This is a genomic window from Kitasatospora azatica KCTC 9699, from assembly GCF_000744785.1.
Classification (GTDB): Bacteria; Actinomycetota; Actinomycetes; order Streptomycetales; family Streptomycetaceae; genus Kitasatospora; species Kitasatospora azatica.
Window position 1 is genome coordinate 2,173,655 of record NZ_JQMO01000003.1, and the last position, 114,414, is coordinate 2,288,068.

103 protein-coding genes and 4 tRNA genes (1 of these 107 running past the window's edge) are annotated in these 114,414 nt (G+C 72.1%); 74 read left to right on the forward strand and 33 right to left on the reverse strand.

The window, feature by feature from the left end; genetic code table 11:
• Both aspS and BR98_RS20335 read left to right on the forward strand, forming a co-directional pair.
• Positions 1–413, forward strand: partial view of an aspartate--tRNA(Asn) ligase gene (aspS, locus tag BR98_RS20330; protein ID WP_083976758.1) — the 3' portion only. 994 nt of this gene lie to the left of the window's left edge; only the last 413 of its 1,407 coding nucleotides appear in the window; its start codon lies off the left edge, out of view; its stop codon occupies positions 411–413.
• A gap of 64 nt (positions 414–477) precedes the next feature.
• The gene (locus BR98_RS20335; protein ID WP_035846625.1) at positions 478–1,587 is read left to right on the forward strand and encodes an ADP-ribosylglycohydrolase family protein; all 1,110 of its coding nucleotides are present in this window, start codon (positions 478–480) and stop codon (positions 1,585–1,587) included.
• Positions 1,588–1,638: 51 nt separating this feature from the next.
• Here BR98_RS20335 and BR98_RS20340 read toward each other — a convergent pair whose 3' ends face one another.
• The 3 genes from BR98_RS20340 to BR98_RS20350 form a co-directional block, all read right to left on the reverse strand.
• Positions 1,639–1,851: a DUF397 domain-containing protein gene (locus BR98_RS20340; RefSeq protein ID WP_035846627.1), complete on the reverse strand. Its 213-nt coding sequence runs from the start codon at positions 1,849–1,851 to the stop codon at positions 1,639–1,641.
• On the reverse strand, positions 1,826–2,704 hold the full coding sequence (locus tag BR98_RS20345) for a helix-turn-helix domain-containing protein (RefSeq protein ID WP_063774813.1): 879 nt from the start codon (positions 2,702–2,704) through the stop codon (positions 1,826–1,828). The genes BR98_RS20340 and BR98_RS20345 overlap by 26 nt, the downstream gene beginning before the upstream one ends.
• Positions 2,705–3,034: 330 nt before the next feature.
• On the reverse strand, positions 3,035–3,775 hold the full coding sequence (locus BR98_RS20350) for a GOLPH3/VPS74 family protein (protein WP_035846631.1): 741 nt from the start codon (positions 3,773–3,775) through the stop codon (positions 3,035–3,037).
• 301 nt (positions 3,776–4,076) lie between these two features.
• Here BR98_RS20350 and BR98_RS20355 point away from each other — a divergent pair, with 301 nt between their 5' ends.
• On the forward strand, positions 4,077–6,011 hold the full coding sequence (locus BR98_RS20355) for a D-alanyl-D-alanine carboxypeptidase family protein (protein WP_051969971.1): 1,935 nt from the start codon (positions 4,077–4,079) through the stop codon (positions 6,009–6,011).
• Between the two features lie 72 nt (positions 6,012–6,083).
• On the opposite strand, the gene BR98_RS20360 is transcribed toward BR98_RS20355, so the two are convergent.
• Complete coding sequence (locus tag BR98_RS20360) at positions 6,084–6,953, reverse strand: YhjD/YihY/BrkB family envelope integrity protein (protein ID WP_063774814.1); 870 nt, start codon at positions 6,951–6,953, stop codon at positions 6,084–6,086.
• Between the two features lie 143 nt (positions 6,954–7,096).
• Positions 7,097–7,867, reverse strand: a complete 771-nt coding sequence (locus tag BR98_RS20365) for a polyprenol monophosphomannose synthase (protein ID WP_035846633.1) — start codon at positions 7,865–7,867, stop codon at positions 7,097–7,099.
• 333 nt (positions 7,868–8,200) lie between these two features.
• Here BR98_RS20365 and BR98_RS20370 point away from each other — a divergent pair, with 333 nt between their 5' ends.
• Complete coding sequence (locus BR98_RS20370; protein ID WP_035846635.1) at positions 8,201–9,772, forward strand: APC family permease; 1,572 nt, start codon at positions 8,201–8,203, stop codon at positions 9,770–9,772.
• Between the two features lie 30 nt (positions 9,773–9,802).
• Entirely contained in the window at positions 9,803–11,497 is a 1,695-nt protein-coding gene (locus BR98_RS20375; protein ID WP_035846637.1) for a flavin monoamine oxidase family protein, read from the forward strand.
• 62 nt (positions 11,498–11,559) lie between these two features.
• On the opposite strand, the gene BR98_RS20380 is transcribed toward BR98_RS20375, so the two are convergent.
• The gene (locus BR98_RS20380) at positions 11,560–12,060 is read right to left on the reverse strand and encodes a DUF4188 domain-containing protein (RefSeq protein WP_035853180.1); all 501 of its coding nucleotides are present in this window, start codon (positions 12,058–12,060) and stop codon (positions 11,560–11,562) included.
• Between the two features lie 106 nt (positions 12,061–12,166).
• Here BR98_RS20380 and BR98_RS20385 point away from each other — a divergent pair, with 106 nt between their 5' ends.
• From BR98_RS20385 to BR98_RS20400, 4 genes are all read left to right on the forward strand, one after another.
• Positions 12,167–12,808 carry a MerR family transcriptional regulator gene (locus BR98_RS20385; protein WP_035846639.1) on the forward strand — a complete coding sequence of 214 codons (642 nt, stop codon included), beginning with the start codon at positions 12,167–12,169 and terminating at the stop codon, positions 12,806–12,808.
• 120 nt (positions 12,809–12,928) lie between these two features.
• Positions 12,929–13,001: transfer RNA gene (locus tag BR98_RS20390), tRNA-Arg, on the forward strand.
• Between the two features lie 133 nt (positions 13,002–13,134).
• Positions 13,135–14,523, forward strand: coding sequence for a 3-carboxy-cis,cis-muconate cycloisomerase (pcaB, locus tag BR98_RS20395; protein WP_035846640.1), 1,389 nt, complete (start codon positions 13,135–13,137; stop codon positions 14,521–14,523).
• A 172-nt stretch (positions 14,524–14,695) separates the two neighbouring features.
• Positions 14,696–16,234, forward strand: a complete 1,539-nt coding sequence (locus tag BR98_RS20400; RefSeq protein ID WP_035846642.1) for a PucR family transcriptional regulator — start codon at positions 14,696–14,698, stop codon at positions 16,232–16,234.
• A 45-nt stretch (positions 16,235–16,279) separates the two neighbouring features.
• Here the strand turns inward: BR98_RS20400 and BR98_RS20405 are convergent, their stop codons facing one another.
• The 3 genes from BR98_RS20405 to BR98_RS20415 form a co-directional block, all read right to left on the reverse strand.
• Positions 16,280–17,149 carry a carbon-nitrogen hydrolase family protein gene (locus BR98_RS20405; protein ID WP_035846645.1) on the reverse strand — a complete coding sequence of 290 codons (870 nt, stop codon included), beginning with the start codon at positions 17,147–17,149 and terminating at the stop codon, positions 16,280–16,282.
• Positions 17,150–17,325: 176 nt separating this feature from the next.
• Positions 17,326–19,494: a murein biosynthesis integral membrane protein MurJ gene (gene murJ, locus BR98_RS20410; RefSeq protein ID WP_051969973.1), complete on the reverse strand. Its 2,169-nt coding sequence runs from the start codon at positions 19,492–19,494 to the stop codon at positions 17,326–17,328.
• Positions 19,495–19,792: 298 nt separating this feature from the next.
• A complete protein-coding gene (locus BR98_RS20415) occupies positions 19,793–20,647 on the reverse strand; it encodes a phosphatase PAP2 family protein (RefSeq protein WP_051969974.1) in 855 nt (284 codons plus the stop codon).
• A 419-nt stretch (positions 20,648–21,066) separates the two neighbouring features.
• On the opposite strand from BR98_RS20415, the gene BR98_RS20420 reads away from it, so the two are divergent.
• The 4 genes from BR98_RS20420 to BR98_RS20435 all read left to right on the forward strand — a co-directional run bounded on the left by BR98_RS20420 (position 21,067) and on the right by BR98_RS20435 (position 27,368).
• Positions 21,067–22,053 (forward strand): sigma-70 family RNA polymerase sigma factor, encoded by a 987-nt coding sequence (locus BR98_RS20420; RefSeq protein WP_035846647.1) that lies wholly within the window; start codon positions 21,067–21,069, stop codon positions 22,051–22,053.
• Between the two features lie 240 nt (positions 22,054–22,293).
• Positions 22,294–25,194, forward strand: a complete 2,901-nt coding sequence (locus tag BR98_RS42065; protein WP_051969975.1) for a helix-turn-helix transcriptional regulator — start codon at positions 22,294–22,296, stop codon at positions 25,192–25,194.
• A 263-nt stretch (positions 25,195–25,457) separates the two neighbouring features.
• Positions 25,458–27,080 carry a S53 family peptidase gene (locus tag BR98_RS20430; RefSeq protein WP_035846650.1) on the forward strand — a complete coding sequence of 541 codons (1,623 nt, stop codon included), beginning with the start codon at positions 25,458–25,460 and terminating at the stop codon, positions 27,078–27,080.
• A 108-nt stretch (positions 27,081–27,188) separates the two neighbouring features.
• Positions 27,189–27,368 (forward strand): hypothetical protein, encoded by a 180-nt coding sequence (locus BR98_RS20435; RefSeq protein ID WP_035846652.1) that lies wholly within the window; start codon positions 27,189–27,191, stop codon positions 27,366–27,368.
• Between the two features lie 22 nt (positions 27,369–27,390).
• Here BR98_RS20435 and BR98_RS20440 read toward each other — a convergent pair whose 3' ends face one another.
• The 4 genes from BR98_RS20440 to BR98_RS20455 all read right to left on the reverse strand — a co-directional run bounded on the left by BR98_RS20440 (position 27,391) and on the right by BR98_RS20455 (position 31,471).
• Entirely contained in the window at positions 27,391–27,681 is a 291-nt protein-coding gene (locus BR98_RS20440; RefSeq protein ID WP_035846654.1) for a hypothetical protein, read from the reverse strand.
• Between the two features lie 186 nt (positions 27,682–27,867).
• Positions 27,868–28,197 (reverse strand): FmdB family zinc ribbon protein, encoded by a 330-nt coding sequence (locus BR98_RS38175; RefSeq protein ID WP_083976767.1) that lies wholly within the window; start codon positions 28,195–28,197, stop codon positions 27,868–27,870.
• Between the two features lie 120 nt (positions 28,198–28,317).
• Positions 28,318–29,724, reverse strand: a complete 1,407-nt coding sequence (locus BR98_RS20450) for an MFS transporter (RefSeq protein ID WP_083976769.1) — start codon at positions 29,722–29,724, stop codon at positions 28,318–28,320.
• Between the two features lie 262 nt (positions 29,725–29,986).
• Entirely contained in the window at positions 29,987–31,471 is a 1,485-nt protein-coding gene (locus BR98_RS20455; RefSeq protein ID WP_035846658.1) for a potassium/proton antiporter, read from the reverse strand.
• A 310-nt stretch (positions 31,472–31,781) separates the two neighbouring features.
• Here BR98_RS20455 and BR98_RS20460 point away from each other — a divergent pair, with 310 nt between their 5' ends.
• Positions 31,782–34,502: a penicillin acylase family protein gene (locus BR98_RS20460; protein ID WP_035846660.1), complete on the forward strand. Its 2,721-nt coding sequence runs from the start codon at positions 31,782–31,784 to the stop codon at positions 34,500–34,502.
• Positions 34,503–34,553: 51 nt separating this feature from the next.
• Here the strand turns inward: BR98_RS20460 and BR98_RS20465 are convergent, their stop codons facing one another.
• A complete protein-coding gene (locus tag BR98_RS20465; RefSeq protein WP_035846662.1) occupies positions 34,554–35,141 on the reverse strand; it encodes a 5-formyltetrahydrofolate cyclo-ligase in 588 nt (195 codons plus the stop codon).
• A 39-nt stretch (positions 35,142–35,180) separates the two neighbouring features.
• Here BR98_RS20465 and BR98_RS20470 point away from each other — a divergent pair, with 39 nt between their 5' ends.
• The 8 genes from BR98_RS20470 to BR98_RS20505 all read left to right on the forward strand — a co-directional run bounded on the left by BR98_RS20470 (position 35,181) and on the right by BR98_RS20505 (position 41,275).
• Entirely contained in the window at positions 35,181–36,020 is an 840-nt protein-coding gene (locus BR98_RS20470; protein WP_051969976.1) for a GGDEF domain-containing protein, read from the forward strand.
• Positions 36,021–36,074: 54 nt separating this feature from the next.
• Positions 36,075–36,992: a UTP--glucose-1-phosphate uridylyltransferase GalU gene (galU, locus tag BR98_RS20475; RefSeq protein ID WP_035846664.1), complete on the forward strand. Its 918-nt coding sequence runs from the start codon at positions 36,075–36,077 to the stop codon at positions 36,990–36,992.
• Positions 36,993–37,034: 42 nt separating this feature from the next.
• Entirely contained in the window at positions 37,035–38,339 is a 1,305-nt protein-coding gene (gene glp / locus BR98_RS20480; protein WP_035846666.1) for a molybdotransferase-like divisome protein Glp, read from the forward strand.
• A gap of 90 nt (positions 38,340–38,429) precedes the next feature.
• Positions 38,430–38,924: a cyclic pyranopterin monophosphate synthase MoaC gene (moaC, locus tag BR98_RS20485; RefSeq protein ID WP_035846668.1), complete on the forward strand. Its 495-nt coding sequence runs from the start codon at positions 38,430–38,432 to the stop codon at positions 38,922–38,924.
• Positions 38,921–39,421, forward strand: coding sequence for a MogA/MoaB family molybdenum cofactor biosynthesis protein (locus BR98_RS20490; RefSeq protein ID WP_035846671.1), 501 nt, complete (start codon positions 38,921–38,923; stop codon positions 39,419–39,421). Before moaC ends, BR98_RS20490 begins: the two co-directional genes overlap by 4 nt.
• A gap of 14 nt (positions 39,422–39,435) precedes the next feature.
• Positions 39,436–40,020 (forward strand): GNAT family N-acetyltransferase, encoded by a 585-nt coding sequence (locus tag BR98_RS20495; protein ID WP_035846673.1) that lies wholly within the window; start codon positions 39,436–39,438, stop codon positions 40,018–40,020.
• A 154-nt stretch (positions 40,021–40,174) separates the two neighbouring features.
• Entirely contained in the window at positions 40,175–41,122 is a 948-nt protein-coding gene (gene sepX / locus BR98_RS20500) for a divisome protein SepX/GlpR (RefSeq protein ID WP_035846675.1), read from the forward strand.
• Positions 41,123–41,201: 79 nt separating this feature from the next.
• Positions 41,202–41,275, forward strand: a tRNA-Ala gene (locus tag BR98_RS20505).
• A gap of 102 nt (positions 41,276–41,377) precedes the next feature.
• Here the strand turns inward: BR98_RS20505 and BR98_RS20510 are convergent.
• Both BR98_RS20510 and BR98_RS36475 read right to left on the reverse strand, forming a co-directional pair.
• Positions 41,378–42,421 (reverse strand): TolB family protein, encoded by a 1,044-nt coding sequence (locus BR98_RS20510; RefSeq protein WP_035846677.1) that lies wholly within the window; start codon positions 42,419–42,421, stop codon positions 41,378–41,380.
• Between the two features lie 107 nt (positions 42,422–42,528).
• Entirely contained in the window at positions 42,529–43,113 is a 585-nt protein-coding gene (locus BR98_RS36475) for a DUF6197 family protein (RefSeq protein WP_051969977.1), read from the reverse strand.
• A gap of 219 nt (positions 43,114–43,332) precedes the next feature.
• On the opposite strand from BR98_RS36475, the gene BR98_RS20520 reads away from it, so the two are divergent.
• Entirely contained in the window at positions 43,333–43,770 is a 438-nt protein-coding gene (locus tag BR98_RS20520) for a hypothetical protein (RefSeq protein WP_051969978.1), read from the forward strand.
• 40 nt (positions 43,771–43,810) lie between these two features.
• Here the strand turns inward: BR98_RS20520 and BR98_RS20525 are convergent, their stop codons facing one another.
• Positions 43,811–45,049, reverse strand: a complete 1,239-nt coding sequence (locus BR98_RS20525; protein WP_232247469.1) for a phosphotransferase — start codon at positions 45,047–45,049, stop codon at positions 43,811–43,813.
• A 58-nt stretch (positions 45,050–45,107) separates the two neighbouring features.
• On the opposite strand from BR98_RS20525, the gene BR98_RS20530 reads away from it, so the two are divergent.
• The 8 genes from BR98_RS20530 (at position 45,108) to BR98_RS20565 (ending at position 55,500) form a co-directional block, all read left to right on the forward strand.
• Entirely contained in the window at positions 45,108–45,947 is an 840-nt protein-coding gene (locus tag BR98_RS20530; protein ID WP_083976772.1) for an ABC transporter ATP-binding protein, read from the forward strand.
• Complete coding sequence (locus tag BR98_RS20535; protein ID WP_035846682.1) at positions 45,944–46,615, forward strand: hypothetical protein; 672 nt, start codon at positions 45,944–45,946, stop codon at positions 46,613–46,615. The genes BR98_RS20530 and BR98_RS20535 overlap by 4 nt, the downstream gene beginning before the upstream one ends.
• A 266-nt stretch (positions 46,616–46,881) precedes the next feature.
• Complete coding sequence (locus BR98_RS20540; protein WP_232247470.1) at positions 46,882–48,474, forward strand: MFS transporter; 1,593 nt, start codon at positions 46,882–46,884, stop codon at positions 48,472–48,474.
• A gap of 154 nt (positions 48,475–48,628) precedes the next feature.
• Positions 48,629–49,099: a MarR family winged helix-turn-helix transcriptional regulator gene (locus BR98_RS20545; protein ID WP_232247471.1), complete on the forward strand. Its 471-nt coding sequence runs from the start codon at positions 48,629–48,631 to the stop codon at positions 49,097–49,099.
• A 181-nt stretch (positions 49,100–49,280) separates the two neighbouring features.
• Positions 49,281–50,639: an FtsW/RodA/SpoVE family cell cycle protein gene (locus tag BR98_RS20550; RefSeq protein WP_035846684.1), complete on the forward strand. Its 1,359-nt coding sequence runs from the start codon at positions 49,281–49,283 to the stop codon at positions 50,637–50,639.
• The gene (locus BR98_RS20555) at positions 50,639–52,132 is read left to right on the forward strand and encodes a penicillin-binding transpeptidase domain-containing protein (RefSeq protein WP_051969980.1); all 1,494 of its coding nucleotides are present in this window, start codon (positions 50,639–50,641) and stop codon (positions 52,130–52,132) included. The genes BR98_RS20550 and BR98_RS20555 overlap by 1 nt, the downstream gene beginning before the upstream one ends.
• Positions 52,133–52,506: 374 nt before the next feature.
• Positions 52,507–53,793, forward strand: coding sequence for a glycosyltransferase 87 family protein (locus tag BR98_RS42070; protein ID WP_051969981.1), 1,287 nt, complete (start codon positions 52,507–52,509; stop codon positions 53,791–53,793).
• Positions 53,794–53,877: 84 nt separating this feature from the next.
• Positions 53,878–55,500, forward strand: coding sequence for a N,N-dimethylformamidase beta subunit family domain-containing protein (locus BR98_RS20565; protein ID WP_035846687.1), 1,623 nt, complete (start codon positions 53,878–53,880; stop codon positions 55,498–55,500).
• Between the two features lie 177 nt (positions 55,501–55,677).
• On the opposite strand, the gene BR98_RS20570 is transcribed toward BR98_RS20565, so the two are convergent.
• Both BR98_RS20570 and BR98_RS20575 read right to left on the reverse strand, forming a co-directional pair.
• On the reverse strand, positions 55,678–57,453 hold the full coding sequence (locus BR98_RS20570; RefSeq protein WP_051969982.1) for a penicillin-binding transpeptidase domain-containing protein: 1,776 nt from the start codon (positions 57,451–57,453) through the stop codon (positions 55,678–55,680).
• A 126-nt stretch (positions 57,454–57,579) separates the two neighbouring features.
• On the reverse strand, positions 57,580–59,367 hold the full coding sequence (locus BR98_RS20575; RefSeq protein ID WP_035853206.1) for a dolichyl-phosphate-mannose--protein mannosyltransferase: 1,788 nt from the start codon (positions 59,365–59,367) through the stop codon (positions 57,580–57,582).
• A gap of 206 nt (positions 59,368–59,573) precedes the next feature.
• Between BR98_RS20575 and rsmI the strand changes: the two genes are divergently transcribed.
• The 7 genes from rsmI to BR98_RS36485 all read left to right on the forward strand — a co-directional run bounded on the left by rsmI (position 59,574) and on the right by BR98_RS36485 (position 66,757).
• Positions 59,574–60,419 carry a 16S rRNA (cytidine(1402)-2'-O)-methyltransferase gene (gene rsmI / locus BR98_RS20580; protein WP_035846690.1) on the forward strand — a complete coding sequence of 282 codons (846 nt, stop codon included), beginning with the start codon at positions 59,574–59,576 and terminating at the stop codon, positions 60,417–60,419.
• A gap of 262 nt (positions 60,420–60,681) precedes the next feature.
• A complete protein-coding gene (locus BR98_RS36480; protein WP_051969983.1) occupies positions 60,682–61,167 on the forward strand; it encodes a hypothetical protein in 486 nt (161 codons plus the stop codon).
• A gap of 99 nt (positions 61,168–61,266) precedes the next feature.
• On the forward strand, positions 61,267–62,145 hold the full coding sequence (locus BR98_RS20590) for a TatD family hydrolase (RefSeq protein WP_035846691.1): 879 nt from the start codon (positions 61,267–61,269) through the stop codon (positions 62,143–62,145).
• A gap of 110 nt (positions 62,146–62,255) precedes the next feature.
• Entirely contained in the window at positions 62,256–63,140 is an 885-nt protein-coding gene (gene rsmA / locus BR98_RS20595; RefSeq protein WP_035846692.1) for a 16S rRNA (adenine(1518)-N(6)/adenine(1519)-N(6))-dimethyltransferase RsmA, read from the forward strand.
• Positions 63,137–64,057, forward strand: a complete 921-nt coding sequence (locus tag BR98_RS20600) for a 4-(cytidine 5'-diphospho)-2-C-methyl-D-erythritol kinase (protein ID WP_035846694.1) — start codon at positions 63,137–63,139, stop codon at positions 64,055–64,057. Before rsmA ends, BR98_RS20600 begins: the two co-directional genes overlap by 4 nt.
• A gap of 79 nt (positions 64,058–64,136) precedes the next feature.
• The gene (locus BR98_RS20605; RefSeq protein WP_035846695.1) at positions 64,137–65,948 is read left to right on the forward strand and encodes an ABC-F family ATP-binding cassette domain-containing protein; all 1,812 of its coding nucleotides are present in this window, start codon (positions 64,137–64,139) and stop codon (positions 65,946–65,948) included.
• 275 nt (positions 65,949–66,223) lie between these two features.
• Positions 66,224–66,757, forward strand: coding sequence for a hypothetical protein (locus BR98_RS36485; RefSeq protein WP_157537855.1), 534 nt, complete (start codon positions 66,224–66,226; stop codon positions 66,755–66,757).
• Between the two features lie 72 nt (positions 66,758–66,829).
• On the opposite strand, the gene BR98_RS20615 is transcribed toward BR98_RS36485, so the two are convergent.
• The gene (locus BR98_RS20615) at positions 66,830–67,048 is read right to left on the reverse strand and encodes a hypothetical protein (protein ID WP_035846697.1); all 219 of its coding nucleotides are present in this window, start codon (positions 67,046–67,048) and stop codon (positions 66,830–66,832) included.
• 375 nt (positions 67,049–67,423) lie between these two features.
• Here BR98_RS20615 and BR98_RS40395 point away from each other — a divergent pair, with 375 nt between their 5' ends.
• Together BR98_RS40395 and BR98_RS20625 are read left to right on the forward strand one after the other, a co-directional pair.
• Entirely contained in the window at positions 67,424–68,401 is a 978-nt protein-coding gene (locus BR98_RS40395) for a hypothetical protein (protein WP_198042251.1), read from the forward strand.
• A 93-nt stretch (positions 68,402–68,494) separates the two neighbouring features.
• Complete coding sequence (locus BR98_RS20625) at positions 68,495–69,946, forward strand: S8 family serine peptidase (RefSeq protein WP_083976776.1); 1,452 nt, start codon at positions 68,495–68,497, stop codon at positions 69,944–69,946.
• A gap of 4 nt (positions 69,947–69,950) precedes the next feature.
• Here the strand turns inward: BR98_RS20625 and BR98_RS20630 are convergent, their stop codons facing one another.
• On the reverse strand, positions 69,951–70,397 hold the full coding sequence (locus tag BR98_RS20630; RefSeq protein WP_051969987.1) for an ATP-binding protein: 447 nt from the start codon (positions 70,395–70,397) through the stop codon (positions 69,951–69,953).
• A gap of 141 nt (positions 70,398–70,538) precedes the next feature.
• Here BR98_RS20630 and BR98_RS20635 point away from each other — a divergent pair, with 141 nt between their 5' ends.
• The 7 genes from BR98_RS20635 to BR98_RS20665 all read left to right on the forward strand — a co-directional run bounded on the left by BR98_RS20635 (position 70,539) and on the right by BR98_RS20665 (position 77,045).
• On the forward strand, positions 70,539–72,188 hold the full coding sequence (locus BR98_RS20635) for an ISAzo13 family transposase (RefSeq protein ID WP_407639401.1): 1,650 nt from the start codon (positions 70,539–70,541) through the stop codon (positions 72,186–72,188).
• A 125-nt stretch (positions 72,189–72,313) separates the two neighbouring features.
• Positions 72,314–73,102 (forward strand): helix-turn-helix domain-containing protein, encoded by a 789-nt coding sequence (locus BR98_RS20640; RefSeq protein WP_035846699.1) that lies wholly within the window; start codon positions 72,314–72,316, stop codon positions 73,100–73,102.
• Positions 73,099–73,368, forward strand: coding sequence for a DUF397 domain-containing protein (locus BR98_RS20645; protein ID WP_035846701.1), 270 nt, complete (start codon positions 73,099–73,101; stop codon positions 73,366–73,368). Before BR98_RS20640 ends, BR98_RS20645 begins: the two co-directional genes overlap by 4 nt.
• A gap of 216 nt (positions 73,369–73,584) precedes the next feature.
• Positions 73,585–73,965, forward strand: a complete 381-nt coding sequence (locus BR98_RS20650) for a hypothetical protein (RefSeq protein ID WP_035846704.1) — start codon at positions 73,585–73,587, stop codon at positions 73,963–73,965.
• Entirely contained in the window at positions 73,958–74,593 is a 636-nt protein-coding gene (locus BR98_RS20655) for a hypothetical protein (RefSeq protein WP_051969989.1), read from the forward strand. The genes BR98_RS20650 and BR98_RS20655 overlap by 8 nt, the downstream gene beginning before the upstream one ends.
• 33 nt (positions 74,594–74,626) lie before the next feature.
• On the forward strand, positions 74,627–76,582 hold the full coding sequence (locus tag BR98_RS20660) for a putative T7SS-secreted protein (protein ID WP_035846706.1): 1,956 nt from the start codon (positions 74,627–74,629) through the stop codon (positions 76,580–76,582).
• Positions 76,583–76,595: 13 nt separating this feature from the next.
• On the forward strand, positions 76,596–77,045 hold the full coding sequence (locus tag BR98_RS20665) for a hypothetical protein (protein WP_051969990.1): 450 nt from the start codon (positions 76,596–76,598) through the stop codon (positions 77,043–77,045).
• 214 nt (positions 77,046–77,259) lie between these two features.
• Here the strand turns inward: BR98_RS20665 and BR98_RS20670 are convergent, their stop codons facing one another.
• Both BR98_RS20670 and BR98_RS20675 read right to left on the reverse strand, forming a co-directional pair.
• The gene (locus tag BR98_RS20670; RefSeq protein ID WP_035846708.1) at positions 77,260–78,069 is read right to left on the reverse strand and encodes a transposase family protein; all 810 of its coding nucleotides are present in this window, start codon (positions 78,067–78,069) and stop codon (positions 77,260–77,262) included.
• A 141-nt stretch (positions 78,070–78,210) separates the two neighbouring features.
• Entirely contained in the window at positions 78,211–78,816 is a 606-nt protein-coding gene (locus BR98_RS20675; RefSeq protein ID WP_083976778.1) for a DUF2199 domain-containing protein, read from the reverse strand.
• An 823-nt stretch (positions 78,817–79,639) separates the two neighbouring features.
• On the opposite strand from BR98_RS20675, the gene BR98_RS20680 reads away from it, so the two are divergent.
• From BR98_RS20680 to BR98_RS20705, 5 genes are all read left to right on the forward strand, one after another.
• Positions 79,640–80,503, forward strand: coding sequence for a hypothetical protein (locus tag BR98_RS20680; RefSeq protein WP_063774815.1), 864 nt, complete (start codon positions 79,640–79,642; stop codon positions 80,501–80,503).
• Between the two features lie 69 nt (positions 80,504–80,572).
• Positions 80,573–80,899, forward strand: coding sequence for a WXG100 family type VII secretion target (locus BR98_RS20685; RefSeq protein ID WP_035846712.1), 327 nt, complete (start codon positions 80,573–80,575; stop codon positions 80,897–80,899).
• The gene (locus BR98_RS36490; RefSeq protein ID WP_051969991.1) at positions 80,899–82,239 is read left to right on the forward strand and encodes a putative T7SS-secreted protein; all 1,341 of its coding nucleotides are present in this window, start codon (positions 80,899–80,901) and stop codon (positions 82,237–82,239) included. The genes BR98_RS20685 and BR98_RS36490 overlap by 1 nt, the downstream gene beginning before the upstream one ends.
• Before the next feature lie 23 nt (positions 82,240–82,262).
• Positions 82,263–82,757, forward strand: coding sequence for a SitI3 family protein (locus BR98_RS20700; RefSeq protein ID WP_035846714.1), 495 nt, complete (start codon positions 82,263–82,265; stop codon positions 82,755–82,757).
• A 160-nt stretch (positions 82,758–82,917) separates the two neighbouring features.
• On the forward strand, positions 82,918–83,406 hold the full coding sequence (locus tag BR98_RS20705; RefSeq protein ID WP_035846716.1) for a SitI3 family protein: 489 nt from the start codon (positions 82,918–82,920) through the stop codon (positions 83,404–83,406).
• Between the two features lie 15 nt (positions 83,407–83,421).
• Here BR98_RS20705 and BR98_RS36495 read toward each other — a convergent pair whose 3' ends face one another.
• The 3 genes from BR98_RS36495 to BR98_RS20720 are packed head-to-tail and all read right to left on the reverse strand — an operon-like array spanning position 83,422 to position 85,945.
• On the reverse strand, positions 83,422–83,991 hold the full coding sequence (locus tag BR98_RS36495; protein ID WP_157537857.1) for a hypothetical protein: 570 nt from the start codon (positions 83,989–83,991) through the stop codon (positions 83,422–83,424).
• Positions 83,988–85,634, reverse strand: a complete 1,647-nt coding sequence (locus BR98_RS20715; RefSeq protein WP_051969993.1) for an alpha/beta hydrolase — start codon at positions 85,632–85,634, stop codon at positions 83,988–83,990. The genes BR98_RS36495 and BR98_RS20715 overlap by 4 nt, the downstream gene beginning before the upstream one ends.
• Positions 85,634–85,945 carry a type VII secretion target gene (locus tag BR98_RS20720; protein ID WP_035846719.1) on the reverse strand — a complete coding sequence of 104 codons (312 nt, stop codon included), beginning with the start codon at positions 85,943–85,945 and terminating at the stop codon, positions 85,634–85,636. Before BR98_RS20720 ends, BR98_RS20715 begins: the two co-directional genes overlap by 1 nt.
• A gap of 212 nt (positions 85,946–86,157) precedes the next feature.
• Between BR98_RS20720 and BR98_RS20725 the strand changes: the two genes are divergently transcribed.
• The 7 genes from BR98_RS20725 to BR98_RS20755 all read left to right on the forward strand — a co-directional run bounded on the left by BR98_RS20725 (position 86,158) and on the right by BR98_RS20755 (position 93,076).
• Positions 86,158–87,549 (forward strand): MFS transporter, encoded by a 1,392-nt coding sequence (locus tag BR98_RS20725; protein WP_083977540.1) that lies wholly within the window; start codon positions 86,158–86,160, stop codon positions 87,547–87,549.
• A gap of 121 nt (positions 87,550–87,670) precedes the next feature.
• Positions 87,671–87,746: transfer RNA gene (locus BR98_RS20730), tRNA-Thr, on the forward strand.
• Between the two features lie 223 nt (positions 87,747–87,969).
• The gene (locus tag BR98_RS20735; RefSeq protein WP_035846721.1) at positions 87,970–88,638 is read left to right on the forward strand and encodes a response regulator transcription factor; all 669 of its coding nucleotides are present in this window, start codon (positions 87,970–87,972) and stop codon (positions 88,636–88,638) included.
• A gap of 142 nt (positions 88,639–88,780) precedes the next feature.
• Entirely contained in the window at positions 88,781–89,872 is a 1,092-nt protein-coding gene (gene galT / locus BR98_RS20740) for a galactose-1-phosphate uridylyltransferase (protein ID WP_035846723.1), read from the forward strand.
• The gene (gene galE / locus BR98_RS20745) at positions 89,869–90,855 is read left to right on the forward strand and encodes a UDP-glucose 4-epimerase GalE (protein WP_035846726.1); all 987 of its coding nucleotides are present in this window, start codon (positions 89,869–89,871) and stop codon (positions 90,853–90,855) included. The genes galT and galE overlap by 4 nt, the downstream gene beginning before the upstream one ends.
• Positions 90,856–90,877: 22 nt before the next feature.
• Positions 90,878–92,011, forward strand: coding sequence for a galactokinase (gene galK / locus BR98_RS20750; protein ID WP_035846728.1), 1,134 nt, complete (start codon positions 90,878–90,880; stop codon positions 92,009–92,011).
• 123 nt (positions 92,012–92,134) lie between these two features.
• Positions 92,135–93,076 (forward strand): response regulator transcription factor, encoded by a 942-nt coding sequence (locus BR98_RS20755; protein ID WP_035846736.1) that lies wholly within the window; start codon positions 92,135–92,137, stop codon positions 93,074–93,076.
• A 40-nt stretch (positions 93,077–93,116) separates the two neighbouring features.
• Here the strand turns inward: BR98_RS20755 and BR98_RS20760 are convergent, their stop codons facing one another.
• From BR98_RS20760 to BR98_RS20770, 3 genes are all read right to left on the reverse strand, one after another.
• A complete protein-coding gene (locus BR98_RS20760; protein WP_035846738.1) occupies positions 93,117–93,614 on the reverse strand; it encodes a MarR family winged helix-turn-helix transcriptional regulator in 498 nt (165 codons plus the stop codon).
• Between the two features lie 75 nt (positions 93,615–93,689).
• Positions 93,690–94,391, reverse strand: coding sequence for a TetR/AcrR family transcriptional regulator (locus BR98_RS20765; RefSeq protein ID WP_035846741.1), 702 nt, complete (start codon positions 94,389–94,391; stop codon positions 93,690–93,692).
• A gap of 26 nt (positions 94,392–94,417) precedes the next feature.
• On the reverse strand, positions 94,418–95,401 hold the full coding sequence (locus BR98_RS20770; RefSeq protein WP_035846744.1) for an acyl-CoA desaturase: 984 nt from the start codon (positions 95,399–95,401) through the stop codon (positions 94,418–94,420).
• Between the two features lie 237 nt (positions 95,402–95,638).
• Between BR98_RS20770 and BR98_RS20780 the strand changes: the two genes are divergently transcribed.
• The 9 genes from BR98_RS20780 (at position 95,639) to BR98_RS36500 (ending at position 102,167) form a co-directional block, all read left to right on the forward strand.
• Positions 95,639–95,711 (forward strand) — tRNA-Gln (locus BR98_RS20780).
• A gap of 159 nt (positions 95,712–95,870) precedes the next feature.
• Positions 95,871–97,349 carry a bifunctional UDP-N-acetylglucosamine diphosphorylase/glucosamine-1-phosphate N-acetyltransferase GlmU gene (gene glmU / locus BR98_RS20785; RefSeq protein ID WP_035846750.1) on the forward strand — a complete coding sequence of 493 codons (1,479 nt, stop codon included), beginning with the start codon at positions 95,871–95,873 and terminating at the stop codon, positions 97,347–97,349.
• Between the two features lie 67 nt (positions 97,350–97,416).
• On the forward strand, positions 97,417–97,557 hold the full coding sequence (locus tag BR98_RS39465) for a hypothetical protein (protein WP_157537858.1): 141 nt from the start codon (positions 97,417–97,419) through the stop codon (positions 97,555–97,557).
• Positions 97,554–98,531 (forward strand): ribose-phosphate diphosphokinase, encoded by a 978-nt coding sequence (locus tag BR98_RS20790; protein WP_035846752.1) that lies wholly within the window; start codon positions 97,554–97,556, stop codon positions 98,529–98,531. Before BR98_RS39465 ends, BR98_RS20790 begins: the two co-directional genes overlap by 4 nt.
• 222 nt (positions 98,532–98,753) lie before the next feature.
• On the forward strand, positions 98,754–99,356 hold the full coding sequence (locus tag BR98_RS20795; RefSeq protein ID WP_035846755.1) for a 50S ribosomal protein L25/general stress protein Ctc: 603 nt from the start codon (positions 98,754–98,756) through the stop codon (positions 99,354–99,356).
• A gap of 89 nt (positions 99,357–99,445) precedes the next feature.
• Positions 99,446–100,021 carry an aminoacyl-tRNA hydrolase gene (pth, locus tag BR98_RS20800; protein ID WP_035846758.1) on the forward strand — a complete coding sequence of 192 codons (576 nt, stop codon included), beginning with the start codon at positions 99,446–99,448 and terminating at the stop codon, positions 100,019–100,021.
• A 149-nt stretch (positions 100,022–100,170) separates the two neighbouring features.
• On the forward strand, positions 100,171–100,842 hold the full coding sequence (locus BR98_RS39470) for a hypothetical protein (RefSeq protein ID WP_198042252.1): 672 nt from the start codon (positions 100,171–100,173) through the stop codon (positions 100,840–100,842).
• Between the two features lie 82 nt (positions 100,843–100,924).
• Positions 100,925–101,443 (forward strand): SigE family RNA polymerase sigma factor, encoded by a 519-nt coding sequence (locus tag BR98_RS20810; protein ID WP_035846764.1) that lies wholly within the window; start codon positions 100,925–100,927, stop codon positions 101,441–101,443.
• Positions 101,433–102,167 carry a hypothetical protein gene (locus BR98_RS36500; protein WP_051969994.1) on the forward strand — a complete coding sequence of 245 codons (735 nt, stop codon included), beginning with the start codon at positions 101,433–101,435 and terminating at the stop codon, positions 102,165–102,167. Before BR98_RS20810 ends, BR98_RS36500 begins: the two co-directional genes overlap by 11 nt.
• 55 nt (positions 102,168–102,222) lie before the next feature.
• Here the strand turns inward: BR98_RS36500 and ppc are convergent, their stop codons facing one another.
• A complete protein-coding gene (gene ppc, locus BR98_RS20820) occupies positions 102,223–105,048 on the reverse strand; it encodes a phosphoenolpyruvate carboxylase (RefSeq protein WP_083976782.1) in 2,826 nt (941 codons plus the stop codon).
• 203 nt (positions 105,049–105,251) lie between these two features.
• Here ppc and BR98_RS20825 point away from each other — a divergent pair, with 203 nt between their 5' ends.
• Positions 105,252–106,520, forward strand: a complete 1,269-nt coding sequence (locus tag BR98_RS20825; RefSeq protein ID WP_035846770.1) for a sensor histidine kinase — start codon at positions 105,252–105,254, stop codon at positions 106,518–106,520.
• A gap of 96 nt (positions 106,521–106,616) precedes the next feature.
• Here the strand turns inward: BR98_RS20825 and BR98_RS20830 are convergent, their stop codons facing one another.
• A complete protein-coding gene (locus BR98_RS20830) occupies positions 106,617–107,144 on the reverse strand; it encodes an SUKH-3 domain-containing protein (protein ID WP_035853237.1) in 528 nt (175 codons plus the stop codon).
• Between the two features lie 122 nt (positions 107,145–107,266).
• Complete coding sequence (locus tag BR98_RS20835; RefSeq protein ID WP_083977542.1) at positions 107,267–107,752, reverse strand: YwqJ-related putative deaminase; 486 nt, start codon at positions 107,750–107,752, stop codon at positions 107,267–107,269.
• Between the two features lie 267 nt (positions 107,753–108,019).
• Here BR98_RS20835 and BR98_RS20840 point away from each other — a divergent pair, with 267 nt between their 5' ends.
• The 5 genes from BR98_RS20840 (at position 108,020) to BR98_RS20860 (ending at position 113,728) form a co-directional block, all read left to right on the forward strand.
• Entirely contained in the window at positions 108,020–109,021 is a 1,002-nt protein-coding gene (locus tag BR98_RS20840) for an SMI1/KNR4 family protein (RefSeq protein WP_035846772.1), read from the forward strand.
• A 47-nt stretch (positions 109,022–109,068) separates the two neighbouring features.
• On the forward strand, positions 109,069–110,085 hold the full coding sequence (locus tag BR98_RS42350; protein ID WP_051969996.1) for a hypothetical protein: 1,017 nt from the start codon (positions 109,069–109,071) through the stop codon (positions 110,083–110,085).
• A complete protein-coding gene (locus BR98_RS42355) occupies positions 110,055–111,707 on the forward strand; it encodes an SUKH-4 family immunity protein (RefSeq protein WP_051969997.1) in 1,653 nt (550 codons plus the stop codon). Before BR98_RS42350 ends, BR98_RS42355 begins: the two co-directional genes overlap by 31 nt.
• 164 nt (positions 111,708–111,871) lie before the next feature.
• Positions 111,872–113,239 carry a hypothetical protein gene (locus tag BR98_RS20855; protein WP_035846774.1) on the forward strand — a complete coding sequence of 456 codons (1,368 nt, stop codon included), beginning with the start codon at positions 111,872–111,874 and terminating at the stop codon, positions 113,237–113,239.
• A 15-nt stretch (positions 113,240–113,254) separates the two neighbouring features.
• Positions 113,255–113,728, forward strand: a complete 474-nt coding sequence (locus BR98_RS20860) for an Imm21 family immunity protein (protein ID WP_035846777.1) — start codon at positions 113,255–113,257, stop codon at positions 113,726–113,728.
• 8 nt (positions 113,729–113,736) lie between these two features.
• Here BR98_RS20860 and BR98_RS41465 read toward each other — a convergent pair whose 3' ends face one another.
• On the reverse strand, positions 113,737–114,069 hold the full coding sequence (locus BR98_RS41465) for a UDP binding domain-containing protein (RefSeq protein WP_035846780.1): 333 nt from the start codon (positions 114,067–114,069) through the stop codon (positions 113,737–113,739).
• Positions 114,070–114,414 lie beyond the last annotated feature (345 nt).

Sequence of the window (114,414 nt, forward strand, 5' to 3'; positions counted from 1 at the left end):
AGGTCGACCTCGACCCCGAGGGCGAGCGGCTGCTCGCCGCCCACCTGCAGGAGCAGACGGGGCACGAGTTCGTCTTCGTCACCCACTACCCGGCGAGCATCCGGCCCTTCTACCACGCGCGCCCGGCCGACCGGCCCGACCTGACGCTCAGCTTCGACCTGCTCTGGAAGGGCCTGGAGGTCACCACCGGCGCCCAGCGTGAGCACCGCTACGAGGTGCTCACCGACCAGGCCGCGGAGAAGGGCATGTCGCTCGCCCCGCTCACCGACTACCTCAACTGCTTCCGGTACGGCTGTCCGCCGCACGGCGGCTTCGGCATGGGCCTCAGCCGGATGCTGATGGTCCTGCTGGGGCTGAGCTCGATCCGCGAGGCGGTCTTCCTGTTCCGCGGCCCGAACCGCCTGACCCCGTAGCCCCTGCGGGCCTCCACGAACTACAGTGCGAGGCGCCCCGCAGCCCACGGAAAGGCCGCTCAGCGTGATACCCCTCTGGTCGCGAACCCAGCAGCAGGACTACCGCAGCCGGGTTCGCGGCACGCTGCTCGGCGGGGCGATCGGTGACGCGCTCGGCGCCGGGATCGAGTTCGAGTCGCTGGACAAGATCCGCGCCGCGCACGGTCCGGCCGGGGTCACCGGGTACGTCCAGGCCTACGGGCGGCGCGGGGCGGTCACCGACGACACCCAGATGGTGCTGTTCACGGTGGACGGGCTGATCCGGGCCCACGTCCGTCAGGCCACCGGCGGCTGGCACCCGCCGACCGACGTGCACCACGCCTACCTGCGCTGGGCCGCCACCCAGCGCGACTGGGGGCCGGACGAGCGCCGCAAGGACCTCGGCTGGCTGGGCCGCGAGGAGTGGCTGTACGCCCAGCGGGCGCCCGGCTCGGCCTGCCTGTCCGGGCTCTCCGGACCGGACGCCGAGCGGCTCGGCACCCTGGAGGCGCCGAAGAACCCGCACTCCAAGGGCTGCGGCACGGTGATGCGGGCCGCGCCGTTCGGGCTGCTGCTCGGCTGGGAGCCCGCGCTGGTCTTCCAACTCGCCATCGAGTGTTCGGTGCTGACCCATGGTCACCCCACCGGTTACCTCTCGGCCGGGGCCTTCGCGGTGATCGTGCACACCGTGCTGCGCGGCGGCACCGTGGAGGAGGGCGTGGAGCTGGCGCTGGCCCTGCTGGCGGAGCGCCCGGGGCACGAGGAGACGGTGACGGCGCTGCGCGCGGCGCTGGCCGCGGTACGGGCCGGGGAGCCGTCGCCGGAGCGGGTGGCCGGCCTGGGGGAGGGCTGGGTGGCCGAGGAGGCGCTGGCGATCGGGGTGTACTGCGCGCTGGTGGCCGAGGACGTCCGCTCGGGATTGCTGCTGGCGGTCAACCACTCGGGGGACAGCGACTCCACCGGGACGGTCTGCGGCAGCCTGCTGGGTGCGCTGCATGGCGAGACGGCGCTGCCCGCCGAGTGGCTCGCGGAGCTGGAAGGCCGCGGCACCGTCCTGCAGTTGGCCGACGACCTGGTGCTGGAACTGAGCCACGGCGCCGAGTTGCACGGCCCGGGCGCGGGGCCCGCCTGGCGCGAGCGCTACCCGGTCGGGTAGCGGCCCTGGGAATTGTCAGACGGGCCCCAGCGCCAGACGGGCCGGGGTCGATCAGCGGGAGCCGAACGTTCCGTCGCCCGCCGCCCCGGCGAAGGCCTGCCATGCGTCGGCGGAGAAGCTCAGTCGTGGACCGGCCGGATCCTTGGAGTCGCGGACCGCGACCACGGCGGCTGTCGGAACCGCGATCTCCACGCAGTTCCCGTTCGGTCCGCTGTGGCTGCTCTTGCGCCAACTCGGTTCAACGGTCAGGGCCTTGGTGCGCATTCTCGTAAGCCTCCGCATAGGTGGTGAGCAACGACCGGGACTCGGCGACCCCGAAGGCCGCCGCTCGTAGGTGGTCGTAGAGACCGGTATAGCGGCGGACGTCGTGCTCTTTCTCGAGGTAGAGGTCGCTCGTCACTCCTTCGAAGTAGACGACTGTGGAATCGGCTGACTCCGGGAACTCCATCAGGGAGAATGTCCCGGTCATGCCGGGGTGGGCGCCGGCCTGGAACGGGATCACCTGGATGTTGACGTTGGCCTGCTCGCTGACCTCCAGCAGGCGGCGCAGCTGCGAGGCCATCACACCGGGGCCGCCGACCTCCCGGGCGAGCACGGCCTCGTCTATCACCGACCAGAAGCTGGCCAGTTGGTCGTCGCCGCTGAGCCGGTCCTGGCGCTTGAGGCGCACCTCCACCCGGCGGCGGATCGCGTCCGCGTCGGTGTCCGGCTGGGTGCCGTGCAGCACCGCCTCGGCGTACTCGCGGGTCTGCAACAGGCCCGGCACGAACGAGGACTCGTAGCTGCGGATCGAGAAGGCCTCCGCCTCCAGGCCGATGTAGACGCTGTACGGGATGTCGCCGAACTCGTTCCACCAGCCGCGCTGCTTGGACTCGCGGGCCATCTCCATCAGGCTGTCGCGCATCCGCTGGTCGTGCACGTCGTAGACGTCGCACAGGTCGCGGACATCGCGCGGGCTGATGCTGCGGCGGCCGTTCTCCAGCCGGCTGATCTTCGACTGGGAGACCATCAGGCGGTCCGCCACCTCTTCGGCGGTCATGCCCTTCTGCTCCCTCAGACGGCGCAGCTCGGCGCCGAGTCGCCTGCGGCGGACTGTGGGATTGACGCTGGCGGACACATCGACCTCCGGCGGGCCTCAGGAGTGGTGTGGGGACCTTGCGGCAGGCGTCGGTGTGCAGACCGACTTGGCCGGCCCCCGGCTCCCAGCAGCATGGCATCCCCGATCGGGTCCGCGCCAAGGAATCGGCTGACCACCGATCAACTGCGCGAAAACCCAGTGCTGATGGGGGCGGACGTGGTAGTGCGCCCGGGGAGCGCGGCGGGGCGGTCGCTCCGCTGTTTCGGAAGCGACCGCCCCGTGTGCCGGTGTGCGGTGGAGCTGTTTGACGGGTGGAGCTGCTGACGCGTGGAGCCTGTTGACTCGTGGAGCTGTTCGCCGGCGGTCGGGTCAGCGGACGCCGACCCGGCTGGGCGTCGGGGCGCCCGTCCGGCTGCGCGGGACTGAGTCGGCACCGCTGCGAGCCGCCGGTGCGCGACCGGGCGACGCGTTGCGGGCCTGCTGGACCGGAAGGCCGTTCTGCACGTCCATCACGGCGTGCGCGACCATCCCGCCGAGCGGGTCGTAGCGGATCAGGTCGCGCAAGCGCGACCGTGAGGACCGGCCTTCGTTGCCGGGGTAGAGATGCTTTCCCAGACCCACCGCATGCGCCAGGGCGGCCAGTGCGGCCGTCCGGGGATCCGGTGGTACGCCGGTGCGAATGGCTGTGTCGAGACGCTGCTTGATGGCAGCGTTCGTACAGTCGTCCGACGCCTGGTACCGAGTAGTCGGCAGGACACCGCACACCTGACCCGGAACGGCGGCGACCATGCCGCACCGCTCCAGATGCGCCAGGTAGGTCTGCCGCAGCCCCAGTCGGGGCCCGCCGATCCAATGCGCAGCACGCACCGGACTGCCACGACGGCGCAGCAGTTCCAGTGCATGGTCCAGGGTCGGATCACCGGTCGGCCGTGGCAGCACCACGGCGATCCGGTCCCCGTCCGGGACTATCCGACCGGCCAGGGACAGCTCGACGAGCTGTGCCCCGGCGAGTCCGAGGTCGAGGGTCTGCGGCTGCGCAGTGGTACCCGTGGTCGGGTCCAAGGCGAGCAGCAAGAGTTCCTCGGGAATTGTTCTACGGCTCTTGCCCATCCAAGCCTCCCCGCGTGGATGAATGACAGCGTGACGCCTCTCACACGGACTTGTCGAGTACGCCTCCGAATCGTGACCTTGGGCGGGGAACTTCGAGGAGGGCGGCCGCACGCGGGGAACCAGCGGCTGACTGGGGGACGTCTCAGCGCCTGACGGGTCGGATGACCTGAATATCCGCCGGTCGGACGGGGTGTGGCGGGCCGTGATCGGCCTACCGTGGCGGAGACTGTACAGGTGTGCGCGCGGTCGCGGGAGCCCCCGCGGCCGGTTGCGCGGGTAACGAATGAGGAGGTCGGGAGACGTGGGCGAGGCCCCGGAGAAGGTGCAGGACGGGGACCGGGAGCAGCCGGCCGGTGCCGAGGCGGTGGCGGAGGGGGAGACGGCCGCGCCGGTGGTGCGGGGCGGGTCGACCGTCCAGCTGCGCGTCCGGGATGCGGACATGATGACCACCTTCCTGCGGATGCCGGAGCCCGAGGACACCGAACCGGCCGAGCCGGTGGCGGCGGAGAAGGCGCAGACAGTGGATCCGCGTCTCGCCATCCGGGATGCGCAACTGACGGAGCGTGAGACGGCGCCGGCGCCCGAGCCCGAGCCCGCCGCCGAGTCGGAGCCCGTCGCCAAGCCCGAGCCCGCCGCGAAGCCCGTACCCGTCACCGAGCCTGCCGCCAAGCCCGTATCCGTCGCCAAGCCCGCGCCCGTCGCCGAGCCGGAGCCGGAGCCGGAGCCGGAGCCGGAGCCGGTCGCCGAGCCGGAGCCCGTGCCCGCCGCGAAGCCCGAGCCCGTGACCGTGCCCGTTGCGCAGCCCAAGCCCAAGCCCGAGCCCGAGCCCGAGCCGAAGCCGATGGCCTCCGCCACCGCGATCACCGCCGCGCTGCCCGACCGCCCCGCGACCACCCTCTCGCTGCCGGAGCCCCCCAAGGCAGCGCCCGCCTTCCCCGCACCGCAGGCCGGCCCCGAGAACACCAACGAGGCGATGGAGGTGCTCGCCGCACTCAGCGCCCGCCCGGCCTCCCCGCTGCGCCGCGCCGTCAAGCGGATCATCCTCTGGGGCGTCCTGGCCGCCCTGCTGGTCGGCATCCTGGTGGTGGCCCAGCTGCTGCGCCCGCTGCCCGAGGCCAAGCCGAAGCTCACCGCCGCCACCTCCTACACCTTCACCGGCGACCCGGTGGCGCTGCCGTTCCCGGCCAAGGGGCAGGTCGCGGTCGAGGCGGTGGGCCTGGGCAGCATGGGCAGTTCCGGTCCGGAGAACACGCCGGTGCCGATCGCCAGTGTGACCAAGGTGATGAACGCCTACCTGATCCTCAAGGCGCACCCGCTGAAGAAGGGCGAGTCCGGCCCCTCGCTCACGGTGGACAAGGCCGCCGCCCAGGAGTCCGGCGACTCCGACCAGTCCACCGCCAAGGTGATCGAGGGCCAGCAGATCAGCGAGTACGAGGCGCTGGAGATGCTGATGCTGCCCAGCGCCAACAACATCGCGCGGCTGCTGGCCCGCTGGGACTCCGGCTCCGAGGAGGCGTTCGTCAAGAAGATGAACGACCAGGCCGCCGCCCTCGGCATGGCCAACACCAGCTACACGGACGCGGCCGGCTACAGCCCCAACACCAAGAGCACCGCGAAGGACCAGCTCAAGCTGGCCGAGCAGGTGATGCAGGACGAGATCTTCAAGCAGATCGTGGCCGAGCCGGACGCCACCATCGCCGGCACCAAGATCGTCAACACCAACTACCTGCTCAACGCCAAGACCGGGGTCATCGGCACCAAGACCGGCTCCAGCACCCCGGCGCTGAGCTGTCTGATGTGGGCGGCCATCAAGGACATCGGCGGCACCAAGCAGATGCTGCTCGGCGTCACCCTGGGCCAGCCCGCCACCAGTACCGACAACATCCTCCGGGCCGCGCAGACCGTCAGCTCGAAGATCATCACGGCCGGCCAGAACGCGCTCACCGGCCGGACCCTGGCCAAGCAGGGCGAGGTGGTCGGCTACCTGGACGACGGCCTGGGCGGCCGGATTCCGCTGGTCGCGGCCAAGGACGTGACCGTGCCGGGCTTCACCGGGACCAAGGGCACCCTGACGCTGCAGCAGAGCGGCGCCCCCCTCGGGCACAGCGCCAAGGCGGGCACCCAGGTGGGCACGCTGACCGCAGGGGACGGCCCCACCCAGGTGCAGGTCCCGGTCACCCTGCAGAGGGACCTGGCCCCGCCATCCATCCTGTCCCGGCTGACCCGACTCGGCTGACCCGACTCGGCTGACCCGACTCGGCTGGCCCGACTCAGCCGACTCGGCTGGCCCGACCCGGCCGGCTGAGCGTCAATGCTCCTCGCGCGGTGGCCCGAGCACTCGGGCCACCGCCGGCTCCTCGGCCACCACGCGGCCCAGCACCAGCGCCAGCGTGACGACCGTGAAGACCATGATCAGCCAGGACAGTACGGTGAAGACCACCCCGATCGGACCGAACTGGGCCACGCTGCGGCCCACCGCCCGGGGCAGGTAGACCTGCGAGGCCACCCCGACCCCGGCCATCGACACCCCGCACAGCAGCGCGCCCGGCAGCAGCGGGTACCAGCGCACCCGGCCGCCGAGCAGCAGCCGCTGGGTCCACCACCAGAGCAGGCTGCCGATCAGGAAGGTCAGCGGCACGCCCAGCCACCAGCCGACCCCGAAGCCCTTGCGGATCGGCACCTGCAGGACCAGGTAGACCAGCCAGACCACCAGCCAGACCAACCAGCGCCAGGCCGCCACCCGGGTGCGGGCCCGGGGCAGCTGCCAGCAGCGCTCGCAGACCCGCTGCAGCGCCCGGGCCAGCGCGGTCGCCGAGAGCAGCGTGACCACCGCGCCGAGCGCGCCGAAGCTCTGTGCCTCGCTGTCGTGGTGAGCCGCCATCAACTGCTGCATCTGCTGCTGCGACGCGCCCTGCAGGCCGAGTTGCTCGCGCAGCGAGTTGGTCACGTCGGCGCGGATCGAGGCCGGGGCGATCACGGCGACCACGAAGAGGGCCGGCAGGGCGGTCAGGAAGGCCTGGGCGGCCAGCCGGCTGGCGTTGTCCAGCACGTTGACCCGCAGCAGCTCGGCGAGCGCCCGGCCGACCAGCGGCACCTGTCCGGGCAGCTGCTCGGCCCGCTCGCGCAGGTCGTCCGCCCGCGCGCGGATCCTGGACCAGCGCCCCGCACCTCGCCCCACGCCACATCCCTCCGCCGCCGCTGCCAGGTGATCACATGGTCACCTGGCCCGGACCGCGGCGCACCCCGGCGCATCACGGCGATACGCAAGGTGGCCCGCACGCGGGACGCGTGCGGGCCACCTCGGCAGCGAGTCTGCTGCGACTACTTCTTCTTGCCCTTGCCGGTCAGCTTGCCCAGCCGGGACTGGAAGCCCCAGACGGTGACCCGCCACAGCGCCTCGACCACGATGTTCTTGCTCATCTTGGACGCGCCGTGCTCACGCTCGACGAAGGTGATCGGCACCTCGGCGACCTTGAAGCCGGACTTCACGGTGCGCCAGGCCAGGTCGACCTGGAAGCAGTAGCCGGCCGAGGCGACCTGGTCCATGCCCAGACCCAGCAGGGTCTCCTTGCGGAAGGCGCGGTAACCGCCGGTGACGTCCTTCATCGGCACGCCGAGCATCAGGCGGGAGTAGGTCGAGCCGCCGCGGGAGAGGATCAGGCGGGACTTCGGCCAGTTGACCACCTTGCCGCCGGGCACCCAGCGCGAACCCATCACCAGGTCGGCGCCGCGCAGCGCGGTCAGCAGGCGGTACAGCTCCTCCGGCTGGTGCGAGCCGTCGGCGTCCATCTCGACCAGGACGTCGTAGCCGTTGTCGATGCCCCAGCGGAAACCGGCCAGGTAGGCCGCCCCAAGGCCTTCCTTGCCCTTGCGGTGCATGACGTGGACGTTGCCGTCCTTCTCGGCGATCTTGTCGGCCATCTCGCCGGTGCCGTCCGGGCTGTTGTCGTCCGCGACCAGGACGTGCACCTCGGGGACGGCAGCCCGGACCCGGGAGACGATCCGTTCGACGTTCTCGGCCTCGTTGTAGGTCGGAATGATGACCAGCACCTTGCCGAGATCGGCGAAGGAGTGCTCCTGGGGCGCAGTCACGTACGAGCCTTTCGGGTTGGAGCCGCGTCCACCGTGGACTGCGGGGTTCATTACCACTGCCGATGGTAGCGACCCCGAACGGCAGCCTGTTACCCAGCCCGCGTCCGGGGCAGGGTACCGGATCGTTCGGCACGGGCCTCGGAGGCACCCCGGAGCGGGCCGGATCTCACCCCCGTTTCCCGGCGGTTTCCCGGTGGTGACCTGGCCGGGAAAACCCGAACACTCCGTCAGCTCAGGAGGGCAAACACCTGACTAGTTGTTGCTTGCGAGGGTGGTTCCCCGGACAAGATGCTGACGATCCATCGGCGCACGCCAACACCGAAGGAGCCACGCATGTCAGCAGAGACGGTAGGAGAGGGCACCGCAGGGGGCGCCGGGGGTGAGGTCAACCGGCTGAAGGCGAACTCGGTGGGCCTGGTCGGCGTGGTCTTCATGGCCATCGCCACCGCCGCGCCGATCACCGCGATGACCGGGAACCTGCCGATCATCGTCGGCTCCGGCAACGGCCTCGGCGCCCCCGCCGCGTACATCTTCGCCACCGTGGTGCTCACCGTCTTCTCGGTCGGCTATGTCGCGATGGCCCGGCACATCACCGCCGCCGGTGCCTTCTACGGCTTCATCTCGCACGGCCTGGGCCGGGTGCTGGGGATGGCCTCCGGACTGCTGGCGGTGCTCGCCTACATCGTCTTCGAGGCCTCGATCATCGGGTTCTTCGCCTACTCGCTGAAGGGCCTGGTCTCCTCCCAACTGGGCCTGGACCTGGCCTGGGGCTGGTACGCGGTGCTCGGGCTGCTGGTGATCGCGGTGCTCGCCTTCTTCGACATCCACCTCACCGCCAAGGTGCTGGGCGTCGCGCTGGTGCTGGAGATCACCGTGCTCGGCGCGGCCTCGATCGCGGTCGCGCTCAGCGGCGGCGGCCCGGACGGCATCCCGCTGGCGGCGATCAACCCGGTCAACGCCTTCAAGGGGGTCAGCGGCTCCGGCACGGCGGCGGCCGGCCTCGGCCTCTTCTTCGCCTTCTGGTCCTGGGTCGGCTTCGAGTCCACCGCGATGTACGGCGAGGAGTCCCGCGACCCGAAGCGGGTGGTGCCCCGGGCCACCCTGATCTCGGTGGTCGGCGTCGGCCTGTTCTACGTCTTCGTCTCCTGGATGATCATCTCCGGCAACGGGGTGGAGAACGCCATCCACATCGCCAGCGGCCTGGTGCCCGGCAAGGACGGCAACAACCTGTTCTTCGACCCGCTGGGCGCGCACTTCGGCGCCTGGGCGGTCAAGGTCTTCCAGTGGCTGGTGGTCACCGGCTCCTTCGCCTGCGCGATGGCCTTCCACCAGTGCGCGGCCCGCTACCTCTACGCGATCGGCCGGGAGGGCTTCATCCACCCCGCGCTCGGCCGCACCCACCCCGAGCACGGCTCCCCGGTGGTCGCCTCCGCCGTCCAGTCGGTGATCGCGCTGGCGCTGGTGATCGGCTTCCTGGCGGCCGGCATGGACCCGTACGTCCACCTCTACAGCCTGCTGGCGCTGCTGGGCACGATGGCGATCCTGATCGTCCAGACGCTCTGCTCGTTCGCCGTGATCGGCTACTTCCACAAGCAGGGCAAGCACCCCGAGACCAAGCACTGGTTCCGCACCTTCACCGCGCCGCTGGTCGGCGGGATCTCGATGGCCTGCGTGGTGGTGCTGCTGGTGCTGAACATGGACACCGCGGCCGGCCCCGCCGCCGCCACCCTGCTGTTCAAGCTGATCCCGTACCTGGTGATCGGCACCTTCCTGGGCGGTATCGCCCTCGCGCTCTACATGAAGAACCGCAGCCCTGAGCGGTATGCCCGGATGGGCCGGATCATCCTCGAGGACGCGGCCGAGCGCCCCGTCGTCGAGCCCGTGCCCGCTGCCGCGCAGAGCTGACCAACCCGAACCGCGGAAGGACCCACCCGCATGCCCCGTACCAACCCGCTGCACGCCCTGCGCAAGCTCGCCGCCGAACACGCGGCCGCCGAGCGGTTGCGGCTGCCCGTCGGCGAACTGCGCGAGCTGCGCGCGGAGGCCGCCGCCGCTCCCGGCGGCCTCGGCCGACGCGAGCTGCTGCGTGCCGCCACCCTGTCCGGCGTCACGCTGGCGGCCGCCGGCCCGCTGGCGCTCGGCGGCGCCGGCCGGGCCCAGGCGGCCACCGCGGCGGGTGTCGCCGGTGCCAAGGCGCCGGCGGCGCGCAGGAGCGCCCGGGTGGTGATCGTCGGTGCGGGCATCGCGGGTCTGAACGCCGCACTGACCCTCGCCGACGCCGGTGTGGCCAGTACCGTCTACGAGGCCAACCCGGACCGGATCGGCGGCCGGATGTACTCGCAGCGGTCGTACTGGGACAACGGCCAGACCAGCGAGATCGGCGGCGAGCTGATCGACACCGACCACGTCACCCTGCTCGCCCTCTGCAAGCGCTTCGGGCTGCCGCTGGTCGACTTCGCGGCTTCCGGCCCGGCTGGCGCCCGCGAGGTGCTCTGGTTCGACGGCCGCTACTACCCGCGCGAGCAGGCCGACCTGGACTTCGCCCCGGTCTGGCGCCGGCTGCAGGCCGACGTCGCCGCCGCGGGTGACGTCTCCTGGGACTCCAGCACCGCGGCCGGGCGGGCCTTCGACGCGATGACGGTCCGTCAGTGGATCGAGTCCCGGGTGCCCGGCGGGATGCGCTCCCAGCTCGGTCGCTGGCTGGACGTCGGCTACAACGTCGAGTACGGCGCCGACACCACCGCGCAGTCGGCGCTGTCGATCATCCAGCAGCTCGGCGGCCAGAGCGACCCCGCGCACTTCAACCTCTGGGGCGCCAGCGACGAGCGCTACCACGTGGTCGGCGGCAACGACCAGGTGCCGCACGCGATAGCCGACGCCCTGCCGGCCGGCACCGTCCGGCTCGGGCACGAGCTGCTGGCCGTGCGGGCCAACAACGACGGCACCCAGACGCTGACCTTCTCGGTCGGCGGCACGCTGAAGACGGTCACCGCCGACCACACGGTGCTCGCGGTGCCGCTGGCCGTCATGCAGCGGCTGGACCTCGGCAGGGCCGGCTTCGACAACCGGATGACCAACCTGCTGCGGGACTACCGGATGGGCGCCTGCACCAAGCTCAACATGCAGTTCCGGCACCGCACCTGGCTGGGCCGGGGCCCGTGGCCCGGCGTCTCGGCCGGTGACCTGTTCAGTGACCTGGACCTGCAGCAGACCTGGGACACCACCAAGCCGCAGGCCGGCACCTCCGGCATCCTGCTGCAGTACGGCGGCGGCTCGCTGGCCCGCTCGCTCACCCCGGCCGGGCCGTTCAACACCGCCCAGCAGGACCCCTACGTGCGGTCCCTGGTGGGCAGGGTGCTGGGCCACGTCGACCAGGCCTACCCCGGCACCTGCTCCGAGTGGAACGGAAAGGCCCAGCTGTCCGCCTGGCACCGCAACCCGTACTCGCTCGGCGCGTACTCCTACTACCCGGTCAACTACTGGCACCGCTACCTCGGCTACGAGGCCACCCGGCAGGGCAACATCCACCTCAGCGGTGAGCACACCTCGGTGAATTTCCCCGGCTTCATGGACGGCGGCGCCGAGACCGGCGAGCGGGCCGCCAAGGAGGTGCTGGCCGACCTGGCCTGACGCCTACTCGGCCGGTCTGACGCCTACTCGGCCGGCCCAGGCTCAACCGGCCGGCCTGACGCTCACTCAGCCGCCGCCCGCGACCGGTCCATCCGCTCGCGGGCGGTGGCGCCGCGCCGCTCGACCGGCAGCACGCCGGTCGCGGCGGCCAGTCCGTACGGCGGCATGTCCCCGTAGATCGACTCGTAGTTGCCGGGTGGGACGACGTACGTCTCGTGCCAGATCCCCACGTGCTGACGGGACTTGTGCTCGAAGCGGTTGATCAGCGCCCAGCCCTTGCGGTGCAGTTTCTCGGGCGCGGCGGCGTACTCGAGCAGCTTCTCCTTGGACTCCCAGTACTGCACCACGTAGTAGGTCCGCGGCGAGCCGCTGAGCAGCTGGTACCCCAGTAGCCCGCTCTGCGGGTCACGGCGCAGCTCGCGCAGCATCCGGGGCATCGCGAGGAACACCGGCAGCCACTGGTGCGGCGCCCGGAAGTGGTTGATCCGCATCCCGATGAGGAAGACCACGACCTCCCCCTCGGCGGCGGCGGTGGTGCGCCCGGGAATCGGCTTGGCGAACAAGGCAGCCCCCTGGTGACCGAAGGCGGAGCGGGGTCCGCCCATGATTGGATAGTCACGCTCTTCAATGAAGGGGATAGTGGCACTATTCAATGAGAGGCACAAGAGGATGCGCCTGGCCGATCTGAGCGAGCGGAGCCAGGTCTCCATCGCCACGATCAAGTACTACCTGCGTGAGGGCCTGCTCCCGCCGGGCCGCCGGATCAACGCCACCCAGGCCGAGTACGACGAGTCGCACCTGCGTCGGCTGCGCCTGGTGCGCGCGATGATCCAGGTCGGACGGATCCCGGTGGCCACCGTCCGCGAGGTGCTGGCCCACGTCGACGACGAATCCCTCGGCCGCACCATCCGGCTGGGCGCCGCCCTCTGGGCGCTGCCCCGGGCCGCAGAGCTGGCGCAGGACGACCCCGACGTCACCGCCGCCCGCCGGCAGGTCGACCTGATGCTCGAGCAGCTCGGCTGGACCGACGCCGCCGAACTCGGCGAACTCTCCCCGATCTACCGCGAACTGGTCGCCTCGGTCGCCTCCCTGGCCCGGCTCGGCTACCCGCTGGAAGCCGAGGACCTCGTCCCCTACGCCGAGCAGATGGCCGAGACCGCCGCCCTCGACCTGGACCGGATGGAACGCCAGCCCACCCCCGTCGAACAGGTCGAGATCGCCGTCGCCTCCGCGGTCCTCTTCGAACCCGTGCTGCTCTCGCTGCGCCGCCTCGCCCAGGAACAGGAAGCCACCCGCCGCTTCGGCCTCTGAACCCGGACCACGGACCCCTGAACCCGGCCTCTGGCCCCCCAACCGCCTCGCCACCGCACAGAGCCCCCGCAGAGCATCCGCTACTCTGTAGGCTGTCAGTCGGCTGGTTCCGCCAGCCCCGCCCCAGTAGCTCAGGGGATAGAGCACAGCTCTCCTAAAGCTGGTGTCGCAGGTTCGAATCCTGCCTGGGGCACACCATCTGGCCAGTGGAAGGCCCCGGACCGATCTCGGTCCGGGGCCTTCCGCGTGCCCGCCGTGACACGCGCCAACTCGGTTACGCTGGACGGAACTGACGCCGACTCGACCGACCGTTCGGAGAATCCGGAATGACCGAGCCCGCCCTGCCCGCCGCCGACCTGGACAGTGGACTGCTCTCCCCGGTCCGGGCCGGGACACCGGTGGAGGCGGTCACCGGCGACCGGGCCTGGCTGCAGGCGATGCTGGACGCCGAGGCGGGCCTGGCCCGGGCGCAGGCCCGGCTCGGGACGGTGCCGGCGGCCGCTGCCGAGACCATCACCCGGGCGGCGCGTGCCGAACGGCTCGACCTGGTGGCGCTGGCCCGGCAGGGCCGGGAGGCGGCCAACCCGGTGGTCGGACTGGTCCGGGCGCTGACCGCGGTGGTGGCGGCCGAGGACGCGGCGGCCGCCGAGTACGTGCACCGCGGCTCGACCAGCCAGGACGTGCTGGACACCGGGGCGATGCTGGTCGCGCAGCGGGCGATCCGGGTGATCCTGCCGGACCTGGACCGGACGGTGACGGCCCTGACCGCGCTCGCCGCCACGCACCGCGACACCACCATGGCCGGGCGCACCCTGGCGCTGCACGCCGTGCCGACCACCTTCGGCGTCAAGGCGGCCGGCTGGCTCGAGCTGGTCCGCACCGCGCGCACCCGACTGGCCGCGCTGGCGGACGCCCTGCCGGTCGAACTCGGTGGCGCCGCCGGGACCTTGGCCGGCTACCTGGAGTACGCCGAGGACGCCGGACCGGACTACGGCCGCCGGCTGACCGCCGTGTACGCCGAAGAGGTCGGCCTGGCCGTGCCCACGCTGCCCTGGCACGCGCTGCGCACCCCGATCGCCGACCTCGGCGCGGCCTGCGCGCTGCTCACCGGAGCTCTCGGCAAGATCGCGGCGGACGTGCAGGTGCTGGTCCGCACCGAGGTCGGCGAGTTGGCCGAGCCGGCCGTCACCGGCCGCGGGCGCTCCTCGGCGATGCCGCACAAGCGAAACCCGGTGCTGGCCACGCTGATTCGCTCCGCCGCGCTCCAAGTGCCGGTGCTGGCAGCCGGACTGGCGCAGTGCATGGTGGCCGAGGACGAACGCTCGGCCGGGGTCTGGCACGCGGAGTGGCAACTGCTGCGCGAGTGCCTGCGGTTGGCCGGCGGCGCGGCGCACCTGGCGGCGGAGCTGGCGGAGGGGCTGGAGGTCCGTCCCGAACGGATGCGGGAGAACCTGGACCTCACCGGCGGGCAGCTGGTCTCCGAGCGGATCGCCGCGGTGCTGGCGCCGCTGCTCGGCCGCGGCACCGCGCAGGAGCTGCTGAACCAGGCCTCCACCCGGGCCGCCACCGAGGGCCGCCCGCTCGGGGCGGTGCTGGGTGAGCTGCCCGAGATCCGCGCGAAGCTGACCGAGCAGGCCCTCGCCGAGCTCCTCGACCCGGCCAACTACACGGGGGCGGCGGGCGAACTGGTGGACGGCGTGATCAAGGGGCACTGAGACCGACCGCCCCCATGGCCGGTCGGTCCAAAGATCGTCAGGCCGTGCCGTGAGACAGGGTACGGACGTGTCGCCATGGCATTTACGATGCTTCTGCACCTGAATCCCTGGCTGCTAAGAGGGCCGGCCGGGTGCGGCGCCAAGTATGGCGCTCAGCACGGAGGAGTGTCGGATGATCGTCGGAGATCTCCTGCAGGTCCCGGACCTGCCCCTGGGACTGGCCTGGGGACCGCCCGAGCTGCTGGAGCGCGAGGTCACCGGAGTCACCTCCACCGACCTGCAGGACCCGGCCCGCTACCTGCAACCGGGCGAACTGGTGCTCTCCGGACTGGTCTGGTGGCAGCCCGACCACCCCGGCGCCCGGGCCCTCGCCCTGCGCTTCGCCACCTCGCTGCGCAGCGCCGGCGTGGCCGCGCTGCTGGCCGGCGAGGGCACCCACGGCGAGGTGCCGCCCAGCCTGGTGGAGGCCTGCCGGGTGCACGGCATCCCGTTGCTCTCGGTCCCCGCCGGGGTCAGCTTCCGGGCCGTGACCGACCGGATCTACCTGCGGCTCTGGGGTGACCTGCGATCGGCGGCGGCGGGCACCGCGGCCGTCCCCGAGGGCGCCCGCCGGGAGCTGGTCGAGCTGATGTACTCGGGCGCACCGGCCGCCGTGGTGCTGGACCGCGCGGTCTCCCGACTCGGCTGCGGCCCCTGCTCCCTGGTCGCCGCCTCCGGCCGCACCATCGCCACCTCCGCCGACGCGCCCGACCCGGACCCGGAGACGGTCAGACGCGCACTGGAGAACGGCGTCGCGCTGCCGATCGGCGAGGGCGGCGACACCCCGTTCGACGGCTGGTACCTCTACCCGCACGCCGCCGAGCCGGGCCAGGCCGCCGTGCTGCACGGGCTCGCCGACGTGCTGGCCACGCTGTGGACCCGCACCCGCGGCGAGGCCGCCGAACGCCGCCGGGCGGCCGGCCGACTGGCCGCGCTGCTCACCGGTGCGGCCCCGGTGCACAGCACCGAGCTGGCCGAGGCGCTCGCCTCCTGCGAGCTGCCGCCGGACGCCCCACTGGTCCCGCTGACCGCCCGGATCGACGGCGTGGACCTGGCCTGGGCCGCCGACGCGCTGGCCGAGGCGCTGCGCTCGGCCAGCGCCGACGCCTTCGCGGTCGGCGCCGACGAGAACGGCCGGGCCGTCGCGGTCGCCGCCTGCGACGACCCGGTCCGGCTGACCGAGGGGCTGCGCGAGGTCTGGCACCGGCTGCAGGCCCGACTGCCCGACCGCCACCTGCTGCGGGCCGGTGTCGGCCCGCGCGCCGTCCGTCCCACCGTCGAGCTGGTCGCCGGACTGCGCCAGGCCCGGTACGCGCTGGACGCGGCGGCCGTGGCCGCACCGCGCGGCGCCACCGTCGGGACCAGCACCGAGCTGGACTCGCTGGCGGCCCTGGTGCGCGGCATCCCGCCCGAGGTCGCGGACGCCTTCCGCCGCCGGCTGCTCGACCCGCTGACCGAGCACGACCGGATCGCCGGCGGAGCGCTGCTGGCGACCCTGGTCGCCTTCCTGGACCACGACTGCTCCTGGGCCCGGACGGCGGCGGCCCTGCACGTGCACGTGAACACCGTCCACTACCGGGTGCGACGGATCGAGGAGCTCACCGAGCGCGACCTGGGCCGCCTGGACGACCGCCTGGACCTGCGCGCGGCGCTGCTCTGCGGGGTGGACTGATCCGCGGTCCGGACTGACGGTCCGTCAGTCCGGACCCGGGTCGGCTCAGCTCAGCTTGGCCCGGGTGCGCGGCCCGGCGGCGATCCGGGCGTCGCGTCCGGCGATCTCGCCCAGCATCGTCAGCTCGGCCCGCACCGCGCCCAGCACCGCCGGGTCGAGCTCGGCCGTGGCCAGCCCGGCCCCGGCCTCACCGGCGTCCGCCAGCAGCCCGCCGTCCGGTCCCCAGACCGCACTGCCGCCACAGGTGTCCCAGCCGCCGGTGGCCCCCACATGGTTGGCCAGCAGCACGTACATGGTGTTGTCCAACGCCCGGGCCGGGAACCAGACGGCCCGCTGCCGCCGGCCGCCACCGGTACCGAAGAGCGCGCCGACCAGGTAGGCGTGGCAGCCGTCCAGTGCCGCCGCGCGGGCGTGCTCGGGGAAGCCGGAGTCGTAGCAGACGCCCAGGCCGAGCCGCCAGCCGTCCAGCTCCAGCGTGCAGCCGGCCGCACCCGGGGCGAAGACCTCGGGCTCCGCCCCGAACTGGTGCTGCTTGTCGTACCGGGCCACCGGCTCGCCGTCCGAGCCGAAGACCAGCGCCGAGATCCGCAGCACCCCGTCGCCGTCCCGGGTGGCCGCGCCGAGCACAGCGGCCGTTCCCGCCGCACGGCAGGCAGCGGCGATCGGCGCGAGCCGGGGGTCGTCCTCGGTCACCGTGAAGCGGATCGGGTCGGAGGCGATCAGCTCTGGCTCGTAACCGGTCAGGAACTTCTCGGCGAAGACGACCAGCCGTACGCCGTCGGCGCCGGCCTGGGCGACCAGCTCGGCGGCCCGGGCTGCGTTGGCCTCGACGTCACCGGGGACGACGGGCGCCTGCGCGGCGGCGATCCGCAGGGTGTTGGTGGGCAGGGCGAAGCGATCTTGAGGGACGGTCATGTCCGCCCAGGCTAGTGCCTCTCTCATGGGTCTTGCCGGATCAGCGCGCGGCGTTGGGCGCCCGGCTGAGCGTGCCGGCGGAGCGTCCTCGTACTGGGTCGTACTTGGGCGTTTCGCCGGTGCGTTCAGGCGGGATGCCCGGCGTCGCGCGCCCGGCAAGATCCATGAGAGAGGCACTAGTGTCGGCGCCGCCGACCGCCGGGCTCGGGGGTGGCGGGGTAGGGGATCCGCAGCTTGCGGGCGAGCGGGGCGACGGTGGAGGCGACGCCGAGCGGCTTCGCGAGCACGAAGAGCGAGGCGAGGACGAGCAGCGAGCCGAGGCCGAGGCCGAAGACGCTGCCGATGAGCTTGCCCAGGGCGCTCGCACCGAACAGCCCGCCCACCGCTGCGGCCAGGAAGTGGCCCACCAACGCGCCCGGCAGGCAGGCAAGCAGCAGGCCGAAGTGCAGCCCGAAGACCCGGCGGCCGTCCAGTCCACTGGTCAGCGGGTTGCGCATGGCGGCCCGCAGCACCCGGGCCCGGGCCTCCGGGTCCTCCGGCGCGGCCGGCAGCGAGCTCAGGCGCTTGGACAGCGCCAGGCCGGTGACCAGCATGGAGACCACGCAGGCCACGCTCTGCGCGGCCGCCATGCCGACCACGATCCAGCGGTCGCTGAGCACCAGGAAGGCGAGGTAGGAGAGCGCCACATTGGTACCGGAGGCGATCACGGTCAGCCAGAACGGCGTTCGGGCGTCGCCCATCGCGTAGAAGCCGCGGGCCAGCCCGTACTGGGCGCAGAAGAACGGCAGACCGAAGGCGAAGGCCAGCAGCGACGCGGCGGTCAGCGGGAGGCCGTCGCCCTGGGTGGCGTGGCCGTAGCCGTAGGCGGCCTGGGTGATCTGACCGGCGAAGGCGATGAACAGCACAGTCGCCGGGATGATCATCGCAGCGGAGTTGCGCAGCACCGAGGCCAGGTCGGAGCCGATCTTGGGCAGGTTGCCCTCGGTGGCGGCCCGGGACATCTGCGGCAGGATCGCGGTCACCAGCGAGATGGTGATGACGCCCTGCGGCACCACGAAGAGCTGGTAGGCGTTGGCGTAGGCGATGTTGGCACTGTCGTTGTGCACGCTGGTGGTCAGCGCGGTGATCACGGTGAACGCGACCTGGGTCACCACCACCAGCAGCAGCGCCCAGGTGGCCGCCCGCAGCGGCTGGCCGAGCCCGGCGCCGCGCCAGTCGAAGCGCGGCCGGAAGCGGAACTTGGCCGCCTTCAGCGAGGGCAGCAGACCCAGCGCCTGGACCACCACGCCCAGCGTGGTGCCGACGCCGAGCAGCATGGTCTGACCGGAGGTGACCTTGCCGAGCTCGGCCGCCTGGCCGCCCACCGCCATGTAGAGCCCGAACACCGCGATCGCCACGACGTTGTTGAGCGCGGGCGCCCACATCATCGCGCCGAACCTGCCGCGCGCGTTGAGCACCTGTCCCAGCAGCGTGAAGAAGCCGTAGAAGAGGATCTCCGGCAGCAGGTACCGGGCCAGCGTGATGGCCAGGTCGCGTTTCACCCCGGTCCAGGTCGGCCCGTAGATGCTGATCAGCATCGGTGCGGCGAGCACCGCGACCAGGGTCAGCGCCACCAGCGCCACCCCGCACAGGGTCAGCAGCCGGTCGGTGTACGCGACGCCGCCGTCCTTGTGGGTCTTGGCGGCCTTCACCAGCTCGGGCACGAAGACCGAGCTGAGCGCACCGCCGATGAGCATCACGAAGACGATGTTCGGCAGCGTGTTGGCGACGTTGAAGACGCCGGCCAACTGGCTGGAGCCGAGCGCGGCGACCAGCATCGCGCTGCGCACGAAGCCCAGCCCGCGCGAGGCCAGGGTCCCGATCGCCATGATCAGCCCGTTGCGCCCGGCGGCCGCCTCCTCCGACGGCTCCGCGTTCGCGGACTCGCGCTGCGGGGGCACCGCCGTGGGCGGCGCCGTCGGCGGGGCGGGGTAGTCCTGGGCGGGGATCGGGCGCAGCGTCATAGTCGGCGGGTCGCCGTACGGCTGCGGCATGCCGTAGTCGGAGGGCAGGCCGTACGGCTGGGAGGGCTGGGAGGCCTGCTGCTCACCGGGGTACGGCTGGTAGGGCTGCTGGCCGTTCCACGGCTGCCCGCTCGACTGCTGCCCGGCCGACTGCTGTCCGTTCCACGGCTGACCGGCGGCCTGCCCGTACGGGTCCGGCTGTTGCTGCTGCTGCCCGTACTGGTACGCCGGGTGCTGCTCCTGCGGCTGCTGTCCCGGTTGCGGCGGCACCGGCTGCGCCGACCCGTACGACTCGGGCGGACCGTACGAACCGTACGGTTCGCCCGCCGTGTGCGTGGTCATCGGACCCCCGTCGCTCGGTTTGCCTTGGCAGGTGCTGCTACTGCGGGGCTGCCGCAGTGCGGGCGCTGCTCGGTTCCCCGAGCCGGGCATAGGTATACCCAGCCGAAGCAGTCTGCCCTACTCGGGCACTTGGTGGGGAGTCCTGTGCCATCTGGTGGTGATCTCCGACGGGCGAACCGGTGCCAATCGGGGCAGGTGGGATGCCCGGAAAGGCGCGGCCTGCCGCGCAGTTCGCCGCCCGCACGGGAGCGGGAGCGACTGCCGGCCGCCGGCTGCCGAACCACCCGTGTGAGCTATCTCACTGATCGTCAGCTGCCTGGTCCTGCCGGTACCCATCCTCCTGCTCGTCTTCCCGTTCCTCCTCCTGCTCGAGGTCCGGCAGTTCCGGGAACGGCACGACAGGAGCCAGGACGCTCTGCACCCGTGGTCTGGTTCGCCAGTTCACCCGTCGGACGTCCCGGGAGAGCGCGCCGGGCCGCCACAGCTCCACCGCCACCGTCGTGCCGCCGAGCACCGCGACCGCGAGGATCCAGCCACCCAGCACGTCGCTGGGCCAGTGCACGCCGAGCGCGAGTCGGGTGAAGCCGACCAGCACCGTGCTCAGCCCGGCCAGCGTGCAGCAGACGATCCGCACCGGCCGGTCGGCCCGCGGCCAGACCAGTGCCACCAGGGTGGCGGCGGTGATCGCGGCGGCCATCGCGTGGCCGGAGGGGAAGGCCGGGTCGGTGGCGTGGGCGACCGGATCCGGCCAGCTGGGCCGGGGGCGGTCCACGGCGGCCTTCACCGCCCACTGGACGCCCCAGCCCACCAGTGCCTGGGCGGCGGTCCAGCCGGCCAGGGTGCGGGCGCCGATCGCCCAGAGCCAGCCGGCGGCCAGGGCCAGCAGACTGCGCATGACCAGCGGGCCGCCGAGCATGGTGGTGGTCTGCATCGAGGCGGTGAAGGCGGGGTGCCGGCGGGCGAAGTCGTGCAGGCCCTCGGCCCAGCCGTGGTCCCAGCCGGCCAATGGGGCCCAGTCGTTCTCCAGCAGGCCCAGCAGCACCCCGAGTGCGACCAGCGCCGCCAGGGCGATCACCGCGTAGCGCGGCAGCCGGGTGTGCAGCGGCTGCCGCCGGTCCAGGACGCGGTGGTCGGGGGTACTGGTCAGGTGCATGGCTGTCACCTTCCCAGGCGGGTGATTCGATCCGATGGGTGAGCGATCGCGATTTGGCATCTTTTGTGCGGACGTGATGCGGGGATCAATCGCGACTCGCGGGGCGTTGAGCTGATGACGCGGACACCGCGAGCGCGCTGTGCGGACATCTCGTTTGACCGGTGCACGCCGTGTACACAAGCGGTCGCAGACCGTCCAAAGTCCGGGTGAAAGTTGGCAGGATACTGCATCGCCCGAAGAATCTGAGCGACTTGGGAATGTTGTCCGGTTTCTGCTCGTTGGATTGTTACGTGCGAGGCCCCCGGGGTCCCGCACCGCAAGGAGGCGTGTCGCCGCTTCGGCCCGTTTGCCGAGGCCGGGGACTCGTTCCGACCAGACCGGCGAGCCCCGACCCGGGCATCACCAGCAAGGGAGCAAGCATGGCCACCCGTGCCGTCGTTCGCGACAGGGCCGACCGGACTCGTACGGCCCGCCCGACCAACCTCGAGGCCGACCGCGACCTGGTCGGCATGTACCTCGACGAGATCGCCAGGACTCCCCTCCTCGATGCCGCCGAGGAGGTTGAGCTGTCGCTGCGCATCGAAGCCGGCGTCTACGCCCAGCACCTGCTGGAGGAGGCCGACGACGCCGGGGCCCCGCTGCCCGAGGGCGCCACCCGCGAGGAGTTGGAGGCGATAGCCGCCGACGCCGAGCGGGCCAAGGACGTCTTCATCCGTTCCAACCTGCGGCTGGTCGTGGCCGTGGCCCGCCGCTACCCGCGCAGCGGCCTGCCCCTGCTCGACCTGATCCAGGAGGGCAACGCCGGCCTGGTCCGCGCCGTCGAGAAGTTCGACTACGCCAAGGGCTTCAAGTTCTCGACCTACGCGACCTGGTGGATCCGTCAGGCGATCACCCGCTCGATCGCCGACCAGTCCCGCACCATCCGGCTGCCCGTCCACCTGGTGGAGGAGCTCGGCCGGATCCGGCGGGTCCAGCGCGAGAAGTCCAAGGAGCTGGGCCGCGAGGCCGACCCCGCCGAGGTGGCCGCCGAACTGGACACCACCGAGGCCCGGGTGAAGGACGTCCTGGACTGGGCGCGTGACCCGGTCAGCCTCAACATGGCGGTGGACGACGAGGGCGAGACCCAGTTCGGCGACCTGGTCGAGGACACCGGCGCCGTCTCGCCGGAGGACGCCGTGATGGTCATGCTGCGCCGCGAGGAGCTGGACGACTTGATCGGCCGCCTGGACGACCGCACCGCATCGATCATCCGCTCCCGGTACGGGATGGAGGACGGCCGCGAGCGCACCCTGACCGAGGTCGGCAAGCAGCACGGGCTGACTCGTGAGCGGATCCGGCAGATCGAGAAGCACGCGCTGGCCGAACTGAAGAAGATCGCGGGGCACGCGGGGTTCGAGGCCGCGTGACACCTGCGGGGGCCCGGGTACCGCTGCGGCGGGCCCGGGCTTTCTGCTGCCCGCCGCAGAGCAACTCCGCCGGCCAACTCCGATACCGCCCTGCGGAGATCAACTCCGGTCAAGGGCCTGTGAACTCCCTGTGATTCGTGAGCGAGCGATTCCGCCGGTCGGGCCGGTCTGATTTGATGTCAGGTCCATGGCTGGCGGACTTGGCGCGGGCCGCACTGGTACGGGGGAGGGAGCTCGGCAGTGCCGCTGCTCGGACGGGACGAGGACCTGCGGGCGGCCCGCGCCGCGCTGACGAACCGCTCGGCTGCACTGCTCAGCGGACCGGCCGGGATCGGACTGACGACACTGGCCGCCGAACTGGCCGCCCAGGCGGCGGCGGACGGCTGGACCGTGTTGCGCTGCGAACCGGTCGAGGAGGAGCGCGAGCTCCCGTTCGTCGGCCTCGGTGACCTGCTCTACTGCCTGCCGGCCGGACAGTTGGACACGCTGCTGAACGGGCTGGCCGAGGCACCGCGCGAGGCGCTGCGGGCGGCGCTGCTGCTCGGCCGACGGCCGGAGGCGCCGGTGGACCAATTGGCGCTGCGGGTCGGGGTGCTGGAGCTACTGCGCGAAGTCGCGGGCTCGGCGCGGGTGCTGGTGCTGCTGGACGGGGTGCACTGGCTGGACACACCCACGGCGGAAGCGTTGCGGTTCGCGCTGCGGCGGGCCGTGGGGGAGCGGCTGCGGGTACTGGCCACGGCACGGGAAGGGGAGCGGCCCACCGGCTGGCCCGGGGGCGCGGAGCTCACCGTGGGCGGGCTGGCGGCGACGGCGCTGGCGGAACTGGTCGCCCGCTCGGGGCCGTTGCCCGGTTGGGTGCCCAGCTCGGTGCCCAGCTCGGTGCCCAGCTCGGTGCCCAGCTCGGTGCCCAGCTCGGTGCCCGGTTCGGCGCACGGTTCGGTGTTCAGTGCGGGGCTTCGGGACGTGCAGCGGGTCGCGGGTGGGAATCCGCGAGTGGCGGTGGAGTTGGCGCGAGCCGGCTTCCGCTGGGGTCCGACCGGGCCGCGCCAGGTTCCGCCCGGCGTCCGGGAAACGGTGCGCGACCGGTTGGCCGGCTACGCGGCGGGCGAGCGGACTTCCCTGCTACTGGCCGCCGTCGCGGCGCGGCCCTCGGTACGGGAGTTGGACGCGGCACTCGGCGGGGGAGCGGCTGCCCTGCTGGACCGGGCGCTGCGCGCGGGGGTGCTGGAAGCCGGCAGGGGCGAACTCCGGTTCCGAGAGCCCCTGGTGCGGGCGGTGCTGCTGGCGGAGGCCTCGCCGGTGGAGCTGCTGGCCGCCGGGGAAGCGCTGTCCCGAGTGGCGGCGGACCCGGCGGAGCAGGCTCGGCTGGCGGTCCTGGGCGGGGCGACGGGAGCCGAGCTGGGCGCGGAGCTGCTGGCGGGCGCGGCACGAGCCGGCGCCCGGGGGCGGGACGAGGAGGCGTACGAGCTGGCGACGATCGCGCTGCTGGCGGTACGTCAGGAGGCCGACGGGCACGGGCGGGAAGCTGCCCTTCCAACCCTGATGGCCGCTGCCGAGTACGCGGCGGCGGTCGGACGCTGGGAAGAGGCGCGAGCGCTCGCCGCACAGGCACTCGCTGACGGCGGTTCGGGTCGGCTGCGAACCCGGGCCCGAGTGGTGATCCTGCGCGCGGCCGGTCAGGCGCTGGCGGGATACGAGTCGCTGCTCGCCGAGGACCGGGCGCTGTCCGCGTGGTCAGCCGCCCGCCACCTCTTCGCAGGGCGCCTCGCCCACGCCCACGCCGAGGCCGACCACGCCGTCGCCACCGCCACCGCGACCGCCGCCGGCACCCTCGAGGCCCGTACAGTCGCCGAGGCCCGAACGCTCCCCGCTGCCCGCACAGCCCCCGAAACCTGCGCGACCTCCGCCGCTCGCAGGGCTTGCACGGTCCTCGCGGCCGCCAGACTCGCGCTCGGCGAGCCGGCTGCAGCCCGCGAACTGCTCGACCGCGCCGGCGCGGCGCGGACCGTATCCCCGGACTGGCTGCTCCTCATGGACCTGGCCACCGGCTGCCAGGAACCGCGCACGTCCCACCCCGAGCCGCCCTCCTGCTCCCCAACGCCCCCCAATCCCGGCCCCTCCCTCCCCGCGCTCATCCTCAGCACCTTCGCCCACGGCCACTCCGGTGACGGTCCAGCAGCGCTGGCCGAGTCGCACCGGCTGGCCGAACTCCTGGCCGCGCGCGGTGAACCGCTGGCCGGCGCCTGGGCCACTCCCACCCACCTGCCCGCCCTGATGGCGACAGCCCTCGCCGAGCTGACCGGCGGCAGCGCCGAGCGGGCCCGGGAGTTCGCGCTGCGGGCGGCGGCCGGCTGGGGCGCGGTGGCCGCTCGGTGGCTGCGGGCGAGGGCGCTGGCCGTGGCGGGCGAGGCTGCGCTGCTGCTGGGTGAGGCGGTGACCACGGCGACCGGCGTGGAGGACCTGCAGGAGGTGAGGCGCCTGGCCGAGGAGTCCGGTGCGGCCGACCCCGACACGGTCCGCGCCCTGGCGCTGCTGGCCGAGGGACTGGTCGGCCTGGGCGAGCACGCTGCCGCCGCCGAGGTGCTGCGACAGGCGGCGCGGATCACCGGACGGTGGCAGGCACCGGACCTGGCGGCCGCGCCCGCCGCCCGGACCGCGCTGCAACGGGCCCAGGGCCTGGCCCAAGGCGGCCTGGGCAACGGACGCGAGGCAGTCGCGCTGCTGCACTCCGCCGCCGACCAGCAGCGTGCGGACCACCTCCCGCTCGAACTGGCCCGTACCCTGATCGCCCTCGGCTCGGTCGAGCGCCGACTCCGCCACCGCCCCGGCGCCCGTGCCGCACTGCAGGAAGCCCGCGAACTCTGCGCCGCCCGGGGCGCGCAGCCACTGCTCGCCCGGACCGAACGCGAGCTGGACCGGCTGGACCAGGCGATCGCCGTCCCCGGTGCGGACGGTGCGCTGCTGACGGCCAGTGAGCAATGCGTCGCCGGCCTCGCCGCCGACGGTGCGACCAACCGCGAGGTGGCGGCCGCCCTCTTCGTCAGCGTCAAGACCGTGGAGGGCACCCTCTCCCGGGTCTACCGCAAACTCGGCGTCCGCTCCCGCGCCGCCCTGGCCCGCGCGCTGACCACCTACAGCTAGCGCTACCTTCAGCGCCCCCCGACACCCGGCGCCAATCCCCCGACAGCCGACGCCACTTCACGACGCCCCGCGTCACCCTGAGCCACCCGGCGACATTCGACGACACCGCCGTGACACACGGACCGCAGGGGAAACCCCTCTTTTGACGGTGGATCGACAAACCTACCGTGGAGTCATCCGACCCCAGGTCGCCGACCGCCAATGCGAATCACCAACACCGTTGGCCCGCACGGCCGTTCGCTCCACGCCCCAGGAGGACTCCTGTGAAGTCCCGTTTCAGGCCTGTCATCGGGCTGCTCGCAGCACCCCTGCCGATCATCGCTCTTGCCGCCACGCCCGCGTTCGCCGCTCCGCAGGTGGAGGTGCGCGGAGATGTGGTGGCGGCCGTCAGCAACTCGACGCGGACCGGCGAGGTCGCGGCCGACCAGCGGATATCCGTGGCGGTCAGCCTGGCGCAGCGGGACCCGGCCGGGCTGGACGCGTTCCTGGCCCAGGTGACCGACCCGGCCTCGCCCTCGTACCAGCACTACCTGACGGTGGACCAGTTCGCCGATCGGTTCGGTGCCGACCAGCAGACGGTGGCCAAGGTGACCGGCTACCTCGCGGCCCAGGGGCTGCAGGTCGGCGAGGTGACCGCGAACCGGCTGACGGTGCAGGCGAGCGGCACCGCGGCGCAGCTGCGCAAGGCGTTCGGTATCACCCTGGCCACCTACCGGGACAGCCAGGACGGGCACAGCTTCTTCGCCAACACCACGGCTCCGGTGCTGCCCGCCGAGATCGCCTCAGTGGTCACCGACGTCTCCGGGCTGACCGACTACGCGAAGTACCGCCACTTCAACGCCGCCGCGCCGCACACCGCAGCCAAGGCGCCGACCGGTCTCAACCCGACCAACGCGCGCTCCGCCTACAACCTCACCTCCACGATCGGCGCGGGCTACAACGGCTCCGGCAGCACGGTCGCGCTGCTGGAGTTCTCGGCGTTCAAGCAGTCCAACGTGACCGCCTACGACAAGTACTTCGGCCTCACCCCCAGCACCCCGACCGTGGTCAGCGCGGGCGGCGGCACCACCGACCTGTCCGGCGAGGACGAGGTGGAGCTGGACATCGAGGTGGTGCAGGCGCTGGCGCCGGGTGCGGCGATCAAGGTCTACGAGGCGCCGAACAGCGACGCCGGGGAGACCGCGATCTACGCGAAGCTGGTCAGCGACAACGTCCCGGTGATCTCGATCAGCTGGGGCATCTACGAGGCCGGTGAGACCGCGAGCAACCGGACCGCGGTCGACACCGACCTCAAGGAGGCGGCCGCCCAGGGGCAGTCCGTCTTCGCCGCCTCGGGCGACAGCGGCTCGGACGATGCCGGCAACGGCGGCAAGTCCGTCGACTTCCCGGCCGCCGACCCGTACGTCACCGGCACCGGTGGCACCTCGCTGACCCTGTCCTCGGGGGCCTACAGCAAGGAGGCCGCCTGGTCGGGCAGTGGCGGCGGAGTTTCCTCGACCTTCGCCACCCCGGCCTACCAGAAGCCGGTGAACAGCGGCACCAAGCGCTCGGTGCCGGACGTCTCGGCGGTCGCCGACCCGGCCAGCGGCTGGGCGATCTACACCCAGGGCGCCTGGTACGAGTTCGGCGGCACCAGCGCGGCGGCCCCGAACTGGGCGGCGTTCGCGGCCGTCTACAACAGCGAGGCCAAGGCCAAGGGCAAGCCCGGCTTCGGCTACGCCAACAGTCGGATCTACTCGCTGGCATCCTCCAGCTCCTACTCCACCGCCTTCCACGACGTGAAGTCCGGCAGCAACGGCGCGTACAGCGCCGGGACCGGCTACGACAAGGTCACCGGCTGGGGTTCCTACAACGGTGCGAACTTCCTGAAGGCCTCCCTCGGCTGAGTTCGAACACTGAACGCTGAGGCTGAGCTGTGGGCTCTGAGTTCTGAGCTCTGGGCCGGGGGTCGGGCGTCTTCGCCCGGCCCCCGGCCGCCGTCCTACCCTGGACACATGACGGACCAGCCCACACCCGACCCCGAGCAGGCGCCCGTCCCGGCCGCCAAGCTCGTCTTCACCGATCCCTTCGCCCAGCAGACCAGCGACGACACGGATGCCGCCTGGGGTGAGTCTTCCTCCCGCCGCACCCTGGACTGGTACCTGGACCAGCGCCCCCCGCACCACGGCGACTGAACTACGGGTGACGCGAGCCCGGTCACGGGTGAATCGAACGGCAGTCGGCTGAGGTAGCGGCGTTCAGCGGCTGACGGACTGTCAGTGCGGCGAGCGGCAGTGGCCCGCCGGCCAGCGCGGCGGTGGCGGCGGCGACCAAGCCCGTCACCACCGCGCCGGGTCGGTGGCGCACCGCCTGCCGCAGCCGATGCCGGCCACCCCCGCCCCGCCGGATCGGGCGGAACTCGGGGACGGATCGGCCGGGCGGCAGCGCGGCCGGAACGGGCGGCGCGGGCTGGTGGACGGGGTGCCTGGGGCTGAGCGATTCGGTCATGGCCCAAGAGTCCTGCCGAACGCCCCAGCACGGCCGAACTCGTCCAGAGCCTGTGGACAACCCCGGGGCTGTGGAAAACCCGCAGGCGAAAAGGCACACAAGCCCAAAAGAGCAGGCAAGCGCGAGAGAGCACACAAGCACGAAGGCCCCCTGGGAATTCCCAGGGGGCCTTCGGCAGTGCCCGGATCAGCCGGCCGAAGCCGCCGACGAGGACGAGGAGGAAGGAGAGGATGACGCCGAGGAGGTCGAGGACGAGGAAGAGTCCCCGGAGGAGGACGACGCACCCGAAGAAGCCGAGCCGGACGAGGACGACGAGGACCCCACCGAGCTGCTCGAGGAGGAGCGGCTGTCCGTCCGGTAGAAGCCGGACCCCTTGAAGACCACACCCACCGCGGAGAAGACCTTGCGCAGGCGGCCCTGGCAGTTCGGGCAGACGGTCAGAGCCTCGTCGGTGAACTTCTGCACCACCTCAAGGCCGCTGCCGCACTCGGTGCACTGGTACTGGTACGTGGGCACTTGTCTTCCTCCTGGCACTCTCGGCTAGTGAGTGCTAACGACGGTCCATGATGCGGCATTCCGCTGGATCAGTCCAGCTTGGCCAGTAACGAGGCGGCCGAAGGGGCCTACAACGGCGAGTCACTCCGCGGCGGCCGCAGCCACCAGCACCGGAGCCGCGCTGCCATTCACCGGCGCAGCGTTCCTGCTCACCGGCGCAGAGTTCCCACTGATCACCGGCGCAGCGTTCCCGCTGACCGCAGCGTTCCCACCGGCCGGAGCAACGCTCCCGCTCCTGGCAACGGTACGGCCCGGCGCGCCGGAAGCCACCAGCAGCCGTCGCAACGTGACCAGCGCCACCAGTCCGAGCCCGGCCCCGGCGACCGGCACCAGGAACCCGGTGCGCGGCCCGCCGGCGTCGATCAGCTGCCCGGCGACGGTCGAGCCGATCGCCAGGCCGAGCCCGATCGCCCCGGTCAGCCAGGTGAACGCCTCGGTCTTGGCGCCGTCCGCGACCAGTGTCTCGACCAGCGTGTAGCCGGTGATCAGGGTCGGCGCGATGGCCAGGCCGCAGACCAGTCCGGCCACGGCCAGCGCGGTCAGGTTGGGCATCGCCCAGAGCGTCGAGCAGCCGAGCACCAGCAGCGCGTAGCTGGCCAGCATCCGCTGCCGGGCCGAGCGCCGCCAGGCGACCATCCCGTACAGCGCCCCGGCCAGCATCGAGCCGCCGGCGAAGATGCCGTAGACGATGCCGTTGACCTCGGGCTGCCCCTGGGCCTTGGCGAAGGCGGTGACCGAGACCTGCATGGCCCCGAAGACGGTGCCGACGCCCAGGAAGGAGCCGGCCAGCAGTCGCACGCCGGGGGAGGCCAGGGCGGAGACCCGGCGGGCGCCGGGCACGTGCGGGTGGCGGGCCGGTGCGGTGCGGCGCTGGGTGGCGAAGACCAGGCCGCCCAGCAGGGTCAGCGAGGCCTCGGTGACCAGTCCGGCCGCCGGCGCCAGGCCGGTGGCGATGGCGGTGGCCAGCACCGGGCCGATCACGAAGGTGAACTCGTCGGTCACCGACTCGAAGGCGAACGCGGTGTTGAGGTGCGCGGGCCGGGCCGACAGCTTGCCGACCCAGCGGGCCCGGACCATGGCGCCGATCTGCGGCACGCTGGCCCCGGCGGCCGCGGCGGCCAGGAAGAGCGTCCAGACCGGCGCGTGGCCCAGCGCGAGCGCGATCAGCGTGCCGACCGCGACGGCGTGCACCAGCACGGTCGGTACCAGCACGGCGGGCTGGCCGAAGCGGTCGGCCAGCCGTCCGGTCTGCGGTCCGACCAGCGCCTGGGCCACGGCGGAGACCGCCGCGACGGAGCCGGCCGTGCCGTAGGAGCCGCGGGTGTCGAAGACCAGCAGCACGATGCCCAGGCTGAGCATCGCGAAGGGGAGCCGGGCCACGAAGGCCGGGAGCAGGAACGTCCACGCACCGGGGGTGCGCAGGAGTGAGGTGTAGCCGACTCGGGCAGGGGCTACAGCGACGTTGTCGACCGTTCGGCGGGCCGTCACGGTTGGTTCTTCCTGCTGCCTGGTAGCGACGCCGGGGTGCGGGTGGTCCCCGACGGCGCCGAGAGTCGTCCTCTCGCGCGTCGACCGGGGTTGATACCGGGTCCGGCTGGCTGTGGCGGAAGCGGGAGACCAGAAAAGCGGACCGCGGCCGCCGAGCGGTCGCGCCAACTCTGCTTCAGGCAGATGTTGCGGGTGTGTATGAAGCCATACTACAGGGGCACTGGTGAGTACCACCTTTAATTCTACGGTATGGCGCCACCATTCACCTTCCGTTCAGCCAGCTCGCCAGCTTTCCGCCCTTGTCCACGGCCCGCAGCCGCTTCTCGGCGGCCTCGCCGACCGCCTCGGTAGTGACCACCAGCAGCTCGTCCCCGGCCCGCAGCACGGTCGCCTTGTCCGGCACGAAGCTGCTGCCCTCGCGGACCACCAGGGTCACCGCCGCCCCGGCCGGCAGCCGCAGCTCGCCGACCTCGACGCCGGACATCTTCGAGCCGGGCGCCAGCGAGACCGAGAGCAGGTGCCCGTGCAGGTGCTCCAGCGGCGCCGACTCGATGCCCAGGTCCTGGCCGATCGCGCCCTCGGAGATCCGCAGCTGCCTGGCCAGCCAGGGCAGCGTGGGGCCCTGCAGCAGGGTGAAGACGACCACCAGGATGAAGACGATGTTGAAGACGTCCTGGGCGTGCGGCACGTCGGCCACCAGCGGGATGGTGGCCAGCACGATCGGCACCGCCCCGCGCAGCCCGGCCCAGCTGAGCAGCGCCTGTTCGCGCCAGGGCAGCCGGAACGGGGTGAGAGTGATCACCACCGACAGCGGCCGGGCCAGCAGCACCAGCACCGTGCCGATCACGATCGCCGGCCAGACCGCCGAGCCCATGGTGGCGGGCGTGCAGAGCAGGCCGAGCAGCACGAACATGCCGATCTGCCCGATCCAGGCCAGCCCGTCGGCGAAGCCGCGGACCGCCGGACCGTGCGGCAGTTTGGCGTTGCCGAGCAGCACCGCGCAGATGTAGACGGCCAGGAACCCGGAGCCGTGCAGCAGCGCACCGCCGGCGTAGGAGAGCACGGTCAGGGCCAGCACGGCGATGGGGTACAGGCCGGAGGAGGGCAGCGCCACGTGCCGCAGGCCGAAGGCGCCGATCCGGCCGACCGACAGGCCCACGGCGGCGCCGATCGCCAGCTCGGCGATGATCGTGCCGACCAGGACGTACCAGGAGTCGAACGGTCCGGTGGTGGCGAAGGCGACCACCAGGATCACCACGGGCGCGTCGTTGAAGCCGGACTCGGCCTCGAGCAGGCCGTTCAGTCGGGCCGGCAGCGGCACGGTGCGCAGCACCGAGAAGACGGCGGCGGCGTCGGTGGAGGAGACCACGGCGCCCAGCAGCAGCGACTCCCGCCAGTCGAGGCCGACCAGGTAGTGCGCCCCGGCGGCGGTGACGAAGACGCTGATCCCGACCCCGAAGGTGGCCAGCACCGAGGCGGCGGGCAGGACCGGTCTGAGTTCGCGCGAGTTGGTCTTGAGGCCGCCCTCGGCCAGGATCACCACCAGTGCGGCGTAGCCGAGCACCTGGGTGAGCTCGGCGTTGTTGAAGGTGACGCCGAGTCCGTTCTGGCCGAGTGCCACCCCGATCCCCAGGTAGAGCAGCAGGCTGGGCAGGCCGGAGCGGGTCGAGAGCCGCACCGCGACCACCGCGACCAGCAGGATCACGGAGCATTCGAGCAGGAAGGTGTTCAGGTGGGCGACATTCACGCAGGGGCACCTCGGGGTCGCGGGCGGTAAGGGCGGGCGGCACGGGAGGGGTCACTGTGGCGGGGGTGGGCGAAGTGACACGGGGTCAGTCGATGGATCGTTACCCAGACTAACATTTTACCTGATCTTTGAAGTAGTGAATTCCGCGTACCGCCCGAGCCGACCCCTCAGCCGCGCCCGGTAGGGTCCCTGTGGTTCCACCGTGGGCGTCCCCCGTGCAACCGCGCCACCTGAGTCGTCCTAATGTGGTGAGCGGTCACGGCCGCCCAGCTGATGTGACGTTGCCCCGCTCCCTGCCGCTAGGACCCAGATGCCCCGCTCGAAGAAGTTCCGGCGCGCCCGTCTGATCGTGCTTGTGCTGGTCGTGCTCCTGGTGGCCTCGGTCGCGGCCGGCAGTTGGTACGCGGTGGACACGGTGCGCGCCTCGTTCCCGCAGCTCAGCGGGAGCGTCAGGGTCGCCGGCCTGAGCGCCGCGGTGGACGTCAAGCGGGACGCCCAGGGCATCCCGCAGATCTACGCCGACACGCCCGAGGACCTGTTCAAGGCACAGGGCTACGTGCAGGCCCAGGACCGGTTCTGGGAGATGGACGTCCGCCGGCACATCACCGCCGGCCGGCTCTCCGAGATGTTCGGATCGAGCCAGGTCGACACCGACGCGTTCATCCGCACCATGGGCTGGCGCGACGTCGCCCAGCAGGAGTACGACACCCAGCTCAGCCCGGAGACCAAGAAGAACCTGCAGGCCTACGCGGACGGCGTCAACGCCTGGCTGGCGCAGCACCCCGGCGGCCGCTCCGCCGCGCTGGAGTACGCGCTGCTCGGCACCGTCAACAGCGGCTACAAGCCCGAGCAGTGGACCCCGGTCGACTCGGTGGCCTGGCTGAAGGCGATGGCCTGGAACCTCTCCGGCAACCTGCAGGAGGAGATCGACCGCTCGCTGCTGAGTCAGGCCTTCTCCCCGGACCAGATCAACCAGCTCTACCCGGACTACCCGTACGACCGCAACGGCACCATCGTGCAGACCGGCACGGTCGGCACCGACGGCAGCTACAAGCCGCCGGCCGCGGCCGCGGCCAACAGCGGCAGCCCCACCCAGCAGGGCGCGGCGGTCACCCGGGGCCTGCAGGACATCTCCGCCAAGATGGCGGCCCTGCCGCAGCTGCTCGGCCCGCAGGGCCAGGGCATCGGCTCCAACTCCTGGGTGGTCTCCGGCGAGCACACCACCACCAACAAGCCGCTGCTGGCCAACGACCCGCACCTGGGCCCCGGCCTGCCCAACGTCTGGTACCAGATGGGCCTGCACTGCCGCACCGTCGGCACGGCCTGCCCGTACGACCTGTCCGGCTTCACCTTCGCGGGCCTGCCGGGCCTGGTGATCGGCCACAACCAGTCGATCACCTGGGGCTTCACCAACCTCGGCGCCGACGTGACCGACCTCTACCTGGAGAAGGTCGCCGGCCCGGACACCTACCTGGTCGACGGCAAGGACGTGCAGTTCCAGACCCGCAAGGAGACCATCAAGGTGGCCGGCGGCAGCGACCGCGTGATCACCGTGCGGACCACCAACAACGGCCCGCTGATCTCCGACCAGAGCACCGAGCAGCAGAAGGTCGGCACCTACGCGCCGGTCGGCAACGTCGCCCCCGACCGCGGCACCAGCGGCTACGGCGTGGCGCTCAAGTGGACCGCGCTGGACCCCGGCAGGACCATGGACGCCGTCTTCGAGATCGACCGGGCCACCGACTGGGCCGGCTTCCGCAGCGCCGCGAGCCACTTCGCGGTCCCCGCGCAGAACCTGATCTACGCCGACACCAAGGGCAACATCGGCTACCAGGCCCCGGGCAACATCCCGGTCCGCGGCAAGGGCGACGGCACCACCCCGGCGCCGGGCTGGGACAGCGCCTACAACTGGCGCAAGACGTACCTCGACTTCAAGACCCTGCCGTGGGCCCTCAACCCGCCGGCCGGCTACATCGTCACCGCCAACCAGGCCGTGGTCGACCCCTCCTACAAGCCGCTGCTGACCAAGGACTGGGAGTACGGCACCCGGGCCAAGGAGATCACCGACCAGATCAACGCCCGGCTCGGCAAGGGCGGCAAGATCTCGCCCGACGACATGCAGTCGATGCAGCTGGACAACACCAGCGTGCTGGCCAAGACCCTGGTCCCGCTGCTGCTCAAGGAGCAGATCAGCGACCCGTACGTGCGCCAGGCCCAGGACCTGCTGAAGGACTGGAACTACAACCAGGACGCCGACTCGGCCGCCGCCGCCTACTACAACGGCGTCTGGCGCCAGCTGCTGGTCCTGGCCTTCGGACAGAAGCTCCCGGCCTCACTGCGGGCCCAGGGCGACTGCCTGCTGGTCCAGCAGAAGGTGGACGTCAACCAGCCGGACGGCACGGTCGGTGGCGAGACCAAGATCGTCACCCAGTGCGGCAGCCGCAAGCCCAGCCAGGCCCAGCCGGACGGCGGCGACCGCTGGATGGAGGTGGTCCGCCAGCAGCTGGGCAACCCGACCAGCCCGTGGTGGGACTACATCGACTCCAACCACCTGCAGCAGCACGGCCTGGACAACCTGCTGAAGGAGGCGATGAAGGACGCCCGCCAGGACCTCACCGCCCACCTCGGCAAGGACATCTCCACCTGGAGCTGGGGCCGGCTGCACCCGCTGAACCTCAAGGAGCAGACGCTCGGCGTCGACACCTCCTCGATCGCCTCCGGGGTGGTGCACCGACTGCTCAACCGCGGGCCGTACCAGATGTCCGGCGGCTCGGCGGCGGTCGACGCCACCGGCTGGACGGCGGCGGCCGGCTACGACGTGGACTGGATCCCGTCGATGCGGATGGTGGTCGACCTGAGCGACTTCAACGCCTCGCACTGGATCAACGTGGGCGGCGAGTCCGGGCACGCGTTCCACGACAACTACGACGACCAGACCGACCTGTGGCGACAGGGCAAGCTGCTGCCCTGGGCCTGGTCCAGCAGCGCGGTGGACCAGGCGACCAGGAACAAGCTCACCCTGACGCCGTGACCCCGACGCCGAAAAGCACCACCTGCTGACGGCGGATCAAGAGGCGGCGGATCAGAACCGGTGCACGCCCGTGGGAGTCACCACGGCGTGCACCGGCCGGTCGTGCGGCTCGGCCGGCACCCGTTCCAGCAGCTCGCTCCCGTAGAGCAGGGTGGCCAGCAGCGGCTCGGCGCCGGCTCGGGCCAGCCGGGCCAGCACCCGGTCGTAGGAGCCGCCGCCGCGCCCCAGCCGCAGCCCGTGCCGGTCCACCGCCAGTCCGGGCAGCAGCACCACATGCGCCGCGCAGACGGCGGCCGGGCCGAGCCGCGGGCCGGTCGGCTCCAGCAGGCCGCGGGCGGCGGGGGCCAGCCGCTCGGGGCCCTGGTAGGCGGCCCAGTCCAGGTCGTTGTCCGGCAGCAGCACCGGCAGCAGGACCGGGACACCGCGCCCGTGCAGCAGGTCGAGCAGCGGGCGGGTGCCGGGCTCCGCGCCGACCGAGACGTAGGCGGCCACGGTGGCCTCGGCGGGGACCAGAGCAAGCGCTTGCTCAGCCAGCGCCGCAGCGGCCGCGGCCCGCTGTTCGGGGGACAGCGCCCGCCGGTCGGCCAGCAGGCGTGACCTCAGTTCGGCCTTCTCGTTGTACAAGAGATCGTCAGACACGGATCGATCCTCCCGCAGTCGCTCCCCCGAGGGAGTCCCATGGCACTCGTGGTCCAGGCGCTCGCCCTGCTCAGCCTCCCGCTGGCCGCGCTCTGCGCCCTGCTCGCGCTCCGCCTGCGCCGCTCCCGCAACACCCGCACCGACCAGGAACGCGGCCTGCGCACCCAGCTGGCCGAACTCGAGGAGCGCTGCGCCGAGCTGGCCCGCAGCGCCGCCCGTGACCCGCTCACCGGAGTGTGGAACCACCGCCACCTCCAGCTCACCCTGGAGCGTGAGGTGCAGCGCTGCCGGCGCCGGCTCAAGCCGGGCGAGAGCGCACCGGAACTGGCCGTGGTGCTGCTGGAGATCGAGGGCTTCGAGGCGGTCAACGCCGAGCACGGGCGGCACCGGGCCCAGGCGATCCTGCGCGACCTGGCCCAGCGGCTCACCGTCGAGGTCCGCCGCTCGGACACCCTCGGCCGGTACGGCGGCACCGAGTTCCTGGTGGTGCTGCCCGACACCGGCGCCGCGGGCGCGGCCAAGGTCGCCGAGCGGCTCTGCTGGACGGTCCGCCGCCACCGGCTGCTGGGCTGGACCCTCGAGCCCTGGCAGGGGGAGTCGCCGTCCGGCAGCGGCAGCGGTACCGGCAGGGGCAACGGCAACGGCCTGCGGGCCAGCGCCGGCATCGCGGTGCTCGGCGCCGACGGCGGCTACCACCCGGTCCCGCTGCTGCGCGCCGCCGACCGCGCACTGCTCGCCGCCAAGCGTGCGGCCGCCCGGGCAACGCCCACCGAAAGGCACGGTAATCTGTCGCCCTGTGCCGGCCCGGGTCCCACAACCCACACCGGCGCCGCCCGTACCGTCGCTGCCGTGACTGTCGCCGACGAGGTTCGTTCATAGCCGATTAACCTCGCTCTCAGTCAGGGCGGTCATCTGCCTTAGTAAGGTCAACGCATGACGACGAACCCCCGCATGCCCGTCACCAAGGCCGTTGTGCCTGCCGCCGGTCTCGGAACCCGCTTCCTGCCGGCCACCAAGGCCACGCCCAAGGAGATGCTGCCCGTCGTCGACAAGCCGGCCATCCAGTACGTGGTCGAAGAGGCCGCCGCCGCCGGCCTGTCCGACATACTGATGGTCACCGGCCGCAACAAGCGCGCCCTCGAGGACCACTTCGACCGGGCCTACGAACTCGAGGAGCTGCTCGCCCGCAAGGGCGACGAGGACAAGCTGCGCCGGGTCCAGGAGTCGGTCTCGCTGGCCAACATGCACTACGTCCGCCAGGGCGACCCCAAGGGCCTGGGCCACGCCGTGCTGGTCGCCGAGCAGCACGTGGCAGGGCAGCCGTTCGCGGTGCTGCTCGGCGACGACCTGATCGACCCGCGCGACCCGCTGCTCTCCCGGATGATCGAGGTCCAGCAGGAGCTGGGCGGCTCGGTGGTGGCGCTGATGGAGGTCGACCCGGCGCAGATCCACCTCTACGGCTGTGCGGCGGTCAAGGCGAACGGCTTCGGCGAGGACGTCTTCCACGTCACCGACCTGGTGGAGAAGCCGGAGCCGGCTGACGCCCCGTCGAACTACGCGGTGATCGGCCGTTACGTGCTGGACCCGGCCGTCTTCGACGTGCTGAAGAAGACCGAGCCCGGCCGCGGCGGCGAGATCCAGCTGACCGACGCGCTGCGCACGCTGTCCACGCTGAGCCTCGAGGAGGGCGGTCAGGTGCACGGTGTGCTCTTCGACGGCCGCCGCTACGACACCGGTGACCGCGCCGACTACCTGCGCGCGATCGTCCGGCTGGCCTGCGAGCGCGAGGACCTGGGCCCGGAGTTCCGCGGCTGGCTGAAGGACTTCGTCAGCGGCGAGATGCAGAGCTGATCAGGAACAGATCGAGTTGGCCGATCGAAGGGCGGTAGGGCGATGAGCCGGCAGGACGCGTGCGGGACCGAGACCCCGGGACACCGGCACTGGACCGTCGACGAGCACCTCGCCGACGTGCTGGCGCAGGTCGCCCCGCTGCCCGCGATCGAGCTGCAGCTGCTGGACGCCCAGGACTGCCGGCTCGCCGAGGACGTGGTCGCCGCCGGTGACCTGCCGCCCTTCGACAACAGCTCGATGGACGGCTACGCCGTCCGTACCGCCGACACGATCGGCGCCACCGAGCGCTACCCGTCGGTCCTGACCGTGGTCGGCGAGATCGCCGCCGGGGCCGGTGAGCTGCCCAAGGTCGGCCCCGGACAGGCCGCGCGGATCATGACCGGCGCCCCGGTGCCGCCCGGCGCCGAGGCCGTCGCCCCGGTCGAGTGGACCGACGGCGGCAGTGGCACCGGCCAGGCCGCCGACGCGATGAGCGCGGCCCAGCCCAGCACCGAGGTGCGGGTCCGCCAGGAGGTCCGCGAGGGCGAGCACATCCGCCGCCGGGGCAGTGATGTCCGGGCCGGCAGCACCGTGCTCACCGCCGGCACCCGGCTCGGCCCGACCCAGCTCGGCCTGCTGGCGGCGATCGGCCGCGGCGAGGTGCGGGTCCGCCCGCGCCCGCGGGTGGTGGTGCTCTCCACCGGCAGCGAACTGGTGCAGCCCGGCGAGCCGGTCGGTCCCGGGCAGATCTGGGACTCCAACAGCTTCACCCTGACCGCCGCCGCCCAGGCGGCCGGCGCGATCGCCTACCGGGTCGGCGGGGTGCGCGACGAGGCGGCGGTGCTGCGCGGCGTGCTGGAGGACCAGCTCGGCCGGGCCGACCTGATCGTCACCAGCGGCGGGGTCAGCGTCGGGGCCTACGACGTGGTCAAGGAGGTCTTCGCCGACTACGGCGGGGTGGACTTCCGCAAGCTGCGGATGCAGCCCGGCAAGCCGCAGGGCTTCGGCCGGATCGGCGCCGGCGACGGCGGCGCGGGCATCCCGCTGCTCGCCCTGCCCGGCAACCCGGTCAGCGCCTACATCTCCTTCGAGCTGTTCGTCCGCCCGGTGATCCGCACCATGCTCGGCGCGTCCGACGTGCACCGTCCGGTGGTCCGTGCCGTCTGCACCGCGGACCTGCGCTCGCCGGCCGGCCGCCGGCAGTTCCTGCGCGGCTGGTACGCGGAGGGCACGGTGGCGCCGGTCGGCGGCGCGGACTCGCACCTGGTCGGGGCGCTGGCCCGGGCGAACTGCCTGATCACCGTCCCCGAGGACGCGGTCGCGGTGACCGCCGGCGAGGCCGTCGACGTGGTCCTTCTGACGGACTGACGGCCGTTCGCCGGTCGGACCGCTCACGATCAGGCGGGGCGCGAGGAGTACGGTAGCGCGGTATTCATCCCGTTCTGCTGGAGTACTGACGTGACCACACCCCCCGGCGACCGCCTGACGCATGTGGACGAGACCGGCGCCGCGCGCATGGTGGACGTCTCCGAGAAGGCCACCACGGTGCGCACCGCCGTGGCGGCCGGCCGGGTGACCGTGTCGCCCCGGGTGGTGGAACTGCTGCGCGGCGAGGGCGTGCCGAAGGGCGACGCGCTGGCCGCCGCCCGGATCGCCGGGATCATGGGCGCCAAGAAGACCCCCGAGCTGATCCCGCTCTGCCACCCGATCGCGATCTCCGGCGTCACCGTGGACCTGGCGGTGACCGACGAGGCCGTGGAGATCACCGCCACCGTGCGCACCGCCGACCGCACCGGGGTGGAGATGGAGGCCCTCACCGCGGTCGCGGTGGCCGGGCTGACCGTGATCGACATGGTCAAGGCGGTGGACAAGGCGGCCGCGATCCAGGACGTCCGGGTGCTCACCAAGACCGGCGGCAAGAGCGGCGACTGGGCACGGGGTGAGTCCGCGTGAGGGCGCTCGCCGTCACCGTCTCCAACCGCGCCTCGGCCGGGGTCTACCAGGACAAGGGCGGCCCGCTGCTGGTCGAGGGCCTGCGCCGGATGGGCTTCGCGGTGGACGGCCCGCAGCTGGTGCCGGACGGTGAGCCGGTGCTGCTGGCGCTGCGGGAGGCCGTCGCGGCCGGGTACGACGTGGTGCTGACCACCGGCGGTACCGGGATCTCGCCGATGGACCTCACCCCGGAGATGACCGCCCAGGTGATCGATCGTCAGATCCCCGGGATCGCCGAGGCGATCCGGGCCTACGGGCGGGAGAAGGTGCCTACCTCGGTGCTCTCCCGGGGCCTGGCCGGCCTGGCCGGACGGACCGTGATCGTCAACCTGCCCGGGTCCACCGGCGGGGTGAAGGACGGGCTGGCGGTCCTGGAGCCGCTGCTGGCGCACGCCGTCGACCAGTTGGCCGGCGGGGACCATCCGCGTCCCCCCGCCGCCGAGCGGAGACCGAGCTGAGCGCCGGCTGGCCGGTGGAGCTGCGCGAGGGCGACGTCCTGCTGCGGCCGATCCGGATGCGTGACCAGAAGGCCTGGCAGGAGGCGAGCCGGCGCAACCGGGACTGGCTGCGCCGCTGGGAGGCCACCGTGCCGCCGAGCCCGCCGGGCCGGATCACCGGTTCCCGTCCGAGCTACCGTCAGATGGTGCGCTACCTGCGCAGCGAGGCCTCGGCGGGCCGGATGCTGCCCTTCGCGGTGCTCTACCGGGACCAGCTGGTCGGCCAGCTGACGGTGGGGGGGATCACCTGGGGCTCGATGTGCTCGGCGAATATCGGCTACTGGATCGACGAGTCGGTCGCCGGGCGCGGGATCATGCCGACCGCCGTCGCGCTCGCCGTCGACCACTGTTTCCTGGCGCTCGGACTGCACCGGATCGAGGTCTGTATCCGTCCCGAGAACGGCCCGAGCCGTCGGGTGGTGGAGAAACTCGACTTCCGCCAGGAGGGAATGCGCCCGCGCTATCTGCACATCGACGGGGACTGGCGCGACCACCTGGTGTACGCGCTGACCGCCGAGGAGGTCCCGGAAGGGCTCATGCAGCGCTGGCGCAAGAGGTAATTGAATAAGTGTTCGACATTCATATCAATATGGCATCAGCGCAGGACCAAGCGGTCACAAATACCGGCAAAATAGTCAGAGAATCAGCTTGGCAGCGCGACACGCCGTGCCAAATTGCTGCCCGCCCTTACCCAACGCCCGTACGGTGTGAAACGTGAGCAGTAGCGGCCTCATCTACGCGGTCATCGTAGGGGCCTGGGCTGCCTATCTGGTGCCCATGTGGCTCCGCAGGCAGGACGAGCTCAACGAAGCGCGCCCGACCGAACGCTTCAGCACCGCCATCCGTCTGCTCGCCGGGCGGTCGGCACTGGAGCGGCGGGCGTCCCGGGCCATCAGCGACGACGCCTCCGACAATCCCGACTCCGACAACCTCGACGCCTCCGACGACTCCTCCGGCTCCGGCTCCGGAGCGGCTGACGACGCGTCGGCCGTCGCGCTGCCCGCTGACGCCCCGTCGACGCCGCCCGCCCGGGCCCGACTGCTGGCCCGGCGGCGCCGGATGGTCACCGTGCTCTTCCTGGCCTTCGCCCTCGGCGCCGTCATCGCGGCCGTGGCCGGCGTGGCCTTCCTCTGGGTGCCCGCGCTGCCCGCCCTGCTGCTCACCCTCTACATCGGCCACCTGCGCCGCCTGGAGCGCCAGCGCTGCGAGGTCAAGCTGGACCGGGTCCGCGCCGCCGCTGCCGCCCAGCGGCTGCGCGAACGCGAGCAGGCCCGGGCGGCGGCCGCCGCGACCATGGCCCAGTCCGCGCCGCAGTCCGCCGAGCCGTCCGCCACTCAGCCGGTCGAGCCGGACCTGCCCCGCCCGCAGCTGCGGGTGGCGCCGGCCCCGCAGCAGGCGCTGGTGGAGGCCACCGACCACGAGGAGTGGGTGGACGGCCTGCGCGAGCGGGCCGCCGCCGGACCGGACTCCTGGGAGCCCGTCCCCGTCCCGCTCCCCACCTACGTGACCGCCCCGGTCGCCCCCCGCACCACCCGCGGCCTCGACCTCGGCGCCCCCGGCACCTGGAACTCCGGCCGCCCCGCCGAGTCCGCCCACACCCCCCTCTTCGACCAGTACGACGAGTCCGCCGCCAACCCCCGCCCCCGCGCCGCCAACGAGTAGTCCGCCCCCTGGCACCCCGCCCCACCAGCAGGGGCTGGTCACGGGCCCCCTCGAAAAGGTGCTAGAGTTTCTTCTCGTTGGGGCTGTGGCGCAGTCCGGTAGCGCACCTCGTTCGCATCGAGGGGGTCAGGGGTTCGAATCCCCTCAGCTCCACCCAACGAAAGGCCCGTCCAGTCGGACGGGCCTTTCGCGTGCTCCGGGCCCACTCGGTGGTGGGCCTGACCGGGGGTCAGCCGGGTGGCGGCTGACGGTGCCTCAGGGGCGGTAGGCGGGCAGGCCGGGGGTGGCGGCGGTGGGCTTGGGGGCCGCGGAGCCGTCGGCGGGCAGGGTCACGATGCCGTTGGGCGTGCGGGCGGCCAGCTGCTTGCCGTCGGGGGACCAGGCGGGCTCGGTGTAGTCGGTGGTGGCGTTCGGGGTGAGGTCCTTGACGGTCGGCTTGTCGGTCCCGCGCTGCCACTCGAAGAGGTGGTCGTGGCCGCCCACCGAGCGGACGAAGACGACGCTGAGCTCGTCGGGGCCGAGGGCCGGCTGGGAGCCCTGGGTGAGCTCGCCGCCCTGCTGGCGCAGGTAGTCGTCGCGGATGTAGACCTTGCCGTCGCCGGTGTTGGCGTAGACGGCGGCGCCGACCTTGCCGCTCGCGTTCGGCCAGACGTTGCCGGTCTGCGGGAGCGGGGTCGGGTTGTCGTCGGCCTCGCGGTACAGGCTCAGCGGGGCGGGGGTGGAGTTGCTGCCGTTGGCGGGCACGGCCACCAGGCGGGTGGCGCCGCCCTGGTCGACGACGAAGAACAGGTTGTTCTTGACCGGGACGTGGTTGACGGTGTCCTCGTGGGTCACCTGCCAGGTCGGGTGGGACCAGGTCTGGCCGCCCGGGTTCTTGGCGGCCACCACCTTGCCGGTGCCGTCGGGGTTGCTCACCACCAGGTTGCCGGCACCGTCGATGAAGGCGGCCTTGCTGCCGTCCGGGGACCAGGCGAGGTCGCGGACGGCGGTGTGGAAGTCCACGGTGCTGTTGTCCAGCAGGACCTGCGAGGTGCCGTTGCTGACCGTCAGGTGCGGGACGCCGGTGCCGTGCGCGGGCACCGGGGCGGGGGACTTGCCGGGCGTGCCGGAGTGGCCGGCGCTCGGCGTGGCGCTGCCCGGCACGGCGCTGCCCGCGGCGGTGGGGCCGGAGGCGGTGGCGGTGGCGCCCGGCGCCGGGACCTCGGGCCCGCAGGCGGAGAGCAGCAGGGCGGAGCCGACGCCCAGTGCGGCGGTGAGGGCGACGGCAGCGGCGGAACCGCGGCGACGACGAGCGGCCATGGGACTTCCCCCCGGAAGAGCTGGTGGTTTGTGACCATCAGCATTCCCGTGGGAGGTCCGTGAACGGTCGGTCGGCCGTCACGGTCGTGCAACAGCCGGACCGCGTCTCACAGGCCCAGCGACCGGGCCCGCAGTGCGGCCTGCTCGAGCAGTCGGTGGATGTCGGACTGCCGGGTGCTGGGCCGGTCGTTGTACTCGTCCGGCGAGCTGACGGGCCGTCCGGTCGCGTGGAGCACCTCCATCACCTGCACCCGGGCGGTCTGCACGGTGCTGGGGGAGCCGTAGCCGTGGGCCAGTACGGCGGCCTGCGCGCCGAGCAGGCAGACCCGCCCGGCCTGGTCCCACATCGCGCCCTGCAACCAGCCGTGCTGGGTGAGGAAGCGGGAGGTGAGGCGCAGGTGCTGGGCGGCGCTGACCGGGAGCGGACGGGCCGGCCGGCGGGTCAGGCGGTCCCACAGGGTGCGCCCGGGGAGCGGGTACTCGGCGTTCCAGGGCTGCAGGGTGCGGCCGTACGGGCAGACGTACGGCGCGGGCCGGCGCGCGGGGTCGGGCAGCGAGGCGAGGTAGGCCTCGATCTCGGCGACCAGCCCGGAGTCGTCCGCGCTGATCGTGAGCGGGCGACGGGTGAGCGGGCGGCGGTTGAGCAGGGCGGGCTCGGGCCGGGTGGGCGGGGACGGCAGGGTTAAGCGCACGGCAGGCTCCTCTGTCCGGAATGTGCCGTTTCATCCTCCTTTCGCGAAGGTGCGCAGGCGCGGAACCCTGAGTCGAGGGCGTGTCGACGTCAGCCTGAAGTCGGAGACGGATGCTCCCCGAGAGGGGGGAAGGGTTCCTGCGGCGGAGGGACGCGGTGGGCGGGGCGGGCGCGGAGCATGGGAGACGTCCCACCTTCGTCGCCGAGAGGAAGCCCGCCCATGTCGCTCAGGAGCAGCACCGTCGCCGGGGTCACTGTGACCGCCCTCGGTATGGGAGCCCTGGGCTTCACGCTCGCGCCCGCCGTCGACGACCTGTTCGGGCACCGGCACGTGGTGGACGCCGGCTACGCCTCGGGCGCGCAGGCCAAGGCCGCCCGCGCCTCGGTGCCGGGCTGGCTGCCGGACGGCGCGACCGAGATCAAGTACCGGATGGCCACCGCCGGCGGCGAGCGCCTGCTCCGCGCCCACCTGCCCGGCGGCGGCCTGCCGGCCGGCTGCACCGGCGCCGCCGCGCAGCCCGCCGCCGCCCGGCCCCACCCCGCCAAGCTCACCGCCGCCTGGTTCCCCGCCGAGGCCGGCCACCGGCTCACCGCCACCTGCGGGCACTACCAGGTGGTGATCGACGGCGACCAGCTCTACGCCTGGCAGAGCCGCTGAGCGCCAGGTCGCGGGGGCGCTGGGAACGGATCCGGCGAGCTCAGAGCGCCTCGAACGCGGCCACCGCCGCTCGCAGTTCGGCGGCCGGGTCGCCCGCGTGGTAGCGGTACTCGCTCGGCTCGATGCCGTCCAGGAACTCCTGGTAGCGCACGGCGTAGGCGAGGTGGGCGAGCGGGGCGGCCAGTCGCAGGGCCCGGGCCGGGTCGCTGCCGGGAACCAGGGTGCGCCAGGCCTCGCTCCACAACTCGGCGGCCTGGGACCAGCGTTCCTCGGAGGTGAAGTCCGCGGGGCGCAGCCCGTCGATCGCCGGATGCCCGTAGTAGCTGTCGGCGAAGTCCACCAGCACGGTGCCCTGGCCGGCCGAGCGCCAGTTGCCGGGGTGGAAGTCGCCGTGCAGCACCGTGGCCGGCAGTCCGCAGGACTCCAACTGCTCGATCAATGCAGGAAGCTGATCATTCATCAGATGAGCTCGGCGCAGCTCGTCCGCGGTCAGCTCGGCGCCCGCCTCGCCGTCCAGCAGCAGCTTCACGCCCGGCAGCAGGGCGCGCGGCGAGCGGTCCGGCAGGCCGGCCGGCGCCCCACCCGGGTAGCTCGCGGCCAGCGCGGCCTGGGCCCGGGCAAGGCGCGGCACGGTGGCCGCGATCACCTCCGCCGACGGCCCCCAGCAGTCCTCGCCCGGCACGTGGTCCAGCAGCAGCCAGCGCCGCTCGGCCTCGGCCCCCAGCACGGTCGGCGCGAAGCCCGGATCCACCGAGTCGACCAGGCCGATCACCGCCGCCTCGTCCACCGCGAAGCCGCGCCCCGTCTTCAGCCAGACCGGGCCGGTGGCGGTGGGCAGCCGGAAGAGCCCGGCCAGGTTCCAGGTCTTCACCTGCGTCACCGGGCCGACCACCGGGCGTCCGGCCGCCGCGAGCTCCCGTTCCGCCCAGTCGAGCGCCGCCCGCACCCCCGTCGCGGTGGCGTACTCGGCGCGCAGCGGGTGCGGGCGCAGCGCGGCGAGCTCCGCCTCGGTGGCCGCCCGCAGTCCGGTCACCTGGCCGGGGTCGGCCAGCGCCTCTGCGTGGTACGAGACGAGCCCGCCCTGTCCGCCGTCCCCGCCCTCGACGTCCAGCACGCGCAGCACCACGGTCGGCACCCCCAGCGCCGCCGCCAGGTGCTCGTTCACCGGCTCGACGTCGTGCCAGCGCGGCCGCCCGACCGGGAACGGGCCGAGCACCCCGAGCTCCCGCTCGCGGTGGGACACGAAAACCTGGGCCGTACGATCAGATCCATTGTTCACCGGGGCAGTCTGAGGGTTGATCAGCAGGCTGGCGAGCGATTTTCGGACGGGGGCGCGCATGACGGGCATACGGCTATCCGCAGCGGGCAAGCGGTACGGGCGCGCGGCGCCGTGGGTGCTGCGCGAGGTGGACCTGACGCTCGAGCCCGGCGCGCTGGTGCGGATCGAGGGGGCGAACGGCAGCGGCAAGTCCACGCTGCTCAAGCTGCTCGCCGGGATCGAACCGCCGAGCCGCGGCCGGGTCGAGGCCCCCGGCCGCCGGGCCTACGTGCCCGAACGCTTCCCGCCCGCGCTGCCCTTCGACGCGGTCGGCTACCTGCGCCGGCTCGGCCGGGTACACGGGCTCGGCAAGGCGGCGGCGGCCGAGCGCGCCGACTTCTGGCTGGACCGGTTCGGCATCGCCGACCGCGCCGGGACCCCACTGAGCCGGCTCTCCAAAGGCACCTGCCAGAAGGTCGCGGTGGCCCAGGCGCTGCTCGCCGAGGCCGATCTGCTGCTGCTCGACGAGGCCTGGACCGGGCTCGACCAGGAGGCCCGGGCACTGCTGGACGAGGAGGCGGTGGAACGGGCCGGGAAGGGCGGCACGGTGCTCTTCGTGGACCACGACCCGCATCGGCTGGCCGGGCTGACCACGGCTTCCTACCGGGTCGTGGGTGCGAGTCTGACCGAGCTTCCACCGGCGGAACTCGGCGGGCCGGACAGGGATCCGATGGTCATCCAACTGCGCGCGACCCGACTGCCCGAGCAACTCCCCGGCGCGCCCAGCCGCACCCCGCAGCCGGACGGCACCGTGCTGCTGCAGGTCTCCGCCCGGCACTCGGACGCGCTGCTGCGCCGGCTGCTGGCCGGCGGTGCGCACATCCTGCGGGTCCAGCCCGAGTCGGGGGCGCCCCGATGAGCGCCCTGGTCCGCTACCAGCTCGAGCTGCTGCTGCGCTCGCAACGCTGGCTGCCGCCGTTCCTCGGCTACCTGCTGCTCCTGGTCACCGGCATCACGATGGGCAACCCGCTGCTCGACAGCCTCGGCTTCGCCGCCGCCGTGCTGGTCCCCGTCAGCGCCTGGTACGTGCGCTCCGCGCTCACCGCCGATCCGGCGCCGGCGCGTGCCGTGCTGGTGGCGGCGAGTGGCCCGGTCCGGGTCCAACTGGCCTCGTTGGCAGCTGCGGTGATCGCCGGGCTGACCCTGGCGGTACTCAGCGTGGCGGGCATCTGGCTGGCCAGTGGGCACACCACCAACGACCCGCACCGGGAGGTGTCCGCAGCCGCGGCCGCCTTCGCCGGGCTGCTCGGCATGGTGGCCTGCGTGCTGACCGGCCTGGCGGTGGGCGTGCTGTGCAACCGTCCGGTGCTGCTGCGCGGCGGCTACGGGATCCTCGGCACGCTCGGGCTCTCGGTCCTGGTGCTGGTGGTCGGCGGCTCGCCCGCCAACCTCGCGATACGGGCGCTGGTGACCGGCTCCCGGGAGGTCCGGGTGGAGCTTCCGTGGCTCGCGCTGCTCGGCGCATTGCTGCTGGCGGCGTTGTTGGCGGCGGCCTCGGCTGCCGTGGCCCGGCGGCGCACGGAGTAGCAGCTGAGCGATAGGAACCCGTCGATCAACACGATCGGCGGGCTCTTCGCCGTGCCCGGGCTCGCTGTGCCCGGACTCGCCGTGCCCGGGCTCGCTGTGCCCGGACTCGCCGTGCCGGGGCCCGCCATGCCCGGGCTCACTGTGCCGGGGCCCGCCGTGCTCAAATCGCCGATCATCTACAGGTTGACAGTCCAAAAGTGGATCACTAGCGTAATTAATCATCGAGATTCCGACGATCTAAAGCTAGACAACCTGGGGGCTCAGCCATGTCCACCGCACCCGCCGTCGCCCAAGCCACCGCCGCGCCACCCGCCGAGGCCAGGTCCACCGGCCGCTGGTGGACGCTCGGCATCGTCTCCATCGCCACCTTCATGCTGATGCTCGACCTGACCGTGGTGAACGTCGCGCTGCCCGACCTGCGGACCTCGCTGCACGCCGACTTCTCCGCCCTGCAGTGGGTGCTCGACGCCTATGCGCTGACCCTCGCCGCGTTCCTGCTCACCGGCGGCTCGCTGGCCGACCGTCTCGGCCGCAAGCGGGTCTACACCGCGGGCTTCGCGCTGTTCACCGCCGCCTCGCTGGCCTGCGGCGCGGCCTCCGGGATCCTGGCGCTGAACATCGCGCGCGGTGTGCAGGGCGTCGGCGCGGCGGTGCTCTTCGCGGTCGGCCCGGCACTGATCGGCCAGGAGTTCCGCGGCAAGGACCGGGGTCTGGCCTTCGGTGTCTTCGGCGGGGTCTCCGGCCTGGCGATCGCCTTCGGCCCGCTGATCGGCGGCGCGCTCACCGACGGGATCGGCTGGCGCTGGATCTTCCTGGTCAATGTGCCGATCGGCCTGCTCGCGATGGTGCTCGGCGTGCTGCGGATCGGCGAGTCCCGCGACCCGGCCGCGCACCGGGTGGACTGGGCCGGCCTGCTGGTCTTCTCGGCCGCGCTCACCCTGCTGGTGCTGGCCTTCCTGCGCGGCGAGGCGCAGGGCTGGACCAGCGGGCCGATCCTGGGCATGTTCGGCGCCGCCATCGTGCTGCTCGCCGTCTTCGTGCAGATCGAGCGCAGTCTCGGCGAAGCCGCCATGCTCGACCTCGCCCTGTTCCGCAACCTCACCTTCAACGGGATCTCGGCGGCCACCCTGCTGGCCAACGCGGCCGGCATGTCGGCGATCTTCCTTCAGGTCTCGTACATGCAGAACGTGCTGGGCTACTCGCCGCTCGCCACCGGGCTGCGCTTCCTGCCGCTCACCCTGACCCTGTTCGTCGCGGCCGCCGTCACCGGCAGCCTGACCGTCAAGCTGCCGCCCCGGCTGCTGGTCGGCACCGCCATCGCCCTGATCTCGGGCGGGCTCTTCCTGGTCACCCTGGTGCAGCCGAGCAGCGGCTGGACCGCGCTGCTGCCGAGCATGCTGGCCACCGGCCTGGGGATGGGCATGTTCAACCCGCCGCGCGCCTCGCTGTCGATCGGGGTGGCCGAGCCGGCCAAGGCGGGCATGGCGGCCGGGATCGGCGAGACCTTCCAGCAGGTGGGCATCGCGATCGGGATCGCCGGGTTCGGCGCGCTCTTCCAGCACCGGGTGACGAACGCCTTCGCCACCTCCACGGCCGGTGCCCAGCTCGGCCCGCAGGCCCGGGAGGCCGGCCAGGCGGTGGCCGCCGGTGCCGGCAACGAGCTCGCCGGCAGGCTGCCCGACCCGCTGGGCGGTGCGGTGCGCGCCGCCGCCCGGGAGGCCTTCGTGCACGGGCTGACCGATGTGCTGATCGGCTGTGGCGCGGTGGCCGCGCTCGGCGCCGTGGCCGGGTTCCTCCTGATCCGCACCCGCGACCTGCACGAGAGCGCGCTGGCGGGCGCCGAGCTGGGCGGTCACTGAGCAGGCCGGTCGCTGAGCCGCCAGGTCACTGAGCCGGCCGGTCGCTGAGCCGCCAGGTCACTGAGCCGGTCGGTCGCTGAGCCGCCCGGACCGGTTCGACGGGAACGCTCGGGTTCCGCAGGGTCGGTATCGCCGATAATGGATGTCCCGACGGATGGGAGACCCCTCGATGACCCTGCGCCGCGACTTCCCGCTGGCCGACCACACCGGCGTGCTGCTCTTCAAGGCCGGGATGCTGATCCAGGAAGAGGCCGACCTGGCCCTGCAGGCCGCCGGGTTCAAGCTGCGCGACTTCCTGGTGCTGGCCGCGCTGGCCGGCGGCGCCGAGCTCTCCCAGCAGGACCTCAGCCAGTTGATCAACCTCGACCCGACCACCGTGGTCGCACTGATCGACGAGCTGGAGCGGGCCGGGCACGTCGAGCGGCGGCGCAACCCGGCCGACCGGCGCCGGTACATCCTGCGGCTGACCGACGAGGGGCGGGCCGCGCTGGTGGAGGCCGAGCAGGTGGCGGAGGAGGCCGAGCGGGCCTTCTTCGCCCGCCTGCCCGCCGGCAGCCGCGAGCAGCTGCACGAGATGCTCGGCGGCCTGCTGGCGCACCGCTGGCCGGACGCGGTCTGCACCTGAGCGACCGGGCGGCCGGGGCCGACAGGCAAAAACGGACACACCGCCGTAGATGATGGATAAATATGTCAAACCATCACTACGGTGGCGTCAGTACGCCCGTCGAGATCGGTGAGAGAGGCCTCAGCCCCCCTGACGTCGCGAGCCCCCTGACGTCGCGCCAGACAGGAGCAGCGGTCCGCCCATGGCCACACCCTCCGCCGTCGCGACCGCCCGGCGCGAACCCGCGCCGCGGCGCCCCGGGTCCGGCCGCAACACCGAACTGGTCCTGGTCCTCGGCGCGGTGGCGATCGCGGTCTTCGGCTACGTCGAGGTCGGCGTCAACATCGACGGCCAGGCCCCGCCGGACGCCGCGGGCTACGGCGCGGCGCTGGGCGCGCTGGCGCTGTTCACGCACGGGGTGATCCGCTGGAAGGCCAGATACGCCGACCCCCTGCTGCTGCCGATCGCGGTGCTGCTCAACGGCGTCGGACTGGTCGTCATCTACCGCCTGGACCGGGCCACCGGCAGGAACCACGCGGCGCCCACCCAACTGCTCTGGTCCACCCTGGGGGTGGCGCTGTGCGTGGCCGTGGTGCTGCTGCTGCGCGACCACAAGATCCTGCAGCGCTACGCCTACCTCGGCGCCCTGGGCGCCCTGGTGCTGCTGGTCCTGCCGATCTTCTTCCCGCCGGTGTACGGCTCGCGGATCTGGGTCACCGTCGGCCCGCTCTCCTTCCAGCCGGGCGAGTTCGCCAAGATCCTGCTCGCCGTCTTCTTCGCCGCCTACCTGGCCGTGCACCGCGACTCGCTGGCCCTGACCGGCCGTCGGATCTGGCGCTGGGAGCTGCCGCGCGGCCGGGTGATCGGCCCGGTGCTGCTGATCTGGGTGGCCTTCGTCGGCGTCCTGGTCCTGGAGACCGACCTCGGCACCTCGCTGCTCTTCTTCGGCCTCTTCGTGGTGATGCTCTACGTGGCCACCGCGCGCAGCGGCTGGATCGCCATCGGCCTGCTGCTCGCCTCGGCCGCCGCCGTGACGGTCGGCTGGCTCTCGCCGCACGTGCACAGCCGGGTGCAGGACTGGTTGCACCCGCTCGGCTCGATCGCCGCGGGCCAGGGCGCCAACCAGATCGCCCAGTCGCTCTTCGCCTTCGCCTGGGGCGGGCTGCTCGGCGAGGGCCTGGGCAACGGGCACTCGATCCTGATCGGGTTCGCCGCCAAGTCCGACTTCATCCTGGCCACCATCGGCGAGGAACTCGGACTGGTCGGCCTGCTCGCCGTCTTCCTGCTCTACGCCCTGCTGGTCGGGCGCGGCATCCGCACCGGGATCGCGCTGACCGATCCGTTCGGGCGGCTGCTGGCGATCGGGCTGGCCGCGCTGATCGCGATCCAGGTCTTCGTGGTGGCCGGCGGAGTGCTCGACCTGATCCCGCTGACCGGCCTGACCCTGCCGTTCATCGCCCAGGGCGGCTCCTCGGTGGTGACCAACTGGATCATCGTCGCGCTGCTGGTGCGGATGAGCGACATCGCCCGCCGCCCGCCGCTGCCCGCCAGGGAGGCCTGATGGCCCGCGACCCGCAGCGCCCCGGCATCTCCACCACCGGCCGCCGGGCCGGCACCTTCTGCCTGGTGCTCACCGTCGCGCTGGCCGCCCAGGCCACCCGGGTGCAGTTCTTCAACGCCGAGACCTACAACGACAACCCCGCCAACCAGCGCACGACCATCCAGCGCTACGCCCAGCCGCGCGGCAACCTGCTGGTCGGCGCCGACCCGGTCACCGGCTCGACCGCCACCGGCGGGCGCTACGACTACAAACGCACGTACACCGAGGGCCCGCAGTACGCCGCCGTCACCGGCTTCTCCTCGCAGATCTTCGGCAACACCCAACTGGAGGGCACCGAGGACGCGTTGCTCACCGGCACGGACAACCGGCTGGCCGGCTGGGCGCTCTGGGACGCGATCAGCCGCAAGCAGAGCCCCGGCGGCGACGTCTACACCACCATCAGCAAGGCCGCGCAGCAGGCCGCGGTGCAGGGGCTGGGCAACCAGAAGGGCGCGGTGGCCGCGATCGAGCCCGGCACCGGCCGGATCCTCGCGCTGGCCAGCACCCCCAGCTACGACCCCGGCAGCTTCGCCGGCTCCGCCGCGGCCGACCAGGAGGCCTGGAACAAGCTGCAGGCCGACAGCAACCAGCCGATGCTCAACCGCGCACTGCGCCAGACCTACCCGCCCGGCTCCACCTTCAAGGTGGTCACCGCGGCGGCCGCGCTGGCGAACGGCGTGGTCACCGACATCAACGCACCCACCGGTGCGCCCTACCCGTACGTCCTGCCGGGCACCACCACCGAACTGGTCAACGACACCAGCTCCTGCGACCAGCCGAACCTCGACCTGGACACCGCGATGACCCTGTCCTGCAACAGCGTCCTGGGCTACCTCGGGGTGCAGACCGGGCTGGACAAGATGGTGTCGATGGCGCAGAAGTTCGGCTTCAACGACGCCAGGCTGGACATCCCGGTCCGCGCCGCCCGCAGCAACTTCGACACCAGCATGAACCAGTCGCAGGTCGCGCTCTCCTCGATCGGCCAGTTCGACACCGCCGCCACACCACTGGTGATGGCCATGGTCGCGGCCGGCGTGGCCAACAACGGCACGGTGATGTATCCCCAGCTTGTGGACAAGTTGACCAAGTCCGACGGCAGCACGATCCAGCTGATGAAGCCGCACCCCTACCAGCAGGCGATGAGCCCGGCGGTGGCCGGCCAGGTCCAGCAGCTGATGACGGACGTGGTGCAGAACGGCACCGGGCGCAACGCCCGGATCGCCGGCGCCACGGTCGGCGGCAAGACCGGCACCGCCCAGCACGGGGTCGACAACTCCGGTGTGCCGTACGCCTGGTTCATCTCCTGGGCCAGGCCCACCGGCTCCACGGACGTTCCGCCGGTGGCGGTGGCGGTGGTGATCGCGGACAGCGAGGCGACCGATGTGACCGGCGGGGGACTCGCCGCGCCGATCGCCAAGTCGGTGATGCAGGCGGTCCTGGGTGGGAACGGGTGAGCGAGCTGCCCGGTGGGCGCGGGCATAACCCATGGATCACGTTTGTGACTAGCCCCCCCGGGCTGAGGACAGCGGATGCCTCGCCGCCCTAACCTTCCACCATGGTGACCACCCGTTCGTCCGGAGCGCCCCGCGCCCGCGGCCGGTTCGGCGTTCGGCGAGGGGCACAGACCTCCACCGGCGCGGCCGTGCGGCATCCCGGCGCCCATCCGACCGGGCACCGTGCGCCGTCGCCTGCCACTGACGGACTGTCCGTAGACGGACAGGTCGACGGTGGGCCGCTCCCTGACGCGGCAGATGCCGACGCGGCAGATGCCGACGCAGCACATGCCGATGCAGTGCTTGCCGGCGCAGCACTCGGCGGCGCACCTGGTGTGCCGCAGCCGAGACCGAAGCAGTCGCAGTCGTCGACCCTGGACGACTCCCGGTGGGCCCGGCTCACGGCCCGGGCCGCCGCGCTCGGCGGACGTCGCGTCATCCACCTGCTCGGCTGCCTGATCGCGGCCGGCTGGGCGGCGGCCTTCCCGCTGGTTTCCAACCTGGCCAACCAGAAGCTCTGGGGGCAGGTCGCGGCCCCCGCCTACCTGCTGGCCGGGATCGCGGTGATCAGCCTGCCGCGCCGCTACGCCGGACGGGTGGCCGCCTGCATCGCGCTGCTCGGCGCCGTGCTGCTGCCGCTCGGGGTGCTGGCCGCGCAGGGCCGCCACCAGTCCGAAGTGATGGTGGTCGAACGATCCGCCCAACTGCTGCTGCACACCGGCACGCCGTACCTGCCCGACCCGTCCAAGGTCACCGACTTCAACCCCTACCTGCCCGCCATGACGCTCTTCGGGCTGCCCCGGGCGGTGCTGGGCTCGGGCAACCCGGTCACCCTGGTGCTCGGGGACGCGCGGATCTGGTTCGCCCTCACCTTCCTGGGCTGTCTGACCATCAGCTGGCGCCTGCTCAGGCCCAGCCGCGAACTGTCCCCGCTGCTGCCGCTCGGCATCCTCACCGGCTCGCCGCTGATCGCGTTGACGCTGGCCGTCGGCGGGGTCGACCTGCCGCTGATCGGCGTCTGCTGCCTGGCCATGGCGCTGGCCGCCCGGGACCGCACCATCGCCGCCGGACTGGTGCTGGCGCTGGCCTGCACCCTGAAGTGGACGGCCTGGCCGGCGCTGCCGGTGGCCGTGCTGCTGCTCTGGCGGCTGTACGGGCGGCGCCCGGCCGCGCGAGCCGCGCTGACGGCGCTGCTGGTGGGCAGCGCGGTGATCCTGCCGTACGCGCTGACCCGGGCGCAGGACCTCAAGGAGCAGGTGATCCGCTTCCCGCTCGGCCTGGCCGCCGTACGCACCCCCGCCGGCAGTCCGCTGCCCGGCAAGGTGCTGGCCGACCTCGGCCCGACCGGGCACACCGTCTCGATCGTGCTGATGGTGCTGGGCGGGGTGGCGGTGGCGGGTTGGCTGGTGCTGCGCCCGCCGGCCACGGCGGTGGCCGCCGCCGACCTGCTGGCCGCCGGCCTGACGGTGGCCTTCATGCTGGCGCCGGCCGGGCGGTTCGGGTACCTCGCGCTGCCCGTGGTGCTGGCGATCTGGCCACGGCTGGCGGCCCGGACCTGGAGCGGGCGGACGGCGCGCGGCCCCCGTACGGTGGAGAGCGAGAGGGTCGGCGCCACCCGCTGAACGGTGGCTGACGGTCCGTAGGGGAGCATGGGGGCGGTCCCGATCGACGTCCCAGGACGACCCGCACCGCAGGAGGTTTCCCGAATGACCGAGCAGCAGTCCCCCGATGGGCAGCGGGGGAAGGGGCGGCGTCGGTTCCTCGGGCTGGCCGGCGGTGCCGCCGCGGGGATGGGACTGGCGGCCTGCGGCTCCTCGGGCAGCTCCGCGAGCGGGTCCGGCTCGGCCGGCGCGTCCAGCGCCAACCGGCCAGCGGCGGGCGCGGGCAGTGCGACGGGCAACGGCACCACCTCGCCGAACCCGCCGCGGGAGAACGACCGCCCCGGCAACCCCGACTGGCGGATCGGCAGCGCCGGGCCCGACCGGGCCATCGAGGGCTGGGCGGACCGGGTCAGCGTGCTGCCCGGCGAGAGCTTCGGCCTGCACGTCTCGACCACCGCGCCCGGCTTCAAGGTGACGGCCTATCGCATGGGCTGGTACGGCGGGGCCCGCGGCCGTCAGGTCTGGCAGTCCGACCACCTGCCGGGCACCAAGCAGCCGGCCGCCACGGTGGACAAGACGACCCGGATGGTGGCGACCAACTGGCCGAAGACCACCACCGTGCCCACCACCGGCTGGCCCGAGGGCAGCTACCTGCTGCGGCTGGACGCGGACGGCGGCGCCGGGCAGCGGTACGTGCCGGTCACCGTCCGGTCGGCGAGCACGGCGGGCAAGGTGGTGGTGGTCAACGCCGTGGCCACCTGGCAGGCGTACAACGAGTGGGGCGGCTACAACCTCTACAACGGGCCGACCGGCGGCTACCCGACCCGCTCGCTGGTGGCCTCCTTCGACCGGCCCTACCAGTACGCGGACGGCGCGGGCCTCTTCCTGGTCTACGAGGCCCCGCTGATCGCGCTGGCCGAGAAGCTCGGCCTGCCGCTCGCCTACACCACCAGCACCGACCTGGCCGCCGCCCCGGACCTGCTCAAGGGCGCGACCGCCGTGCTCTCGCCGGGGCACGACGAGTACTGGTCGCAGGAGCAGCGGGCGCACGTCACCGCCGCCCGCGACGCCGGGACGAATGTGGCGATCCTCGGCGCCAACTGCTGCTACCGGCGGGTGCGGTACGAGCCCTCGCCGACCGGTCCGGACCGGCAGGTGGTCTGCTACAAGACCTCGTACCAGGACGATCCGGGCTTCAAGGCGGGCAAGCCGCCGACCAACGACTTCCGGGCCCAGCCGCAGGCCGACCCGGAGAGCTCGCTGCTCGGGGTGATCTACGACGGGTACCCGGTGGACGCGCCGTACGTGGTGACCAACCCCGGGCACTGGCTCTTCGCCGGGACCGGCGCCAAGGCGGGCGACAGCTTCGCGCACCTGGTCGGCGTCGAGTACGACCGGGTCAACACGAGCTTCAACACTCCGCGCCCGATCGAGATCCTGGCCCACTCCCCGGTGGTCTGCGAGGGGCGCAAGAGCTTCAGCGACACCGCGTTCTACGCCGCCCCGAGCGGGGCCGGGGTCTTCGCCAGCGGGACCATGCGCTGGGTGGAGGCGCTGGACGCCACGGGTGACGGCAGTTCAGGAGCCGACCACTCGATGGACGCCAAGGCCGGGGCGCTGACCCAGAAGGTGACCGAGAACCTGCTCACCGCCTTCGCGGCGGGGCCGGCGGGGAAGGCGCACCCGCCGCAGGACAACGTGGCGGCGGTGTACGGGGGGAAGCGGTGACGGGGGTGCGGTGACAGGGTCGCGGTGACGGATTCGCGATGACAGCTGACAGATAGTGAAATCTGTCAGCTGTCATCGCGAATCGCGTATCCGTCACCATGCGGCTGTCACCGCGCAACTGTCATCGCGCAGCTGCCACGGCGAATCGCGATTCCGTCACCGCACCGCGAGCCTCCGTCAGCCCCCGTTGCCCACCTTCAGCACCTCGGCCACCGCCGGCGCGGCCGTTTCCGCGCCGAAGTTCCCCGACAGCACCTCGGCGCAGACCGCAAGGTTGTCCCGGTAGCCGGTGAACCAGCTGTTGGGCGTTGCGTTCGGGCTGGTCTCCGCCGTGCCGGTCTTGCCACCGAACATGGTTCCGCTGATCCCGCCCATCGCGGGAGTGGCGGTGCCCTCCGGGTCGGTGACCACGCTGTGCATCATCGCGCGCAGCTTGGCCAGCACGTCCGGCGACAGCTGCCGGGCGGCCGTCACCTGCTGCTGACCGTCCACCAGGACCGGCATCTTGAACTGGCCGCTCTCCACGGTCGCCGCCACCGAGGCCATGACCAGCGGGTTCATCGTCACCCTGCCCTGGCCCATGTACTCGCCGGCCGTCTCGTCCTTGCTCTGGCCGGGGCCGGGGACCACGCCGTCGGAGGTGGTGACGCCCGGCGCGATCTTCCACGGCGTGCCGATCCCGAAGACCTCCTGGGCGGTCTTGGCCAGCTGTCCGCTCTGCAGCGAGGCCAGCCCCTGCTTGATGAAGGCGGTGTTGCAGGAGATCGTGAAGTCCTGCATGAACGTGTTGTTCGGCTTCTCGTCCTGGAAGTCGTTCTTGTACGTCGTCCCGGTGGTGATGCTGGCCGGGCAGGGCATGGTGGCGTTGGGGTCGACCCCGGCCTCCAGCAGCGCCGTGGCCGTGATGATCTTCATCGTGGAGCCGGGAGCGGTCTTGCCGAGCAGCGCGGTGCTGAAGCCGGTGGCCGGAGCGTTGGCCACCGCCAGGATGTGCCCGGTGCTCGGCTCGATGGCCACCAGCCCGGCGCCCTTGTTGGCCTTGGCGTTCCCGTCGTTGACCGCCTTCTCGGCGGCCGCCTGCAGGCCCGCGTCGATGGTCAGCTTGAACGGCTTGCCCGGCTTCGGGTCGATCACGGTGAACACCGGCTCGGGCTTGTTCTTGCCCGCGTCGTCGGTGATCACCACGCCGGTCCCGGCGTCGGCGGGGTCACCGGCGCTGGAGGCCTGCTGGAGGGTCTTGACGATCTGGTCCAGCGAGTGGAAGTTCGCCAGCGACTGCCCGTTGCGGTCGGTGACCTTGGTCGGCGGGTTGAAGACCGGCTGGGTGGTGATCGTCTCGCCCGGGCCGAGGTGCGGGTGGATCACCGTCGGCGCCCAGTGCACGGCGGCCTTGCCGTCGCTCATCTTCACCATGCCCAGGTACCCGGTGTACTGCCAGATGTTGGTGGTGTTGGCGAACTCGACCTTGGACTTGTAGCTCAGCAGCACCTGGCTGGCCGGCGCCGGGGAGGCGGACGGCGCGGCCGAGGCAGCGGCGGAGCTCCCGGCCGAGGCGGACGCGGCGGCCGACGGCGAGGCCGCAGCCGCCCCCGAGGGCCCGGCGGTGGCCGAGGCGAAGGCGGCGGGCGTGGCCGGACCGCCCGCGGTGAGGGTCACCGCGCTCGGCTTGACCTTGTCCTTGAACGCGTTGAGCGCCGTCAGGGAGCCCTGCGGGTCGTCGGTCAGCTTGCTGGCGGCGTCCAGGTCGCCCTTGCTCCAGGCGTCCAGGAAGTCCTTGGCGCCGGTGGCGGCGAGTTCGGCCGAGGGCGACTCGGCGACCACGGTCCGGACCTTCGGCGCGGCCGGGCCCTTCTTGTCGTCCGACCCGACCAGTGAGTACGCCCCGTACCCGCCGGCTGCCAACATGGCGACCGCGACGGCACTGATGACGGCGGCCTTGGCGCCCTGACGCATGGTGATGCTCCCCCTGCTGACGACTGACGGGACAGCCCAGCCTAAGCCGCCTCGAACAGTGCGCCCACGAAACGGCGCCCCTCGTGACAGAGCTGGTACACGAGGGGCGTCGCCTGCCGGGTGCCGTCAGATCCAGCTGACGAACCACATCCTGGCCCGCCAGTCCGTCATCGGGATCACCTGGCCGGTGTACAGCGGGTAGAAGTACAGGAAGTTCCAGACGATCACCAGCACCAGCACCCCGGCCGCCGCGCCGCCCACCAGGCGTCGCTCGTAGCTCGCGGTGGCGGGCCCGATCAGTGCTCCGACCAGAATGGTCACCGCCAGCACCAGGAACGGGACGAAGGCGACCGCGTAGAACAGGAAGATGGTCCGCTGCTGGTACTCGAACCAGGGCAGCAGCCCGGCGCCGAGACCGCAGAGCACCGCGCCGGCCCGCCAGTCGCGTCGCAGCCCCCAGCGGTAGAGGCAGTACGCCAGCGCCACCACGCCCGCCCACCAGAGCAGCGGGGTGCCGATCGCCAGCACCTCCGAGGCGCACTCGTTGGCGGTGCAGCCGCTCTGCCCGAACTTGGGGGACTCGTAGTAGAAGGAGACCGGCCGCCCGACCAGCAGCCAGCTCCACGGGTTGGACTGGTACATGTGCGGGCTGTGCAGGTTGACGTTGAAGTCGTACATCTGCCGGTGGTAGTGCCAGAGCGAGCGCAGCCCCTCCGGCACCCAGGTCATGTCCACCTGGAACGGCAGCTTCACCTTGCCGAGCAGCGGCAGCGAGACGGAGTCCGAGGACAGGCCGTGCCGGCCGACCGCCCAGTCACGGCCGTAGCCGCCCTTGCCGGGCATGTTGCTGCTGGCCAGCCAGCCGGACCAGGAGGAGATGTAGACGACCACCGAGGCCAGCACGATCGAGGCGAAGGCCGGCAGCCCGTCCCGGACCAGGGTGGACCAGACCGGCCGCCTGGCCCCGGCCAGTCGGCGCGCGCCGAGGTCCCAGAAGACGGTCAGCAGCCCGAAGAAGGCCGCCACGTACATCCCGCTCCACTTGGTCGAGCAGGCCAGCCCGACGCAGACCCCGGCCGCCAGCCGGTACGGCCGCAGGCCCAGGCGCATCCGGTGGGCCGTCACGGCGTCGGGCAGCTCGCCGAGCTTGTGGGCGATCCGGGCCCGGGTGTGGTCGCGGTCCAGCAGCAGGAAGCCGAAGGCGGCCAGGATCCAGAACATCACCATCAGGTCGAGCAGCGCGGTGCGGCTCATCACGAAGTGCAGGCCGTCCACCGAGAGCAGCAGCCCGGCCACGCAGCCCAGCAGGGTGGAGCGGAACAGCCGGCGGGCGATCCGGGCCAGCATCAGGATCGAGGCGGTGCCGAGCACGGCGACCATGAACCGCCAGCCGAGCGGGTGCATCCCGAAGAGCTGCTCGCCGAAGCCGATGATCCACTTGCCGACCGGCGGGTGCACGATGAACGCCGGGTCGGTCTTGTAGGGGATCACCTGCGGGTGGCCGAGGATCTGCGAGTTGGCGGTGTCGGCCCAGTTGGTCTCGTAGCCGCCCTGCCAGAGCGCGTAGGCGTCCTTGGCGTAGTACGTCTCGTCGAAGATGATCCCGCCGGGGCTGCCCAGGTGCCAGAACCGCAGCAGGCCGCCGAAGAGGGCGACGGCGAGCGGGCCCAGCCAGCCGGACCAGCGGCAGAGCCAGGACCAGAACGCGTCGTCCAAGCGGATGCCCGCGCGCAGCAGGACGGGGGAGGGCGCGACCAGGTCCGGGGTGGCCTTGGGCCCGTCCGGCATCGGCGGTACCAGTCGATCGGCGAGCGCGGCCCGCTCGGGCGCCCGGTAGCCGTGGGCGGCCAGTTGGCGCACCCAGGCGGCGCGCGCGGGCAGGCCGGGGCGACCGCTCGCGCGCGGCGCGGGTATGGCCGGGTCGCCGGGGTCGGTCCGGTCCGGTGGACCCGATTCCCCAAGGGTCTGCACAGTGGTCTCGACCACTGTCGTCTCAGCCGCCGTCTCGCCGTTCACCCGCACATCGTAGGGGCGAGCCCTGAATGCCGAACCCCCCGCCGGAAAGCTGCCCGGTTCGCCGGAAATCTCCTCGCCCGCGGCGACCTGACAGGATGTGCGGTGTGACTGGTGTACTCGTTCTCGCAGGGACCCCCATCGGCGACGTCGCGGACGCCCCGCCGCGGCTGCTCACCGAGCTCGCCGCAGCCGACGTGATCGCGGCGGAGGACACCCGCCGACTGCGCCGGCTCACCCAGGCGCTCGGCGTCACGCCCGCGGGCCGGGTGCTCTCCTACTTCGAGGGCAACGAGGTCGGCCGCACCCCCGAACTGGTCGAGGCGCTGACCGGCGGCGCCCGGGTGCTGCTGGTCACCGACGCGGGGATGCCTTCGGTCTCCGACCCCGGTTACCGCCTGGTGGCGGCCGCCGTCACGGCCGGTATCAAGGTGACCGCCGTGCCCGGCCCGTCGGCGGTGCTCACGGCGCTGGCCCTCTCGGCGCTGCCGGTGGACCGCTTCACCTTCGAGGGCTTCCTGCCGCGCAAGACCGGGGACCGGGCCCGGGCGCTGGCCGAGATCGCCGCCGAGCCGCGCACCATGGTCTTCTTCGAGGCCCCGCACCGGATCGCCGAGACGCTGGCCGCGATGGCCCTGGCCTTCGGGGCGGACCGTCCGGCCGCCGTCTGCCGGGAGCTGACCAAGACCTACGAGGAGGTCAAGCGCGGCCCGATCGGCGAGCTGGCCGACTGGGCCGCCGACGGCGTGCGCGGCGAGATCACCGTGGTGGTGGCCGGCGCCCCGCCCGCCGCGCCGCAGCAGCACACCGCCGCCGAGCTGGCCGCCCGGGTGGCCGCCCGCGAGGAGGCGGGGGAGCGCCGCAAGGAGGCCATCGCGGCGGTCGCGGCCGAGCTGGCGCTGCCCAAGCGCGAGGTCTTCGACGCGGTGGTGGCGGCCAAGCAGAAGGCCTGAACGGAGCGGCGCCGAGCCCGCGCCGGGCAGCCCTCGCCCACCGCTTCGCACGCGCGTACGGTGGAGTGATGGAGGTTCGCCAAGGTAAAGCGGAGCCCAGATAAACCCTTGCTGAGCTGCGGTTTTGGTGCCACTTCGTACAGGGATCCCCAACTCCCGACCAAGTCTCGGCAAGCCGGGCATCGGGTCGGAGCAACTGGGCATTCCATCGGATGGAAAGACCCGGTCCGGACGAGGGTCCGGCGGGCGCTGGGAGAGCGCTATGAGTGACACGATCGGTAGCCCGATGGGTGGCACCCCGACCGGTGTGAAGCCGGCCCCGGACCGTGAGCCCACCAACCACCCCGGATCCGGCGGGACGCCCGCCGCGCACCTGCTCGGCAAGACCCGCCCGGGTGTCGACACGGTCCGGGAGGCCTACTCCTTCGCCTGCCTGAGCTGCGGGTACGGCTGGGAGCAGGCGTACGACATCGAGCACCACCGGGCCCAGGACGGCCACCTGGTGATCCAGTACCACGCCAACGGCGTCCGGGTCCCCTCCCCGCTGCTCAAGCCGACCTGCCCGGGCTGCGGCGGCCACACCGTCCGGATCATGCGCGCGGGCCGGATCGCCACCGTGGAGAGCTCCTGGCACCACGCCCCCGGCTACGCCGGCCACGCCGAGCCGGCCAACCAGGTCGAGCAGATCACCATCGAACCGTTGCCGCGCGAGCACTGGTACCAGTTCTGGCGTCCGCGGGCCGCCTGACCCGCTTGCGCCGCGGGGGCCGCCCGACCCCACCTCCCTCAGCCTGGACCAACCGGTGGGCCCGAACGAGCGTCGGGCCCACCGTCTAGGCTCTGGACCATGGCTGCCAAGGACGACGACCGCTCCACCCCGCCCCCGCTGCCGGCCCCGCTCGCGGTCGCGGTGGCCGACTCGCACACCCACCTGGACATGCAGTCCGGCACCCCGGCCGAGGCGCTGGCCAAGGCCGCCTCGGTGGGCGTGACCACCGTCGTCCAGGTCGGCTGCGACATCCCGGGCTCGCGCTGGGCCGCCGCGCTGGCCGCCGAGTTCGAGCAGGTGCACGCGGCCGTCGCGCTGCACCCCAACGAGGCGCCGCGGATCGTGCTCGGCGACCCTGACGGTTGGTCCGGGCAGCGGCGCTCGCCCGGTGGGTCGACGGCGCTGGACGAGGCGCTGGCCGAGATCGACCGGCTGGCCGCCCTGCCGCAGGTCCGCGCGGTCGGCGAGACCGGCCTCGACTACTTCCGCACCGGTCCCGAGGGCGTGGACATCCAGAAGGAGTCCTTCCGTCGGCACATCGAGATCGCCAAGCGGCACGGCAAGGCGCTGGTGATCCACGACCGGGACGCCCACGACGACGTGATCGAACTGCTGCTGGAGGAGGGCGCCCCCGAGCGGACCGTCTTCCACTGCTACTCCGGCGACGCGGCGATGGCCAAGGTCTGCGCCGAGCACGGCTGGTACCTCTCGTTCGCCGGACCGGTCACCTTCAAGGCGAACCAGCCGCTGCGCGACGCCCTCGCCGTCACCCCGCTGGACCGGGTGCTGGTGGAGACCGACGCCCCGTTCCTCACCCCGCACCCCTACCGGGGCCGGCCCAACGCGCCGTACCTGATCCCGGTCACGGTCCGCTCGATGGCCGACACCCTGGGGCTGGAGGAGTCCACGCTCGCCACCGCCATCGCGGCGAACACCGCGCGCGCCTTCGGCTACTGAGCACGCACTGCTATTGAGCACGCACTGCTACCGAGGTCGCGCTGCTACCGAGCACGCACGGCGCGCGGCTGGTAGCTCCCACCGCCACAGGGCGCCCGTATCCTTACCCGGTGAGCACCACGGACCCCACCCCTGACAGCAGCCACCTGCTCGGCGCCTCCGACATCCGGGAGCTGGCCGCCACCCTCGGGGTCCGCCCGACCAAGCAGCGCGGCCAGAACTTCGTGATCGACGCCAACACGGTCCGCCGGATCGTCCGGTCCGCCGGGGTGACGCCCGAGGACGCCGTGGTGGAGGTCGGGCCCGGGCTGGGCTCGCTCACCCTGGCGCTGCTCGAGGTGGCCGCGCACGTCACGGCCGTCGAGATCGACCCGCTGCTCGCCGAGCACCTGCCCAGCACCGTCGCCGCCCGGATGCCCGGCCGCGCCGACCGCTTCGACCTGGTGCTCAGCGATGCCATGGAGGTCACCGAGCTGCCCGGCCCGGCTCCCACCGCGCTGGTCGCCAACCTGCCGTACAACGTCGCCGTCCCGGTCCTGCTGCACATGCTGGCCACCTTCCCCAGCATCGAGCACACCCTGGTGATGGTGCAGTCCGAGGTGGCCGACCGGCTGGCCGCCAAGCCCGGCAACAAGGTCTACGGGGTGCCCTCGGTCAAGGCCAACTGGTACGCCGAGGTCAAGCGGGCCGGCGCGATCGGCCGCAACGTCTTCTGGCCGGCGCCCAACGTCGACTCCGGCCTGGTCTCGCTGATCCGCCGTCAGCCGCCGGTGACCTCGGCTTCGCGGGCCGAGGTGTTCGCCGTGGTGGACGCCGCCTTCGCCCAGCGCCGCAAGACGCTGCGCGCCGCACTCGCCGGCTGGGCCGGCTCGCCCGCCGCCGCCGAACAGGCGCTGGCCGGCGCCGGGATCGACCACACGCTGCGCGGCGAGATGCTGACGGTCGAACAGTTCGCCGCCATCGCCGAGCACAAGCCCGAGAGGCCGTCGAAGTGATCACTGTCCGGGTGCCCGCCAAGGTCAACGTGCAGCTCGGGGTCGGCGGCCTGCGGGCCGACGGCTTCCACGACCTGGCCAACGTCTTCTTCGCGGTCGCCCTCGGCGACGAGGTGACCGCCGCACCCGGGCAGGGCGTGACGCTGACCTGCAGCGGCCCGGACGCCGCCCTCGTCCCGCTGGACGACAGCAACCTCGCCGCCCGCGCCGCCCGCCTGCTCGCGGCCCACCACGGCATCGAGCCGAACGTCGCGCTGCACATCGCCAAGGCCATCCCGGTGGCCGGCGGGATGGCCGGCGGCAGCGCCGACGGCGCCGCCGCGCTGGTCGCCTGCGACGCCCTCTGGGACCTGACCACCCCGCTCCCGGTGCTGCTGGAACTCGCCGCCGAACTCGGCTCCGACGTGCCGTTCGCGCTGCTCGGCGGGGTCGCACTCGGCCGCGGCCGGGGCGAGCTGCTGACCCCGCTCCCGGTGGCGGGCACCTTCCACTGGGTGTTCGCGGTCGCCGACGGCGGCCTGTCCACCCCCGCCGTCTTCCGCGAGTGCGACCGGCTGCGCGAGGCCGCCGGCACCGGCTCCGGCGAGGCCGAGGTGCCCACCCCCGACGCCGACCCCGCGCTGCTCGCCGCCCTCGCCGCCGGGGACCCGGTCGCGCTGGCCGGCGCGCTCACCAACGACCTGCAGGCCGCCGCGCTCTCGCTGCGCCCCGCCCTCGCCGACTGCCTGGCCGCCGGCACCGCCGCCGGGGCGCTCGCCGCGCTGGTCTCCGGCTCCGGGCCGACCTGCGCCTTCCTGGCCAAGGACGCACTCGGCGCCCAGGCGGTGGCCGAGGCGCTGGCCGCCTCCGGCACCTGCCGCACCGCCCACGTCACCCACGGCCCGGTGCCGGGCGCACAGGTGATCGGCCGGGCCTGACCCCGGTGATCGACGGGGCTTCCGGGGCAGCCGACTAGGCTGGGGGTTCCAGTCGTCCGACCTCAGGAGCGCAAAGCACGTGGCCGTCAACCTCGCCACCATCGAGTCCGTCACGAAGGTCTACGGCACCCGGGCCCTTCTGGACGGGGTCAGCCTCGGCGTCAGCGAGGGCGACCGGATCGGCGTCGTCGGTCGCAACGGGGACGGCAAGACCACCCTGATCCGGATGCTCGCCAAGCTGGAGGAACCGGACACCGGGCGGATCACGCACTCCGGCGGACTGCGCCTGGCCGTCCTCACCCAGCACGACTCGCTCGACCCCGAGGCGACCATCCGGCACGAGGTGATCGCCGACCGGGCCGACCACGAGTGGCTCGGCGACGCCCGGATCCGCGACATCATCCAGGGCCTGTTCGGCGGCCTGGACCTGCCCGGCTTCGCCGAGGGCCTGGACACCGTGATCGGCCCGCTCTCCGGTGGCGAGCGCCGCCGGATCGCGCTGGCCAAGCTGCTGCTCGGCGAGCCCGACCTGATCGTGCTGGACGAGCCCACCAACCACCTCGACGTCGAGGGCATCGCCTGGCTGGCCCAGCACCTGCAGAACCGGCGCTCCGCGCTGGTCTGCGTCACCCACGACCGGTGGTTCCTGGACCAGGTCTGCACCCGGATGTGGGACGTCCAGCGCGGCGAGGTGCGCGAGTACGAGGGCGGCTACTCCGACTACGTCTTCGCCCGCGCCGAGCGCTCCCGGATCGAGGCCACCGAGGAGCAGAAGCGGCAGAACCTGGCCCGCAAGGAACTCGCCTGGCTGCGCCGCGGCGCCCCCGCCCGTACCTCCAAGCCGCGCTACCGGATCGAGGCGGCCAACGCCCTGATCGCGGACGTGCCGGAGCCCCGGGACAAGAGCGAGCTGATGAAGTTCGCCAACGCCCGCCTCGGCCGGACCGTCTTCGAGCTGGAGAACGTCAGCGTCACGGCCGGCCCCAAGGAGCTGCTGCACGGGCTGACCTGGAACCTCGGCCCCGGCGACCGGATCGGCCTGCTCGGCGTCAACGGCGCCGGCAAGACCTCGCTGCTGCGCGCCATGCAGGCCGCCTACGCCTCGCAGGGCGATGTGCAGCCCGCGTCCGGTGTGATCAAGGTCGGCAAGACCGTCCGACTGGCCTACCTCTCGCAGGAGATCGCCGAGCTCGACCCCACCACCCGGGTGCTGCAGGCCGTCGAGCAGATCCGCGGCCGGGTCGACCTGGGCAAGGGCCGGGAGATGAGTGCCGGTCAGCTCTGCGAGCAGTTCGGCTTCGGCAAGGACAAGCAGTGGACGCCGGTCGGCGACCTGTCCGGCGGTGAGCGGCGCCGACTGCAGCTGCTGCGGCTGCTGATGGACGAGCCCAACGTGCTCTTCCTGGACGAGCCCACCAACGACCTCGACATCGAGACCCTCAACCAGCTGGAGGACCTGCTCGACGGCTGGCCCGGCTCGATGATCGTGATCAGCCACGACCGCTTCTTCATCGAGCGGACCACCGACACCGCGTACGCGCTTCTCGGCGACCACCGGATGCGGATGCTGCCGAACGGCGTGGACGAGTACCTGGAGCGGCGCGCGGCGATGGCTGCGGCGGTGGCCGCCGCTGCTACCGCTGCCGCCGGTGGCGGTTCCGCGGCGGCGCCGGCCAAGTCGGCCGGCGACACCCGGGCGGCCAAGAAGGAGCTGCAGCGGATCGAGCGTCAGATCGCCAAGCTGGAGCAGCAGGAGAGCAAGCTGCACGACCAGCTCGCCGAGCACGCCGCCGACTTCTCCAAGGTCGCCGAGCTGGACGCGAAGCTGCGCAAGGTCCGGGACGAGAAGGAGGAGCTGGAGCTCAGCTGGCTGGAGCTGGCCGACTCCTGATCCGCTCTCCGGGGCGGGCTCCTGTCGGTGCGTCAGTTGGGGTGGGGTCCTTCGTGACAACTGCGTACCGATCACGGCCCCAACCGGTCAGGGGCCTGCCATGCTGACAGACCCGCTCGCTAGGATGTGAAGTGGTGGCTACTGTCCGGTCGTCGGCCGGTGGCCGAGCACGTACGTGGAACTTCGCGGTGTGATGTTCGTGTGTGTTCGTAGCTTGATGACGTGTTGCGGCACGGCGGCGCTGAGCCTGTCCGTGTACGGGGGAGGTGTACTGCATGAAAGAAATGATGGTGGACGCGGGCGACGGTCCCGGAGCCAGCCCCGCGTACTGGGCCAACGTGGGCACGGCCGCGCTGTCGGCCGAGCTTGAGACGATGACCGAGTTCAAGAAGCGGGTCGATGGCATGCTCCAGTCGCTCGACGGCTCGGACGCGTCGAAGCCGAAGATCGCCCAGCAGAACCTGGACCAGGGTCACCTGGGCACCGGCTTCGGTGAGTCGACGGAGTTGCTGAACGCGTACAACGTGGTGCACCAGAATCTCGAGGTGCTCTCGCAGACGCTGTCCAACCAGATCGAGGCCATGAGCATCGCGCTCAACATCAACATCAACGGCTACCAGAACGTGGACGACTCGCAGCGGCAGACGCTGTGGAAGATCCACAAGCAGACCGACAGTCAGTACAACTCCGGGGTCAGCCCGAGCGGAATCGTGCCCAACCCGACCGGCACGTCGACCAACGTGAGCTCCAGTACCCCCACGCCGCCGTCGGCGACTTCGACCCCCACCAACTCGGGCGGTGTCGGATGATCACCGTTGACCGCGACTCTGACATGTCCGACAGGGGGAGTGCGTGATGCCCAGGCCACAGACCGACGATCTCTACGCGTACTTTGACGGCATGACCCACCAGCAGCTGGTGGACATGGTCAAGAACGGCCAGCCCAGCGTGCTGTCCGACCGTGGCGCGGCGCTGACCAGTGCCTCCGACACGCTGAGCGACATCAGTGGCCAGCTGTCGTCCCACTCCCAGAACATCGAGTGGACCGGCCAGGCCGCCGACAGCTTCCGTGACTGGGTGAAGAAGGTCGCCGACTCCACCCAGCAGCTCGCCGGCTACGCGGGCACGGCGTCCATCCAGATCCAGAACGCCGGCACGGCCCTGGGTACGGCGCGCGCGATGCCGCCGGTGTCGACCGCCAACCAGGCGATCGTGGCGAAGCGGGCCGAGCAGGACAAGTACTACCTGAGCCCGGAAGAGGACGCGAAGCGCAGCGCGATCGACCCGCACTGGGTCTCGGCGCAGCAGGCCGCCACGGCTCAGGCCGCGCTCGACCAGGACCACCAGGCCGCGGTCAGCCACATGGTGACGCTCTCTCAGGCGTACCAGTCGTCGACGACGGTCATGGAGCAGCAGTCGCCGCCGCTGTTCCCGCCGAGCCCGACGGTGGTGATGGGGCCGCCGCCGAAGGACGTGTGGTCTGGAGGCGACACTTCCTACGGCGGGCCCAGCTCTGGTGGCTCGTCGACCGGCGGGGGCAACAAGGCCAAGCCCACGCCCACGCCTACCCCGACGCCCAGGCCTCCGACGCCCACTCCGCCGCCGCCCCCTCCGGGCCCGCCGACCCCCCGCCGCCTCGTCCGGGCCCCCCGGGATGGCCGACGCCGACCCCGCCGACCCCGGTGCCGCCCGGCCCGACCCCGCCGACCCCTCCGGGTCCGACTCCGCCGCCCAGCACGGGCATCGACAGCACGACCCCGACCCCGACCCCGACTCTCCCGTCCCCGGGCGGGCCGACCGGCGGTCTTCCCGTCTCGGACGGCTTCGGCGGTCCTGGCGGGCCCAAGGGCGGCCTGCCCGGCGGCTACCCCGGCTACCCCGGCGGCCCCACTCTCATCGGTGGCGGCGGGTACCAGTACGGCGGCAACCCCGGCGGCTCGCGCGGCCCGGGTCGGTTCGGCGGCTCTCCCGCCTTCGAGGAGGGCATCTCCGGCGGTGTCAGCCGTCCTGGCTCGACGTCGGGTCGTAGCCAGCTCGGTGCCAACGCGATCGGCGCTGAGGAAGCCGCAGCCGCGGCGGCCGAAGGCCGTGGCGGTGCGGGTGGCGCCGGTGGTGGCTACATGCCTGGTGGCGGTGCCGGTGGCGGTGGCGTCGGTGGGCGTGGCGGTGCCGGACGCGGCCGTGGGCTGACCTCTGCCACCGGTGGCGAGGTCGGCGGTCGCCGTGGTCCCAAGGCCGGTGGCGAGTTCACCCCGGGCGGCAGTGGTCTGCGCCGTGCCGGCGGCGAGGCGCGAGCGGCCGGCGAGCACGAGGGCGGTTACATGCCTGGCGGTGGTGTCGGCGGCGCGAACAAGCGCAGCAAGGACCGCCGTAACCGGGCCGACTACCTCGTGGAGGAAGAGGAGACCTGGACCGGTGGAACTCCGGAGAGCAATCCGGACGTGATTGAGTAAGGACCGGCTCTCCTGCCCGGTCACTGGGTCAGACTCAGTGACCGGGCAGTTCTGTTCGAGGGCACCGGTAGCCACGGGGAAGAGGAGAACGTGATGCGGCGGATCGGCACAGGCGTGCGAGGGCGGCGCGCCGCCGCGTTGCTGGCACTGGCATTGGCGGTGACAGGCGGATTCACGACACCTGCTGCGGCCGCCGATTCGCCGCGCGATTCCGAGTGGCATCTTGATGCGCTCCACATGCCCGAGGTCTGGCAGACCAGCACGGGTGCGGGGATCACGGTCGCAGTCATCGACAGCGGCGTGAAGTCCGATGCACCCGACCTTGTCGGACAGCTCCTGCCCGGTAAGGACTTCAGTGGGCTCGCCGGCGGGGCCTCGTCGGACGCCGACGGTCACGGGACCGGAATGGCAAGCCTCATCGCCGGTTCGGGCAAGAGCTTCAATGGCAAGGGTGTGACCGGCCTGGCACCCGGCGCCAAGGTCCTTCCGGTGCGGGTCAACTCGAGCTCCGCTGTCAGCAGTTCGGAAACGCTCAAGCAGGTGGACGACGCCATCGTCTTTGCCACCGACAACGGTGCCAAGGTCATCAACATCTCCTTGGCCATGCGCGACGTCGACCTGACACCTGGCGATCTCACCAAGCTGAAGACCGCAGTCGACTACGCCATCGGCAAGGGACGCCTGATCATCGCGGGCGCCGGCAACAGCGCGCAGGAAGGCAATCCGGTGATGTACCCGGCGGCCATGCCGGGCGTGGCCGCCATCACCGCGTTCGACAAGGGCGGGACGCACACGTCCGAAGCCGAGTACGGGCCGTACATCGCCCTGGCCGGGCCGGGCGTGGACATCAACAGCGCATGCACCGGCGCCACTGGGTACTGCCTGAGCCACGGCACCTCGGACGCCACCGCGTTGACCTCGGCGACTGCTGCAATCGTCTGGCAGCTCCACCCCGACTGGACCGGCAACCAAGTCCTCCGCGTCATCATCAACTCCGCCAACAAGCCCAACAGCGGCAGCCGCACCGACTTCCTCGGCTTCGGCAACATCAGCCCCCGCAACGCCATCCACTACACCGGCGAATCGGGCCCGGCTGATGTCAACCCGCTGATCGCCGCAGGTATCGGTGTCGCACCCTCCAGTGCGGCCTCGGCTCCGGGTACCGCGAGCGCGAAGCCGAGCGCCACCCCGTCCTCGGCTGCCCCGACCACTGCCGCGCCCACCTCCTCCCCGACGCCGGCCACCAACTCCACCGCCTCCGGCTCGGGTTCCAGCAACCTCCCGCTGATCATCGGTGGCGCTGCCCTCGCCGTGGTCGTCATCGGCGGCGCCGTGTTCTTCCTGGTCCGCCGGAACCGCTCGACCCCGCCGCCGCCTCCCGCCCCGCCGCTGGCCTACCCGGTGCCCCCTCAGCCCCCGTACGGCACCCAGGCCCAGCCCCCTGCCTACGGAACCCCGCCCCCGCCGCCGGGATACAACCCGGGCGGCGCCCAGCCGTACCAGCCGATCCCGCCGAACAATCCGTACAGCAACCCGCAGAACTGACCCCTCACGGTGACTCGACACCCCGCCCGTCCGGCAGCTTGAGCTCGAACCAGACCGTCTTGCCGATGCCACCCGGGCGGGGATCGACGCCCCAGCCGCCGGCCAGGAGGGCGAGGAGTTCGAGGCCACGGCCCGACTCGTCGTCAGGGCCGGCCCGGCGGGGCTTCGGAGGGCGCCGGTCCGCGTCGGACACCTCCACGCGGAGCAGACCGCCGGACCGGTCGAGGGTCCAACGCGCCTCGACGTAGCGATCGCGCGGGACACGGGCGTGCCGGCAGGCGTTGGTGAGGAGTTCGGAGAGCAGCAGGGTGGCGGTGTCGCCGTCCTCCGCCGGCAGGCTCCAGGAAGCCGCGTCTGCGCGAAACGCGGCACGGGCGCGTCCGACGCTGCGGGCGGATCGGGGGAGGCGAAGGGTGGTGCTGAACCGGTCTGCAGTGGGCTGAGTGACCATCAGAGTCCTTGGGGGCAAACCTGAGGGGCCGGATCTCACTCGCACGAGGAGCAATCCGGCTATTGCGACTTCTACACTGCCGCCGGGGGGCCGTCGATGAATTAGTGGGTTGCTTACGGTAGTTGGGCTCGTTGATGTGGCATGGGGCGCTTTGATGGATCGGTGGAGTCGTTACGGGCGAAGTTCGAGGCGGTGACGCCGCATTTGAACGAGCGGCAGCGCCGGATCCTGTACGCGGCGGAGGCCCGGCAGTTCGGGCACGGCGGGATTGCCGCGGTGGCACAGGCTGCGGGCGTCTCGAAAGGCCGCGTCAGCCGTGGCCTGGCCGAACTCGATGCGGGCGAGGGACCGGACGGGCGGGTACGGCGGTCGGGTGCGGGCCGCCCGGCCCTGGCGGACAGGGACCCAGGTTTGGTGCCGGCCTTGCTGGCGCTGGTCGAGGACAGCACACAGGGCGATCCGATGAAGCCCCTGACGTGGACGACGAAGTCGTTGCGCCGCCTCGCGGATGAACTCGCCGCCCAGGGCAGGAAGGTGGGCCGCGACACTGTCGCGGCCCTGCTGAAAGGGGCCGGGTTCAGCCTGCGCGGCAACGCGCGGGTGCTGGCCGGCAGCCACCACCCAGACCGGGACGCGCAGTTCCAGCATCTCAACTCCACGGTGGCCGAGTTCCTCCAGGCCGGTGATCCGGTGATCAGCGTGGACACCAAGAAGAAGGAGCAGATCGGACTCTTCGCCCGGCCCGGACGCGAGTGGGCCCCGCCGGGCGCCCCGGTCAAGGTCCTCGACCACGACTTCCCCTCCCACGCCACGGGCACAGCGATCCCCTACGGCATCTACGACCTGGGCCGCAATACCGGGTTCGTCGTGGTGGGCACCGATCACGACACCGCCGCGTTCGCCGTCTCCAGCCTGCGCCGCTGGTGGACCGAGGAAGGGCGGCCCGCCTATCCACAGGCAAGACGCCTGCTGATCACCGCGGACGGCGGCGGCTCCAACAGCTCCCGCGCCAAGGCGTGGAAGGCCAACCTCGCCGTTCTCGCCACCGAGACCGGCCTGGAGATCAGCGTGTGCCACCTACCTCCGGGGACTTCGAAGTGGAACCGGGTCGAGCACCGCCTGTTCTCCTTCATCTCCCTCAACTGGCGTTCCCACCCGCTGACCAGCTACGAGACCGCCCTGAACCTCATCTCGGCGACCACCACCCGCACCGGACTGACCGTGACCGCCCGCCTGGACACCGGCAGCTACCCCACCGGCATCGAGATCAGCGAACAACACGCGTCCGCCCTCACGATCCGCCCGGAAGACTTCCACGGGGAGTGGAACTACACGATCCCGCCCCAGCCCGGCATCCCCGACGTCCCGCTCCACCCGCCCGGCCCCAGATCCCACCCCCGGCACGCGCACACCTTCGGCGCGACCCTGGCCACCCACCCCCTGCTGACCGGCATCGAGCGCCATGACCTGGACGAACTCACCGTCAGCGTCCGCGACCGGTTGGACGCCCTGCCGCCCAAGGAGCGGCCCCGGCACCGCAAGATGACCACAGAGAACATCATCTGGGCCGCCATCCTCGACCAGCGCGGCCTGTCCCGCTCGCTGACCGCTTACCTCTTCCGCGTCGGGGAGAACCAGATCAGAGCCCTGATCAAGCAGGTCCGCCCCATCCTGGAAGACCTGGGACACCACCCGGAACCGATCCCCGCCCGCCTGATCGACCCCAGCGACCTCGCGAACTACGTCATGCACGCGACAGCCGCAGACCGCGAGGACAAATCAACCCACTAATTCATCGACGGCCCCCGGGGCTCTAGCCTCGGAAGTGGCAGCACGGGTCCAGGCGGTGCGTGTACCCGTGGTGTACCCGCGAACTTCCTGGGGGTGCTGTGGTGGGAGCGAATTCCGAGCCTCCGGTGGCGTGGCGGTACTGCGGCAACCAGCTCAAGCTCTGGCGGGAGCGCAACGGGATCAGCCGGGAGCAGCTGGCCGCCGAGGCGAGCTACGACCTTGAGACCGTGAAGTCGATGGAGCAGGGCCGCCGTCGGCCGAGCCTGAAGGTGCTGAACGCGGCGGAGACGCTGTGCGACGCCCGGGGTCTGCTGCTCGCGGCGACGGCGTACCTGAAGCCGGAACGGTTCCCGAGCCACGCGAAGGAGTTCGTGGCGGCGGAAGATGAAGCGATCGTCCTTCACTGGTACGAGAGCCTGCTGGTCCCCGGCCTCTTGCAGACGGCCACCTACGCTCGCGCACTCATGGCGGATCACTGCCCACCGCTCGGCGACGACACGGTGGACGAGCGTGTAGCGGCCCGGATCGAACGCCAGAAGAAGCTCACCCGCAACCCACCGGCCCTCTTCGGGTTCGTGATCTACGAGGCGGCGCTGCACACGATGGTCGGTGGCCGGACGATCATGAAGGGTCAACTCCAGCACCTGCTGGAGGTCGGTAAGCTGAGAAATGTCAGCATCCAGGTGCTGCCGGTCGGCCGGGGTGCCCACTCGGCGCTCGCCGGACCGTTCGTCCTCATCGAGACCCCTGATCACCAGCACTACGCTTACCTGGAGGGGCAGTCGAGCGGGATCCTGTACGCCGACGCCGAAAGGCTGAGTGTCCTGACTCAGCGCCATGGCATGATCCGCATGCAGGCTCTCGGAGTTGAGGAGTCGGCTCGGTTCATCGGCACGTTGGCGGAGGCACTGTGAACACCGAACTCGCATGGTTCAAGTCCAGCTACAGCGATTCTGAGGGCGGAGCCTGCATCGAGATCGCCTTCGACTGGCGCAAGTCCAGCTACAGCGACACCCAGGGCGGTGACTGCATCGAGGTCGCCGCTCACCCCGGGACCGTCCACGTCCGCGACTCCAAGGACAAGGCCGGCCCGCAGCTCTCCTTTGCCCCCGCCGCGTGGGCAGCGTTCGTCGCCTCGGCGCCGGAGCTTGAAGCCTCCGGGGCCGAAAGCTCCGTCTGAGCAGCGCTGGAGTCGGACAGCCTGGACCCCACCTTCAGGTGCGCACCGGAGGCTCCGGATCGAGCACACGATTCTCCCGCGCGGCCTGGTCTTGCCGCTCGATCAGGACGGTCCTGCGACGATCAACGATACGTTGAAGCCGCTACGCGATCTCGGTATTACTGTCTGATAGCCTCCCGAGTCTCGGAGTGATCACCGAGCGTGCTGGGGGGACATATGGCAGAGACTGGACTGGCGGAGCGGCTGATTGGGCTGCACGCCGGGCGGGTTGACGGTCCCAGGGCCGTGATGGAGTTCCGCCGCAGCGCGGTACTTGTGCCGACGCAGGGCGGGGAGCCGTTGGCGGGGGAGCTGGGCGGTGTCCAGTGGTTGTACGCGTTCACCGGTGAGGACGCGCTGATGCGGTATGCGCAGGCGCGCGAGATGGGGCCCGAGGTGCCGTATCTGACGGTCTACGGGTGGCGGTTGCTGGATGTGGCGGTGCCGGCGATGGGTGTGCCGGCGGGGGTGGCGGTGGATGTGGCGGGGCCGGCGCCGTTCCTGTTGCCGCCGGTGCACGGGATCGTGCCGGACGCGGTGGCGGTGGATCGTGGCTGACTCCTACCAGGTCGATCCGAACGCGCTGAGCAACACGGCCAAGGGGATCGGCGACGCGATCGCGGAGTTGAAGAAGCTCGGGATCAGTGAGGCCGGTGAGGTCGGGCGCGGCTTCTCGAACGTCTCCCTGACGGGCATGCAGCTCGGCAACCCGGGGCTGCAGGGCGCGTTGGACGGGTTCTGCGAGCGGTGGAGCTGGGGCGTGCGGCGTCTGGTCCACGACGGGAACGACATCGCGCTGCGGTTGGGCTTGTCGGCGGGGATGTACTACGACCAGGAGCAGTACGCCTCGGGTGCGCTCAAGGACGTGGTGAACGCGGCGATGGGCAACCCGAATCTGACGCAGGAGCAGGTCGAGGCGCAGTCCTGGGACACGACGTTGAAGGACAACCAGTTCACGCAGATCGGGAACGCGGACTATTCGGCGTCCTCGTTCGACAAGGCGATGTTGAACTCGGCCGCGACCTGGGACGCGGAGGGTGCGGACATCATCGCGAGCGATCCGAAGGCGCAGGCGGTGGCCGCGTTGACCGGGACCACGGACGCGAACAAGGCGGAACAGCAGCGGTTGCTGGAGGAGTCGAAGCGGCTGCGGGCGATGGCCAACGGGCAGGGCGGCCAGGGCTGATGGGGTTGCGGGGTTGATGGGGGAGTTGGGCTGATGGGGTTTCTGGATTCGGTCGGGGACGGTCTGGAGGGTCTGTACAAGGACGGCAAGAAGGCGGTCGGGCAGGCGATCGACCAGAACGCCCACGCGTTGGGCGGGATGCTGGACTTCGTCGGCCTGCACGAGGCCGCGCACGCGGTGGACAAGTTCGGCGACAAGGTGGCCGACAACCTGGGTGCGCAGGTCGGCGAGTTGCAGCTCGGGGACACGGACGATCCCAAGGAGCTGGTGCACGGCGACGTCAAGGCGATCACCGAGTCGGCGAAGCACCTGCGCGCCTTCCACGACGCGTTCGAGGAGACCGGCAGCGGGCTGCGGTCGATGGATTCGGAGCACTGGCAGGGGCAGGCGGCAGATGCGTTCCGCGCCAAGTTCGCCCCGCATCCCACGCAGTGGCTGGTGACGGCGGACGCGTGCGCGACGGCCGCAGGGGCGCTGGACGACTTCTCGCACACGGTCGGTTGGGCGCAGGACCAGGCGAAGCAGGCCATCGACGCGTACAACGCCGCGAAGAAGGCGCACCAGCAGGCGCAGGACGCGTACAACGCGAGCGTCGACAGCTACAACAAGGCCGTCAAGACCTGGAACTACGCCGCCAAGACCAACCCCAACCCGGGCCCCCAGCCCACCGACCCCGGCGCCTTCCACGACCCGTCCACCGACCAGCTCAGCCACGCCCAGGACCTGCTGCGCGCCGCCCGTTCAGCTCGCGACACGGCCGCCGATGCGGCGGCGAAGGCGATCAAGGCGGCCACGGACGCGGCGCCGGCGGAGCCGAGTTTCACCGAGCGGATGAAGCTGGACGCGGTCGACCTGGCCGAGGGCGGCATGGACGGCTACGAGCACCTGTACGGCGGGGTCGTGAAGGGTGCGGCCGACATCCTCAAGTTCGGTCGCGGCCTGAACCCGCTGGACGTCTACAACATCACCCACCCCGCCCTCTACCTCGACCATGTCAACACGGTCGCCGCCGGCCTGGTCAACGTCTCCAACCACCCCACCCAGCTGCTCTCCGCGGTGGTGGGGTCGGGGTGGGGCTCGGACCCGTTCGAGGCCAGCGGCAAGCTGTTCACCAACGTAGCCTTCGGCATCGCCACCGGGGGCACTGGCGAGGCCGCCTCGGTCGCCACCGACGTGGGCGTCAACGCCAGCAAGGACATCGCCGAGAATGCGGCGGAGAAGACTGCGATCCAGAGCGTCGAAAACGCCGGCGGCGATGCGGCGGCCACCGCCGGCGCGAACCCCGCGGGTTTGCCTGACGGCTGGACCATTAAGGATCCACTCGCTGGCGGCGTCGATCGGCCGCTTTCGCCGGAGGATTTCCGGAAGCTCACCCCAGAGCAGCAGATGGAAGTTGCGCGGTCTGAAATCTCACCGGGCGCACGGACATTCAAGAACAACCTCGAAGCCGGAGACTATGGAGCCGACTATTGGAACGGGTATGCTGACAGCATGCCGCAGCCATTGAAGGACGCGGTGCGTGACTATACGCGGGGGAGGCCGGAAGACGGCCGACCGACCTATAGGGATATGAACGGCTACTTGCGGAGCAGTGATGGATCCGGAGGTACGCCCCAGGTACTGCAGCACATCGACAAGGTCGATCAGGCACTGGCCGGCCGTCCCGTACCTGAGGACGTCCTGGTCGCTCGGGGGACAGGGCTCGGGCATATCGACGGAGATCCGTTCCGCATGGTAGGGAAGGAATTCACTGAGGACGCCTTCACTTCCAGCTCGCTCGGAGGTCCCGCTGGCGCGTTCGCAGGCGACGACGCGATACTGCACTTGAGGGTCCCCGAGGGGACGCCGGGACTCTTCGTGGAGAAGGTCTCGATGTTCGGTGGCGGCGAGCGAGAGCTGCTCCTGGGGAAGGGCTTGACCTGGCGCGCGACCAGGGTCGTCAACTTGAATGGACAGTGGCAGATCTTTGGTGAGGTTCTGCCGAAGTAGAAGGGGTTGATGGATGAGCGAGTCCGAGCGGTGGAATCCGAGTCTTCATGAGGACCTGCAGCTTCGCCTGCGAGAGGGCGGGCCGGTCGATTACACGTATCGGACTGACAAGCCCGTCCAGTATGTCGCGGTGGCGAACGACAGCATCGGAATCCTCGGGTATCTGTGGGCGTGCGATGCCGACGACGCAGCCGGCTGGGTGGCGCGCCCGGCGGCCGGCCATGAGGGGGTCAACTCCGCCATTATCTGGTTCCACGATCTGCGCGAGGCAAAGGCACGAGGATTGGAACCGTCGCGTGCGCTGGCCGAGTTCGCGGCGCTCCCCAAGGGAACCTACGTGGACTGGGTTGTGCCCGGCTCCTGGGCCAGCGCCGACAGCGTCGCGGCCTTGGAGGAGCTGGCCAGCGAGGGCTACACGCCCCCGCCGCCTCGCCCGCGTCCGGTACGGCGCCGGGAGCCCTGACCACAGCGACCGTCGCGCCCTCGCCCGGCGCTTCGGAGTCTTGGTCGTTTGAGGGACAGCGGCAGGTCTTGGGTGAGTTCCTATCGAGGTAGAAGGGGTTGATGGATGAGCGAGGCCGAGCGGAATCCGCAGCTCCATGAGGACATGCAGTTCCGCCTGCGAGAGGGTGGGCCGGCCAGGTACACCTGTCGGACTGAGGTTTTCTCAGCGGTGATTACTTCCAGATTCCATTGAGGACAAGGGCCGCTCGGGCGATGTCGCCGATCCGGCTGGGGCTGAGCGTGACGTATTGCAGGGTGCGCCACCGCTGTTTGAGCTCGGCGGCGGTGCGCTCGCCGAGGGCTCGGACGTGCCGGAGCAGGGCGTTGAACGTGCGGGTGTCGACGTGAAGTGCCTGTTCGGACTTACCTTTTGGCCGTCGTACGGGGATGAGGATGCCGATGCCCGCGCCGATGTAGCCCTTGTCGGCCAGGGTCGGCAGGCTGTCGGCCGCCGCCTTGTATAGCGCGGGCAGGGCGTGGATGCGGGCGGCGGTGATGTCGGGGGTGGAGCCGGGTTCGACGTCGGAGACCCACAGCGGCGTGCCGTCCGGCGCGGACAGGAACTGAATGTTGCCGCCGAAGGCCTTGTGCTTCTGGCTGAACCACAGGTCATTGCCGTTCTCGCGGACGCCGGCGAGGCGGTCCGATTCGATGAGCGTGCCGTCCAGGATGACGTGCGTCATGCCCTCGCGCTGGCAGCGGGCCAGGACTTCATGCAGGTCGGGGGCCTGGTCGGTGAGTACGTCAATGCCCTCGTGCAGGTAACGGTAGCCCGTAGCCTGGGAAACGCCGGCGTCACGGGCAAGGCAGTGCACACAGCCACGCTCGCGGAACCAGCGCAGCACCAGCACCGCCTGCTGGAACGCACCCAGCGCCCGCGAGCCCTTCGGGGTGCCGATCCGACGCCGGTGAGCGGCGAGCAGGCGGGCCAGGTGCTCCACCACGTGGCGCGGGACATCGAGCGTGGCAACATAGGCGACCAACGTGAAGCCTCTGGTTCAACGGACGATCTTGTGAGAGAGACTTGTCCTACCAGGGGCGTCACGCCTGTCCGAGGCCAGGGCCCTACCTTTGGCCTGAGCCGCCCGCACTGGTCTCCAGAGACCATTCCACGGAGAAGGACCTCAGTGGCGGTGGGGGACCGGCGGCGCGTCGGTGTCGTACTGCAATGCCCAGGCGCGGGTGCCCGTGAGCACCTTCCGTGGCGCCCATGCCTCGCTCAGCATGCCTGCCACCGTGGCGTGGGCGCTGCTACTGATCTGTGGCGTCGGCCGGTCGAACGGGGAGTCGGCTATCGCAGCGGACACCTCGGCACGCAAGATCTTGCGCCCCCACGGCTCCAGGGTGTTGGCGAGAAGCCCGTCGAACCTCATGGTCGAGTACTCCTCGTCGCTGCCATTGCGGCCCAGCTCGGAGATGTAGCGGTACGTCTCCCAGTCGATCGAGACCCACACGCCGAAGGTCACCGTCCGTCCGTCGGTCAGGGGGACCGGAAGCAGTGCGCGAGTGAAGGCACCGATGATGTCGGTAGCGACCATGAAGTCGGACAGGAACGTGATGTGCGTCTCCTGGTCGCGCACCGACAGGTTGGCGACCGGATCCGGCAGGGGCAGGTTGAATCGGGGGTCGCCCGGATCCAAGGCGCCGTCGCAACACGTACACGTAGGCACGGACGGAGAAGATGCGCCGCCCGCCCCAGAACTCTTGTCTCTGCCTCGCCACCAAGCCATGGTCGAAGACTCAATCACAGACTGGAGGCCTGTTGCCAGGGCTGTCGGCTGGTCCAGAGCCGAACCGGCGCGTCCACTACTGCTTCTCCGTTACGGCATGTTCGGGCGCGGCGGGTCGACCGTCGCCGAGAATCTGAACGGATTGGAAGCAATCATCGCTGAGAAAACCTCACTGACAAGCCCATCGAGTACGTCGCGGTGGCGAACGACAGCATCGGAGTCCTCGGTTATCTGTGGGCATGCGATGCCGATGAAGCCGCAGGCTGGGTAGATCCCCCGGCAGCCGGCGACGTGGGCGCCAACTCCGCCGTTGTCTGGTTCCTCGATCTGCGCTAGGCAAAGGCACGGGGGCTGGAGCCGTCGCGTGCGCTGGCCGAGTTCGCGGCACTCCCCAAGGGAACGTACGCGAGCTGGGTCGGGCCCGGCTCCTGGGCCCGCGCCGACAGCATCACAGCCCTGAAGGAGCTGGCCGGCGAGGGTTACACGCCCCCGCCGCCTCGCCCGCGTCCGGTACGGCGCCGCGAACCCTGACCGCAGCGTGGCCAGACTGTTGCCAGTTTGCGCGTGGCTTTGCGCTCTGTTGGACGCCGAAGTTCGTCCCCGAGCTTCGGGCTTCGGGGGTCGAGCGCTCTGTCTGAGGAACGGTGGGTGGTTACTCCCGCCCACCCACCCAATTCCCGTGCAGGCCAATGAGTATGACTAATTGTGAGCAGTTGGCCACGCTCGGCATTCGCGGTGTACCGTTCGCCGCATAAAGCGACCCCCGCTGGTGCGTCAACACCGAACGGGGGTCTGACCTGCTGATCGAGAAACGGTCGATCCTGTGGCTACTGCCTACCCTACCGCCGCGCCCGGTTTCGGGAAGCGTTCCGCGCCGTCCCAACACCCGGCCGGACCAACCGACTTCGCACACCTGCCCGAGCGTGAGGCCTATCTCGCCGCCTACATCGACCGGCTGCCCGACGGCGCCGCGATCGACACCAAGACCCTCGCTCGTGAGCAACCCCGGTACGGGCAGCAGGCGGTGCGGTCCGCGCTGCGTGTGCTGACCCGCGCGGGACACCTGCTCCGGGTGCGTGAGACCGTCGGCGAGGGCCTGACCCGCTGGGTGTTCCGCACCTTCTTCTCGCGTACCGCCCGCCCCGTCAGCTGGTGGGAACGCTTCCTCGCCGACCGTCGCGGCGGCGCCACCCGCGAGGACCCCACTCCCGCCCCGCCGCCCCGCTCCGAGGCCTACCGCGCCCTCGCCTCCCTGGGCGCCACCGACCGGCGCATGACGCTGTCCGCCAAGGAGTGCGCCGAGTTGGAGGCGCTTGCGGCCGAATGGCTGGCGCGCGACATCACCGTGCAGCAGTTCCGCCACGCCATGACCTCCGGCCTCCCCGCCGCCATCCACTGCCCCGGAGCCTTCACCCGCCGCCGCCTCGTGGACCGCATCCCACCCCACCCGAACCGTGACCCGCGCCCGCAGGACAGAACGGAGTGCGCCAACTGCCGTGCGCCGGGTAGCGCCGAGACGCAACCCGGCGGCCTGTGCCCCAGGTGCGTCGGGACGGAGGCGGCGACTGCCCCGACCGCCCCGCGCGGTGGCCTGATCGCGCAGGCCCGCGCGGTGGTGCGGCAGGCCAGGGCACGGGGTGTAAGCGGGGCAGATCAGCCTCGCACGGCAGGTGAACCGGCATGCTGACAGGCGAGTCGGACCCGTTATCTTGGGGGTCGGTTCGGCTCTTGTAGGGGTGCAGAAGGGGGAGAGCTCATGGCGGAGGGGTTCAGGGTCGACCTGGGGGCGTTGGACAACGCCTCTTCAGGGATCGACGACACTCTGGCGAAGCTTCAGTTCAAGAAGGTCAGCGATCTCGACCCGAAGAAGGACGACATCGGGCACGGTCATCTGGCCGATGTGCTGGAGACGTTCTGCACCCGCTGGGAGTTGGGGGTGGAGAACCTGGCGAAGGACGCCCAGACGGTCTCCAAGCGATTGGACGCGAGCGTAAAGGCCTACCGCGAGGTGGACGGGCGGATCGCCGGTCAACTGAGCGGCACGTTGAGTCGTGACAGCGGCGCGGACCCGGGGGCGAAGTAGTGGCGAAGGAACTGGGGCAGACCTCCGATCCGAACGAGCTGATACCGGGCAACCCGGATGCGATCGCCTCGACGTCGGCCTGGCTCACGAGTTACGGCGACACGCTGCACTCCGCCGGCGAGGGCCTCCAGCGGATCGACACCGTCGACGGGTGGTCCGGAGAGGCGGGCGACGCCTTCCGGGACGCTTTCAAGGGCGTGCCGGGGAAGTGGCTGGAGGCGGGTGACGGCTTCCACGACGCCGCTGCCGCGCTGACGTCCTATCAGGGAACGCTGACGTGGGCGCAAGGGCAGGCGGCGGACGCGATCCGCCAGTGGAACGCCGGGCAGAGCGCGACGGACACGGCCAAGTCGCAGCATCAGGACGCCGAGAAGGCCGCCGGCCACAGCCTGCCGTTCACCGACCCCGGTGACTCCACGCGCGCAGCGGCGCAGCAGACGCTGAACAGTGCCCGCAGCCAGCTCAAGACGGCGGGCGACACCGCCGCCGACAAGATCGCCAAGGCTTACGACAAGGCCCCCGAGGAGCCCGGCTTCTGGGACGACGTCGGCGACTTCTTCTCCGACGCCGGGGACTTCCTGCTGAATGTCGGAGAGACCGCCGTGGAGGACCTGGCCTCCGTGGGCAACGCGATGCTCCACGACCCGGGGGCCGTGGGGGAGGTGGCGTTCGGTCTGACGCTCGCGACCCTCGGAGCCGGTGGTGAGGTCCTTGGCGTCGGCCTGGACCTCACCGGCGCGGGCGCCCTGATCGGCGTCCCGGTCAACGTCCTGTCGGCCGGCGCCATCGCCAGCGGTCTCGGTGTGGCCGGCCTCGGCGCGACCCAGATCGCCAAGGACGCGGTGGGGCCCGACCGGGTTCAGATGACGGGGGACGGCGGGGGCGGCGGCGGCAGCACGCCGAATCCGGGAACTACTCCTTCGGGGACGCCCGACCCGGGGGCCACCCCAGGCGGTCGTGTCACCAACATCCCGAAGAACGCCGATCCGACGACGGTCCGCGCGTTGGGACGGGAGAACGAGTCGGCCGAGATCCTGGCGAAGAACGGCTACAAGGTCGAGCAGAACCCGGACGTGCCCGGAGCCAAGAACCCCGACTACCGCGTGGAGGGCGAGATCATGGACTGCCTTTCGCCCACGTCGGACAACCCCCGCAACATCGCCTCGGAAATGCAGAAGAAGATCAACAAGGGCCAGGCGGACCGCATCGTGCTGAACATGACGGACACCCCTGTTGACGTGGCCGCCATGCGACAACAGCTGACCGACTATCCGGTCAGCGGCCTCAAAGAGGTCAAAGTCATCGACAAGTCCGGAAATATCATCCAGCTCTACCCCTGAACCTACCGAGAAAAACGGCCGAAATGGCGATTTCCTACAACCTCGATCTGGTGACCCCGTTCACCCTGCCCGAAGTCGCGCAGAGACTCGACGAGGTCGCCCGGTCGCTGCGGCTGACGGACGCGACCGCGACCGTGGACAGGCTGCTCGACGAAGGCGCGGTCACGCTGGATGGCATCTGGGTCCGAGTGGTGCCCCGGAAGCCGATTCCGTGGGGGAATCCGCTCATCGACGGCCACGTTTTCACCGCAACGGCTTCGGTGGTCTTCAGGCTCGACAAGACGGCCCACATCTCGGGTCAGCAGGACAGTGTGGTCCGGCTCGCCACCGGCCTGCTGTCCCAAGTGCCTGGAGACGCGGTACTGCACTTCGACTACGAGGACGTCTGGCTGCTGCGCCAGGACGGCGAGCTGAGCCTCAGCGAGCGCTCCGACATCTGGCCGACGCCCCGCTTGGCCACCGTCCCCCGGCCTTACCGTCGGCAGACCCACGAGTTCGCCTTCCCCGAGGAGGGCTGAAGGGCAGTACATGTGCTCAGGCGCTGTCCGGGGCGGTTGATCGCCGCCCCCGGGCAGCGTCGGGCGACAACTTCAGCCCCGAGCCAGCACAATGGACACCCCAATTGACGTAGTCAGCAACGTGACAGACCTCTACCCCTAAACCAGCAGGAAGACGAACATGTCCCTCTCCTACAGCCTCGAACTGGCCACCCCGCTCTCCGTGGACGAGGTCGCCCAGAACCTCGGCGAGGCCGCCCGGTCGCTCCGGCTGTTCGACGCGTCCGTGACCACCGAGCTGCTCGTGGGCGACGGAGCGGTCACGGCGTACGGCACCTCGACCTACGTGACCCCGATGACGCCGATCCCCTGGGGCGATCCGCTCATCGGGGGCCGCACGTTCTCGCCCACCGTCTCGGTGTCCTTCGACCTCGGGAAGGACGGCGACATCATCGGCCAGCAGGACGACATGACCCGTCTCACCACTGAACTGCTCGCCCGGACCCCCGGTGACGCCGTCCTCCACTTCCAGTCGGAGGACGTCTGGCTCGTCCGCCTGGACGGCGAGCTGAGCCTCAACGAGCGGTCCGAGGTCTGGCCGCCGCACCGTCTCGCCATGGTCCCCGGGCCCTACCGCCGACAGACCTTCGAGTTCACTGAGCAGGACTGAGGTTGACCCCTGCCGTCAGTGCGACCAGAAGGGGTCGTCGAGGGTGGGGAGGATGTCGGGGTTGCCGTTGGGGAGGGTGGGCTGGGAGGGCGCGGGGCCGAAGGGATTCGGGGCGGCCTCAATGGGATTGACGTCCGCTCCGATGGTGATGTTGCCCGGGTAGCCAACTCTCAGGCTCAAGGCTGAGCCATCGGAAGTGCGGGCGAAGATGGCAGGCATCGTGGCATCAGTGTTGACGCTCTCGATGGTGTAGCCGCGTTCTTTCCAGTGGCGTTCCACGAGACCCAGTAGTGCGCCGTACTTGCCGGACGAGACCCTGGTCATGACGTAGCGGTCGAGCGCAACGTTGGCGGTACCTTCTGGCACCTCGTTCTCGGTGGCGTGAGGCCAGCCCTCTCGATAGTCAAGCGCGGGCGTGATGGCAGAGAAGGCATCGTCGAGAAGCCCGCGCAGCTTGGTGGTGGCCTCATTGGGGGTCATCACGGTTGTCGTCCCGGGTGAGGTGGATGAGTTCCTGGCCGGCGATTGGCATGCTGCGACCGCCAGTATGGCGAGGAGCAGCGGCAGGACCTTCGTCAGCTTCATCGTGGGCTCTGCAGCTTCGCCTTGTCGGAGTGTCCGGACACGATCTGGCCGATGTTGAACAGCGAGTTCCCACCACGCGGGTCCAGGTAGTTCGAATGAGACTCGAAGCTGCGTGATGGACCGTCGGCGACATCGAATCGATGAGCTCCGAACTCGGCTGCGGCCGGGTCCGTCCCGAACCACCGTTGGTTGAAATCGCCGGTCAGCTCTTCCAGCGGATTGGGTGCGTACGAGACCGGATCGTGGTCAGCGGCACCCACCCAGACGCGGTCCGCGCCGACTCCTAGTTGGGAGGCGCTGCGGGCGCCAGTGCCCGGGCTGCCGATGAGAACCATCTCGTCGGCGCCGGTTCCTTCGGGGCGCCGGCCGGCCAGGCCGACGGTCAGGGATCCGTAGCTGTGACCCAAGGCGGTCAGATGAGCTGGGGGACCGTTGTGACTCGCTCGCAGGCCCGCCAGAAACTGGTCGTAGGCCTTCGCGCCCTTCTCAGCGCGGGCCTTGTCCATGACGGTCAAGGTCTGCAGGTCGAGTCTGTCGAGACCTGGCGGTGGGTCATATCCGAGCCACACCATGGAGGCGGTTGCCCGATTCGGATCGGCAGAGTGGGCCGCAGCCCAGACACTCAGCGCCCGCTCCCCGTCCTTCCCGCCCACGTGCCTCAACTCCGTCCCCAGTCCCGGCACATACGCGCTCACGTTCACTGCCGTGTCGGGGTTTCCGAAGGACAGGATGCCGTGGCCCTGGCCCTCGTCGGAGATGCCGTAGAGCAGGACGGGTGGGGTGTCGGCGCTGTGGTCGAGGCGGTCTTGGATGGCGCGGAAGCCGGCGAGTTTGGTCTGGTCTGCGGGGGACAGGCCGGTGCGGGTGCCGTAGTCGGCCAGGTAGTGCTGGAGGTTGAGGCGGTTGGCCTGGTCCCGGATCTCGGCGGGGAGGCCGTCGCGGTTGCCGAGGAGGTCGGGGCGGGTGGCGAGGAGGTGGCGTTGTTCGTCGGGTGGGAGGCTTCGCCACCAGGCGGCTACGGCGGTGGGGGTGGCGTTGGCGGGTGGGAGGGCGGCGGCCAGCAGGTCGGGGGCGGTGATGGCGGGGGAGAGCGGGTCGGGGGCGAAGCCGCGGTAGTCGAGCCCGGTGCCGTCTGCGGCGGCGCGGGCGAAGCCGGTGAGTTGGTCGGCCAGTGCACGGTCCGCGGCATCGGCTTCGCGCAGGGCGGCGCTGATCCGCAGGGCCAAGTCCTGGCCCTGGTCGGGGCAGTTGCGGGCGTCGGGGTCGTGCCGGTCGGCGGCGGCGCGCGGGGGTGCGGCGATGTGGCCGTACTCGTCCACGGTCAGGCCGGCGGTGGCTGCCTCCTCCAGCGCGTCCGCCAGGCGTGCGTGCGCGAGCTGCACGGCTTCGCTGCCGGAGCGCAGGGCGGCGGCGATGAGCAACAGTTCGGCGCGGGCGGAGGCGAGTTGTCCGTCGGTGCGTTGCAGGCTGGCTCGGCAGGTGTCGGCGGCGGCGCCGAGCCAGCCGGAGTTCCTGGTGCGGCCGGCGACCGCCGACTGCCACTCCTCGGCGTGGTCGCGGAAGGCGCCGGCGAGCTGCTCGTAGGCCTCCGCGCAGTCGGGCAGGGCGTTCAGTCGGGCGTCGCGGAGGGCGGCGAGCTCCATCAGTGGCTCGCCAGGGTGCTGACGAAGGCGTCCACCACCGAGAGGTCGCCGGCGCGGTACTGGTCGGCGGTGGCGGTGAGTCTGTGGCCCTGGGTGTCCAACTCCCGGGCCAGGGTGGTCAGCAGGGAGCGCCAGGAGTCGCCGCAGGCTTGCAGGGCGGCGGCGGTGCGCCAGCCGGTGAGTCCGGCTGCGGCTTGGGCGGGGCCGCCGGCGAGCCGGTCGGCTGCCGGGGGGATGCGCGCTGCGAGGGCCAGGGCCGCGGAGCCGGCGGCGGCCAGTTCCTCGGGACGGACCTGAAAGCCGGCATTCATGGGTCCCCCTCGGCAGGTGGCGGCGTGACGGAACAGCTGCAGCGCGTAGTCGATGATAGTCACAGCGTGACGGCCGTATGCAAACCGCTTGCGGGGAGGGGGCGGTGGCGCAGTGGCCGGCGCACCACCCCGGGGTGTGTACGAACGGTGTGCGCCCCCGTCACCCGGGCGGCGGCTGTCGATGTGTCTGACCTGCGGGCATGGTCGAAGGCATGGCGATTGACATGGCGTCAGAGCAGGGCGCCCCGGACCTCGGTGTGGACGAGGGCCTCGGGCGGGTGGCGGCTGCCGCCTTCGTCGGAACGGCGATCGAGTTCTATGACTTCTTCCTGTACGGGCTGGCTGCGGCCCTGGTCTTCGGGCGCGAGTTCTTCCCTGTGCTCGGTGCCGCCAGCGCCCTGCTCGCGGCCCTCTCGGTCTACGCCGTGGCGTTCGTCGCCCGGCCGGTCGGCGCGGTGCTCTTCGGGCACTTCGGGGACCGGTTGGGCCGCAAGGCGGTCCTGGTGGCGTCGCTGCTACTGATGGGGGGCTCGACGGCTGCCGTCGGCCTGCTGCCGGGGTACGGGCACTGGGGGATCTGGGCGCCGCTCTGCCTGGTGCTGCTGAGGTTCTCTCAGGGGCTCGGGCTCGGCGGCGAATGGGGCGGTGCGGCGCTGCTGGTGGCCGAGTACGCGCCGAGGCACCGGCGCGGGCGGTACGCGGGGTACCTGCAGCTCGGGCCGAGTGCCGGCTCGGTGCTGGCCACCACGGTCTTCCTGGCGCTCTCGGCGGGGCTCAGCGAGCGCGAGTTCCTGGCCTGGGGCTGGCGGGTCCCGTTCCTCTGCTCGGTGGCGCTGGTGGGCGTCGGGCTCTTCGTACGGCTGCGGATCGCGGAGACCCCGGTTTTCGAGAAGGCCAGAGCGGAGCAGCCGGAACGGACCGCGGAGCACGCGCCCGCCTCGGCCGTGCTGCGCGCGCACTGGCGCACCGTGCTGCTCGGCGCCGGCGCGCTCTCCTTCGGTTACGCGCTGTTCTATCTGAGCAGCACCTACGCCCTCGGTTACACCACGGGCGAGTTGGGCGTTCCCCGGACCACGATGCTCGCCCTGCAGCTGCTGGCGGCGCCGGCCGGGGCGCTGGCGGTCTGGTTCAGCGCGGGCGCCTCCGACCGTTGGGGGCGGCGACGAACCGTGCTGCTCGGGACGGGGTCGGCGGCGCTCTGGTCGCTGCTGCTCTTTCCGGCGTTGGAGACGCTGCGACCGGAGCTGATGCTGATCGCGCTGGTCGGTTCCGCGCTGCTGCTGGGCGTGCAGCTCGGGCCGATCGCGGCCTATCTGCCGGAGCTCTTCCCGACCCGGGTGCGCTACACCGGCGCCGCGCTCACCTACAACCTCGGCGGGGTGGTCGGCGGGGCGACGGCGCCGCTGCTGGCCACCCGGCTGACGGCGGCGTACGGGACGGCCACGCCGGTCGGGTGGTACCTGTGCGGTCTCGGGGTGGTCGCGGTGCTCTGCCTGCTGGCCCTGCCGGAGACCCGGGGTGTGGATCTGACGGTGGAGCGGTATTCGGAGGGTGCGGGGCGCGCCCAGCGGGCTGCCGCAGTGAGCGGGGGCGCGGCCGGGTAGGACCCTGTGGGACCGGCAGGGCCGGGGCGTGCCCGGCGGTGAGGGGCGTGCACCCACGGGCGGGCACCGATTTCCCAATCCCCTCGATGACCATGTAATGTCTTCCTCGTTCGACCGGTTCGCCCCTATAGCTCAGTCGGTAGAGCGTCTCCATGGTAAGGAGAAGGTCTGCGGTTCGATTCCGCATGGGGGCTCCACAGGAGAAGGTCCTCGCCATCACGGCGGGGGCCTTTTTCGTTATCCTCCTGCCACTGTCCTGACCGCCGTACCGCGAGCAGCCGGCCCCGCCGGTATCGAACCCGTCACTCTCTAGCGTCCCGGGTCCGTCATGCGCTGTGATGGTGCGTCAACAGTGCTGCGGCGTACGGCCGGTACGCGAAGCGCGGGCAGTGAACCGCGCAGGGTACGGGGGAGGGCCCCTTGGGCGTACGGCTCGTCGTGGTCGACGATCACAGATTGCTGGCGGAGGCGCTGGCGGCGGCGTTGCAGGTGCGCGGGCACCGGGTGCTCGCGGTCGGCTCGCCGGTGGCGGCCGCGCCCGAACTGGTCGCGCAGCGCCGTCCCGAGGTCTGCCTGCTCGGTGTCGCCCGCCCCGGCGGGCCGGGCGCCTTCACGGCGGTGCGCCGGCTCCGTCAGGAGCGCCCGGAGGTCGCGGTGGTGGTGCTCGGCCCGGTGGACGACCTGCGCGGGGTGGCCAACGCCTTCGCCGCGGGCGCGGCGGGCTATGTCCGCAGTGACGAGCGGGTCGAGGTGGTGGACCGGTCGATCACCCGGGCCAGGGCCGGCGAGGCGGCGGTGGCAGTGGAGGTCCTGCAGGGCGCCTTCGAGCGGCTGCTGCACCCGGTGCGCGAGCCGGACGACGAGGCGCTGCGGCTGCTCGGCGCGCTGACCCGGCGCGAGGTGCAGGTGCTGGGTCGGATCGCCGAGGGCCAGGACACCCAGGAGATCGCTGCGGGCATGGGCATCGCCCCGAGCACGGCCCGCACCCATGTCCAGCGGGTCCTGATGAAGCTCAATGCCCGGACCAGGCTGGAGGCGGCCGCGGTGGCCGACCGCACCGGCCTGCTGGCCCGCCTGGTACGGGAGTAGCCCGTAACCACTGACAGCCCGCCCCAGCCGCGGGCCGCTTCGGCATATCCGGATCCGCGGTCCTCTGTTGACTGCTGATGAGTAATGTTTGATTATGTGTGAAGCAGGCGGGCTAGGCGGTCACACTGAGGGCGGAAAGACTGTGCGGAAGACAACGACCAAGCTGGCGGACGGCCGCGAGCTGATCTACTACGACCGGGACGAGTCGCAGCTCCGCGAGGCGCCGGACAGGCGTCCGCTGGAGCCCACGGTGAGCCTGGCCGAGATCCGCCGCGACCCGGTCTCCGGCGACTGGATCACGGTGGCCGCGCACCGCCAGGGCCGCACCTACCACCCGCCGGCCGACCAGTGCCCGCTCTGCCCCAGCCACGGCGAGCACCTCAGCGAGATCCCGGCCGCCGACTACGACGTGGTGGTCTTCGAGAACCGCTTCCCCTCGCTGGCCGTGGACTCGGCGAGCCTGGTGGGCAGCATCGAGGACGACCCGATGCACCTGCTCCGCCCGGGCGTCGGCCGCTGCGAGGTGGTCTGCTTCACCGCCGACCACGGTGCCTCCTTCGCCGACCTCGACGAGTCCAAGGTCGGCCTGGTGCTGGAGGCCTGGACCGACCGCACCGCCGAACTCGGCGCGGTGCCCGGGGTCGAGCAGGTCTTCTGCTTCGAGAACCGCGGCGCGGAGATCGGCGTGACCCTGGCCCACCCGCACGGCCAGATCTACGCGTTCCCGTTCGTCACCCCGCGCACCGCCAAGATGATCGCCAGCGCCGACGAGCACCGGGCCCGCACCGGCCGCAACCTGTTCGAGGACCTGGTGGCCGCCGAGCTGGCCGACCCCGTGCGGGTGGTGCTGACCAGCGAGCACTGGACGGCCTTCGTCCCGTTCGCCGCCCGCTGGCCGTACGAGGTGCACCTCTACCCGAACCGCCGGGTGGCGGACCTGACCGAGCTCACCGAGGCCGAACGGGCCGAGTTCCCGCGCCTGTACCTGGAGCTGCTGCGCCGCTTCGACCGGCTGTTCGGCGAGGGTGCGGCGCCCACGCCCTACATCGCCGCCTGGCACCAGGCGCCGGGTCGCGGCGGCGCCGAGCTGGCACTGCATCTGGAACTGTTCTCGATCCGTCGTACGGTAGGCAAGCTGAAATTCCTGGCCGGGGTCGAGTCCGGCATGGATGCGTTCGTCAATGATGTGTCGCCCGAGGCGGCGGCACACCGCCTGCGGGAGGTCGCAACATGAGCAAGTACCTGGTCACCGGTGGTGCCGGCTATGTCGGCAGCGTGGTCGCCGCCCACCTGCTGGAGGCGGGGCACCAGGTGATCGTGCTCGACGACCTCTCCACCGGGTTCGTGGAGGGCGTGCCGGCCGGGGCCGAGTTCGTCCGCGGCCGGATCCAGGACGCCGGCGAGGTGCTGGACTCCTCCTTCGACGCGGTGCTGCACTTCGCGGCCTCCTCGCAGGTCGGCGAGTCGGTGGCGGACCCGGAGAAGTACTGGCGCAACAACGTGGCCGGCTCGCTGGAGCTGGTCAGCGCGATGCGCAAGGCCGGCGTGCGCAAGCTGGTCTTCTCCTCCACCGCCGCCACCTACGGCGAGCCCGAGTCGAGCCCGATCGCCGAGACCGCCCGCACCGCCCCGACCAACGCCTACGGCGCCACCAAGCTGGCGGTGGACCACCTGATCACCAGCGAGGCGATCGCGCACGGCCTGGCCGCCGTCAGCCTGCGCTACTTCAACGTGGCGGGCGCGTACGGCAGTTCTTTTAATGTCACTTTCGGCGAGCGGCACGACCCCGAGTCGCACCTGATCCCGCTGGTCTTCCAGGCCGCGCTGGGACAGCGCCCGCACATCTCGGTCTTCGGCGACGACTACCCGACCCCGGACGGCACCTGCATCCGCGACTACATCCACGTCGCCGACCTGGCCGAGGCGCACCTGCTCGCGCTGGACGCCGCCAAGCCGGGCGAGCACCTGATCTGCAACCTGGGCAACGGCAGCGGCTTCTCGGTCCGCGAGGTGATCGAGTCGGTCAAGCGGGTGACCGGCCGGGAGATCCCGGTGGTCACCGCCGGTCGCCGCCCGGGCGACCCGGCCGTGCTGGTGGCGTCCGCCGAGCGGGCCCGCCAGGAGCTGGGCTGGATCCCCAAGCGCCCCGACCTGGACGCCATCGTGGCGGACGCCTGGGCGTTCACTCTGGAGAAGTTCAACAAGAGCACCAACTAATGCACCAGCGGGAGAGCGTGACGTGACGGACGAGTTCGAGCGGATCTTCGGCGCTGCCCCCACCGGGGTGTGGGCGGCGCCCGGGCGGGTCAACCTGATCGGTGAACACACCGACTACAACGACGGGTTCGTCCTGCCGATCGCTCTCCCGCATTCAGTACGGGTGACGGCCGCACCGCGGACCGATGGCCGCCTGCGGCTCTACAGCGCGCAGGGCGACGACCGGATCACCGACCTGCCGGTGGCCGGGCTGGCCCCGGGCGCGGTGGCGAGCTGGGCCGGCTACCCGGCCGGCGTGGTCTGGGCCTTGCGCGAGGCGGGGTACCAGGTCGGCGGCGCCGACCTGTACTTCGACAGCGACGTGCCGAGCGGGGCCGGGCTCTCCTCCTCGGCGGCACTGGAGTGCGCGACCGCGACCGCCTACCGCGACCTCTACGAACTCGACCTGGCACCGGCCGAGTTGGCGGTACTGTCGCAGCGGGCGGAGAACCGCTTCGTCGGGGTGCCGTGCGGCGTGATGGACCAGATGGCCTCCGCCTGCTGCGCCGAGGGCGCCGCCCTCTTCCTGGACACCAGGGACCTGACGCAGCGTCAAGTACCGTTCCGGCCGGGCGAGCAGGGCATCGACCTGCTGGTGATCGACACCCGGGTCAAGCACGACCTCGGGGACGGTGCCTACGCGGCGCTCCGGGCCGGCTGCGAACGGGCCGCCGAACTGCTGGGGCTGGCCGCCCTGCGGGACCTGCCGGTCGAGGGGCTGAGCCGGGCGCTGGCCGCGCTGCCGGCCGAACTCGGGCCGCTGGTACGGCATGTGGTGACCGAGAACGGCCGGGTGGCACGGGCCGTCGAGCTGCTCGACAAGGGGGAGTTCGCCGCGCTGGGCCCGATCCTCACCGAGGGCCACGCCTCGCTGCGCGACGACTTCGAGGTCTCCTGCCCCGAGACCGACCTCGCGGTCGCGACCGCCGTGTCGGCCGGCGCGCTGGGCGCCCGGATGACCGGTGGCGGCTTCGGCGGCTCGGTGATCGCACTGGTCCCGCAGCAGCTGACCGGCACGGTCGAACAGGCCATCAGCGCGGCCTTCCAGGCCGCCGGTTACGCCGAGCCGGCCACCTTCACCGCCACGGCCGCCGCCGGAGCGCACCGGGTCGGCTGAGCGTCGGGACCCGGGCCGGCGCAATCCGGGGTAACTTCGTTGTTCCGCCACCGCCCGGCCGCGCACCCCTTACGCTGAGTCGGGTATCGGTGGGGCCGTGGCCGGAGCAGGGGGGACACCGAGATGGGTCGGATCCGCGTGCTGGTGGTGGACGATCACCGGATCTTCGCCGAGGCGCTAGCCACCGCGCTGTCCGCCGAGGCGGAGATCGAGGTCGGCGCGGCGGGTAGTGCGGCCGCGGCCGAGCACGCGCTGGAACGGGCCGCCGCCGAGGGCCGCCCGTTCGACATCCTGCTGGTGGACGCCGACCTCGGCAGCACCGGCGCCGCCGTCGGTCCGCCGCGCCGACCCCGCCCGCCCGTCGAGCCCGAACCGGGCACGGGGCCGGCGGCCGGACCGGGCACCGCCGCGGGAGCGCTCCCGGGCCGCCGGGCCACCAGCGGCGTGGTCCCCGCCCCGCGTCGTGCGGGCAGCGCTTTCGTCCCGCAGCGGCCGCCCGCGCCACCCCTGGTGACGGTGGAACAGCCGCCGGCCGGGTCGGCCCGGCGACCGGTGGACGGGATCACCCTGCTGGGCCGCGCCTGCCACACCTACCCGGGGCTGCGCGCGGTGGTGCTGGCCGCCGAGGAGGACCCGCGCCGGGCGGTGCGGGCGCTCTACGCGGGCGCCTGCGGCTGGGTGGCCAAGGAGAGCTCGCTGACCCGGCTGCTGACCGTGCTGCGCGGGGTGCTGCGCGGCGAGACCCATCTGCCGCCGACGCTGCTGACCGGAGTGGTCCGCGAGCTCACCACGGCCCGCCGGGACCGCACCGAGAGCGAGCGCCTGGTCGAGTCGCTGACGCCACGGGAGAAGCAGGTGCTGCGCTGCATGGTGGCGGGCCTGGGCCGGCAGGCGGTGGCCGAGCGGCTCTTCCTCTCCCCGCACACCGTGCGCACCCACATGCAGAACGTGCTGGGCAAGCTGGGGGTGCACTCCACGCTCGCCGCCGTCGCCCTGGCCCGGCGCGCGGGGGTGGGGCCGGCCGAACCGGTCAGCTCGGGCAGCCAGGCGTCCAGCACCCCGTAGCAGCCCCGTACCCCGTAGCCCGTAGTCGGCGCGCGGCGGCTCAGGTCGGGATGTTGTCGAACGGCGCGACCAGCTGCCGCAGCAGCGCCGCCAGCTCCGCCTGCTGCCCGCCCGACAGTTCGGCCAGCAGCTCGCGCTCGTGGGCCAGCAGCCCGGCCAACGCCTCGTCGGCCTTCAGCTGCCCGGACTCCGTGAGTCGGACCAGCACCCCGCGCCGGTCGTCGGGGTCGGGCAGTCGCTGCACCAGGTCCTTGCCCGCCAGGCGGTCGATCCGGTTGGTCATCGTCCCGGAGGTCACCAGGGTCTGGGTGAGCAGCTGACCGGGGGAGAGCTGGTAGGGGCGACCGGCCCGGCGAAGGGCCGTCAGCACGTCGAACTCCCAGGGTTCCAGGCCGTGCTCGGCGAAGGCCGTCCGGCGGGCCCGGTCCAGGTGGCGGGCGAGCCGGCTGACCCGGCTGAGGACCTGCAGCGGCTGCACGTCGAGGTCGGGGCGCTCTCGGCGCCATGCTGCGACCAGGCGGTCGACCTCGTCCTCCATGTGGATCAGTGTATCGGGGGTTCTGTCGATATGAAGCCTCTTGACATCGAGAAAACAACGCCTTAACTCTGAGGCTTACTGCTGCCGCTCGCCGACCAGCCGCGGGTGCCGTTCCATCCCCTCCAGGCCGTGCCAGGCCAGGTTGACCAGGTGCGCCGCGACCTCGGACTTCTGCGGCTTGCGCACCTCCAGCCACCACTGGCCGGTCAGTGCGACCATGCCGACCAGCATCTGCGAGTACATCGGCGCCAGCCGCGGGTCGAAGCCCCGGGCCTTGAACTCCAGGCCCAGGATGTCCTCGACCTGGACCGCGATGTCGCTGATCAGCGAGGCGAAGGAACCGGTGGACTGGGCCACCGGCGAGTCCCGGACCAGGATCTTGAAGCCGTCGGTGGAGGTGTCGATGTAGTCCATCAACGCGAAGGCGGCCTGTTCCAGCAGCTCCCGCGAGTGGCCCCCGGTGAGGGCCCCGGTGACCATGTCGAGCAACAGCTGCATCTCGCGGTCCACCACCACCGCGTAGAGGCCCTCCTTGCCGCCGAAGTGCTCGTAGACCACCGGCTTGGAGACCCCGGCCCGCTCGGCGATCTCCTCCACCGATGTGCCGTCGTAGCCGCGCTCGGCGAAGACCGTCCGCCCGATGTCCAGCAGCTGCTCGCGGCGCTGCTTGCCCGTCATCCGGACCCGGCCGGCGCGGCCGCGCGCCGGAGCGGCCGAGGAGGCCGAGGCGGCGGTCGGGCGATGGCCGTCTGCGGTGTCTCCGTTGCTCCCGTTCACCCCTCCATCATGCTGTAGTCGAGGGGTCATGCCGCGCGCCGGGCGGAGATCCGCCCCGCGTCGGGCCAGCGGACGTCGCGCGCCCAGCCGGCCAGCTCGAACCAGCGGATCAGCCGGGCCGAGGAGTCCACCTGACCGCGCAGGACCCCGTGCCGGGCCGAGGTCGGGTCGGCGTGGTGCAGGTTGTGCCAGGACTCGCCGCAGGAGAGCACCGCGAGCCACCAGACGTTGCCGGACTTGTCGCGGGACTTGAACGGCCGCTCGCCGATCGCGTGGCAGATCGAGTTGATCGACCAGGTGACGTGGTGCAGCAGCGCGACCCGGACCAGCGAGCCCCAGAAGAAGGCGGTCAGCGCGCCCTGCCAGGACCAGCTGAGCAGGCCGCCGAGCAGCGGCGGGATCAGCATCGACAGCGTGGTCCAGAGCCAGAAGAGCCGGGAGATGGCCCGGATGTCGCGGTCCTTCACCAGGTCGGGGGCGTAGATGTGCTGCGGGGTCTGCTCGGTGTCGAAGAGCCAGCCCATGTGCGCCCACCACAGGCCCTTCATCAGGGCCGGCACGGTCTCGCCGTAGCGCCACGGCGAGTGCGGGTCGCCGTCCTTGTCGGAGAACTTGTGGTGCTTGCGATGGTCGGCGACCCAGCGCACCACCGGGCCCTCGATGGCCAGGCTGCCGGCCACCGCCATGGCGATCTTGAGCACCCGGCCGGTCTTGAAGGAGCGGTGGGTGAAGTGGCGGTGGAAGCCGACGGTGATGCCGTGGCAGGTGAGGAAGTACATCGCGGTCGCGATCAGCAGGTCGCGCCAGCTCAGTCCCCAGCCCCAGGCCACCGGGACGGCGGCCAGCACGGCGAGGAAGGGAACCGCGATGAACAGGCCCAGCGCGATCCGCTCGGGCAGGCCCTGCTTCTCGCCGCCGAGGGTGGCGGAGACCTGGCTGTTGGGTTTCGCGGCGGGCTCCGCTGGGACGGGTCGGGCGCTGTCGAGCGCCTCGTCGGCCTGAATCGTCATGGGGTGTCCCTCGAGGGATGCGGAGGGAGGCGACCGACCGGTCGGCCGGAGCCTACGTCTGCGTAACTTACGGCATCGTAGGTTGCTCGGCAGCCGCAGGGAAGCAGGCCACACTCCAGTTGAACGAGCGCCCGATCCCGTTCGACCGCACGCCGGGCCGCGTTGCCCCGGAGGTCACTCTTGGGATCGACGGCGATACCCAGGCGGCGGACGACTCCGGTATGGTCTGAGCAGCCATCCGCCGTGGGGTAATCGGCAGCCCGCAGGCCTTTGAAGCCTTGCAGTGTTGGTTCGAATCCAACCGGCGGAGCAGGCGGGCCGGCCGGGGCGGCGACGCCCCGGCCAGGCCTGACAGTGTGCGACCGCCCGGCGCGGCGCGGTTATTCTCGGGTCTGGTCCACGGCGCGGCGTGCGGAGCCGCGCGGACGGACCCGCCCGCCCTCCGGTCACCACCCAAGGAGCCTCCCGCGTGAGTGCCAACTCCCCTGCTGCCGTTCTCGTGCTCGCCGCCGGTGAAGGCACTCGGATGAAGTCCAAGGCGCTGCCCAAGGTGCTGCACGAGGTCTGTGGCCGGAGCCTGTTGGGGCATGTGGTGGCGGCCGCCGAGGAGCTGACGCCGCAGCAACTGGTGGTGGTGATCGGCCACTTGAAGGAGCTGGTGGCGGAGCACCTGAAGTCGGCCCATCCGGCCGCCCGCGCGGTGGTGCAGGAGCAGCAGAACGGCACCGGCCACGCGGCCCGGGTCGCCGTGGAGGCGCTGGCGGCCGACGGGGTGACGCTGGACGGCACCGTGATCGTCGTCTACGGCGACACTCCGCTGCTGACCGCCGCCACCCTGCGCTCGCTGGCCGAGCAGCACCACGCCCAGGGCAACGGCGCCACCGTGCTGACCGCGAACGTGCCGGACCCGACCGGCTACGGCCGGATCCTGCGGGCCGCGGCCGGCTCCGCCGACGAGGGTTCGGTCTTCGGGATCGTCGAGCACCGCGACGCCACCGCGGAGCAGCGCGCCGTGACCGAGATCAACTCCGGCGTCTACGCCTTCGAGGGCAAGCTGCTGATCGACGCGCTGGCCCGGATCGGCACCGACAACTCGCAGGGCGAGGAGTACCTGACCGACGCCGTGGAGATCCTGCGCGAGGCCGGCCACCGGGTGGGCGCCGTGGTCGCCGAGGACTACCGCGACATCCTGGGCATCAACGACCGGGTCCAGCTCGCCGAGGCCCGCCGGCTGCTGAACGACCGGCTGCTCGAGCGGGCGATGCGGGCCGGCGTCACCGTGGTCGACCCGGCCAGCACCTGGATCGACGTGCAGGTCGGCTACGAGCCGGACGCCGTGCTGCTGCCCGGCACCCAGCTGCACGGCGCCACCCACCTGGGCGAGGCCAGCCGGGTGGGCCCGAACAGCACGCTGACCGACACCGTGGTCGGCGCCGGCGCCACGGTCAGCAACACCACCGCCGAGCGGGCCGAGATCGGCCCGGGCGCCACCGTCGGCCCGTACGCCTACCTGCGCGGCGGCGTGGTGCTGGGCGCCAAGGGCAAGGTCGGCACCTTCGTCGAGATCAAGAAGTCGACCATCGGTGCCGGCGCCAAGGTGCCGCACCTGTCCTACATGGGTGACGCGACGATCGGCGAGGGCGCGAACATCGGCGCCGCCAGCGTCACCTGCAACTGGGACGGGGTGAACAAGTACCCGACGGTGATCGGCAAGCACGCGCGGGTCGGTTCGGACACCATGCTGGTCGCGCCGGTCACCATCGGTGACGGCGCCTACACGGCGGCCGGCTCGGTGATCGACGGCGACGTGCCCCCGGGTGCGCTCGGCGTGAGCCGCGCGAAGCAGCGCAATGTCGAGGGCTGGGTGGCGCGCAGGCGCTCCGGTACTGCTTCCGCCGAGGCGGCCGCTGCCGCGCTGGGCGAGGCTGCGGGGCAGCCGGAGGCGTGAAACGCCTCACGTGACGTCTCGACCGGCGGTCCCGGGACGGACGCTTCGCGGCCGGGCGCGTAACCTGGTGTACATACGTGCGCCGTGGGGCTGTAGCCCGAGCGAGGCGTACCCCAATCCCCTGTCGACCACCGACCCGGGCGGCCTCGCCGTCCGGGTGCGGCGCGGCGGGACCATGCGGCAGCAACGCGAGGAGACGGTGCAGTGAGCGGGATCACGACGTCGGGTGAGAAGAAGCTGAAGCTCTTCTCCGGCCGTGCCCACCCCGAGCTGGCGAAGGAGGTGGCCGAGGCACTGGGCACCGAACTCGTCCCGACCAAGGCCTACGAGTTCGCCAATGGCGAGATCTACGTCCGCTTCCTGGAGTCCGCCCGGGGGGCGGACTGTTTTGTGATGCAGAGCCACACGGCTCCGATCAACCAGTGGATCATGGAACAGCTGATCATGATCGACGCGCTGAAGCGGGCCTCCGCGCGGAGCATCACCGCGATCCTGCCGTTCTACGGCTACGCCCGCCAGGACAAGAAGCACCTGGGCCGCGAGCCGATCTCGGCCCGCCTGGTCGCCGACCTGCTGGCCCAGGCAGGCGCCGACCGGATCATGGCCGTGGACCTGCACACCGCGCAGATCCAGGGCTTCTTCTCCGGCCCGGTGGACCACCTGTTCGCGCTGCCGCTGCTCTGCGACTACGTGGGCGAGAAGGTCGACCGCTCCAAGCTGACCATCGTCTCGCCGGACGCCGGCCGGGTGAAGGTCGCCGACCAGTGGTGCGACCGGCTGGACGCCCCGCTGGCGATCATCCACAAGCGCCGGGACGTCACCCAGGCCAACACCATCCTCTCCGCCGAGGTGGTCGGTGACGTCAAGGACCGGGTCTGCGTGCTGGTCGACGACATGATCGACACCGCCGGCACCATCTGCGCCGCCGCCGACGCGCTCTTCGACAACGGTGCGGCCGACGTGATCGTGGCCGCCACCCACGGCGTGCTCTCCGGCCCGGCCGCGGACCGGCTGAAGAACTCCCGGGTCAGCGAGTTCGTCTTCACCAACACCCTGCCCTGCCCGGCCGAGCTGCAGATGGACAAGGTCACCACGCTCTCCATCGCCCCGTCGATCGCCGCCGCGATCCGCGAGGTCTTCGAGGAGGGCTCGGTCACCTCGCTCTTCGAGGGTGTCCACTGACGGCCCCTCAGTGACATCGGCCCCCGGCGCGTTCGTTGCGCCGGGGGCCGATTTCATGGTTGACGCGAGGTGCGGTTAGACTCGTGAGACTGCTCGGCGAGGGACGCTTCTGTGTGCTCCGTGATCGACGCGCTGGATAATTCCGCCGAGCTGCCCCATGTATGTGAGGGTGTGGCCCGGCGGTTTCGCTTTCTGCACCCGTTCTTCCTCCCAGGAGTGCAGATGTCCGAGATCCGCCTTGCCGCTGAGCCCCGCAACGAGTTCGGCAAGGGTGCCGCCCGTCGCGCCCGCCGCGCCGGCTTCGTCCCCGGTGTCGTGTACGGCCACGGCCACACCCCGGTGCACCTGAACCTGCCCGGCCACGACCTCATGATGGCGCTCAAGACCCCGAACGCCCTGCTGGTCGTCCCGATCGAGGGCAAGGACGAGTTCGTCCTGCCGAAGGCCGTGCAGCGCGAGGCCATCAAGCGCACCATCGAGCACGTCGACCTGCTGCTGGTCAAGCGCGGCGAGAAGGTCACCGTCGAGATCCCGGTCCACACCGAGGGCGAGCTGGCCCCCGGCGGCAACCTGGTCGAGCACGTGCTGAACGCGCTGCCGATCGAGGCCGAGGCCACCCACCTGCCCGAGTCGGTCACCGTCTCGATCGAGGGCCTGGAGGCCGGCGCCTCCATCCTGGCCGGCGACATCGTCCTGCCGAAGGGCACCACGCTCAACGTCGAGGCCGACGCCGTCGTGCTGCAGATCATCGGTGCCCAGGCCGCCCCCGCCGACGAGGAGGCCGAGGAGGCCGCCGAGGGCGCTGAGGCTCCGGCCGAGGCCTGAGCTTCGCGGTAGTACCCGCTTCGCTGCCCCGGCTCCCGCTTCTGGGAGTCGGGGCAGCGGCATGAGATCCGGCAGGAAGAATGGTTGGCATGAGTGACTACAGCGGTCCATGGCTGATCGTGGGCCTCGGCAACCCGGGCGAGGGCTACGCCCGGAACCGGCACAACATCGGCTTCATGGTGGTCGACCTGCTGGCCCAGCGGATCGGCGCCAAGTTCAAGGCGCACAAGAGCCGGGCCCAGATCGCCGAGGGTCGGCTGGTCGGGCAGCGGGTGGTGCTGGCCAAGCCGATGACCTTCATGAACCTCTCCGGCGGCCCGGTGACCGCGCTGCGCGACTTCTACAAGGCGCCGACCGCCTCGATCGTGGCGGTCCACGACGAGTTGGACGTCGACTACGCGGCCCTGCGGCTCAAGCTGGGCGGCGGCGACAACGGGCACAACGGCCTCAAGTCGATCACCAAGTCGCTCGGCCCCGAGTACTACCGGGTGCGCTGCGGCGTCGGCCGTCCGCCCGGCCGGATGGAGGTCGCCGACTTCGTGCTCAAGGACTTCTCGTCCACCGAGCGCAAGGAGCTGGACTGGTTCGTCGACCGGGCCGCCGACGCCGTCGAGGCGCTGCTGACGGAGGGTCTGGAGCGGGCCCAGAGCACCTACAACTCCTGACCGGATCCTGACGGCCCGTCGGTCGCCGCCGCCCCGGTGGCCGCCAGGGCAACAGTCGTACAACTCTTCCCCGCAGCCCCCAATCCGGTGACCGGGCACCAGGTTTCATCGGGTACGGTCGATCCGGACTTGGGGAAGGTGGGGCGCTGGTGGGCGCGGGGTTGGGCACGGTACAGATGACGGGCAGTTGGGTTCTGGCGGTGACGGTCGCGGCCGTCCTGGGCGGTGCGGGTACGGCGTGGTCCGAGCCGAGCGGCTCACCCACGCCCGCGGTCAGCGCGGCGCCGTCCGCGCCCGCGACCAGCGCGCAGCCGGCGCCCTCGGTGGGCGCCGCGGCGCCGTCGACCCCGCCCGTCCCGACCTCGTCCGCCGCCTCGCCCAGCGCGGTGGCGAGCCCGAGCTGCCCACCGCTGCCCTCCGGCACCGCGACGGTCTCGGCCTCGCCGTCCGCCACGCCCAGCCCGGCCGCCTCGGCCGTCGCCGAGCGCGGCGGCTGCCCCACCCCGACGCCCACGCCCTCGGCCTCGGCCAGCCGCACCGCGGTGGCCCCGGCGGCCGGCTCCCGCGCCGCCGGCCGGCTCCGCCAGGCCGCCCCGGCCAGTGCCCCGACCGCTCTCAACGCCCAACTGGTCGACGCACCCTCACCGACCGACGCCCCCAGCGAGACTCCCGCCCCCGTGGCGGGTGAGCTGACCGGCACCTTCGTCGCCTCGCTCGGCGGCGGTGCGGGTCTGACCGCGGTGGCCGGCGGCCTGCTGGTGGCCGGCGCCGGCGGCGCGCTCTGGCTGAAGCGCCGGCACAAGGCCGCGAAGAGTTCCTGACGGTCCGTCTCCCGTGTCATCCGTTCCACCCCGCCCGCGCGTCCAGGGAGCATGACCGACAGGACGAACCGGGGGTGGCCGCTTGAGGCAGAGACAGGTCGAACCGGACGGCGATCCGTTCGACACCTTCGTCGCCGCCCGTTACGCCTCGCTGTTGCGGGCGGCCAATCTGATCACCGCGGACCCGCACGACGCCAAGGACCTGCTGCACGACGCGCTCGCCCAGGTGTACCCGCGCCGCGGCTCGATCAGGGAGCCGAGCGCGACCGAGAGCTATGTCCGCCGCACCATGGTGCGCGCGCACGTGTCGAGGTGGCGCCGACGGCGACGGGAGACGCTGACCGCCCTGCCACCCGAGCTCCCCGCACCCGGGGAGCCGGCCGCCGTCCCGGAGCCGGCCGTCACTGTTGCGCTGCGCGCGCTGCCGCCGCGACAGCGCGCGGCCGTGGTGCTCCGCTACTACCTGGACCTGTCGACGGCTCAGGTGGCCGAGGAACTGGGCTGCTCCCAGGCGACCGCCAAGACCCATCTGGCCCGGGCCCTGCGGACGTTGCGGATCAGCCTGGCCGATCAGCGGGCGGAGGTGGAGCATGACGTCTGAGGACCTCTTCGAGGCCGAGCTGACCGAGCTGCTGACCGGGGCCGCCGGCCAGGTCCGGCCGACCGAGCCGCCGCTGGGCGAGCTGCGCCGGCTGGGCGCGCGCCGGCAGCGGCGCCGCCGTGCGGTGCGGATGGCCGCCGCGGCGGTCGCGGTGTGCGCGGCCGTGGCGGTCGGCCAGTTCGGCATCCCAGGGTTCGAGCAGGGGCCGGCCGGCGGGGCCGGGACCCGGGACCCGTTGCGTTGCACCGGCGCCCCGCCACCCGTTCCGGCGCCGACCGGGAGCGCCACGGCAGCCGATCAGGGGCCGGACGTCGAGGGGGCCGCCGGTGCGGCCGAGCAGTTCGGCGAGGGCAGCGCCTACCTGAACGTCTACAGCGGAGTCTGCATCGACCACCCGCGCCACACGGTCTACGTCTACCGGGTGCGCGGCAGCGACTTCGACAAGGTGGTGCGCGGCGCCGCCGGCCGGCCCGGAGTCACGCTGCGGTTCGTCGACGCGAAGTACTCGCACGTCAAGCTGGCCGAGGCGGCCGACCGGATCATCGGTGACCAGTACTGGCGCCAGAAGGGGGTGCTCATCAGGTCCACCGCTGCGCTGCCCGACGGCAGCGGCGTCGAGGTCGCGGTCACGGATCCCGATGCCCTGCGCGCCGAACTGGTCGCCCGCTACGGGCCGGTGGTGGCGAGCGTGGTCCAGGGCGCGGCGTACTCCTCGTACCGGTGACGACGGCGCCCCCGCCCCTCCGGCGGAGGGACGGGGGCGCCGTCGTGACGATCCGTCAGCCGGTGTTGCGCAGGCCGGCGGCGATGCCGTTCACGGTCAGCAGCAGCGCGCGGGCCCGCAGCGGGTCCTCAGGGCGGCCCTGGGCGACCAGCTCGCGCTGACGGCGCAGCAGGGCCACCTGGAGGTAGGAGATCGGGTCCAGGTAGGCGTCGCGGACGGTGAAGGTCTGCTTGAGCACCGGGTTGTGCTCCAGCAGCTCGCTCTCGCCGGTCAGCCGCAGCACCTCACGCAGGGTCAGGTCGTGCTCGGCGGTGATCTGGTCGAAGATGTGGTGCAGCTCGGCCGGGACCAGCTGCTCGACGTAGTGGCGGGCGATCCGCAGGTCCGTCTTGGCCAGCGTCATGGCGACGTTGGACAGGAAGTTGCGGAAGAAGTGCCACTTCTCGTACATCTGCGGCAGCACGTCGCCGAGACCGGCCTCGCGGGCCGCCGCCAGGCCGGAGCCGACGCCGTACCAGCCGGGGACGATCTGGCGGGACTGGGTCCAGCCGAAGACCCACGGGATGGCCCGCAGGCCGTCCAGGCCCGCACCGGAGTCCGGGCGGCGGGACGGGCGCGAGCCCAGGTGCAGCGAGGCGAGCTGGTCGACCGGGGTGGCGGCGAAGAAGTACTTCGGCAGGTCCTCCTGCTCCACCAGGGCGCGGTAGGCGGTGTGCGCGGCCTCCGAGACCTGGTCCATGCAGGCGTCCCAGCGGGCCAGCTCCTCCGGGGCCTGGCGCGGGGCGGTGTGCAGCGCCGAGGCGGCCAGCGTGGCGGAGAGGGTGAGCTCCAGGTTCTCCCGGGCCAGCGAGGGCAGCAGGTACTTGTCGGAGATCACCTCGCCCTGCTCGGTGACCTTGATCTCGCCCTCCAGGGTGCCCCAGGGCTGGGCCAGGATCGCCTCGTGCGAGGGGCCGCCGCCGCGGCCCACGGTGCCGCCGCGGCCGTGGAACAGGCGCAGCCGGATGCCGTAGCGGTGGGCCACGTCGCGCAGTCGGCGCTGGGCCCGGTGGATCTCCCACTGCGAGGTGGTGATGCCGCCGAACTTGGAGGAGTCGGAGTAGCCGAGCATGACCTCCTGGACGTCCCCGCGCAGCGAGACCAGCAGCCGGTAGGAGGGGTCGGAGAGCATCTCCTCCAGGATCCGGTCGGCCTGCTGCAGCTCGTCGGTGGTCTCCAGCAGCGGCACGATGCCGATCCGGGCCACCCCGGCGTGCAGGTCGATCAGACCGGCCTCGCGGGCCAGCACGGCGGCCGCGAAGACGTCGTCGGCGCCCTGGCACATGGAGATGATGTAGCTCTCCACGATCTCGTCGCCGAACCGCTCGAAGCCCTCGCGGATGGTGGTGAAGACGCCCAGGGTCTTGGTGCCGGCCGCATCCAGCGGGGCCGGGGTGGGGGCCAGCGGGCGGCGCGAGCGCAGCTCCTTGGCGAGCAGCCGCTGGCGGTACTCGCGCGGCATGTCGTTGTAGCGCCAGGCCTCCTCGCCGAGCCGGTCGAAGAGCTGGCCGAGCGCGTGGTGGTGGGCGTCGGCGTGCTCGCGCACGTCCATGGTGGCCAGCTGCAGGCCGAACGCCTCGATGGTGTTGATCGCCCGGGCGAGCCGGCCGTCGGCGATCAGCTCGCCGCGGTGGGCGCGCAGCGAGTCCTGGATCAGCCGCAGGTCGGCGATCAGCTCGCGGGTGCCCAGGTAGTCGCGGCCGTCCTGGTGCGCGGTGCCGGCGGCCAGCCGGTCACGGGTGTTCTCCAGCTTGAGCCGCACGCAGGTGGCCTTGAGCCGGTAGGGCTCCTCGGCGTTCATCCGCTTGTAGCGCGGGCTCAGCTCGGGCAGCACCGTGAGGTCGGCGTCCAGCGAGGCCAGCAGCTCCTCGCTCGCGCCGGCCAGCCGGACCGAGGTGGAGAGCGAGTTGCGCAGGTCGTCCACGGCCGCCAGGGCGTCCTTGATGCCGTACTCGTGCTGCAGGTTGAGCACGTCCCAGGTGACCTGCGGGGTGACGTTGGGGTTGCCGTCCCGGTCGCCGCCGATCCAGGTGCCGAAGGTCAGCGGGCGGACGCCGTCGGGGATGGTGACGCCGACCCGGGCCAGCTCCTCGTGCAGCTCCTCCAGCACCTCCGGGACGGCCTCGCGGTAGAGCTCGTCCAGGTAGTAGACGGCGTTGCGGGCCTCGTCGGTGGGCTCGGGACGGGCGATCCGCAGCTCGTCGGTCTGCCAGAGCAGGTCGATCACCTCGGCGAGGCGGCGGTCGGCCGAGCGCTTGGCGGAGGTCTGCCGGGCCAGGTCGGTGGGCGAGATGCCGGCGGCCGCGTGCTCGCGGTGGATCCGCTCGAGCAGCTCGCCGATCCGGCGCAGCTTGTTCAGCACACTGCGGCGGGCCGCCTCGGTGGGGTGCGCGGTGAAGACCGGACGGACCGCCAGGTGGGCCAGGGTGTCGGCCAGGTGCTTGGGGTCGGCGTCGGCCAGCTGGTCGGCGGTCAGCGCGAGCAGCGAACCCTCACGGGCCCGGCGGGCCGCGAACTCGCGACCGCGGTGCACCTGTTCGGTGACGTTGGCCAGGTGGAAGTAGGTGGAGAAGGCGCGCACCAGCTTGGCGGCGGTCTCCAGGTCGATGTTGCCGAGCAGCTCGGCGGTGGCCTCGCCGTCGGTGCGGCTCAGCAGGCGGACCTGTTCGACCAGGCCCAGGACCTCGGCGCCCTCCTGCCGGACCAGCGTCTCGCCGAGCAGGTCGCCGAGGCGGCGGATGTCGGCGCGCAGGGCGGCGTTGTCGGCGTCCGAGTCGACAGCTTGCCCGTTGCTGGCATGCTCGCTGGGGTGGTCGGCCGAGGTGGGGACCGAAGCGGTCACGGCTGGCTCCCTGGGGTGGTGGGGTTCGGCGACGGCGGACCGCGTTGTCCGACCCGACCAGCATAGGTGCCGGGGGCCCGCCGTCCGTGGTCCGGCCGGATGGCGGACACGGCTTGGTCAGGTTGCCGGGCGGGCGCCACGATGCGAGCCGGGTCCGGGAAGTCGGTGGGGCTCACGTGCACCTCTCACTTAGGCTGGCCCCCATGAGCTTGTCGCCTGGGGAGGGCGCGCAGGGCCGCGGGCTGTGGTGGTGGGATCGGCGGCGCAGCGCGGCCCTGGACATGATGCTGGCCGCACTCGCCGCGTTCGAGTGCGCGGTCGGCGGCTACTCGCTGGCCGAGGGCCGGCTGCACCTGGGGGGTGCGCTGCCCACGCTGGCCGCCGTGGTCGGCGCGGTCGGCGGAGCCAGCCTGCTGGTCCGGCGGCGCTGGCCGGCCGTGCCGGTGCTGGTCTCGATGCTGCTGATGCCCGGGCTGTTCGGGATCCTGCTGCTGGAGGTCGCGCTCTACACGCTCGCCTCCACCTGGGCCTGGCCGCTGCGCCGCGGCCGGGTGGTGGCGCTCTCCGCGGTGGTCTTCCTGGAGACCACCGCGATGATGCTCTTCCTCTTCCTCACCATCGAGCCGCGGCCCGGCGAACAGCTCCCGCCGACCTGGGTCTTCGTGCTGGTGGCGGTGCTGGTCTCGGTCGGCCTGACGGTGCCGCCGGTGGTCACCGGCCTCTACCTGGGCGCCAAGCGCCGGCTGGTCGAGTCGCTCAAGGACCGCGCGCACGGCCTGGAGGCCGAGCTGGACCTGCTGGCCGAGCGGGCCAGGGAGCGGGCCCGGCGGGCCCGGCTGGAGGAGCGCACCCGGATCGCCCGGGAGATGCACGACGTGGTGGCGCACCGGGTCAGCCTGATGGTGGTGCACGCCGGAGCGCTGGAGCGGATCGTCGCCCGGGACCCGGACCGGGCCGCGCAGAGCGCCAAACTGATGGCCGAGACCGGGCGGCAGGCGCTGAACGAGCTGCGCGAGATCCTCGGCGTGCTGCGGATGAACGAGGAGGCCGCCGAGGCGGTCAACGGGCTGGCCGAGCTGCCCCGGCTGGTGGACCAGTCGAAGGCGGCCGGGATGCGGGTCAGCTTCACGGTCAGCGGCGACCGGCAGCCGTACACCGGGGACGCCGAGCAGACCGCCTACCGGGTGGTGCAGGAGGGCCTGACCAACGCGCACAAGCACGCCGGGGGAGCCAGGGTCTCGGTGCTGCTGGCCTTCGTGCCCAACGGGGTGCGGGTGGCGGTGGTGAACGACTGCCCGGGCGGCGGCGAGCAGGTGCGGCTGCCGAGCGGGGGCAACGGGCTGGTCGGGATGGAGGAGCGGGTCCGGGCCCTGGGCGGCAGCTTCGCGGCCGGGCCCGAGCAGGACGGCGGGTTCCGGGTGGAGGCGCTGCTGCCGTCCCGGCTCGCGTTGCGCGACGACCGGCTGTCCTAGTCGTACTGGTTGTCTCAGATAGTCGTCCTGGTCGTCTCAGACCGGGCCGGTTCAGACTGGGCCGGTTCAGACCAGGTCGGTTCAGACCGGGCCGGTTCAGACCAGGTCGGTGATCGCGCGCAGGCGTTCCGGCCGGGTGCCCAGGACCAGGGTGGAGACCGCCTGGTCGAGGTCATGGCCGAGGAACCACTCGCCGGTGTGGTCCAGGCTGTAGATCCGCCCCGCCTCGTCGATCGCCAGCAGCGCCTGGCCGTACCGCTCCTCGCCGAGCGGCGCCACCCGGGAATCCAGCGCCCGGCCCAGGTCGGCCAGCGTGCGCGGCAGGTGCAGGCCGCGCAGCGGATCGAGCAGGAACGGGGTGCGGGCCACCTCGCGGCCGCCGCCGGACAGCTCGAAGGAGAGGCCGCCGAACTCGGCCCAGGCCTCCACGGCGGCCGGGAAGACCGAGTGCGGGACCCCGTCCGGGGCGTGGTGGGCGAGCAGCTGGTCGGCCCACTCCTCGGCACGGCGGATCTCCCAGCGGCCGGGGTGCCAGCCGGCCTGCTTGAGCGCGGCGGCGACATCGGCGGAGAACCGGGGCTGGGAGCGGAGGGCTCCGGACGAGGGTGCGGCGATCGGGTTCAGGGGGTACTCCGGGGTCGGGGACAGGAACGGCGCGAGCGGTGGCGGCCTCGGGCCGGTGGAGCGGTGAAGCGGTGGGTCAGTGGAGCGGTGAGTCGGTGGAGCGGTGAGTCGGTGGGCCGGGCTCAGGAGCGGGGGCCGACCGCGACGCTCTGCACGGTGAAGTGCTCCAACAGCGGCTCGCAGGAGCGGCACGGCGGGGCGTGGGTGCCGTGTGCCGGGTCGTCCTGCTCGCGGATCCGCACCGTGGTCAGCTTGGCGCCCTTCAGCGCCTTGCGGGCCTCGTGCAGGCTGAACGGCTTCTTCGCGGCGCGCTTGGAGCGGCCCGCGTCCACCGTGCTCAGGTACTGGGAGAGCAGCACGGCCTCCGGGCAGCGGCCGGTGAACCGCTCCCGCTGCTCCACCGGCAGCTTCTCCAGGAACTCGCCGACCAGGGGGTGCAGCACCGGCTCGGTGTCGGCCTTGCGGCCGGCCAGGGTGTGCACGTCGCCGCCGCGCAGCGACAGGGCGGCGGCCACCGCGGGCAGCAGGCTGTCCCGGTGGTGGCGCAGCAGCGGGGCGGTCGGCGGCGGCGGCACGGCCACGACCGGCGGGCGGGCCGGGGGCGGCATCGACGGGTCGAGGTCCACGGCTGCTCCTTCGGTCTCGGCGGTGAGAACGTGTTTCCAGGGCCAGCCTGCCAAACGGCTCGGACAGTCGATCACCCGGGGGTGTCGGCCGGAGCACTGACAGTTCGTCAGTATCGCTACCGCCGACCACACTGAGCCGCTGACGCGTCCTCGGGCCGCTGAGAACCCCGGGCTGGGGGGACCACTGGAGCCCCCGACCACATACCCTGGTGGCCGGCACAATCCGGCTTCAGCCATGGGGGCTTCCAGATGACGACAGGTCGGCCCGGCACCGCCGCCGCGCCCAATGCGGCATACGCGGGTCAGGTGGTCCACTTTCCCGACCCGGTGCGGGCGGCCAAGTACCCCGACGGGGTCCAGGTGGACGCCCACGGGTACCCCGACTTCGGCCCGTACGCCAAGGCCGCCGCCGAGGTCGCCGACCCACCCGAGGGCTTCGGAGTGGACGAGCTCCGGCTCACCGACTACGTCTCGGCCAACGCCGCCCTCTACAGTCAGGGCCACCCGCTCTGGGCCGACCAGGAGTCCGCCGTGGCCACCCCGGCCGGCTGGACCTGGCACCACGCGGTCGGCGGGGCGGCGCCCGGCTGGCGACGGATGGAACTGGTCCCGGTCGAGGTCAAGGCCCTGCTGCGGCACCACGGCGGCCTGGCCAGCTCGGCCGCCGACCACTCCCGGCGCGGCACCCGCCCGCTGCAGGAGCGCAAGGCAGTGCACTTCTCGCTCTCCAAGGAGGGCGCCGACCCGCTCAGCGTCTCCGAGGACCTGGTGCAGGCCGCCGAGGAGCGGCTCGGCTACCGGCTGCCCGGTCCGTACCGGGAGTTCCTCAAGCTGGGCGGTGGGCGCGGCCCGGTGGGCGTGGCGCTCGACACCGAGCTCGGACTCCTGCTCGACCAGCCGTTCCTGACGCTCAGCGAGGAGTTCGGCGTCGAGGACCTGGTCTACGCCAACAAGTGCCTGCGCGACCACCTGACCAAGGACTACCTCGGCATCGCCTACGTGCAGGGCGGCATCCTCGCCCTCAAGGTGCGCGGCGAGGAACTCGGTTCGGTCTGGTTCTGCCTCTATGACGACGCCCGCGACGTCGGCGCCCCCGAGGAGCCGGGCGACCGGGTGCGTCGGCTGCTGCTGCGCTGTGGGGACAGCTTCGACGACTTCCTGCTCCGACTGGCCGGCAGCCCGCCGGAGCTGGAGACGGTGGCGGAGCTGATGGTGGACGGCGGCTTCGCACGCGCCGTGCCGATGGTCTGAGGGACGGGGCGAGCAGCGATGGCGCAGAAGGTGAAGGCAGGCCGGGCATGGTGACGTACGCGCAGGCACAGGACCTGGCGACGGAGTGGATCAACGGCGGGGTGCCGCACTTCCAGCAGCGCGAGGTGCGGGTGCGGGAGTTCGACCTGGGGTTCGTCTGCTGGGCCGAGGACCGGGCCGGTGGGCCCTCCTCGGACGGCGGCGCGGCCAAGCTGGTGATCGCCCGGGACACCGGGGCCAGCACGCTCTGGCCGGCCCTGCCGGTCAACGAAGTGGTCCGCCGGTACCAGGAGCAGTACGGGCGGCCGGTGAGCGGGACGGCCTCCGACCTGGCCAAGCCGCTGCCCGGGCCGGTGGAGGCGACCTCCTTCCTGCTCAGCCCGCCGCAGTGGGTGCAGGACGCGGCCGCTGCGGCGATCGCGGCGGAGGCGGAGCGGTTGGGGGAGGCGCCGGCTGCTGCGGTCGCGTCGACGCCTGCGCCTGCGCCTACTCCCGCGCCTGCTCCTGCTCCGGCGCCGACTCCGGTGGCGGACGAGCCGGTGCCCGCGCGGCTCACCACGCCGCCGGTCTCCGACCGGCCGGCCGGGGACGCGCCGACCATGCTCGCGCCGCCGCCCAGCTGGGAGCTGGCGGAGCACGGCGAGGAGGAGATCGCACCGAGCACGCCGCCGGAGGCGCGCACGGTGCGGATGCCTCCGCCGGTGTCGACCAAGCGGTTCGACGCTCCGCCGGTCGCTGACGCACCGCCGGCCGCGCAGCCCCCGCTGGCCCAGCCGCCCCTTGCCCAGCCGCCTCTTGCGCAGCCCCCGCTGGCTCAGCCGCCAGCCGTGCAGCCCCTCGCCGCGCAGCCGCCCGCGGCGCCCGTGGGCGGCTATGCGCCGACCATGCTCGCCTCGGACGGCGCGCCCGGCCTGATGGGCCTGCCCGGTGCGCCTTCCCCGGCCCCGGCCCCCGCCTCGCCGACCCCGACCCCGCCCCGGCTCCCGCCGCGGAGCAGGCCCCGCCCGCGCCCGCCGTCGAGTACGCGCCGACCATGCTCGCCTCCGACGGCCCGCCCGGGCTGATGGGTCTGCCTGGTGCCCCCCGTCACGGGGCGCCCGCCGCCGGCGTCGGGCTCGGCCGTGGTGCCGCGAGCACCCCGCCGCCCCCGCCGCCCGCCGGTCTGCGGGGCGCTCCCGGCCAGCCCGCCGCCTCCGTCCCGCCGCCCGCCGCAGGCGGTGGGCTGGGTCGCGGTGCGGCCAGTGCGCCGCCCCCGCCGCCGCCCGGCGGTCTGCTGCACACGGGTGGCAGCGGTCCGGAGAGCCACGCCGCCGCCGTCGGCCGAGGCTCCGCCTCGACCCCGCCGCCGCCCCCGCCGTCGGGTCTGCTCGGCGGCCGGCCGGCCGGTGCCGCCGCGTCCACGCCGTCGGCGAGCCCCGCCGGGCCGGCCGCCGGCGCGGCCGATCTGGCGGACGCCGCGACCAGCAAGGCCGCGGTGCCGGCGCGCCCGGGTACGCCCGGCCTCGCGCAGGCCGCGACCCAGCTGGCCACGCCGGGCCCCGGCGGCTACGGCTTCCCGGCCCCGACCGGCGGGCCGACCGGTGCCCCGCAGACCGCGCCGCCGGCCGCCGCAGCGTCGGCCGCGCCGCCGGCCGGCTTCCCCGGCGCGCCGGTGCCCGGTGCCGCCGCGCCGGTCCCCGGCCTGCCGCCGCAGGGCGCGCCGGTCCCGCCGGGCGTGCCCACGGTCGGCCCCGGCTACCTCGCGGTGCTCAGCTACCGGGCCCCCGACGGCTCCGAGCAGAAGGTGATGCACCGCAGCGAGCCCGGCACCCCGCACCCGGAGTGGCGGATCCTGCAGGAGCTGCGCCGGCTGAACGTGCCCGCCGAGCAGGTGCTCGAGCTGCACACCGAGCTGGAGTCCTGCGACCTGCCCGGCGGCTACTGCCACCGGCTGATCACCTCCTCCTGGCCGAACGTCCGGGTCACCCACACGGCCGGTTACGGCCGTGACCAGGCGGCCCGCCAGACGGGCATGGCGCACCTGCTCAACCACCTGGACGAGCTGCACCAGCTGGCCGGCGGTCCGCGCCGCTCGCGTCCGGTGCGGGCCCCGCTGCCCGCGCCGGGCACCGTGCCGCCGCGCCCGCCGGTACCGCCGCAGCAGCTGGCCGCCGAGCTGGCGCAGTTCTTCGGCCCGGCCGTGTTCCGCTACGAGCAGCGGGCGGTCTCCCGCCAGGGGGTGCCGGAGATCGTCGCGCAGACCCTGGTCTGGGCCGGTCTGCCGACCAACTTCGGGCCGTTCTTCTGGGCGCACGCCCCGGAGAACCGGCCGATCCCGACGCTGGCCGAGCTGGCCGCCGAGCGCGGCCGCACGGTCGGCCCGGAGGCGGGCGGTTACCTGGTGCTCGGCAACGACTACGGGCGCCAGCTCTGTGTGCAGTACGGCACAGCCGCGGTGGTCGCGGTGGATCTGGACGGAACCAATGAGCCGCCGCGCTTCGTCAACAGCGGTGTGCCGGAGTTCGTCCGGTCGCTCGCCCTGCTCGGTCGGATGTGGCCGTTGCGCTACGGCCTGACCCCCGATCAGGCCGGGCGCTGGACCACCGACTTCCAGGCCGAGCTGATCGCGCTCGACCCGGCCGCCCTCCAGGCGCCGGACACCTGGTGGGCGGTCCTCCTGGAGCAGTTCTGGGACGGCCTGCTGTAGCCGCTCGGGTGAACGGGCAGGCTGAGGCCGGAGCCGCACCTTCGGGTGCGGCTCCGGCCGGCGGTGTCGCTTCTTGGGCTTTCCAAATGATCTGCGCAAAATAGGTCAAGAGGACAGGTACCCGAGACCGACCCGGCCAGCCCGCCACTGAGGGGACGTAGGACATGAGTGACGCCATCCCGTCGTACGGCTTTACCGCTGCCCGACGCGGGTACGCGCCCGACCAGGTCGACCGCGCGCTCGCCGGGCTGACCGCCCAGCGGGACGAGGCCTGGCACCGCCTCAGCATGCTGGGCGCCCGGCTGCGCGACCTGGAAGCCGACCTGGCCGCCGCCCGGCAGGCCGCCGCCGAAGCCCCCGAACCCGACTACGCCACGCTCAGCGAGCAGGCCGCCGACCTGATGGCGATCGCCGACAACGAGGCCCGGCAGGTCCGGGAGAAGGCCGAGCGGTTCGCCGAGGACACCCGGGACGAGACCTACCAGGCCGGCCAGGCCCGGCAGCAGGCCGCCGCCGAGTACGCCACCGCCACCCGCGCCGAGGCCGACGCCGCCGCCCGCCGTACCGAGGAGCGCACCCGCGCCGAGGCCGAGAAGCTGCGCGGCGAGGCCGACCGGGACGCCCGCACCATCCGCGACAGCGCCACCGCGGAGGCCGCCAAGATCCGGGTCGCCGCCGCCGAGGCCGGCGAGCGGGCCGAGGCCAAGCTGGCCGAGCTGCGCCGGGAGGCCGACGAGCGGTTCGCCGCCGAGGAGACCGCCGCGCAGACCGAGGACGCCAAGATCTCGACCGCCGCCGAGCGCCGCCTCAAGGAGGCCGAGCAGTACCGCGAGACCGTCCTCGGGGTGATCAAGCAGATCGACACCGAGGCCCAGGCCCGGGCCGACCAGCTGATCGACCAGGCCCGCCGGGAGGCCGAGCAGATCAACGCCGCCACCACCGCGGAGCGCGAGGCGTTCGACAAGCGCCTGGAGACGGTGCAGACCCACCTCGACCACATCAAGGGCACGCTGGCCTCGCTCACCGGCAAGGCGGTCGGCATGATCGAGCCGGGCGAGCAGCCCGAGCCCGGCGTGGCGGCCGCGCCCTCCGAGGCCGACACCGGCGAGGTCCCGCTGCCGCCCAGCGCCGAGCAGCCGCTCCCCGAGGACGCCCCGACCACCGTGGTGCTCCGCCTGCCCGCCGAGCTCCGCGACGCCACCCGGCAGGCCGCCGCACCGGTCGCCGCACAGGCGGTCGCCACCCCGCCGGTCGCCGCCGCCCCGCCGGTCGACCCGCGCACCGCCCTCAAGGCCGCCGGCGCCGCTCAGCCCCCGCTCCCGCCCCGCCCGGCCACCCCGCCGCCGACCCCGCCGACCCCGCCGGCCGCTGCCCCCGCCGCCCCGGCCGCCCCGGCCGGCCGGCCGCCGCAGGACGCCGTGCCCGCAGCCGCCACCGAGGCGGAGACCGCGATCATCCCCAAGATCGTGATCATCGACGACGGCGTCACCCTCGACACCCTCCCGGGTACCGTCGGCCGTCGCCGCACCTGAGACGGCCAGGTCCTCATGAGGCTAGGTCCGCGGACGGACTGGCTGAACACCGACTTCGGACGGTACGTCCTCTGTCCGGCGTCCCAGGTGGGGTCCTGGCAGGGCACCGAGGCCGACGAGGTCGACATGGACGCGGTGGGGCGGGTGCGCATCGGCGGCCTGGACGCGCTGACCCTCGCCGGTGAGCCGCTGCAGATCTGCTACCTCGCCGACACCATGACCTTCGCCCGGCAGGTCTTCGCCGATGACGACGAACTCCTTCCGGGCGCGGTCCGGCAGGCTGTGGCGGACGGGGAGTGGGATGAGGGGTTCACCGTCCGGCTCGGCGGCCGGTATCTCCTGATGGACCTGGCGCTGCCCGGCGCGACCGGAGCGGGCGAGTCGCTGGAGATCGTTCTCCCGTACGGGCTCTACCAGGTGCTCTTTACCACGGTCACGCCGACCGAGGATGCGCAGTTCCGGCTGGACCGTCTGCGTGCCGCGTCCTGACCGCCCCGCTACAGCACCTCCACCTGCGCGCCGGACACCCGGTTGCGACAGGCGAGGACGTAGCGGGCGTGCTCGGTGACCGTCGGGTAGTCGAAGGCGTCGTGGTCGGCGAGGAGCAGGACGGCGTCGGCGGCGGCGAGTTCCTCGGGGGTGGCGGTGACGCGCGGGACGCTGTTGAAGGGGCCGCGTTGGCCGGGGAGGTGGACGCCGGTCAGGACGTGCGGGTCGGCCGCGCGGACCTCGACGCCCAGCGCGGTGAGCAGTTCGGCGATCCGGGCGGCGGGGGTCTCGCGGGCGTCGCCGGTGTTCTTCTTGTGCCGCTCGTTCGGGATGTCCTCCACATAGGAGTCGCCGATCGGGCCCGGATCGGACCAAAGATCACCGGAAAGAGGAGGCCAGGACTCGTGGCGCCCTCCAGGAAAGGGCGCCACGACTCCCGACGCTCGGGCGGGCGCCCCCACCCAGGGTCGCCCGGCCTCGCACCCCGACCCCCATCGGAGTGCGTGTGGCCCGTCCAGTCCATCCCCCACGGTTGGAGCGGCGGGCACGTGATCCATCCTGCGGGCTGTCCATGGACACGCAGTGACAGGAGTATGTCCACTTCTTGACAATCGACCTTTCCGTCCGATCCGCAGGTCATGGCCATGACGATCGACCCCGGTGGTGATGGCCGCTCGGGCGGAGCG

Coding starts and splice junctions, on each gene's coding strand:
- BR98_RS20340 (WP_035846627.1), bottom strand. CDS start 1,851: ATGCGCACCAAGGCCCTGACCGTTGAACCGAGTTGGCGCAAGAGCAGC.
- BR98_RS20350 (WP_035846631.1), bottom strand. CDS start 3,775: ATGGGCAAGAGCCGTAGAACAATTCCCGAGGAACTCTTGCTGCTCGCC.
- BR98_RS20370 (WP_035846635.1), top strand. CDS start 8,201: ATGTCAGCAGAGACGGTAGGAGAGGGCACCGCAGGGGGCGCCGGGGGT.
- BR98_RS20375 (WP_035846637.1), top strand. CDS start 9,803: ATGCCCCGTACCAACCCGCTGCACGCCCTGCGCAAGCTCGCCGCCGAA.
- BR98_RS20385 (WP_035846639.1), top strand. CDS start 12,167: ATGCGCCTGGCCGATCTGAGCGAGCGGAGCCAGGTCTCCATCGCCACG.
- pcaB (WP_035846640.1), top strand. CDS start 13,135: ATGACCGAGCCCGCCCTGCCCGCCGCCGACCTGGACAGTGGACTGCTC.
- BR98_RS20400 (WP_035846642.1), top strand. CDS start 14,696: ATGATCGTCGGAGATCTCCTGCAGGTCCCGGACCTGCCCCTGGGACTG.
- BR98_RS20405 (WP_035846645.1), bottom strand. CDS start 17,149: ATGACCGTCCCTCAAGATCGCTTCGCCCTGCCCACCAACACCCTGCGG.
- murJ (WP_051969973.1), bottom strand. CDS start 19,494: ATGACCACGCACACGGCGGGCGAACCGTACGGTTCGTACGGTCCGCCC.
- BR98_RS20415 (WP_051969974.1), bottom strand. CDS start 20,647: ATGCACCTGACCAGTACCCCCGACCACCGCGTCCTGGACCGGCGGCAG.
- BR98_RS20420 (WP_035846647.1), top strand. CDS start 21,067: ATGGCCACCCGTGCCGTCGTTCGCGACAGGGCCGACCGGACTCGTACG.
- BR98_RS20435 (WP_035846652.1), top strand. CDS start 27,189: ATGACGGACCAGCCCACACCCGACCCCGAGCAGGCGCCCGTCCCGGCC.
- BR98_RS20440 (WP_035846654.1), bottom strand. CDS start 27,681: ATGACCGAATCGCTCAGCCCCAGGCACCCCGTCCACCAGCCCGCGCCG.
- BR98_RS20460 (WP_035846660.1), top strand. CDS start 31,782: ATGCCCCGCTCGAAGAAGTTCCGGCGCGCCCGTCTGATCGTGCTTGTG.
- BR98_RS20470 (WP_051969976.1), top strand. CDS start 35,181: ATGGCACTCGTGGTCCAGGCGCTCGCCCTGCTCAGCCTCCCGCTGGCC.
- galU (WP_035846664.1), top strand. CDS start 36,075: ATGACGACGAACCCCCGCATGCCCGTCACCAAGGCCGTTGTGCCTGCC.
- glp (WP_035846666.1), top strand. CDS start 37,035: ATGAGCCGGCAGGACGCGTGCGGGACCGAGACCCCGGGACACCGGCAC.
- BR98_RS20510 (WP_035846677.1), bottom strand. CDS start 42,421: ATGGCCGCTCGTCGTCGCCGCGGTTCCGCCGCTGCCGTCGCCCTCACC.
- BR98_RS20520 (WP_051969978.1), top strand. CDS start 43,333: ATGTCGCTCAGGAGCAGCACCGTCGCCGGGGTCACTGTGACCGCCCTC.
- BR98_RS20530 (WP_083976772.1), top strand. CDS start 45,108: ATGACGGGCATACGGCTATCCGCAGCGGGCAAGCGGTACGGGCGCGCG.
- BR98_RS20535 (WP_035846682.1), top strand. CDS start 45,944: ATGAGCGCCCTGGTCCGCTACCAGCTCGAGCTGCTGCTGCGCTCGCAA.
- BR98_RS20540 (WP_232247470.1), top strand. CDS start 46,882: ATGTCCACCGCACCCGCCGTCGCCCAAGCCACCGCCGCGCCACCCGCC.
- BR98_RS20545 (WP_232247471.1), top strand. CDS start 48,629: ATGGGAGACCCCTCGATGACCCTGCGCCGCGACTTCCCGCTGGCCGAC.
- BR98_RS20550 (WP_035846684.1), top strand. CDS start 49,281: ATGGCCACACCCTCCGCCGTCGCGACCGCCCGGCGCGAACCCGCGCCG.
- BR98_RS20555 (WP_051969980.1), top strand. CDS start 50,639: ATGGCCCGCGACCCGCAGCGCCCCGGCATCTCCACCACCGGCCGCCGG.
- BR98_RS20565 (WP_035846687.1), top strand. CDS start 53,878: ATGACCGAGCAGCAGTCCCCCGATGGGCAGCGGGGGAAGGGGCGGCGT.
- BR98_RS20570 (WP_051969982.1), bottom strand. CDS start 57,453: ATGCGTCAGGGCGCCAAGGCCGCCGTCATCAGTGCCGTCGCGGTCGCC.
- BR98_RS36480 (WP_051969983.1), top strand. CDS start 60,682: ATGAGTGACACGATCGGTAGCCCGATGGGTGGCACCCCGACCGGTGTG.
- BR98_RS20590 (WP_035846691.1), top strand. CDS start 61,267: ATGGCTGCCAAGGACGACGACCGCTCCACCCCGCCCCCGCTGCCGGCC.
- BR98_RS36485 (WP_157537855.1), top strand. CDS start 66,224: ATGAAAGAAATGATGGTGGACGCGGGCGACGGTCCCGGAGCCAGCCCC.
- BR98_RS20625 (WP_083976776.1), top strand. CDS start 68,495: ATGCGGCGGATCGGCACAGGCGTGCGAGGGCGGCGCGCCGCCGCGTTG.
- BR98_RS20630 (WP_051969987.1), bottom strand. CDS start 70,397: ATGGTCACTCAGCCCACTGCAGACCGGTTCAGCACCACCCTTCGCCTC.
- BR98_RS20635 (WP_407639401.1), top strand. CDS start 70,539: ATGGGGCGCTTTGATGGATCGGTGGAGTCGTTACGGGCGAAGTTCGAG.
- BR98_RS20650 (WP_035846704.1), top strand. CDS start 73,585: ATGGCAGAGACTGGACTGGCGGAGCGGCTGATTGGGCTGCACGCCGGG.
- BR98_RS20660 (WP_035846706.1), top strand. CDS start 74,627: ATGGGGTTTCTGGATTCGGTCGGGGACGGTCTGGAGGGTCTGTACAAG.
- BR98_RS20665 (WP_051969990.1), top strand. CDS start 76,596: ATGAGCGAGTCCGAGCGGTGGAATCCGAGTCTTCATGAGGACCTGCAG.
- BR98_RS20675 (WP_083976778.1), bottom strand. CDS start 78,816: ATGGCTTGGTGGCGAGGCAGAGACAAGAGTTCTGGGGCGGGCGGCGCA.
- BR98_RS20685 (WP_035846712.1), top strand. CDS start 80,573: ATGGCGGAGGGGTTCAGGGTCGACCTGGGGGCGTTGGACAACGCCTCT.
- BR98_RS20700 (WP_035846714.1), top strand. CDS start 82,263: ATGGCGATTTCCTACAACCTCGATCTGGTGACCCCGTTCACCCTGCCC.
- BR98_RS20705 (WP_035846716.1), top strand. CDS start 82,918: ATGTCCCTCTCCTACAGCCTCGAACTGGCCACCCCGCTCTCCGTGGAC.
- BR98_RS36495 (WP_157537857.1), bottom strand. CDS start 83,991: ATGAAGCTGACGAAGGTCCTGCCGCTGCTCCTCGCCATACTGGCGGTC.
- BR98_RS20715 (WP_051969993.1), bottom strand. CDS start 85,634: ATGGAGCTCGCCGCCCTCCGCGACGCCCGACTGAACGCCCTGCCCGAC.
- BR98_RS20720 (WP_035846719.1), bottom strand. CDS start 85,945: ATGAATGCCGGCTTTCAGGTCCGTCCCGAGGAACTGGCCGCCGCCGGC.
- BR98_RS20725 (WP_083977540.1), top strand. CDS start 86,158: ATGGCGATTGACATGGCGTCAGAGCAGGGCGCCCCGGACCTCGGTGTG.
- galE (WP_035846726.1), top strand. CDS start 89,869: ATGAGCAAGTACCTGGTCACCGGTGGTGCCGGCTATGTCGGCAGCGTG.
- BR98_RS20755 (WP_035846736.1), top strand. CDS start 92,135: ATGGGTCGGATCCGCGTGCTGGTGGTGGACGATCACCGGATCTTCGCC.
- BR98_RS20760 (WP_035846738.1), bottom strand. CDS start 93,614: ATGGAGGACGAGGTCGACCGCCTGGTCGCAGCATGGCGCCGAGAGCGC.
- BR98_RS20770 (WP_035846744.1), bottom strand. CDS start 95,401: ATGACGATTCAGGCCGACGAGGCGCTCGACAGCGCCCGACCCGTCCCA.
- BR98_RS20795 (WP_035846755.1), top strand. CDS start 98,754: ATGTCCGAGATCCGCCTTGCCGCTGAGCCCCGCAACGAGTTCGGCAAG.
- pth (WP_035846758.1), top strand. CDS start 99,446: ATGAGTGACTACAGCGGTCCATGGCTGATCGTGGGCCTCGGCAACCCG.
- BR98_RS36500 (WP_051969994.1), top strand. CDS start 101,433: ATGACGTCTGAGGACCTCTTCGAGGCCGAGCTGACCGAGCTGCTGACC.
- BR98_RS20825 (WP_035846770.1), top strand. CDS start 105,252: ATGAGCTTGTCGCCTGGGGAGGGCGCGCAGGGCCGCGGGCTGTGGTGG.
- BR98_RS20835 (WP_083977542.1), bottom strand. CDS start 107,752: ATGCCGCCCCCGGCCCGCCCGCCGGTCGTGGCCGTGCCGCCGCCGCCG.
- BR98_RS20840 (WP_035846772.1), top strand. CDS start 108,020: ATGACGACAGGTCGGCCCGGCACCGCCGCCGCGCCCAATGCGGCATAC.
- BR98_RS42350 (WP_051969996.1), top strand. CDS start 109,069: ATGGTGACGTACGCGCAGGCACAGGACCTGGCGACGGAGTGGATCAAC.
- BR98_RS42355 (WP_051969997.1), top strand. CDS start 110,055: ATGCTCGCCTCCGACGGCCCGCCCGGGCTGATGGGTCTGCCTGGTGCC.
- BR98_RS20855 (WP_035846774.1), top strand. CDS start 111,872: ATGAGTGACGCCATCCCGTCGTACGGCTTTACCGCTGCCCGACGCGGG.
- BR98_RS20860 (WP_035846777.1), top strand. CDS start 113,255: ATGAGGCTAGGTCCGCGGACGGACTGGCTGAACACCGACTTCGGACGG.